General features: G+C 63.5%; 104 protein-coding genes and 1 pseudogene (1 of these 105 running past the window's edge). 53 read left to right on the top strand and 52 right to left on the bottom strand.

Features of this window, described 5'->3' with window-relative positions:
* The 4 genes from NKJ75_RS23970 to NKJ75_RS23955 form a co-directional block, all read right to left on the bottom strand.
* Positions 1 to 194 carry the 5' end (the start) of a lasso peptide isopeptide bond-forming cyclase gene (locus NKJ75_RS23970; protein ID WP_502903917.1) on the bottom strand. Its footprint begins 1,258 nt before the window's first position, so 194 of the gene's 1,452 nt are visible here — the first part of the coding sequence; its start codon is at positions 192 to 194; its stop codon lies beyond the left edge, outside the window.
* A 3-nt stretch (positions 195 to 197) separates the two neighbouring features.
* Complete coding sequence (locus NKJ75_RS23965; RefSeq protein ID WP_245274170.1) at positions 198 to 605, bottom strand: lasso peptide biosynthesis B2 protein; 408 nt, start codon at positions 603 to 605, stop codon at positions 198 to 200.
* On the bottom strand, positions 598 to 867 hold the full coding sequence (locus NKJ75_RS23960; protein ID WP_245259933.1) for a PqqD family protein: 270 nt from the start codon (positions 865 to 867) through the stop codon (positions 598 to 600). The genes NKJ75_RS23965 and NKJ75_RS23960 overlap by 8 nt, the downstream gene beginning before the upstream one ends.
* 164 nt (positions 868 to 1,031) lie before the next feature.
* The gene (locus NKJ75_RS23955) at positions 1,032 to 1,184 is read right to left on the bottom strand and encodes a lasso RiPP family leader peptide-containing protein (protein ID WP_023684233.1); all 153 of its coding nucleotides are present in this window, start codon (positions 1,182 to 1,184) and stop codon (positions 1,032 to 1,034) included.
* A 484-nt stretch (positions 1,185 to 1,668) separates the two neighbouring features.
* Between NKJ75_RS23955 and NKJ75_RS23950 the strand changes: the two genes are divergently transcribed.
* The 9 genes from NKJ75_RS23950 (at position 1,669) to NKJ75_RS23910 (ending at position 12,304) form a co-directional block, all read left to right on the top strand.
* The gene (locus NKJ75_RS23950) at positions 1,669 to 2,793 is read left to right on the top strand and encodes a nucleotidyltransferase family protein (protein WP_023834384.1); all 1,125 of its coding nucleotides are present in this window, start codon (positions 1,669 to 1,671) and stop codon (positions 2,791 to 2,793) included.
* Between the two features lie 130 nt (positions 2,794 to 2,923).
* Positions 2,924 to 3,946 carry a glycosyltransferase family 2 protein gene (locus tag NKJ75_RS23945; RefSeq protein WP_023703574.1) on the top strand — a complete coding sequence of 341 codons (1,023 nt, stop codon included), beginning with the start codon at positions 2,924 to 2,926 and terminating at the stop codon, positions 3,944 to 3,946.
* A 127-nt stretch (positions 3,947 to 4,073) separates the two neighbouring features.
* Entirely contained in the window at positions 4,074 to 4,469 is a 396-nt protein-coding gene (locus tag NKJ75_RS23940) for a cytochrome P450 family protein (RefSeq protein ID WP_023668807.1), read from the top strand.
* Positions 4,470 to 4,590: 121 nt separating this feature from the next.
* Entirely contained in the window at positions 4,591 to 5,490 is a 900-nt protein-coding gene (gene exoK / locus NKJ75_RS23935) for an endo-1,3-1,4-beta-glycanase ExoK (RefSeq protein WP_023834383.1), read from the top strand.
* 55 nt (positions 5,491 to 5,545) lie between these two features.
* On the top strand, positions 5,546 to 6,877 hold the full coding sequence (locus NKJ75_RS23930; RefSeq protein WP_023668805.1) for a UDP-glucose dehydrogenase family protein: 1,332 nt from the start codon (positions 5,546 to 5,548) through the stop codon (positions 6,875 to 6,877).
* 31 nt (positions 6,878 to 6,908) lie between these two features.
* Positions 6,909 to 7,988, top strand: coding sequence for a glycosyltransferase (locus NKJ75_RS23925; RefSeq protein WP_023668804.1), 1,080 nt, complete (start codon positions 6,909 to 6,911; stop codon positions 7,986 to 7,988).
* Positions 7,989 to 8,211: 223 nt separating this feature from the next.
* The gene (locus tag NKJ75_RS23920; RefSeq protein WP_023736210.1) at positions 8,212 to 9,453 is read left to right on the top strand and encodes a glycosyltransferase; all 1,242 of its coding nucleotides are present in this window, start codon (positions 8,212 to 8,214) and stop codon (positions 9,451 to 9,453) included.
* 221 nt (positions 9,454 to 9,674) lie between these two features.
* On the top strand, positions 9,675 to 10,844 hold the full coding sequence (locus NKJ75_RS23915; protein WP_023736209.1) for a glycosyltransferase: 1,170 nt from the start codon (positions 9,675 to 9,677) through the stop codon (positions 10,842 to 10,844).
* Positions 10,841 to 12,304 carry a lipopolysaccharide biosynthesis protein gene (locus tag NKJ75_RS23910; protein ID WP_023834382.1) on the top strand — a complete coding sequence of 488 codons (1,464 nt, stop codon included), beginning with the start codon at positions 10,841 to 10,843 and terminating at the stop codon, positions 12,302 to 12,304. The genes NKJ75_RS23915 and NKJ75_RS23910 overlap by 4 nt, the downstream gene beginning before the upstream one ends.
* A gap of 225 nt (positions 12,305 to 12,529) precedes the next feature.
* Here NKJ75_RS23910 and NKJ75_RS23905 read toward each other — a convergent pair.
* Positions 12,530 to 13,579: pseudogene (locus NKJ75_RS23905) on the bottom strand (polysaccharide pyruvyl transferase family protein); the annotation flags it as partial.
* A gap of 294 nt (positions 13,580 to 13,873) precedes the next feature.
* On the opposite strand from NKJ75_RS23905, the gene NKJ75_RS23900 reads away from it, so the two are divergent.
* The 6 genes from NKJ75_RS23900 (at position 13,874) to NKJ75_RS23875 (ending at position 21,508) form a co-directional block, all read left to right on the top strand.
* Positions 13,874 to 15,046 carry a glycosyltransferase gene (locus NKJ75_RS23900; protein WP_023684222.1) on the top strand — a complete coding sequence of 391 codons (1,173 nt, stop codon included), beginning with the start codon at positions 13,874 to 13,876 and terminating at the stop codon, positions 15,044 to 15,046.
* A gap of 44 nt (positions 15,047 to 15,090) precedes the next feature.
* Positions 15,091 to 16,086: a glycosyltransferase family 2 protein gene (locus NKJ75_RS23895; protein WP_023725858.1), complete on the top strand. Its 996-nt coding sequence runs from the start codon at positions 15,091 to 15,093 to the stop codon at positions 16,084 to 16,086.
* Entirely contained in the window at positions 16,086 to 17,030 is a 945-nt protein-coding gene (locus NKJ75_RS23890; RefSeq protein WP_196813586.1) for a glycosyltransferase family 2 protein, read from the top strand. Before NKJ75_RS23895 ends, NKJ75_RS23890 begins: the two co-directional genes overlap by 1 nt.
* On the top strand, positions 17,020 to 17,967 hold the full coding sequence (locus NKJ75_RS23885; protein ID WP_023689993.1) for a glycosyltransferase family 2 protein: 948 nt from the start codon (positions 17,020 to 17,022) through the stop codon (positions 17,965 to 17,967). The genes NKJ75_RS23890 and NKJ75_RS23885 overlap by 11 nt, the downstream gene beginning before the upstream one ends.
* A 75-nt stretch (positions 17,968 to 18,042) precedes the next feature.
* Positions 18,043 to 18,939: a UTP--glucose-1-phosphate uridylyltransferase GalU gene (galU, locus tag NKJ75_RS23880; protein WP_023668795.1), complete on the top strand. Its 897-nt coding sequence runs from the start codon at positions 18,043 to 18,045 to the stop codon at positions 18,937 to 18,939.
* A gap of 190 nt (positions 18,940 to 19,129) precedes the next feature.
* Positions 19,130 to 21,508: a polysaccharide biosynthesis tyrosine autokinase gene (locus NKJ75_RS23875; protein ID WP_023689994.1), complete on the top strand. Its 2,379-nt coding sequence runs from the start codon at positions 19,130 to 19,132 to the stop codon at positions 21,506 to 21,508.
* An 89-nt stretch (positions 21,509 to 21,597) separates the two neighbouring features.
* Here the strand turns inward: NKJ75_RS23875 and NKJ75_RS23870 are convergent, their stop codons facing one another.
* Together NKJ75_RS23870 and NKJ75_RS23865 are read right to left on the bottom strand one after the other, a co-directional pair.
* Positions 21,598 to 22,299: a metallophosphoesterase family protein gene (locus tag NKJ75_RS23870; protein ID WP_245265792.1), complete on the bottom strand. Its 702-nt coding sequence runs from the start codon at positions 22,297 to 22,299 to the stop codon at positions 21,598 to 21,600.
* A 71-nt stretch (positions 22,300 to 22,370) separates the two neighbouring features.
* Positions 22,371 to 24,278: a propionyl-CoA synthetase gene (locus tag NKJ75_RS23865; RefSeq protein ID WP_352500277.1), complete on the bottom strand. Its 1,908-nt coding sequence runs from the start codon at positions 24,276 to 24,278 to the stop codon at positions 22,371 to 22,373.
* A 218-nt stretch (positions 24,279 to 24,496) separates the two neighbouring features.
* Here NKJ75_RS23865 and NKJ75_RS23860 point away from each other — a divergent pair, with 218 nt between their 5' ends.
* The 4 genes from NKJ75_RS23860 (at position 24,497) to NKJ75_RS23845 (ending at position 27,509) form a co-directional block, all read left to right on the top strand.
* On the top strand, positions 24,497 to 25,294 hold the full coding sequence (locus tag NKJ75_RS23860) for a DUF2259 domain-containing protein (RefSeq protein ID WP_245260048.1): 798 nt from the start codon (positions 24,497 to 24,499) through the stop codon (positions 25,292 to 25,294).
* Between the two features lie 501 nt (positions 25,295 to 25,795).
* On the top strand, positions 25,796 to 26,083 hold the full coding sequence (locus NKJ75_RS23855) for a PqqD family protein (protein WP_023745210.1): 288 nt from the start codon (positions 25,796 to 25,798) through the stop codon (positions 26,081 to 26,083).
* Entirely contained in the window at positions 26,083 to 26,517 is a 435-nt protein-coding gene (locus tag NKJ75_RS23850) for a lasso peptide biosynthesis B2 protein (protein WP_023745211.1), read from the top strand. The genes NKJ75_RS23855 and NKJ75_RS23850 overlap by 1 nt, the downstream gene beginning before the upstream one ends.
* Positions 26,514 to 27,509, top strand: coding sequence for a phosphoenolpyruvate carboxykinase (ATP) (locus tag NKJ75_RS23845; RefSeq protein ID WP_023745212.1), 996 nt, complete (start codon positions 26,514 to 26,516; stop codon positions 27,507 to 27,509). The genes NKJ75_RS23850 and NKJ75_RS23845 overlap by 4 nt, the downstream gene beginning before the upstream one ends.
* Positions 27,510 to 27,517: 8 nt before the next feature.
* Here NKJ75_RS23845 and NKJ75_RS23840 read toward each other — a convergent pair whose 3' ends face one another.
* The 15 genes from NKJ75_RS23840 to NKJ75_RS23770 form a co-directional block, all read right to left on the bottom strand.
* On the bottom strand, positions 27,518 to 28,543 hold the full coding sequence (locus NKJ75_RS23840; RefSeq protein ID WP_023725855.1) for a nucleotidyltransferase family protein: 1,026 nt from the start codon (positions 28,541 to 28,543) through the stop codon (positions 27,518 to 27,520).
* A 447-nt stretch (positions 28,544 to 28,990) separates the two neighbouring features.
* Complete coding sequence (dhaK, locus tag NKJ75_RS23835; RefSeq protein WP_023668785.1) at positions 28,991 to 29,977, bottom strand: dihydroxyacetone kinase subunit DhaK; 987 nt, start codon at positions 29,975 to 29,977, stop codon at positions 28,991 to 28,993.
* A 22-nt stretch (positions 29,978 to 29,999) separates the two neighbouring features.
* A complete protein-coding gene (locus tag NKJ75_RS23830; protein ID WP_023668784.1) occupies positions 30,000 to 30,425 on the bottom strand; it encodes a hypothetical protein in 426 nt (141 codons plus the stop codon).
* A gap of 10 nt (positions 30,426 to 30,435) precedes the next feature.
* Complete coding sequence (gene ptsP, locus NKJ75_RS23825) at positions 30,436 to 32,022, bottom strand: phosphoenolpyruvate--protein phosphotransferase (RefSeq protein ID WP_023745213.1); 1,587 nt, start codon at positions 32,020 to 32,022, stop codon at positions 30,436 to 30,438.
* On the bottom strand, positions 32,006 to 32,308 hold the full coding sequence (locus NKJ75_RS23820; RefSeq protein WP_023684207.1) for an HPr family phosphocarrier protein: 303 nt from the start codon (positions 32,306 to 32,308) through the stop codon (positions 32,006 to 32,008). The genes ptsP and NKJ75_RS23820 overlap by 17 nt, the downstream gene beginning before the upstream one ends.
* Positions 32,309 to 32,329: 21 nt before the next feature.
* Complete coding sequence (dhaM, locus tag NKJ75_RS23815; protein WP_023725850.1) at positions 32,330 to 32,719, bottom strand: dihydroxyacetone kinase phosphoryl donor subunit DhaM; 390 nt, start codon at positions 32,717 to 32,719, stop codon at positions 32,330 to 32,332.
* Positions 32,716 to 33,318 carry a dihydroxyacetone kinase subunit DhaL gene (gene dhaL, locus NKJ75_RS23810; protein WP_023668780.1) on the bottom strand — a complete coding sequence of 201 codons (603 nt, stop codon included), beginning with the start codon at positions 33,316 to 33,318 and terminating at the stop codon, positions 32,716 to 32,718. The genes dhaM and dhaL overlap by 4 nt, the downstream gene beginning before the upstream one ends.
* Positions 33,319 to 33,388: 70 nt before the next feature.
* The gene (locus tag NKJ75_RS23805) at positions 33,389 to 35,029 is read right to left on the bottom strand and encodes a dihydroxyacetone kinase subunit DhaK (RefSeq protein WP_023668779.1); all 1,641 of its coding nucleotides are present in this window, start codon (positions 35,027 to 35,029) and stop codon (positions 33,389 to 33,391) included.
* Positions 35,030 to 35,093: 64 nt separating this feature from the next.
* Positions 35,094 to 36,107, bottom strand: coding sequence for an ABC transporter ATP-binding protein (locus tag NKJ75_RS23800; RefSeq protein ID WP_023668778.1), 1,014 nt, complete (start codon positions 36,105 to 36,107; stop codon positions 35,094 to 35,096).
* Positions 36,100 to 37,212, bottom strand: a complete 1,113-nt coding sequence (locus tag NKJ75_RS23795) for an ABC transporter ATP-binding protein (RefSeq protein ID WP_352500276.1) — start codon at positions 37,210 to 37,212, stop codon at positions 36,100 to 36,102. Before NKJ75_RS23795 ends, NKJ75_RS23800 begins: the two co-directional genes overlap by 8 nt.
* Before the next feature lie 2 nt (positions 37,213 to 37,214).
* Positions 37,215 to 37,418, bottom strand: coding sequence for a hypothetical protein (locus NKJ75_RS23790; protein WP_023694181.1), 204 nt, complete (start codon positions 37,416 to 37,418; stop codon positions 37,215 to 37,217).
* A 214-nt stretch (positions 37,419 to 37,632) separates the two neighbouring features.
* Positions 37,633 to 38,583, bottom strand: a complete 951-nt coding sequence (locus NKJ75_RS23785) for a carbohydrate ABC transporter permease (RefSeq protein ID WP_023694180.1) — start codon at positions 38,581 to 38,583, stop codon at positions 37,633 to 37,635.
* On the bottom strand, positions 38,580 to 39,527 hold the full coding sequence (locus NKJ75_RS23780; RefSeq protein WP_031198535.1) for a carbohydrate ABC transporter permease: 948 nt from the start codon (positions 39,525 to 39,527) through the stop codon (positions 38,580 to 38,582). The genes NKJ75_RS23785 and NKJ75_RS23780 overlap by 4 nt, the downstream gene beginning before the upstream one ends.
* 227 nt (positions 39,528 to 39,754) lie before the next feature.
* Positions 39,755 to 41,086 (bottom strand): ABC transporter substrate-binding protein, encoded by a 1,332-nt coding sequence (locus NKJ75_RS23775; protein WP_352500275.1) that lies wholly within the window; start codon positions 41,084 to 41,086, stop codon positions 39,755 to 39,757.
* Positions 41,087 to 41,341: 255 nt separating this feature from the next.
* Positions 41,342 to 42,040, bottom strand: coding sequence for a PIG-L deacetylase family protein (locus NKJ75_RS23770; RefSeq protein WP_023715560.1), 699 nt, complete (start codon positions 42,038 to 42,040; stop codon positions 41,342 to 41,344).
* 26 nt (positions 42,041 to 42,066) lie between these two features.
* Here NKJ75_RS23770 and NKJ75_RS23765 point away from each other — a divergent pair, with 26 nt between their 5' ends.
* The 5 genes from NKJ75_RS23765 (at position 42,067) to nhaA (ending at position 49,028) form a co-directional block, all read left to right on the top strand.
* Positions 42,067 to 42,957 (top strand): DMT family transporter, encoded by an 891-nt coding sequence (locus NKJ75_RS23765; RefSeq protein WP_352500274.1) that lies wholly within the window; start codon positions 42,067 to 42,069, stop codon positions 42,955 to 42,957.
* A 40-nt stretch (positions 42,958 to 42,997) separates the two neighbouring features.
* The gene (gene hrpB / locus NKJ75_RS23760; RefSeq protein ID WP_352500273.1) at positions 42,998 to 45,460 is read left to right on the top strand and encodes an ATP-dependent helicase HrpB; all 2,463 of its coding nucleotides are present in this window, start codon (positions 42,998 to 43,000) and stop codon (positions 45,458 to 45,460) included.
* 32 nt (positions 45,461 to 45,492) lie between these two features.
* Entirely contained in the window at positions 45,493 to 46,818 is a 1,326-nt protein-coding gene (locus NKJ75_RS23755; protein WP_023729620.1) for an ActS/PrrB/RegB family redox-sensitive histidine kinase, read from the top strand.
* 86 nt (positions 46,819 to 46,904) lie between these two features.
* Entirely contained in the window at positions 46,905 to 47,468 is a 564-nt protein-coding gene (locus NKJ75_RS23750; RefSeq protein WP_023672848.1) for an ActR/PrrA/RegA family redox response regulator transcription factor, read from the top strand.
* Between the two features lie 372 nt (positions 47,469 to 47,840).
* Positions 47,841 to 49,028 carry a Na+/H+ antiporter NhaA gene (nhaA, locus tag NKJ75_RS23745; RefSeq protein ID WP_352500272.1) on the top strand — a complete coding sequence of 396 codons (1,188 nt, stop codon included), beginning with the start codon at positions 47,841 to 47,843 and terminating at the stop codon, positions 49,026 to 49,028.
* 53 nt (positions 49,029 to 49,081) lie between these two features.
* Here nhaA and NKJ75_RS23740 read toward each other — a convergent pair whose 3' ends face one another.
* Positions 49,082 to 49,582 carry an MmcB family DNA repair protein gene (locus NKJ75_RS23740; RefSeq protein WP_023713558.1) on the bottom strand — a complete coding sequence of 167 codons (501 nt, stop codon included), beginning with the start codon at positions 49,580 to 49,582 and terminating at the stop codon, positions 49,082 to 49,084.
* Between the two features lie 133 nt (positions 49,583 to 49,715).
* Between NKJ75_RS23740 and NKJ75_RS23735 the strand changes: the two genes are divergently transcribed.
* Positions 49,716 to 49,988, top strand: a complete 273-nt coding sequence (locus NKJ75_RS23735) for a hypothetical protein (RefSeq protein ID WP_352500271.1) — start codon at positions 49,716 to 49,718, stop codon at positions 49,986 to 49,988.
* A 259-nt stretch (positions 49,989 to 50,247) separates the two neighbouring features.
* On the opposite strand, the gene cueR is transcribed toward NKJ75_RS23735, so the two are convergent.
* Positions 50,248 to 50,667, bottom strand: a complete 420-nt coding sequence (gene cueR / locus NKJ75_RS23730) for a Cu(I)-responsive transcriptional regulator (RefSeq protein ID WP_023703112.1) — start codon at positions 50,665 to 50,667, stop codon at positions 50,248 to 50,250.
* Positions 50,668 to 50,905: 238 nt separating this feature from the next.
* Here cueR and NKJ75_RS23725 point away from each other — a divergent pair, with 238 nt between their 5' ends.
* Positions 50,906 to 51,523 (top strand): L,D-transpeptidase, encoded by a 618-nt coding sequence (locus NKJ75_RS23725; protein WP_023692663.1) that lies wholly within the window; start codon positions 50,906 to 50,908, stop codon positions 51,521 to 51,523.
* A 182-nt stretch (positions 51,524 to 51,705) separates the two neighbouring features.
* Here the strand turns inward: NKJ75_RS23725 and NKJ75_RS23720 are convergent, their stop codons facing one another.
* From NKJ75_RS23720 to NKJ75_RS23695, 6 genes are all read right to left on the bottom strand, one after another.
* Positions 51,706 to 52,275, bottom strand: coding sequence for a NifU family protein (locus NKJ75_RS23720; RefSeq protein WP_023685140.1), 570 nt, complete (start codon positions 52,273 to 52,275; stop codon positions 51,706 to 51,708).
* Positions 52,276 to 52,476: 201 nt separating this feature from the next.
* A complete protein-coding gene (locus tag NKJ75_RS23715; protein WP_023672856.1) occupies positions 52,477 to 52,968 on the bottom strand; it encodes a universal stress protein in 492 nt (163 codons plus the stop codon).
* A gap of 101 nt (positions 52,969 to 53,069) precedes the next feature.
* A complete protein-coding gene (gene trpS / locus NKJ75_RS23710; protein WP_023834371.1) occupies positions 53,070 to 54,137 on the bottom strand; it encodes a tryptophan--tRNA ligase in 1,068 nt (355 codons plus the stop codon).
* Positions 54,138 to 54,752: 615 nt separating this feature from the next.
* Positions 54,753 to 56,351, bottom strand: a complete 1,599-nt coding sequence (gene murJ, locus NKJ75_RS23705) for a murein biosynthesis integral membrane protein MurJ (protein WP_023834369.1) — start codon at positions 56,349 to 56,351, stop codon at positions 54,753 to 54,755.
* Positions 56,352 to 56,409: 58 nt separating this feature from the next.
* A complete protein-coding gene (locus NKJ75_RS23700) occupies positions 56,410 to 59,205 on the bottom strand; it encodes a [protein-PII] uridylyltransferase (protein ID WP_023715570.1) in 2,796 nt (931 codons plus the stop codon).
* A 33-nt stretch (positions 59,206 to 59,238) separates the two neighbouring features.
* Positions 59,239 to 60,081, bottom strand: coding sequence for a glycosyltransferase family 25 protein (locus NKJ75_RS23695; protein WP_023819525.1), 843 nt, complete (start codon positions 60,079 to 60,081; stop codon positions 59,239 to 59,241).
* A 176-nt stretch (positions 60,082 to 60,257) separates the two neighbouring features.
* Between NKJ75_RS23695 and NKJ75_RS23690 the strand changes: the two genes are divergently transcribed.
* The 4 genes from NKJ75_RS23690 (at position 60,258) to NKJ75_RS23675 (ending at position 64,941) form a co-directional block, all read left to right on the top strand.
* Positions 60,258 to 62,765, top strand: coding sequence for a heavy metal translocating P-type ATPase (locus NKJ75_RS23690; protein ID WP_352500270.1), 2,508 nt, complete (start codon positions 60,258 to 60,260; stop codon positions 62,763 to 62,765).
* A gap of 43 nt (positions 62,766 to 62,808) precedes the next feature.
* Complete coding sequence (gene copM, locus NKJ75_RS23685; RefSeq protein ID WP_023685134.1) at positions 62,809 to 63,192, top strand: CopM family metallochaperone; 384 nt, start codon at positions 62,809 to 62,811, stop codon at positions 63,190 to 63,192.
* Between the two features lie 92 nt (positions 63,193 to 63,284).
* A complete protein-coding gene (locus NKJ75_RS23680) occupies positions 63,285 to 64,130 on the top strand; it encodes an aldo/keto reductase (protein WP_023685133.1) in 846 nt (281 codons plus the stop codon).
* A gap of 52 nt (positions 64,131 to 64,182) precedes the next feature.
* Entirely contained in the window at positions 64,183 to 64,941 is a 759-nt protein-coding gene (locus NKJ75_RS23675; RefSeq protein ID WP_023685132.1) for an MBL fold metallo-hydrolase, read from the top strand.
* 4 nt (positions 64,942 to 64,945) lie between these two features.
* On the opposite strand, the gene NKJ75_RS23670 is transcribed toward NKJ75_RS23675, so the two are convergent.
* The 3 genes from NKJ75_RS23670 to mutS form a co-directional block, all read right to left on the bottom strand.
* Positions 64,946 to 65,500 (bottom strand): TetR/AcrR family transcriptional regulator, encoded by a 555-nt coding sequence (locus NKJ75_RS23670; RefSeq protein WP_023685131.1) that lies wholly within the window; start codon positions 65,498 to 65,500, stop codon positions 64,946 to 64,948.
* 66 nt (positions 65,501 to 65,566) lie between these two features.
* Entirely contained in the window at positions 65,567 to 66,031 is a 465-nt protein-coding gene (locus NKJ75_RS23665) for a nuclear transport factor 2 family protein (RefSeq protein WP_352500269.1), read from the bottom strand.
* A 73-nt stretch (positions 66,032 to 66,104) separates the two neighbouring features.
* The gene (gene mutS / locus NKJ75_RS23660) at positions 66,105 to 68,834 is read right to left on the bottom strand and encodes a DNA mismatch repair protein MutS (protein WP_352500268.1); all 2,730 of its coding nucleotides are present in this window, start codon (positions 68,832 to 68,834) and stop codon (positions 66,105 to 66,107) included.
* Positions 68,835 to 68,999: 165 nt separating this feature from the next.
* Between mutS and NKJ75_RS23655 the strand changes: the two genes are divergently transcribed.
* From NKJ75_RS23655 to NKJ75_RS23645, 3 genes are all read left to right on the top strand, one after another.
* Positions 69,000 to 70,181 (top strand): glycosyltransferase family protein, encoded by a 1,182-nt coding sequence (locus NKJ75_RS23655; protein ID WP_352500267.1) that lies wholly within the window; start codon positions 69,000 to 69,002, stop codon positions 70,179 to 70,181.
* A 142-nt stretch (positions 70,182 to 70,323) separates the two neighbouring features.
* Positions 70,324 to 72,603: an NADP-dependent malic enzyme gene (locus NKJ75_RS23650; RefSeq protein ID WP_023685127.1), complete on the top strand. Its 2,280-nt coding sequence runs from the start codon at positions 70,324 to 70,326 to the stop codon at positions 72,601 to 72,603.
* Between the two features lie 124 nt (positions 72,604 to 72,727).
* A complete protein-coding gene (locus NKJ75_RS23645) occupies positions 72,728 to 73,801 on the top strand; it encodes a diguanylate cyclase domain-containing protein (RefSeq protein ID WP_352500266.1) in 1,074 nt (357 codons plus the stop codon).
* 71 nt (positions 73,802 to 73,872) lie between these two features.
* On the opposite strand, the gene NKJ75_RS23640 is transcribed toward NKJ75_RS23645, so the two are convergent.
* Positions 73,873 to 74,865, bottom strand: coding sequence for an adenosine kinase (locus NKJ75_RS23640; RefSeq protein ID WP_023692653.1), 993 nt, complete (start codon positions 74,863 to 74,865; stop codon positions 73,873 to 73,875).
* A 215-nt stretch (positions 74,866 to 75,080) separates the two neighbouring features.
* Here NKJ75_RS23640 and NKJ75_RS23635 point away from each other — a divergent pair, with 215 nt between their 5' ends.
* Positions 75,081 to 75,983, top strand: a complete 903-nt coding sequence (locus NKJ75_RS23635; protein WP_023725829.1) for a DMT family transporter — start codon at positions 75,081 to 75,083, stop codon at positions 75,981 to 75,983.
* A gap of 197 nt (positions 75,984 to 76,180) precedes the next feature.
* On the top strand, positions 76,181 to 76,882 hold the full coding sequence (locus tag NKJ75_RS23630) for a sulfate transporter family protein (RefSeq protein ID WP_023672874.1): 702 nt from the start codon (positions 76,181 to 76,183) through the stop codon (positions 76,880 to 76,882).
* 5 nt (positions 76,883 to 76,887) lie between these two features.
* On the opposite strand, the gene NKJ75_RS23625 is transcribed toward NKJ75_RS23630, so the two are convergent.
* The 6 genes from NKJ75_RS23625 to NKJ75_RS23600 form a co-directional block, all read right to left on the bottom strand.
* Complete coding sequence (locus tag NKJ75_RS23625) at positions 76,888 to 77,886, bottom strand: proline racemase family protein (RefSeq protein ID WP_023725827.1); 999 nt, start codon at positions 77,884 to 77,886, stop codon at positions 76,888 to 76,890.
* Positions 77,887 to 77,898: 12 nt separating this feature from the next.
* Positions 77,899 to 78,702 (bottom strand): isocitrate lyase/PEP mutase family protein, encoded by an 804-nt coding sequence (locus NKJ75_RS23620; RefSeq protein WP_023672876.1) that lies wholly within the window; start codon positions 78,700 to 78,702, stop codon positions 77,899 to 77,901.
* A gap of 76 nt (positions 78,703 to 78,778) precedes the next feature.
* A complete protein-coding gene (locus NKJ75_RS23615) occupies positions 78,779 to 79,597 on the bottom strand; it encodes a hypothetical protein (protein ID WP_245275046.1) in 819 nt (272 codons plus the stop codon).
* A 176-nt stretch (positions 79,598 to 79,773) separates the two neighbouring features.
* A complete protein-coding gene (locus NKJ75_RS23610; RefSeq protein ID WP_023713561.1) occupies positions 79,774 to 80,433 on the bottom strand; it encodes an HAD family hydrolase in 660 nt (219 codons plus the stop codon).
* Between the two features lies 1 nt (position 80,434).
* Positions 80,435 to 80,920: a dUTP diphosphatase gene (gene dut / locus NKJ75_RS23605; RefSeq protein ID WP_023672879.1), complete on the bottom strand. Its 486-nt coding sequence runs from the start codon at positions 80,918 to 80,920 to the stop codon at positions 80,435 to 80,437.
* 85 nt (positions 80,921 to 81,005) lie between these two features.
* Positions 81,006 to 81,476: an Lrp/AsnC family transcriptional regulator gene (locus tag NKJ75_RS23600; RefSeq protein WP_023672880.1), complete on the bottom strand. Its 471-nt coding sequence runs from the start codon at positions 81,474 to 81,476 to the stop codon at positions 81,006 to 81,008.
* 113 nt (positions 81,477 to 81,589) lie between these two features.
* Between NKJ75_RS23600 and NKJ75_RS23595 the strand changes: the two genes are divergently transcribed.
* From NKJ75_RS23595 to NKJ75_RS23585, 3 genes are all read left to right on the top strand, one after another.
* Positions 81,590 to 81,844 (top strand): DUF6356 family protein, encoded by a 255-nt coding sequence (locus NKJ75_RS23595; protein ID WP_023685117.1) that lies wholly within the window; start codon positions 81,590 to 81,592, stop codon positions 81,842 to 81,844.
* Between the two features lie 15 nt (positions 81,845 to 81,859).
* Positions 81,860 to 82,654: a class II glutamine amidotransferase gene (locus NKJ75_RS23590; RefSeq protein ID WP_023685116.1), complete on the top strand. Its 795-nt coding sequence runs from the start codon at positions 81,860 to 81,862 to the stop codon at positions 82,652 to 82,654.
* Positions 82,655 to 82,955: 301 nt separating this feature from the next.
* Positions 82,956 to 84,329 (top strand): amidase, encoded by a 1,374-nt coding sequence (locus tag NKJ75_RS23585; RefSeq protein WP_023725823.1) that lies wholly within the window; start codon positions 82,956 to 82,958, stop codon positions 84,327 to 84,329.
* Here NKJ75_RS23585 and NKJ75_RS23580 read toward each other — a convergent pair.
* A complete protein-coding gene (locus tag NKJ75_RS23580; protein WP_023672884.1) occupies positions 84,323 to 85,396 on the bottom strand; it encodes an NAD(P)/FAD-dependent oxidoreductase in 1,074 nt (357 codons plus the stop codon). The two genes, NKJ75_RS23585 and NKJ75_RS23580, sit on opposite strands and share 7 nt — an antisense overlap.
* 138 nt (positions 85,397 to 85,534) lie before the next feature.
* Here NKJ75_RS23580 and NKJ75_RS23575 point away from each other — a divergent pair, with 138 nt between their 5' ends.
* On the top strand, positions 85,535 to 87,127 hold the full coding sequence (locus NKJ75_RS23575; protein WP_023685113.1) for a peptide chain release factor 3: 1,593 nt from the start codon (positions 85,535 to 85,537) through the stop codon (positions 87,125 to 87,127).
* A gap of 177 nt (positions 87,128 to 87,304) precedes the next feature.
* Here the strand turns inward: NKJ75_RS23575 and NKJ75_RS23570 are convergent, their stop codons facing one another.
* Positions 87,305 to 87,775 carry a VOC family protein gene (locus NKJ75_RS23570; RefSeq protein WP_023685112.1) on the bottom strand — a complete coding sequence of 157 codons (471 nt, stop codon included), beginning with the start codon at positions 87,773 to 87,775 and terminating at the stop codon, positions 87,305 to 87,307.
* 270 nt (positions 87,776 to 88,045) lie between these two features.
* Between NKJ75_RS23570 and ilvD the strand changes: the two genes are divergently transcribed.
* Entirely contained in the window at positions 88,046 to 89,890 is a 1,845-nt protein-coding gene (gene ilvD, locus NKJ75_RS23565) for a dihydroxy-acid dehydratase (RefSeq protein WP_023725822.1), read from the top strand.
* A 67-nt stretch (positions 89,891 to 89,957) separates the two neighbouring features.
* Here the strand turns inward: ilvD and NKJ75_RS23560 are convergent, their stop codons facing one another.
* Positions 89,958 to 91,715 (bottom strand): ABC transporter ATP-binding protein, encoded by a 1,758-nt coding sequence (locus tag NKJ75_RS23560; protein ID WP_023698913.1) that lies wholly within the window; start codon positions 91,713 to 91,715, stop codon positions 89,958 to 89,960.
* Between the two features lie 175 nt (positions 91,716 to 91,890).
* Here NKJ75_RS23560 and NKJ75_RS23555 point away from each other — a divergent pair, with 175 nt between their 5' ends.
* Together NKJ75_RS23555 and NKJ75_RS23550 are read left to right on the top strand one after the other, a co-directional pair.
* The gene (locus tag NKJ75_RS23555) at positions 91,891 to 93,171 is read left to right on the top strand and encodes an amidohydrolase family protein (protein ID WP_352500265.1); all 1,281 of its coding nucleotides are present in this window, start codon (positions 91,891 to 91,893) and stop codon (positions 93,169 to 93,171) included.
* A 72-nt stretch (positions 93,172 to 93,243) separates the two neighbouring features.
* Positions 93,244 to 94,167: a DMT family transporter gene (locus NKJ75_RS23550; protein WP_352500264.1), complete on the top strand. Its 924-nt coding sequence runs from the start codon at positions 93,244 to 93,246 to the stop codon at positions 94,165 to 94,167.
* A 1-nt stretch (position 94,168) separates the two neighbouring features.
* Here the strand turns inward: NKJ75_RS23550 and NKJ75_RS23545 are convergent, their stop codons facing one another.
* The gene (locus tag NKJ75_RS23545) at positions 94,169 to 95,071 is read right to left on the bottom strand and encodes a phosphotransferase (RefSeq protein ID WP_352500263.1); all 903 of its coding nucleotides are present in this window, start codon (positions 95,069 to 95,071) and stop codon (positions 94,169 to 94,171) included.
* Between the two features lie 107 nt (positions 95,072 to 95,178).
* Between NKJ75_RS23545 and NKJ75_RS23540 the strand changes: the two genes are divergently transcribed.
* Positions 95,179 to 95,811: a class I SAM-dependent DNA methyltransferase gene (locus NKJ75_RS23540; protein ID WP_352500262.1), complete on the top strand. Its 633-nt coding sequence runs from the start codon at positions 95,179 to 95,181 to the stop codon at positions 95,809 to 95,811.
* A 12-nt stretch (positions 95,812 to 95,823) separates the two neighbouring features.
* Here the strand turns inward: NKJ75_RS23540 and NKJ75_RS23535 are convergent, their stop codons facing one another.
* Together NKJ75_RS23535 and NKJ75_RS23530 are read right to left on the bottom strand one after the other, a co-directional pair.
* Positions 95,824 to 98,277 (bottom strand): GcvT family protein, encoded by a 2,454-nt coding sequence (locus NKJ75_RS23535; protein WP_352500261.1) that lies wholly within the window; start codon positions 98,275 to 98,277, stop codon positions 95,824 to 95,826.
* Positions 98,274 to 99,158, bottom strand: coding sequence for a phosphotransferase family protein (locus tag NKJ75_RS23530; RefSeq protein WP_023826525.1), 885 nt, complete (start codon positions 99,156 to 99,158; stop codon positions 98,274 to 98,276). Before NKJ75_RS23530 ends, NKJ75_RS23535 begins: the two co-directional genes overlap by 4 nt.
* A 420-nt stretch (positions 99,159 to 99,578) precedes the next feature.
* On the opposite strand from NKJ75_RS23530, the gene NKJ75_RS23525 reads away from it, so the two are divergent.
* The 10 genes from NKJ75_RS23525 to NKJ75_RS23480 all read left to right on the top strand — a co-directional run bounded on the left by NKJ75_RS23525 (position 99,579) and on the right by NKJ75_RS23480 (position 109,294).
* Entirely contained in the window at positions 99,579 to 100,343 is a 765-nt protein-coding gene (locus NKJ75_RS23525; RefSeq protein ID WP_352500260.1) for a DeoR/GlpR family DNA-binding transcription regulator, read from the top strand.
* 157 nt (positions 100,344 to 100,500) lie between these two features.
* Complete coding sequence (locus NKJ75_RS23520; protein WP_156933986.1) at positions 100,501 to 100,686, top strand: hypothetical protein; 186 nt, start codon at positions 100,501 to 100,503, stop codon at positions 100,684 to 100,686.
* Between the two features lie 55 nt (positions 100,687 to 100,741).
* Entirely contained in the window at positions 100,742 to 101,353 is a 612-nt protein-coding gene (locus NKJ75_RS23515) for a DedA family protein (protein WP_023745235.1), read from the top strand.
* A gap of 80 nt (positions 101,354 to 101,433) precedes the next feature.
* On the top strand, positions 101,434 to 102,345 hold the full coding sequence (locus tag NKJ75_RS23510; protein WP_023673412.1) for a LysR family transcriptional regulator: 912 nt from the start codon (positions 101,434 to 101,436) through the stop codon (positions 102,343 to 102,345).
* A gap of 211 nt (positions 102,346 to 102,556) precedes the next feature.
* Positions 102,557 to 103,711, top strand: coding sequence for an ABC transporter substrate-binding protein (locus NKJ75_RS23505; RefSeq protein WP_352500259.1), 1,155 nt, complete (start codon positions 102,557 to 102,559; stop codon positions 103,709 to 103,711).
* Positions 103,712 to 103,917: 206 nt separating this feature from the next.
* The gene (locus tag NKJ75_RS23500; RefSeq protein WP_023745236.1) at positions 103,918 to 104,916 is read left to right on the top strand and encodes an ABC transporter ATP-binding protein; all 999 of its coding nucleotides are present in this window, start codon (positions 103,918 to 103,920) and stop codon (positions 104,914 to 104,916) included.
* A 223-nt stretch (positions 104,917 to 105,139) separates the two neighbouring features.
* Complete coding sequence (locus NKJ75_RS23495) at positions 105,140 to 106,105, top strand: ABC transporter permease (protein WP_023702659.1); 966 nt, start codon at positions 105,140 to 105,142, stop codon at positions 106,103 to 106,105.
* Complete coding sequence (locus NKJ75_RS23490; protein WP_023673416.1) at positions 106,095 to 106,910, top strand: ABC transporter permease; 816 nt, start codon at positions 106,095 to 106,097, stop codon at positions 106,908 to 106,910. The genes NKJ75_RS23495 and NKJ75_RS23490 overlap by 11 nt, the downstream gene beginning before the upstream one ends.
* Positions 106,911 to 107,014: 104 nt before the next feature.
* Complete coding sequence (locus NKJ75_RS23485; RefSeq protein ID WP_023745237.1) at positions 107,015 to 108,442, top strand: gamma-aminobutyraldehyde dehydrogenase; 1,428 nt, start codon at positions 107,015 to 107,017, stop codon at positions 108,440 to 108,442.
* Positions 108,443 to 108,595: 153 nt separating this feature from the next.
* Positions 108,596 to 109,294 (top strand): DUF3592 domain-containing protein, encoded by a 699-nt coding sequence (locus NKJ75_RS23480; protein WP_023834345.1) that lies wholly within the window; start codon positions 108,596 to 108,598, stop codon positions 109,292 to 109,294.
* Between the two features lie 28 nt (positions 109,295 to 109,322).
* On the opposite strand, the gene NKJ75_RS23475 is transcribed toward NKJ75_RS23480, so the two are convergent.
* From NKJ75_RS23475 to fdhD, 6 genes are all read right to left on the bottom strand, one after another.
* Entirely contained in the window at positions 109,323 to 109,637 is a 315-nt protein-coding gene (locus NKJ75_RS23475) for a hypothetical protein (protein WP_023834344.1), read from the bottom strand.
* 54 nt (positions 109,638 to 109,691) lie between these two features.
* Positions 109,692 to 110,054, bottom strand: a complete 363-nt coding sequence (locus NKJ75_RS23470; protein WP_023688799.1) for a nuclear transport factor 2 family protein — start codon at positions 110,052 to 110,054, stop codon at positions 109,692 to 109,694.
* A 76-nt stretch (positions 110,055 to 110,130) separates the two neighbouring features.
* On the bottom strand, positions 110,131 to 110,610 hold the full coding sequence (locus NKJ75_RS23465; protein WP_023688798.1) for a carboxymuconolactone decarboxylase family protein: 480 nt from the start codon (positions 110,608 to 110,610) through the stop codon (positions 110,131 to 110,133).
* A gap of 110 nt (positions 110,611 to 110,720) precedes the next feature.
* Positions 110,721 to 112,274, bottom strand: coding sequence for an alpha/beta fold hydrolase (locus NKJ75_RS23460; RefSeq protein ID WP_023826529.1), 1,554 nt, complete (start codon positions 112,272 to 112,274; stop codon positions 110,721 to 110,723).
* A gap of 134 nt (positions 112,275 to 112,408) precedes the next feature.
* Positions 112,409 to 112,723, bottom strand: coding sequence for a formate dehydrogenase subunit delta (locus NKJ75_RS23455; RefSeq protein WP_023688796.1), 315 nt, complete (start codon positions 112,721 to 112,723; stop codon positions 112,409 to 112,411).
* Entirely contained in the window at positions 112,713 to 113,543 is an 831-nt protein-coding gene (fdhD, locus tag NKJ75_RS23450) for a formate dehydrogenase accessory sulfurtransferase FdhD (protein WP_023753001.1), read from the bottom strand. Before fdhD ends, NKJ75_RS23455 begins: the two co-directional genes overlap by 11 nt.
* Positions 113,544 to 113,687 lie beyond the last annotated feature (144 nt).

Below are 113,687 nucleotides of genomic sequence, written 5' to 3'. Positions count from 1 at the left end.
GCCATGGTCAGCGGGCCGGGGCCGGCTTCATCGGTGGTGTTGAGCCAGGCGTGGCCAAGAACGACGCCCTCGTCCATCCACCACGAACTGCCGTCAGGCGCGCGATGTTGCATGCGGGCAAGCATGCGCTGGATGTCGGCCGCGGCGGCCGGCTTGCCTTCCTGCCTCAGCAGAATTCCGGCGACGCCGCTCATCGCTCACTGGCCGTGGTCGACGAGATGGTTAAACCTGCCAAGCGAGCCGCCGAGCACGATATGGTCGCCGCTGACCAGCCAGGCATGCGCCTTCAACTCGGTGCCGGTATCGCGCTCGATGCCGATGCGGATTTTTGAGGCGTTGCCCTGGCGGGCAAGCAAATATTGGCCGGAAAGCGCTTGGGTCAGACAGCTTGCGCCAGGCACCAGGCGGGCAGCCGCAGCCACGCCCCAGGCGACACGCCTGAGATCGCCGATGTCAGCTGTCTCGCTTGCATCGAGCCGCGTCACTATTCGGCGAATCCTGTTATAGGAAAGCAGCGTCAGCCCCAGCCGCGCCGCCACGACCACCGCAAGGCAGTGGGCGAGAAAGAGCATCTCCGGCCCGCTCAGCGAGAAAGCTCTAGACAAGTTCCTCATCATGGAGCCTCGCAAGCCCGGCGTCCGCCAAGCCCTTCAACAATCCATCGACATCGGCCTTGCAGCGTTCCGGATCGACATTGTAGCGATCCAGCACGGCGCTGCGGATTTCGGAAATCGGCCGCGGCTCCTGGATCAGCTCCCAGATATAGGCGCCGACGCTGTTCAGGCTGTAATAGATGTTGGACCTCATATCGAGCAGCGCCAGGCCGTTGCCGAATTCGCAGGCCACGGCATCCTTGCTCGCGCTCATCCGATCGTGGTCCGTGGGGTTCCAGTCCATTCCTAAACCTCGCTCACAACACCAACGCTTCGGCAATTCCGGAAAAAGGCGCGAGAGCCGGGGTTTGACCCCCGACTCTCCTTAGTGCGCTCTGTTTGCAGAGTCCGGACTTTGTCACCCCAACGAGAGAAGACTCAGGAGAAGGTGAGTTCGCCGACCGGCGTATGTGCCGGAAACGAGGCGTCGAGTGCCGTAGTACCGCTACCGCCTTGCGTGATGGTCTCGATCGAGCCGTGGACCGTCAGGCTAGGGGTTTCGTACTCATGCTTTTCAACATTCTGTTCCAATTTACTCTCCACTTGTGGACTGGAAGCGGCCTGTCGATTGCCGGCAGCGAGCTATTGCTGCACCGCAATAGCCGCATGGCAGCATTTATGAGTCAAGCCTGATTTACCCGCCGTTAATCAATTCTCGGTTGCGGTAGCCTTCAATGGTGATCAAAACCGCTTGCATTTTCACAGCCTAGGTGATTTCAGCGGAGTGACCGTGGTTCTTAGTTACGTAGCTGATTTTATTACATTAAAATTTAGTCGAACGCTCGTCATTTGGGCGCTAGCGCGTGTTCCCACAAGATTGTTGATGACGTGTCGGGCATAGGCTCCGATCAGGCGACGCCTTGCATCGTTGTACGACTGTGTCGTTAGACGTACAGGTTGCAGGAAAATTGTCTCCGAGGAAAAAACTGGACGCGGCGCATGAATTTGGCGATGCTTTGCTTCGCACTTGCAATATAACGCGCCTGGCGAATTTTTTGCGGAGATGCTGCAGCAGATGGCCTTGCAGGAAGGGACCTTCGAAAGGTTGCGCGCCGCTGGCTGCGCCGACGAAGTGGCCTATGTGCAGGCGTGCCTGCGGCTGTTCTTCGCCTCCGGGGCGAGCCCCAGCACCGCGCCTGCACCGGCCATCTCCGTTGCCGATGTTTGCGACATCGCCAGGCTGAACAAGGTCGCCACCTTCATGCTGAAGGCGCTGTCGCGCCCACCGGCGGGCGAGACGCCGCCGGGATTGCTCGAGTGGCTCGACACTTATCGCCGGCGCACGATTGCGATGAACTCGTCCGGCATCATGGATTCGATGGCCATCGACAAGGCGCTGCGCGGCAGCGGCATCGATTTCGTGTTCCTGAAGGGGCCCCTCCAGCAGCAACTGCTCTTTGGCGACCATTTCATGAAGCCGTCCGGAGATGTCGACATATTGGTGTCGCCGGCCGGCTTCTTTAGAGCTCGCGATGCGCTGCGCTCGATCGGCTACGAGGTCGCCGGCAAGTCCCGCTCCGTCTGGTGGGTGCGCTTTCTGGGCGAGCAGCACATGGTTCGCAGCCAAGGTCGGAAATTGTCCACCGTCGATCTCCATTACCGGCTCCAGCAGCCGGGATCGCCCAGCCCGCGCGATACGGAAGGGTTCCTGCGCCGCAAGCGCGCGCTTGCGATCGCCGGCTCCAGCGTGCCGTTCATCTCGGCCTCCGACACTTTGCTTCTGTCCTGCATCAGTGTCGCAAAGGCGCTGTTCAACCGCGAGCCATGCGCGGGCTATGTCTGCGATATCCGGGCCGCTGCCAGTCGGCTGAGCGAGGCCGAGCAGCAGACTGTGCTCGACTACGCGGCCGAGCAGGGGCTGGCCGACACCCTGCTGCTGGGCCTGCGCGCCGCCGATGTGCTGCTTGGTGGCGCCGGCACGCTGCTGTCGGATCGGGCCACCAGGATCCTGTCACGCATCGGCAATGAAGACCTGTTCCACATGGTCATCGCGCCGTGGCTGTCGTCGCTCAGATGGCCGCAACGGCGCACCGTTTTGTGGGAATTGTGCGGCCGCGAACCTGTCCGCTACCTGACCGAGGCCGGCTGGGCCGCGTCAGCCGACCTCAGCCGGCGGATTTTCGAGCGGGAAAGCCGGTGACGATGAGGGTCGTCATGCAGCAGGCAGATAACGTTCCGTCCCGATCCGCTGGGGATGGATCGGGGTCCGGCGCCGCGCGCCGGGAGGGCGAGGGGCCTCGCGACACTTTATGCAATCGAAAGGCCACCCTATGTCCATGACAGAATCCCGGGTCTGCGTGATCATCGCGGCGCGCAACGCGGCCCGGACCATTCCCGCAGCCATCGCCTCGGCGCTGCGCGAGCCGGAGGTGGCGGAAGTCGTCGTCGTCGACGACGCCTCCACCGATGACACCGCAAAGGTGGCCAGCGCTGCCGATGATGGCAGCGGCCGGCTTTCGGTCATCCGGCTCGACGCCAATCGCGGCCCGTCCTTCGCCCGCAATACCGCCATTGCCGGGTCGAAATCACCTTTCATCAGCATTCTCGACGCCGACGATTTCTTCCTTCAGGGACGGTTTCGCCAGCTGTTTGCCAGCGCCGACTGGGATTTCGCCGCCGACAACATCATGCTGATCCGTGACGATACGGCGACCGATGTCTCGAAGATCGTCGCCCCGTCCTTTTCGGCGGACCCGGAATTCCTCGACTTCGAGCGATTCATCGAGGGCAACATCTCCAGACGGCGTGTCCAGCGCGGCGAACTCGGCTTTCTCAAGCCGGTGATATCAAGGGCTTTCCTCGACAGGCATGGGCTGCGTTACGACGAGAACCTGCGTCTCGGCGAAGATTACGAACTCTACGCTCGCGCCTTTGCCCTTGGCGCACGCTTCAAGGTCATCCGTTCCTGCGGCTATGGCGCGATCGTGCGCGCCGATTCGTTGAGCGGGCGCCACAAGACACAGGATCTGAAGCGCCTCGCCGATGCGGATCTGGCACTGCTCGAGATCGACAGCCTGCCGGAAGGCTCCAAGGCCCTGCTGCGCAAGCACGAGCGGCATGTGCGTGACAAATACCGGCTGCGCAATTTTCTCGATGTGAAGGCCGAGCGCGGCATGGCGTCTGCCGCCGCCTATGCGCTGGCCAGCCAGTCGAACTTCATTCCCATCGTTGTCGGCGTGGCCGCCGACAAGCTCGATGCGTTGTTTCGCCACGCCGGTCTGTCCCCGCGGCAGCAGCCGGTGCCGCCCTTGCGCTTCCTCATGGCCGCTACCAACACGGCGGCGCAAAAGTAGGCTCCGCCAAGTCCGGGACGGCGGCCGCAAGGCTGAAAAAATTGCCTTTCTGAAACTCGGAGGTTGCCTATACGCCCCGACGATGGCACTGTATGTTGCGGTGCAGCAATTTTGGAAGGCCAACCGGATGGCTTCAATTTTCGGCTTCAGGTCCAGGGACCCAGCGCGCGACAAGCAGACCGATCTGGCGCGTTTCGACCGTCTGGCAAAGCTGTTGGATCAGATCACGGCCGAGATTGCGGCCGAGAAGACCGGGTTGGAGGCCCGCTACCGGTCGAAGTCCACCAACGCGGCCTTCCTGGTCGAGTCGATGGAGAACGGCTCGGCGTCGGCACGCAAGCTGTCGGAAGTCGGCGAGCTGACGAAGTCCATCCTGAACTGCGAACAGCGCATCGCCGAGCTGGTGCGCCAGACGAGCCGGATGAAGGAACTGCGTCATTCACTCGACGCGATCGTCGGCGAGGATGGCCAGAGTTCTGATTCGCACGGGGAATATGTCAAACCCGCAGGTCGCTTCGGCTGAACACGGTCACACGAGACACAGAAGAGAAAGTTCGGGGACGGAGGATCGGGATCGGCCCGTTAGCAATGTGGGCCAATCGGTGACTTTGGGTTGGGGCGGAACAGCACAAAGGTGAATTGATATGAACGCAGATCCGAAGACGACGCCCATGGCGGCAATGGATGCCATGATTTCGACGCGGCCAAATCGGCCAATGCGTCTTGTAAACCCAACGCGTCTTCTATCCGTTGGTGCGCTTCTGTTGGCGGCAGCCGCAGCTCTGCTCGGCGCCGCCCACCCCTCCCGCGCCCAGGACGCCTCCCCGGAGATGCAAAGCGCACCGTCCTTCGTCGACGATTTCAAGAGTTTCGATCGTTCGCGCTGGTATGTCTCCGACGGTTGGTCGAACGGCAATCACCAGAACTGCACCTGGTCGAAAAGCCTGGTAAAATTTTCCGACAACATGCTGACGCTCGGCTTCGAAAAGCGCAAACTGAAGGACCGCGAGTTCGCCTGCGCCGAGATCCAGACCAAGCAGCGCTTCGGCTATGGGACCTATGAAGCACGGATGAAGACCGACACCGGATCCGGTCTCAACGCCGCTTTCTTCACCTATATCGGCCCTGCCGACAAACAGCCCTGGTATGAGATCGACTTCGAGGTGCTGACCAAGGATACATCCAAGGTGCAGGTCAACAGCTACATCGCCGGCAAGCCCAAGAACGAGAAGCTGGCCGAGGTCGAAGGCGGCGCCGACAAGGGCTTCAACGACTATGCCTTTATCTGGGAAAAGGACCGGCTGCGCTGGTACGTCAACGGCAAGCTGGTCCAGGAAGTGACCAATCCCGAGCAATTGCCGACCCACTCGCAGAAGATATTCTTCAGCCTCTGGGGCAGCGACACGCTGAAAAACTGGATGGGCGCCTTTTCCGACCCCGGCCGCCAGGTGACGATGCAGGTGCAGCGCGTCGCCTTCACCGCGCTCGGCCAGCCGTGCCAGTTTCCGGAATCGCTGGCATGCAGTGTAAGCAGCATAAAGTAGATCTGAACCGGCCCGGCTATATAAGGCCAAAGGGCGTGAACAGGAATTAACCCGAATGAATTTGACGGTCTTTGGAATTGGCTATGTCGGTCTCGTGCAGGCCGCGGTGCTGGCGGAGGTCGGGCACCAGGTGGTGTGCGTCGATGTCGATGAAAAGAAGGTCGAGCGGCTCAACCAGGGCCTGGTGCCGATTTTCGAACCGGGACTGGAGGCCCTGGTCAAGGAGAACCACGCCGCCGGCCGCATCAAGTTCACCACCGATGCCGCCGCCGGCGTCAAGCATGGCGAGATCCAGATGATTGCGGTCGGCACGCCACCCGGCGAAGATGGTTCGGCCGACCTCAAATATGTGCTGGCGGTGGCCGAGACCATCGGCCGCGAGATGGACGGTCCCAAGATCGTCGTCGGCAAGTCGACCGTGCCGGTCGGCACCTGCGAAAAGGTGAAGGCCAAAATCGCCGCGACGCTGAAGGCGCGCGGGCGCCAGGACCTGGCTTTCGACGTCGCTTCCAATCCTGAGTTCCTCAAGGAGGGTTCCGCCGTCGCCGACTGCATGAAGCCTGACCGCATCATTGTCGGCACCAACAGCGAGGGCACCGAGGCGGTGATGCGGGAGCTCTACGCGCCGTTCAACCGCAACCACGAGAAGATGATCGTGATGGACGTGCGCAGCGCCGAATTCACGAAGTACGCCGCCAACTGCATGCTGGCGACCAAGATCTCCTTCATGAACGAAATGGCCAATTTGGCCGAGCAGCTCGGCGCCGACATCGAGGAGGTACGCAAGGGCATCGGCTCGGATCCGCGCATCGGCTACCACTTCATCTATCCCGGCCTCGGCTATGGCGGTTCGTGCTTTCCCAAGGATGTCCGCGCGCTGATCAAGACCGCCGAAGGTGTCAAGTTCGACGCCAAGCTGCTGCGCGCCGTGGAGGAGCGCAACAATGCCCAGAAGTCGGTGCTGTTCGACAAGGTGCACCGTTATTTCAAGGGCAGTCTCAAGGGCAAGACCTTCGCGCTCTGGGGCCTCGCCTTCAAGCCCAACACCGACGACATGCGCGAGGCGCCGGCGCGCGTCCTGATGGAGGCGCTGTGGCAGGCCGGCGCCAATGTGCAGGCCTACGACCCCGAGGCGATGCAGGAATGCCAGGCCATCTACGGCCTGCGCGACGACCTTTTGTTGTGCGGCACCAAGGAGGCGGCACTGCGCGGCGCCGACGCGTTGCTGATCGCCACCGAATGGAAGAGTTTCCGCGCCCCGTCCTTCGACGCGGTGAAGGATGCCCTGACCACGCCGGTCATCTTCGATGGCCGTAACCTCTATGATCCCAAGGTCATCGCCCGTCACGGCATCGAGTATTTCTCGATCGGCAGGATGGCGGCGTGAAGGCAGGGCGGCACAACGCGGAGCCAGGTTCATGAAAGTTCTGTTTGCAGGCGGCACCGGCTACACGCCGCAATTCAGCGGGGGCGTCCAGTCGAGCACCCACCACCTGGTCGAGCAATTGCGCGAAAACGGTCACGAGGCATCCGTTCTGGCAGCGCTGTTCGGCGACGGCATGTTCGGCTTCAGGGCGCGCGCCAAGATGAAGCTCCTTCGTCAGCGCGCGGTCATCGACAATTTCCCGGGCTATCCGGTTGTACGGGCGTGGTTCCCCTGGGAAGCGGCCGACTTCGCCGTCAAAAAGTTGAGGCCGGATGTCGCGGTCGTGCAGTGCCACAATTCGGTGCCGATCGGCAGAGAGCTGCAGAGGCTTGGCGTGCCGCTGACCGTCTATCTGAGGAATGTCGAATTCGACGAATTGGCCGGCGATCTGCGTGAGCTCCATTCGGCGGTCTATATCGCCAACTCCGAGTTCACCGCGCGCGCCTATAAGGCAAAATTCGATATCGATTCGACGGTTATTCCGCCGACCATCAATCCCGCGTTCTACAGCACACCGACGACCGGTGAATTTGTCACGCTCATCAATCCATATGAGGAAAAAGGCTTCGATCTTGCGGTGCGCATTGCCGCCGCCTGTCCCGAGATCCCGTTCCTGTTCGTCGAAAGCTGGAAGCTCGACGACGATCATCGAGCCCGGATCGAAGCAACAATCTCTCCCCTCCAGAACGTCAAGCTGGAAAGCCGCACCAGCGACATGAAGACGGTCTACGGCCGCACGAAAATCCTGCTTGCGCCCAGCAAATGGGAAGAAGCCTGGGGCCGGGTGGCCTCGGAAGCGCATTGTAGTGGCATTCCCGTGGTCGGCTCGCGGCGCGGCGGTCTGCCGGAAGCGATCGGCGCCGGCGGCGTGGTACTGGACTACGACGCCCCGCTCGCCGACTGGGTCGCAACGATCAGGCGGCTGTGGAGCGATGAGGCCGAGTACAAGCGGCTGTCAGCGACAGCACGTCAGTTTTCGGAGCGGCGGCAGATGAACCCCGACAGCCAGTTCGCAACGTTCATGGGCGTTCTCGACCGCGCAAGACGTGTCGGTTTGGAGCGCGCAGCCTAAACGCGTCGTGTTGCATTTCAGCTGAGACGCTGCACGACCGTGGTCGCGCAAAGTTCCCGTTAGCCAGGTCCAGGCGTCGTGCGCCCGTCCGGATCACTTTTAATTGCTGCAGTGCAATATTTTGTGGCACTGCAGCAATCAACGTGTATTCTGCCTGTCTACATTAGGGCTTGTGCGATATGGACCGCTTGGTCCGAGCAAGCCCCAACCTTATGGGCGGGTCATGCGCGTGGGCTTTGTCGTCGGCGAATTCCCTCTGCTTTCGGAAACCTTCGTCGTGGACCAGATGGCTGGGCTGCTGGCGCGGGGCTTTCAGGTCGAAGTGGTCTGCGAAAAGATGCAAGGTGACCACCGAATTGACCGGCAAAGCGAGCCGATGGCGACGCTGCTCGCCAGAACCCGACATTGGTGGCGATGGGCCGCTGTAATCAGCAAATTTGTACAGCGTCTGCCGCCGCGTCTGCGATACAAGGCCTCGACCGTTCTCGACATCGCCTTTGCACGCCGCCTGAACCGCTGCGACGTGATTGTCGCCCACTTCGGACAGAACGGCGAGAGAGCAGCCGCACTGAAGAAATGGAAGGTGCTCAAACCACCGATCATAACCATCTTTCACGGCGCGGACGTGGCGATCCCGGCGCGGCAGGCAGTGCTCGCGACACAATATGCCGGGCTGACCAAGCATGGGACCCTGAACCTGCCCGTCAACGATTACTTCCGCACGATGCTGCTGGAAGCCGGCCTGTCCCAGGCGAGCACGACGGTCCACCATATGGGAATTGACACCCGCGAAATCGGCTATCGCTGGGAATCGTGGGAAGGCACCCAACTGGTCGTGACGACGGTTTGCCGCCTGGTCGAAAAGAAAGGCGTCGAGTTCGCCTTGCGAGCCCTGGCCTCCCTCAAGGCCTCCCAGCCGCAGCTAGACTGGCGTTACGACATTGTTGGCGACGGTCCTCTGCGGATGAATCTGGAGAAGCTGGCCGTAGAGCTGGGCTTGGCTGGTCGCGTAACATTCCTCGGCAGCCTCCCTCACGCAGAGGTGAAAAGACGGCTTCGCATGGCGCATCTCTTTTTGCTGCCAAGTATCACTGCCAGCGACGGGGATATGGAAGGCATTCCGGTCGCGCTCATGGAGGCCATGGCCGCCGGATTGATTGCGGTCAGCACGTATCATTCGGGAATCCCGGAGCTCATCAAGGATGGGGAGACGGGGTTGCTTGCGCCCGAGCGAGATATTTCAGCGCTTGCCGGCAAGCTTACCTGGGCCGCGGAGCACCCGACCGAATGCGAGCGTATCGCGCTTGCCGCACGCCGCAAAGTCGAGGAGGACTTCAACGCAGATGTTCTGAATGAACGTTTTGCGCAGATCGTTACCCAACTGGCCACATCGAGCCCTGCGCATGCACCCACCGGTCATGTCGGCGTTTCCGAGGGCTTGGCGGATCCTTCATCTGCCGGCTGACACTGCTCCTCTGCGTTTGATCGGCAGGGACGCCAAGCTGAGGGAAATCTTGCTACACTGCACCAAAAATGTTGCAGTGCAGCAAGACCTGTACTAACGTTCCTGCGGGTGGGCCAACAGCGGTAGAGTTCCATGCTGCATGTCTTGTGCTTCCGCCACCCTGTCTTCGGCCCGGCTTTTGTCAAAGGGACACCGGCTCCCCGGACGAGCGCATCCTGCCGATGAAGATCTGCTTTGTAGTCGACAAGTTTCCCTCATTGTCCGAAACCTTTGTTCTCGACCAGATAGCCGGATGCCTTGAGCGCGGCATGGAAGTCGGCGTCGTCTGCAACGAGACGTCCTTCGGCAGGGACAGCAACATCGATGATCCGCGCTGGCAGGCGTTGCCAGGAAAGGTCGTATGCTGGTGGGGTGGCCTGGGTCGCTATCGCCCGCTGCTCAGGAAGTGGTCCGGCAGGTTCTGGGACAAGCTCTCGACCGCCATCGACATTGCTCATGCGCGAAAACTGCAGGGCGCCGACGTCATCGTTGCCCATTTCGGCAACAACGGCATGCGCGTGGCCCGCGCGATCAAGCGCGGGAGGATTTCCGCTCCCCTGGTGACGATATTTCACGGCCGTGATGTCGGCGAACCGCTGCATGACAATACGCTCGCGCGCTACAAGATTGTGTTCGAAAAGGGCGTTCTTCAACTGCCGGTGAATGCGTTTTTCCGCGATGCCTTGATTGAGGTCGGTGCATCGCCGGAGCAGGTTGTGGTTCACCATATGGGGGTGCGGCCGAGTGACATCGACTATCGGTGGCGTTCATGGGAGCAGGCTACGCTCTCCTTCATCTCGGTCTGCCGCCTGACTGAAAAGAAGGGCATCGAATATGCGCTTCGCGCGCTTGCTGGCCTGCCGCGGCGAGACTGGATCTACTCGGTGATCGGCGGCGGAGAACTTCTCGAGCAGCTGAAGGGGATCGCCGCAGAGCTTGGCATTGCCGACAGGGTGAATTTTCTTGGGCCCCGGCCGCACAGCGAAGTCAAACAGCGTCTGCGCGATGCGCATGTGTTCCTGCTGCCCAGCGTCGGCGCCCGCGATGGCGATCTGGAAGGCATTCCGGTTTCCCTGATGGAAGCGATGGCCGCCGGCCTGACGGTGGTCAGCACGTATCATTCCGGGATCCCTGAACTGATCGATGATCACAAGACGGGTTTTCTCGTGGCTGAGCGGGACGTTGCGGCGCTGACCGGAAAGCTTGCCTGGATCGCCGAGAATCCGAAGCCGTGTGAAGAGATCGCTCTCGCAGCGCGCAAGAAGATCGAGGCCGAGTTCAACTCCGATCTGCTGAACCAACATTTCGTGGAAATCGCCATGCGGCTTGGCGAAACGAGGTCGCTTGCATGAACGCCAATCCGCCCCCCCAGTTCGGTCGTGTCGCCCTGCGCGGCGGGCTGGTAACCATCGGCGCCCAGGGCTTCAAGATGGCGATCCAGTTTCTCTCCGTCATCGTGCTGGCCCGTCTGCTCGTCCCCGAGGATTTCGGTCTGGTGGCTTCCGTCGGGCCGATCGTGGCCTTCGTCGGGCTGCTTCAGAATCTGGGCCTGCAGCAGGCTGTGGTTCAGCGCAAGGACATCAGCAACCAGCAGCTCAACCAGGTGTTCTGGATCAGCGCGCTCGTCGGGCTGGGTAGTGCCGTGGTAGTGGCCGGCCTGGCGCCTGCCATCGCCGCGTTCTATGGCGATCAACGTATGTCCGGCATCACCCTTGGCTCCGCCCTGCCGCTGCTTCTCGGCAGTCTCGCCGCAGTGCCGCTGGCGTTGATGAACCGGCACCTGCAGTTCGGCCAGCTCGCACTGAACGACGTGATAAGCGCCGCCGCCGGACTTCTGGCCGCCGCGATCGCGGCCTATGCGGGGTTGGGCTACTGGTCGCTGGTCATCGGCCCGGCGGTTTCGGCAGCTATCGCCCTGGCTGCCGCCTGGCTGGTGGCGCGTTGGACGCCTTTGCGGCCGGACCTGAAGGTCGATGCCGATATATTGTCGTTCGGCGCCAACCTGACCGGCTTCAACCTCGCCAACTTCTTCTCGCGCAATCTCGACAACATTCTCATCGGAAAATATTCCGGGGCGATCGAACTCGGCTATTACGACCGCGCCTACAAGCTCCTGTTGTTCCCGCTTCAGAACATCAACCAGCCGCTTACACGGGTCATGGTGCCGCTGCTCAGCCGCATCCACGATGACAAGGCCCGCTTTCGCGATATCTATGTGCGCACCAACTGGATGCTGGCGGCCGTTACCATGCCGGGCATCGCGGCGCTGACGCTGACCTCCAATCAGATCGTCGGACTTCTCTTCGGCGCGGGCTGGGCACCGGTCGCACCGATCTTTGCCTGGCTGGGCATCGCCAGCCTGGTCCAGTCCGTTTCAAGCACGACGGGATGGATATTCATCTGTCAGGGCAAGACGAAGACCATGTTCCATTGGGGCATCTATTCGTCGCTGACGACCGTCGCTGCCTTCGTCGTTGGCCTGCACTGGGGCGCCGTCGGCGTTGCCGCGGCCTATGCCATCAGCGGTTACGTGCTGCGCGTTCCCGTGCTGGCGCTACTGGTCCATCGCGTCGGTCCGGTGACCGCCGCCGACTTCCTGCTCATGCAGGGGCTTTTCATCGCCTCGTCCCTGCTTGCCTGGTTCCTGTACCTGTGGTTGCCGGCGTCTCTAACGGGCCGGTCAGACCTGCTCGCGGTCTTTTTGGCGCTTGCCCTCAACTACGGCATCGGTCTCGTTTTCATGCTTGCCGTCCCGCAGTCGCGACGCGCTTTGTTCACCACCCTGTCCAACGCCGCGCGCAATATCCGCTGAGCGGCCGGCGATCAGCGGCGCCAGCAGGTTTGTGGCCGACATTGCCGAAGCATGTTCTTCGAGCACGGCCTGAAGGCTTGTCTTGCGATAGCGGTCGAGATTTCCCGCAAATCGGCCGAGCTTTTCGCGCGCCTCTTCGGGCGTCACGGTGTCGATGTCGAGCAGCACATCGTCGACACCGATTCGCTTGGCCACTTCCTTGGTTTTGAACTCGTAGGCGATCGGCAGCACCGGCGTGCCGACGCAAAGCGACATGATCATCATATGCATGCGCGTCGCGACGACGAAGTCGAAGCCCTTCACCAGCGCCATCAACTGGTCCGGCGTGTGGAACGAAGCGTCCACTGTCACGTGGCTGGCGATCTCAGGATCGAGCTCGGCAACGATGGCCTGTGCGGTCTTGGAATCGTCATGGGCATATTCCGGCACGCCCTGACACGTGGAGACGAAGGTCACCTCCTTGCCAAGGTCCCTGACAAGAATTGTGGCGATCTCGCGGACCGAATCCAGATAGCGGCGCATGCCGCCCTCACCGTCGCTGACGTAGTTCCAGTGGCGGACCGAAATAGCGACGCGGCCCGTCGACGCCGGCGGCTGGCTGGAAGCGAGACGCTTGCGGATCCTGTCGGTATCGGCCAAGGCGAATACGGCATCGGCCACCACGTGGCACTTGCCGAGATCCTTCACCAAGTCCCGGATATGGGTCCGCGACCGTTCGTCGCGCAACAGGATGAGCGGACTGCGGTCAAAGATCGGGCCAAGCTCCTGGCGGTTGTAACTTTTGTCGAACGGACCGAGGGATTGCGTGAAGAAGACCGGATCTTTGCCAAATACGGCATCGAGCCTGAACTGATTGAGGCGTCGTTCGAGATTGTAGTTCTCGACGAGATAGGTTCCCCCTGTGGTGACCACCATGTCCGCGTCGGCGTAGATATCGAGACCGCGCCGGTCGCGATGGCTGAAAAAATTGCCTAGCGCGCTGCTGCCAAACCAGCGCAGGGCCTGGAGAACGAGCCGATTGTAGATCGGCTTGAACCGGTCCCTCAGCCCGCTGCCATTCTTGTATCGGAACAGGGATTCCGACAGCAGCTTATGGAATTCGAGGTCGGGATAATCCGTCTTCGGATAGAGTCGTTCCGCAACCTCGGGCTGGCTGTCGAAGACGGCAAACCGCACGTCGCCTTGCACGATCGTCTTGAGAATGTGGCGGATCGCCAGCAGAATCGCCGCATCCCCGGTATTCAGGCAGACTGTGTTTTCAACGACGATCTTCATGGGATACCTCATTTCGTCAGCAGATTCCGCGGCGTGGCCTGCGGTGCCTAGGACGGGCATGGTGACCGAAAATACCCACGCCAGGACGATCCCGATGCGGCTCGCGTCACAATCCATCGCTGCATCGGGCTGGGTGACCAGCCAGAGCGGCGCTCAAGCCCGACGGAGGGTAACGCATCAATTTTGCAGTGCAACAAAAAAGGTGCACTTATGCTACGGCGCACCAAAAATGTTGCGATGCAGCAAAAGCTGGGTTAGCATTCCCGTGGGTGGGCCAACAGCGGTCGAGTTTTCATGCTGCATGTCTTGTACCTTGTGCACGATGTTTCCGACCCGGCGGTGCGCCGGCGGATCATAATGCTCAAGGCAGGCGGCGCGCGGGTCACGTTGGCCGGCTTCCGTCGGACCACAAATGCTGTTCCCGACGTCGAGGGGCTGCAGCCGGTCGACCTCGGCGCGACGCGTGACGGCCGATTCGGCCAGCGTCTGGCGGCGGTCGCCAAGGCGGCGCTGTCGATAGGCTCAAAGCTTGCGGCGATGCCGAAGCCCGACCTCATCATCGCGCGCAATCTGGAAATGCTGGCGCTGGCCAGGCGCGCCAAGGCCGCCTTTCGCGGCGGCGTGCCGATCGTCTACGAATGCCTCGACATCCATCGCCTGGTGCTGCGCAATGACATGCTGGGCAAAGCACTGCGCACAGCGGAGCGTTATCTCGCCCGCGACGTGAAGCTTCTGGTGACGAGCTCACCGGCCTTCATCGCCAATTATTTCAAGCCGTTCGGGCAGGTCGCCGCACCGGTGGAACTGGTCGAAAACAAATACTTCGAAACCGCGCCGATCGCCTTGGATGACAGGTCAAAGGCCGAAAACCCTGCAGCACCCCCGTGGCGCATCGGCTGGTTCGGCGCGCTGCGCTGCCGCCGCTCGCTGGAGCTGCTGGCCGACTTCACGCGCCGTCAGGGCGGGCGCTTCGAGGTCGTCCTCCGGGGCCGTCCGGCACTCTCGGAATTCCCGGATTTCCACGCTTTTGTCGAGGCCGAACCCTATCTCTCCTTTCGTGGCCCCTACCGCAACCCGGAAGACATGGCCGCGATCTACGGCGAAGTGCATTTTTCCTGGGCGATCGATTTCTTCGAGGAAGGGCAGAATTCGGAATGGCTGCTGCCCAACCGCCTCTATGAGGGCTGCCGCTTCGGCGCCGTGCCGATCTCGATGGGCAATACCGAGACCGGGCGCTTTCTCGACCAGCAGGACATTGGCGTCCTGCTTTCCGATGCCACGCCCGAAATCCTGGAAACCGCGCTCGGCCGCATGGACCAGGAGCACTTCGGCAAGGCCAAGGCGCGTGTGCTGGCCCGCAACCCACGAACCTGGAGCTACGACCGCAGCGACTGCCGCGCCTTTGTCGACAGGCTGCGCGGTCTGGCGGCGGTCCCAGGTCCCTTCGTCACCGAAGCGCTGGCTTAGCGATGGCTGATGATGGGAAAAGTACAGAGCATGGGAAGGCGCCGATGACGCAAACCGAAGCGCTGCCGCCAAGCCTGATCGTCATTCCGTGCCTGAATGAGGCAGCCCATATCGGCGCGTTGCTCGAGCAGCTCAGGCCGGCAGCTCTAAGGCTCGGCGCCCGCATCGTCGTTGCCGATGGCGGCAGCACCGATGGTACTTTGGCCATTGTCGAAGCGGTTGCGGCCAAGGACCCTCAGGTCGTCCTCCTGCACAACCCAAAACGTATCCAGAGCGCGGCGATCAATCTCGCCGTCGCCAGCCTCGGTGACCGCGCCGAATACCTGATCCGCATTGATGCCCATGGCGGCTATCCCGCCGATTATTGCGACCGGCTGGTCGAGGAGGCGCTCGCCACTTCAGCCGATTCGGTCGTCGTCTCGATGCTGACCAGCGGCAGCGGCGCGGTGCAGAAAGCGGTCGCGGCGGCGCAGAATTCCAAGCTCGGCACCGGCGGCTCCAAGCACCGGCACCTCTCGGCCGGCGAATGGGTCGACCACGGCCATCACGCGCTGATCCGGATTTCGGCCTTCACCGCGGTCGGCGGCTATGACGAGAGCTTCAGCCACAATGAGGATGCCGAACTCGACTACCGGCTGCGCCAGGCTGGCTACCGCATCTGGATGAGCGGCAAGACGCAGATGGTCTACTATCCGCGTTCGTCGCTGAAGGGCCTGTATTTCCAATATCTCGGCTATGGCCGCGGCCGCGCCAAGAATGTGCTCAAGCACCGAATGATCCCGAAAGTTCGGCAGATGATCCCGCTGCTGGTGGCGCCGGTCGTCCTTCTCGCGGTATTTTCCTTTATCCACTGGCTGGCGGCGGTGCCGCTGCTGGTCTGGACTTCGGTCTGTCTGGGCTACGGCGCTGTGACCGCCATCAGCCAGCGCAGTCCCAACAATGTGCTGGCGGGCATTTCGGCGATGGTCATGCATTTCGGCTGGTCGCTCGGGTTTTGGCTGCAACTGCTCGGCTCGCGATCGCAGCGCGGGGTGGCATGATGGTCGCCGACAGCCGCCGAATCGACATCTGCGTCTGCACGTTCCGGCGGCCGGAACTGGCCGACACGCTGCGGTCGCTCGCTGCCATGGATATGCCTGCCGGTTTCGGCATCGGCGTCATCGTCGCCGACAATGACGACGAGCCGACCGCCGAGCCGCTGGTGACCGCGCTGGCGAGCGAATTGAAGCTCGTGGCCCGCTACCGGCACGCTCCGGCGCGCAACATCTCGGTTGCCCGCAACGCCTGTCTTGATGCCAGCACGGCCGATTTTGTCGCCTTCATCGACGACGATGAAACCGCTTCCCGGCAATGGCTGGCCGAACTGATTGCTATCGCGGAGACAAGGGGCGCCGAGGCCGTGCTCGGTCCGGTGCGGGCGCTCTACCGCCCGGATGCGCCGGACTGGATGCGCAAGGGCGATTTCCATTCGACCTTGCCGGTCTGGGTGCAGGGCGAAATCCGCACCGGCTACACCTGCAACGTCCTTTTGAGGATGAGCGCCGACAGCTTGCGCGACCGTCGTTTCAGCCTGGCGCGCGGCCAGAGCGGCGGCGAGGACACCGAATTCTTCAACCGCATGGTCAAGGCAGGCGGTCGCATCGCCTTTGCGCCGGAGGCGTGGGTCGAGGAAGTCGTGCCGCGTTCGCGAGCCGCTTTCGACTGGCTGCGCCGCCGCCGCTTCCGCTTCGGCCAGACGCACGGCCACCTCATCGGCCATGACGCAGGCGTGATAGAGCGTGCGAAGGCTGTCGGCCTTGCCTCGGCCAAGGCCGTCTATTGCTTCGGCATGGCGGCGTTGACCGCGATTAGCCCGGTCCGCCGCAACCGCAGCGTGCTGCGCGGCATCATGCATGTCGGCGTCGTCAGCGGCCTGGTCGGTATCAGCGAAATTCGCCAATACGGACTGTCTTCCCCGCAGCAAGGAGGCAAGCGTGCAGCCTGACGTCTCCTTTGTCATCGCAGCCTACAATGCCGCGGCCACGCTCGACCGGGCGATCGCAAGCGCCATGGCCCAGCGCGATGTCAGCGTCGAAATCATCGTCGCCGACGACCAGTCGCGCGACAACACGCTCGACGTCGCAAGAGCCTATCCAAAAAATGTCGTCAAAGTGGTTGCGCTGCCGGCAAATCGTGGCCCTGGCGGCGCCAGGAATGCCGGGCTCGAACTGGCTTCCGGCCGCTGGGTCGCGGTGCTCGATTCCGACGATGCCGTCCTGCCCGGGCGGCTTTCTGCCATGATCGCGCGGGCCGAAAGCGCGGGCGCTGTGATCGCCGTCGACAACCTCCAGGTGGTGCGCGAGGACGGCATTGCCGAAGCGACGATGTTTCCCGCCAAATATCTGGAGGGCCTGCGTGAAATCACGCTCGCCGACTACATCGCTGGCAACATCGTTTTCGAATCCACGTTCAACCTTGGCTATCTCAAGCCGATCTTCCAGCGCCGTTTCCTGATCGAAAACGGGCTTCGCTATGATGAAAGTCTGAGCATAGGCGAGGATTACATCCTGCTCGCCAACGCGCTGGCCAAGAGCGGAAAATGCGTCGTCGAGCCGACGACCGGCTATATCTACCACATCCGCACGGGCTCGATCTCGCGCGTGCTCGAGCTTCACCATATCGAGGCGATGCGCAAGGCCGACGCGGTCTTCGCCGAGACCAATTCCATGGACGCTGCTGCTGCGGCCGCCTTCGCCAAACGCGCCCGCAGCCTGCGCAAGGCGGCATCGTTCCTGTCGCTGGTCCAGCACATCAAGGCGCGTTCGCCGTTGAAAGCGATACGCACCGCGCTAAGTGATCCGGCGGCTGTCAGGCACATGTCGATGCCGATCGCCGTCCGCCTCAAAAGGGTGGCGGCGCAGTTTGCTGTCGGCGCGGAGTAAGGAGGGCGAGTACATGAAGACGTTTGTTCGTGGCCTGCAACAGGCTGAAATCGATCTGCTCAGAAGGAATTTGCGATGAAGAAAATCAGGAAGGCAGTCATCCCTGTGGCGGGGCTTGGAACACGGTTCCTGCCGGCAACCAAGTCGATTCCGAAGGAGATGCTGCCCGTGGTCGACCGGCCGGTCGTCCAATATGCGGTGGACGAGGCCTTCGAAGCCGGCATCGAGCACATCGTGTTCGTCACCGGCCGCAACAAGGCTGTCATCGAGGACTACTTCGACCTGCACCCCGAACTGATTGGAACGCTCGAACAAACCGGCAAGAAGACCCAGCTGGAGGCGCTCGAAAGCATGCTGCCCGTGGCCGGCGCCACCAGCTTCATCCGCCAGCAGTCGCCACATGGTCTCGGCCATGCGGTGTGGTGCGCACGCGAAGTCATCGGCGACGAGCCCTTCGCCCTGCTGCTCCCCGATATGGTGTCGTTCGGTCGCCGAGGTTGCCTGGCTGAAACAGTCGATCTCTATCAGCAGACCGGCGGCAATGTGATCGCCGTCGAGCGCTGTGATCCCAGCGAGACCAGCAAATACGGCATCGTCGGGCGCGGCGCCGAGACAGGCAGCGGCTTCGAGGTGACGGCCATGGTCGAAAAGCCGGCGCCGGCCAATGCGCCGTCGAACTATTACATCAACGGCCGCTACATCCTGCAGCCCGAGATCTTCTCGCTGCTGGGCAACCAGCAGCGCGGCGCCGGCAACGAAATCCAGCTTACCGATGCCATGGTGCGGCTGGCGAAAAGCCAGTCTTTCTTTGCCCAGCCTTTCAATGGCCGCATGTTCGACTGCGGCTCCAAGGAAGGCTTCATAGAGGCGACCATCGCCTTCGCGCTGGCGCGCGACGACATGAAGGGACCTGTGCTGGAAATGCTGCAGGCGTTCGTGCGGTCGCATGAGCGTCAGGAAGTGGCCGCATAATGCCCATCTTTCGAGGGCATATGCGTTTGGACGATGGCGCGGCTCATGCCTGCACGCCTGGCCGCTCAGGCCCGGCGCCGGATGGCATGAAGCTTGCGTTGCATATCTTGCCCCCGATCTCCGCAGCTTCGGACGAGGTGGGACCTGACCCGTCTCGCTCCGGCGCCTGTAACCTAGAATTGGATCGAAGATGAATTATGCAAGCTTTCCTCTCGACAAGAGGATGCCATTGCCCAACCCCGATCAGGAAAAGGGTGAAGACTTCATCGACGTCGAGCGCCTGCTTGGCATGGCGGCGCGTCAGGTCAAGGTGGTGGCGGTCTGCGCCATCATCGGCCTGTTCCTGGGGTTGCTCTATCTGCAGACCACGCCCAAGCAATACATGTCGGTCGCCAGCGTGCTGATCGACGAAGGCCTGAACAAGGTCATCGACGACATCTCGGCTGCATCCGTCACCATGCAGACCGACGCCGCCCTGCTCAGCCAGATCGAAATCATCACCTCGGCGCGGCTGGCCTCGGTGGTGGTCGACAAGCTGAAACTCGACCAGAACGCAGAGTTCATGAACCCGCCGCAATCGGCGCTGGTCAAGGGCATCGGCTTCGTGCGCGGCGTGATCGGCTATTTCCGCTCAAGTTCCGCCGAGCAGATTCCCGGCATGGAAAACGTCGATGAGGCGACACGCCAGGCCATGATGCAGACGGCGCGCCACGACTATGCCGTGCTGAAGCTGCAGAGCGAGGTGCTGGCGCAGCGCAACGGCCGCTCCTATGTGCTCGCCATCGGTTACCAGTCGACCAATCCGGCGCTCGCCACCGCCATCACCAAGGCCTATGCCGACGCCTATCTCGCCGACCAGCTCAATGCCAGCTTCGACGCCACCGAGCGCGCTGCGGTCTGGCTGCAGGGCCGGCTGACCGAGCTTCGTCAGAACTCACAGGCGGCCGCTATGGCGGTCGAGAAATTCAGGGCCGAGCATGGTCTGGCCGCCAACAGCGACGGCCAGCTGATCAGCGACAAGCAGATTGCCGATCTCACCGCGCAACTGATCGTCGCGCAGGCCGATACGGCGCGCGCCAGCGCCCGCTATCAGCAATACAAGACCATCGTCGAAAGCGGCTCGGACAATGCCTTCAACGATTCCGCCATCTCAAGCGATCAGCCGGCAAGCTCCGTCATTGCAACGCTCAAGACCCGCTATCTCGCAGTGGCCAAGCGGCTGCAGGACGTGACGGCCAATTTCGGCGCCGACCATCCGCAGGCGGTGGCGCTGGCCAAGGAAAAGGCCGACCTGTCGACCCAGATTTTCGGCGAGTTGAAGCAACTGACCGAAAGCTATCGCAATGAATATGAAGTCGCGCTTTCACGCGAGACCTCACTGAGGCAGAAGATCGCCGACGCGGCCGGCAAGAGCTCCATCGACAACCAGAGCCAGGTCAAACTGCGCGAACTCGACCAGCAGGCGCAGGCGCTGACCACGCTCTACCAGACCTTCCTTAGCCGCTACGAGGAGGCCTCGCAGCAGCAATCCTTCCCGGTCGGCAAGGTCCGCATCATCTCGGATGCCTCAACGCCGCTTTCCGCCTCAAGCCCGCGCACCTCCAGGGTGCTGGCGCTGTCGCTGGTGCTTGGCGTGCTGCTTGGCGCCGGCTTCGGTGGCCTGAATGAGTTCAACGAGCGCTTCTTCAGGACCGGCGAGGACATTCGCGATCGCGTCGGCCTCAAATTCCTCGGCTATTTGCCGATGATCGGCGGCAGGCTCGGCAAGGACGCCGACGGCGGTGCGGCGGATGCCAAAGGCGCCAACACATTGTCGGCGGCCGAGAAACGGGCGCGCATGCGGGTCAGCGTCGATGCGCCGGCATCGATGTTCTCCGAAACGCTGCGCAACGCCAAGATCGCCTTCGACGTCGTCATGGAAGGGCAAGGCAGCCGGGTCATAGGCGTGGTCTCGGTCCTGCCCGGCGAGGGCAAGTCTACGGTCGCCGCCAATCTCGCCGGATTGCTGGCCGCCAACGGCTCGAAGACGCTTTTGATCGACGCCGATCTGCGCAATCCTGGCCTCAGCCGCAACCTCGGCATGGAGGCCGAGCAGGGGCTGATGGAGGCCGTGGTCAACGGCCAGACCTGGCAGTCGGTCGGCAAAGTCGACCGCCAGACCAAGCTGGCGATCATCCCGGCCGTGCTGCGTGGGCAATTCTCGCATACCAGCGAGCTGCTGTCGTCGGCCGGCATGCGGCGCTTCATCGACAACGCCAAGGAGACGTTCGAGTACATCATCGTCGACCTGCCGCCGCTCGGCCCCGTGGTCGACGCCAAGGCGTTTGCGCCGCTGGTCGACGGCTTCGTGCTGGTTGCCGAATGGGGCCGCACGCCGCGCGCCATGGTGCGCTCGCTGCTGGAGCAGGAACCCTACGTCGCAAGCAAGGTCGTCGGCGCCGTGCTCAACAAGGTCGATCTGAAGAAGCTGCCGAAATACGGCTCGCTCGGCGGCTCGGAAAAGTTCTTCGACCGCTATTCGACCTACTATCTGGAGAAATCGGACGTGCGGGCCAAGACCGCCGCCTGAACGGAGCGCGATCCTGAAAAGGAGCGTGACCCGGAAAAGCGGATCCGGTTTTCGGAAAAGATCACGCTCAAACGAAGAAGCACGGCAGGTCAGGAAAAGATCAGCTTGCCGAATTTACCCGCGATCCTGAGCGCTGTCAGCCGGCCGCTTCGAAACGCGCCGGTGTCGATGCCGAGCCGGCGCCCGTCGAGCCTGGGAATATCGACCGGCGTGTGCCCGTGCACCACAAAGCGGTCGAGCAGATGGGCGGCGTTGAAGAACTCGTCGCGGATGTTGAGCAGGTCCTGCTCATCCTGTGCGACCAGGTCGATACCCGGCCTGATGCCGGCATGGACGAAAACGAATTTATCCGAACAGAGCAGCACCGGCAGGCTGCGCAGAAAGTCGATATGGCTGGCCGGAATGACTTCCTTCACGCGCCGGTCGACCTCGTCGCTCGAGGCATAGAGGCTGGCAAGCCGCGCCGGATCGACCCCATAGGAAAACAGCGTCTCGCGGCCGCCGACCGCCAGCCAGCGGTCCCGCGACAGATATCCGTCGAGATAGTTCAGCATCGCCACTTCGTGGTTTCCCGCCAGGCAGACGCGCAGGAACCCTGTTGGCGGTAGCGCCAAGACATGGTCGAGCACGCGCGCCGATTGCGGCCCGCGATCGATATAGTCGCCGAGCATGACGATAATCTTGCGGCCGCGAAATTGCAGCGCGTCGAGCTGGATCTTCTGCTCCAGCGACAGCAATTCCTTGTAGCAGCCATGCACGTCGCCGATCGCGTAGACGACGGTGTCGTCCATATCCATTTCCAGGCGCTCGCGCGGCGCCGGCCGGGGGGGCCTGGATCGCTGGAACAACGCCACTGGGGCCGTCAGACCCCGATGCCGCGGGCTTTGAGCGCCGCGGTGATCTCGTCAAGAATGGCGGGATCGTCGATGGTCGCCGGCATCGTCCATTCTTCCTTGTCGGCGATCTTCTGCATGGTGCCGCGCAGGATCTTGCCGGAGCGCGTCTTGGGCAGGCGCTTGATCGTCACCACGGTCTTGAAGGCCGCGACCGGGCCGATCCGTTCGCGCACCAGCCCCACCACTTCGCCTTCGATGGCAGCGGTATCGCGCGACACACCGGCATTGAGCACGACGAAGCCGAGCGGGACCTGGCCCTTCATAGCGTCAGCGACGCCGATGACGGCGCATTCGGCAACATCGAGATGCGCTGAAAGCACCTCCTCCATGGCTCCGGTCGACAGCCGGTGTCCGGCGACATTGATGATGTCGTCTGTGCGCGCCATGACATAGAGGTAGCCGTCGTCGTCGATCATGCCGGCATCGGCCGTCTTGTAGAAGCCGGGAAATTCCTCGAGATAGGCTTGCCGGAAACGCTCGTCGGCATTCCACAGCGTCGGCAGGCAGCCGGCCGGCAGCGGCAGTTTCACCGCCACATTGCCAAGTGTGCCGCGCGGCACTTCATGGCCGGCATCGTCGAGCACGCGAATGTCGTAGCCCGGCATCGGCACGCCGGGCGAGCCGTATTTCACCGGCAGCAGGCCGAGGCCCGCCGGGTTGATGGTCATCGGCGAGCCGGTCTCGGTCTGCCACCAATGATCGACCACCGGCACGTTGAGTTTCTGCTCCGCCCATTTGATGGTTTCCGGGTCTGCGCGTTCGCCGGCCAGGAACAGAATGCGGAATTTCGACAGATCGTATTTCGGCACGAATTCGCCCTTGGGGTCCTGCCCCTTGATGGCGCGGAAGGCCGTCGGCGCGGTGAACAGCGCGACCACGCCGTGTTCTGCGATCACCCGCCAATAGGTGCCGGCGTCGGGTGTGCCGATCGGCTTGCCCTCGAACAGCACGCTTGTCGCACCATGCAGCAGCGGTCCGTAAACGATGTAGGAATGGCCGACCACCCAGCCGACATCGGAGGCCGCCCAGAATACTTCGCCCGGTCTGACGCCGAACTCGTTTTCCATCGTCCATTTGAGCGCGACCATGTGGCCGCCATTGTCGCGCACGATGCCCTTAGGCTGGCCGGTCGTGCCGGAGGTGTAGATGATGTAGAGCGGGTCGGTGGCGAGCACCGGAACGCAATCGACGTTGGCGCCCGCGGCGCGCTCGCGGGCAACGGCGTCGGCAAAATCGATATCGTAATGCTCCCTCAGATCGCAGCGCAGCTGGTCGCGCTGCAGGATCAGGCAGGCGTCCGGCTTGTGGCGGGACATTTCGATCGCCTTGTCGAGCAGCGGCTTGTAGGCCACGACACGTCCAGGCTCCAGGCCGCAGGACGCGGAGATGACCAGCTTCGGCTTGGCGTCGTCGATGCGGGTGGCGAGCTCGTGCGAGGCAAAGCCGCCGAACACCACCGAATGCACCGCGCCGATGCGGGCACAGGCAAGCATCGTGACCGCCGCTTCGGCCACCATCGGCATGTAGATGATGACGCGGTCGCCTTTGTGAATGCCACGGTTCTTGAGCACCGAAGTCAGCGCTACCACTTCGCGCTTCAATTCGGCATAGGTGAATTTCTTGACCGTGCCGGTGATCGCGCTGTCGTAGATAAGTGCGATCTGGTCGGCGCGGCCGCTTGCGACATGGCGATCGAGAGCGTTGAAGCAGGTGTTGCAGCTGGCGCCGTTGAACCAGCGCCCGTAAACGCCCGCCTTGGCATCGAAGACGCTGGTCCACGGCGAATACCAGTCGATCGCCTCGGCGGCAGCGGCCCAGAATTGTTCCGGGTCGCGTTTCCAGCCGTCATAGACCTCGTGGTAGCGTGACGCCATTCATCCCTCCTCGGGAAAACTCTCTATCTTGCAATAGCCTATGCGGGTTTTCCCGGCCACGTCTTTCCCCAAATGCCATGTCTTTCCCGAAATTTGGGGCTTGGCCGATCTCGCCTTGGCCATAAATTGCAGGCACCATGGCCGGGTTTGAAATCGGGGCAGGGCGCGCAATGACGGTACGATACGGGGTTGGATCTGCCGTTGGAGCAGCGCTGCTGTTGACGATCGTTTCCGCCGCCCAGGCCGGCGATGCCGCCGCGCGGCGGATCATCGGCTTTTCCCCCGACGGCAAATATTTCGCCTTCGAGCAATATGGCGAGCTCGACGCTGCCGTTTCCGGCTGGTCGCAGATCGACATCATCGACACAAGCACAGACGAGTTCGTCGGCGGCAAGCCGATCCTTGTCCTCGATGAATCGGAAGAGGCGACCACGACGGTGGAGCAGGCACGGGCGCAGGCCGCAAAGCAGGCCGCGCCAATCCTGGCCAAATACGGCATCGCCGAGCGCGGCACGCGCACGGCCTCCGACAGGTTCACCTTCCCGGACGACACGGTCGAGTACAACGACATCCCCCGCCTCGAGCAGGCCGCGCAGAAATGGCTGTCGCCGTTCTATGGCGAAACACTGATTTCGACCATCCAGCTCGATGAGATCCTTGCCGACAGCAAGGAGGATTGCTTGGCAAGCTTTGATGACGCCAAGCCAAGCGACCAAGTTCTTCCGGGCGACAAGACACTTCAGGGCGACAAGACACTTCAAGGGGACAAGGCGGGCAAGGCGCGCGGCTTCCGCCTGTCGCTGCAGGGGCAGGACGGCAAGCCGTTCAAGGTCATGCACGAGGACAAGGCCGTGCCGGGCTCGCGCAACTGCCCGACTTCCTACAGCCTGTCGGAATCCTACGAATACACCCCGCCCGGCAGGCCGGCGGTACTGGCCGTGCTGGTGCAGCGCTTCAGCCAGGGCTTCGAAGGACGCGACCGCCGCTTCATCGCCGTAACCGGCCAGGCACGCTAAGCCGCGGCCCGTCTTGTGGCAGGCAGAAAAAGCTCATGCGCCCGGAGAAAGCAGGGCGTTCGTGTCGGATATCAGTCTTAAAGCGGCAAGGCCGCCAGCATCAGCCCGACGCCACCCGCAATCAATATGGCGGCTGCCAACGCTTTTCGATGACGTTCGAACGCGGTCGGCGCCCGCTCCCAATTGTAACGCATACCCAATGCTCTCCCAAAACCCCGCGACTGCATAGCTTACTTTAGGTAAGAAAAGCAAGACCTTGACCCTGCGAGATAGCCGGCTTGACGGCTTGCGGCGGTGATTACCAGCTGCAATCACCGACTATTTCTGGGGTGCTTCCCTGTTTTAAGACCCGCCGTCTTCGGTTGCGTGTGTCGTGAGGATTTTGGCGTTGCCGGATTGCCACAGAACGGTCGGGCCTGCCTGTTCTCCCTCTCGCCCGCGCAATGGACAGACCCGCATCGCCGCGCTATCTGCTCTCCAGGAAAATGGTGGAGGGGCTCCATGGCCCAAATCGGTTCTGAAATGGTTCTGCGGCTGGCGGACGACGCCTCGGTCCAGCATGTCGGCGATGGCGCCGTCGTGCTCTTGGCGCGCAGCGGCCAGCTTTACACCTGCAACGGCACCACCGAAGCCTTTCTCGACAAGGTGGACGGCGCCCGCAGCCTCGACCAGATCGTCGTCCTGTTGTGCGACGAGTTCGAGGTCGACAAGGGCACGCTCGACCAGGACATGGCGGCGCTGGCCGCCGAACTGGTGAGCGAAGGCATTCTCGCCGACCCGGCTCCCTGATGGTGGACGGCGTTCTCCTGCGCGCTTTGTTTCGTGTCCATTTATGGGCAAGCGCGCGGCTGATGCCGATCCTGGTCGGCCGCCGCAGCTTCGAATCGGTGTTGAAATGGGCGCCGCTCAGCGCACCCACCCCTTATCGCGGCCTGTCGTCAGCCTACATCGTCGCTGCCGTCAACCGGACCGTCCGGCACCCCTGGCTGATGCGCGACCGCAGATGCCTGCGCGAGGGCCTGCTCGCCCACCGCTTCCTGCGCTTTGCCGGCTTCGATCCGGATCTGCGCTTCGGCGTCGATCCGAAGTCGATGCAGGCGCCGCGCATGTCTGCCCATTGCTGGGTCTGTCTCGATGGCCGCCCGGTGGTCTCGGACAGCCTCCCCGGCATGGTCCAGATCTATCGCCATCACGCCGATGCCGGAAAGGCGCACGCTGCTTGACCGGTCCGGCGACCACCTTCTGCTATGATCTCCAGGGCCAAGTCATCAGCATATCGGCCTCGCGGGCCGATCTCTGGCCAAGCTTCGACCTCATGCTCGGCACGTTGCGCGTCAGCGGGCCGGCCGAGCCGGGTTTCCGCATCGATATCGTCGAGACGCAGGAGTTAGAGGAATCGCCTGCCGGAAAACTCGCTTTCGACGGCGACGTACCGGAAGACGGCCATTGCCGGCTGATCGACGGTGGCGGCACCGTTCATCTGGTCTTTCCCGGCCTGCAGACCGTCTCGATCAATGCCGATGGAGGCTGGGCCGAGATACGAGTCCATCCCGATGCCAAGGTCAAATGGACGGTGCTGATGATGGTGCTGGATGCAGCACTTGATGCCGGCGACCAGCACATGCTGCACACCGCCGGCCTGACATTGCCCGGCCGCGAGGCGCTCGTGCTGATCCATGCGCCGAGCGGCACCGGCAAGTCGACGACGTCGCTGGCGCTGGCGTCGCAAGGTTTCGGCCTGTGCTCGGATGACGCCATGATCCTCAAGGTTTTGGCCGGTGGCGGCATCACGGCCTGGGGCTTGCCGCGCAAGGTGAAGGTCCACCGCCACACCGCGGCAATGCTGCCCTTCGTGGCGCCTTGCCTTGGCGACAAATGGGACGCCAATGGCGAGCAGGCCGTCTCGCTGGAACGTCTCGCCGAGATCATCCGCATCGAGGAAACTGTCGGCAGACCGGTTGCGGCACTGTTTCATCTCGCCCGCTCGGCGGACGCGCAAACCCGGCTCGTGCCCATGACCAGGACAGACGCCATGGTGGCGCTTGCCACCGACAATGTCAGGACCGGCATGACCGGCCTTTTGCCGGCGCAGAAGCGCCGCATGGCAACCATCGCAACGCTGGTCAAAGCCGTCCCGACATTTACCCTGGAAGTCGGCGCGAACCCGGCCGAGGCGGCCCCGCTGATCCGCTCGGCGCTGGCGGCGCGGGACTAAAGCACACTTCAGGCAGAATGCGGCTTTGGCCTGGCGAGGCGCTGGATCCAGCGGAAGGCGTCGCGGCGCAGGCGCGAATGCATCTTGTCCCTGGAATTGACGCCGAGCAGCGTATCGCCGGTGATCAGCCATTTGGCCAAAAATATCGAGAGGTCGGGCTTGATGCGGTCGGCCAGTTCGATCGCGCGCGGTGCATCAAACAGCCGCCCCGTCACATTGAGAACCGTCGCCAGTTCGAGCTCGATGCCGCTGATGCGCGCCGCCTCGAAAAGCCGGTCTTCATCCGCGGGCGACCGCAGCGCGCGCACGCCCTGCAGCACATCGACGCAAAGCTGCAGCCGGTGGAACTTGTGCCCGCCGGCGGCGTGGACAATGGCGATGGTCAGCAGCGCGGCCGGCGTGTCGGCCTCGCTGCCGTCGATGATCTGCAATTCGCGAAAGCCCAGCGACAGCCGCCGCCGCATGCCGGAATCATGCACCAGGTTGCCGTGCAGTTCGATCAGCAGGCTGGTATTCTCCTTCTCCAGCCACTTGAACTCCTGCAGATCCTGCGACTGCGCCTCGCCGCTCCAGAGCTCGAAGCCGCATCCGGCAATCACCGGGTTGGCTTCAATGATGCTGGCCGGCTCGACCAGAATGTCGATGTCGGTGAACGGCCGGTCAGCGGCGTGGCGGTAAAGTTTGCGTGCGAAGACCGGACCCTTGACGATGCGGGCCGGAACATTTTTCGCCGCCAATGCCTTCATGATGCGGTCGCCATGATATTGCAGCAGCATCGATTGGCCGGTCGCCAGCGTCGAGCGATCACGCAGTTCCGACAGCTTTTGCCGCAAGGCTGCGTCCGCAGGCAGTTGGGCGTCGCCGATCTCGCTGAGCTTGCGCAGCATGATGGGAAGCACGCCGTGGAACTCGGCATTGACGAGCAGTGCCAGCAAGCTTTCGGCAGCAACGTCACGGCCAATGGCAGCCGGCGCCTCCGGGTCGGCGAAGGTCAGCAGCAGTTTTTCATCGGCAGGCGCAAGAGATGGCAGCATCAAACCCGGATGACGTTCGCCCACATGAGCAATTCCCGTCCGGAATTGCGTCAAACAACCAACTCAGAGGAGCGTATGTTGCAGAAAAGCATGCATGAAGCCAGCGTGTGGTGGCAGAGCCAGCTCATGAATTGACTTTCCACGGTTTCGGTCCATTCTTTTGCACTGACTGAAAAGGGTGTTTGGAATGGCCAAGAAAAAGTATGAAGCGCCCGTGCTGCGCAAGGCAGGAAAGTTGTCCAGCGTGGTGGCCGGGCCGTCGCTGCCGATACCGCGATAAGACTTCTACGGCTTCGGTTTGGATGAAGCCGGAGCGGTCGGCCGCAAGGCAAGCCGCGCTGCAGGCGGGCAATCTGTCGGCGTGACTGCGGGTAACGGTCCGTCCGGTCCCGCAGGCTAAGGCAAGTTCATAAGCCGCCTGTTCGGGATATGGGCAAGGCCCCTCCGTTACAGTCCCCAGCGCAGCGCGGCTGTGTGCACCGGCGCGTCCCACATTGACGTTGCCTCGTCATCCAGCATGGTCAGCGTGATCGAGCAGCCGGCCATGTCGAGCGATGTCACGTAGGACCCGACCAGCGAGCGGGTCACCGTCACGCCCTGTTTTTCGAAGATGTTTCGGGCGCTGTTGTACATCAGATAGAGCTCCATCAGCGGCGTGCCGCCAAAGCCGTTGATGAACAACAGTGCCGGGCCTTTCGCCCTGTCGCCGAGATCGCCCAGGATCGCGGCGCAAATCTCTTCGGCGATCGCATCGGCGCTTTTCAACGTGTCGCGACGCCGGCCGGGCTCGCCATGAATGCCGACGCCGAATTCCATCTCGCCATCACCAATCTCGAAGGTCGGCCTGCCGGCCGCCGGCACCGTGCAACTGGTCAGCGCCACGCCCATCGAACGCGTCGCGCTGTTGATGCGACCGCCGAGCGCCTTGAGATCCGCCAGCGCCATGCCTTGCTCGGCGGCGGCGCCGACGATCTTCTCCACCACCAGCGTGCCGGCGACGCCGCGCCGGCCGGTCGTAAAGGACGAATTCTCGACGGCGACGTCATCATTGATCACCACCTGCAGGACGCCGTCGGCCATTTCGCCGGCCATGTCGAAATTCATCACGTCGCCTTCATAGTTCTTGACGATGAACAGGCAGCCGGCGCCGGTATCGACGGCGGCGGCCGCCGCCAGTATCTGGTCCGGCGTTGGCGAGGTGAAGACCTGGCCGGGGCAGGCGGCGTCCAGCATGCCGTGACCGACAAAGCCGGCATGCAGCGGCTCGTGGCCGGAACCGCCGCCCGAGATCAGCGCCACCTTCCCCGGCTTCATCACCTTGCGGCGAATGAATTTGTGCTCCTCGCCCAGCACCAGGATGTCGGCATGAGCTGCAACGAAGCCGTTGAGGCTTTCGGTCAGCACCGTGTCGACGGAATTCATAAACTTCTTCATGTGTCCTCCCGACACAACACGATCAGCCGCCACTCCTGCCGGTGATGCTGGTGATCTTCTGGATGAATTCGTTGATCGCCTTGTCGAGCGCTGCATTCTGCTTGTCGTCGCCGAAATCGGGCACGATCAGCGAGACATGCCGGGTCTTGCGCATGCCTGCCGCAACCGACATCTTGCCGGGATGCGCCAGATGATAGGCAGCCAGAAACTGATCGCGCTCGGCCGGACTGAAATGGCAGACCGAAAAAATAGCCGGCAGATGTTTTGACGGGATCGGGGTCGAATAGGCCGCGCTGGAAATCTGGGTGACGAAGCTGCGGTGCTTGCCAAGCGCGTCGGCAAGGCGTTGTCGCATACCCGACGGTCGCTGGTCGATGACCTGCGACAGGATCGTCTTGTAGGCGCGGATCGCCTCTTCGGAGCCGGCTTCTGGTGTCTTGTCGGCCATCTCAGTCATCCTAGACCGATGCATCCGAGATGGCCGCCTTGGCCATGGCGAGTTGGGCGGGAGCCACCGAGAGATCCCGCAGGCCGGCCTCGAGCAGTGCCGGGATCGATGCCGGATCGCCGCCGGCATCGCCGCACAGGCTGACTGGGATTTTCGCGCGCAGGCCAAAAGCGGCAACCGAGCCGATCAGCCGTAACACGGCGGGATGGCGGACAGAATTAAGATGCGCCACGGCTGCGTTATCGCGGGCAGCCGCCATTACATATTGGGTCAGATCGTTCGAACCGATCGAGAAGAAGGCGACATCGGCGAACGCCTCCGGCGCGATCGCCACCGAAGGCACCTCGACCATGATGCCGAGCGGCGGCATTTTTTGCGCGATGCCGCGCGCGGCAAGCCCGGCCTGCTCCTCCACGAACAGAGCGGCGGCGCGTTGGTATTCCTCCGCGACGGCGATCATCGGAAACATCACCTTCAGATTGCCGTGCACCGCCGCGCGCAGCAGCGCCCGGATCTGTACGCGAAACACCTCCGGCCTTGCCAGCGACAGCCTGATGCCACGCAGCCCGAGGAACGGGTTGCTCTCCTCGACGGTGAAGCCCGGCACCGGCTTGTCGCCGCCGGCGTCGACGGTACGGATGGTTACCGGCTTGTCGCCTGCCCATTCCAGCACCTTGCGATAGGCCTGGTATTGCGTCTCCTCGTCCGGCGGCGCCTTGCCGAACAGGAATTCGGTGCGCATCAGCCCGACCCCGTCGCAGGTCGAAATGTCGATGCCGTCGACCTCGGACGGATCGGCGATGTTGACCTGCACGCGCACTGTCGTCCCGGCCCGGGTTACCGCCGGTTTCGCGAGATAGACTCCGGCCTTGTCTCGATGTGCCACAAACGAGGACGAGGACCGGTGGAACGCTTCGATCTCGGTCGTGGTCGGCGAAAGCACGATACCGCCATGCTCCGCATCGAGCAGAGCCAGACCGACGGGATTAGCCGGCGAAGCGCCAAGCCCCACCACCATCGGCACGCCGCGCGAGCGCGCCAGCATGGCGACGTGGCTGGCGGCGCTGCCGGCCCTCAGCGCGATGCCGCCGCCGGTGCTCCAGTCGGTCTCGAGAAAGCGCGTCGGCGCGATGTCCTCGCCATAGAGAATGGCGCCGGCTGGTGGAGCGCTCTCCTGCTCCTCGGTAAGGGCGCGCAGCACGCGGTCGCGGATATCGCTGATATCGGCGGCGCGAGCCCGGAAATAGTCCTGGTCTGACGTTTCGTAGCCGGAGATCTCGGCGTCCAGCGCCTGTCGCCAGGCCATGTCAGCCGGCATGCCGGACGCGATCGCGGCAAAAGCCGGGCCGGTCAGTGCCTCGTCCCCAAGCATGGCGAGCTGGAATTCGAGAATGCCGGCGGCCTCGTCATCGGCGGTTTCGATCAGGGTCGCGAGCCGGTCCGTCGCGCTGGCGATAGCTGCTTCCAATGCGGCCTTCTCGTCCGCGGCGCTCGCCTTGCCCGTGTAGTGCGCGGTGCCGTTGTCGAGGTTGAACAACGGCCCCTCGGCATAGCCGGCCGAGGCCGAAATGCCTTGCAGCCTAAGCGGTTCGGGCATGGCCCGCATCCTCGTCGAAACCGCGTCGCACCAGCTCGGCCAGCGCTCTCACGGCATCATCGGCGCCGTCGCCTGTGGCCCGGATGTGCAGCATGGTGCCTTTCGGCGCCCTGGCCGCCATCACCTTGACGATGCTCTTGGCGTCGAACCATGGGCCGTTGGCGGCAAGCGCAATCTCCACCTCGGCGGCAAAGCTCTTGGCAAGCTTGGTGAACTTCACCGAAGGGCGCGCGTGCAGACCTACCTCGTGGGTGATCAGGACGGTGGCCTCGGCAAATGCGGACATCAGGTCAAAATTCCCGTTCGCTCACGACGGCGACAATTCATGCGCCGTCGCCACCACTTCCTTCAGCGAGGCCCCGCCGGACGCCTCCGTCGCAGCCATCACCGCGCCTTCGACGATCGGCGCGTTGCAGACGATAATCCTGAGCGCCCGCGGCTCGCCGATCATTTCCACCGCCATTTCCGAATTGGTCTCGGCGCCGCCGAGATCGACCAGTATGGCGACGCCCGCCTCCGACCACGCCTTGTCGATGGCGCCCATGATCGCTTCGACGCTGGTGCCGAGCCCGCCATGGCCGTTTCCGCCGCACCATGCAAGCGGCACTTCGTCGCCCACCATCTGCCGCACCATGTCGGCCGTGCCTTCGGCAACCAGCGGCGAATGCGAGACGATGACGATGCCGACATTGCTCATGCTTGGCCCTCGACGGTTTCGGCGACGGTCCGCACCAGCAGCGCCACAGAGCGTCCGCCGGCATCCATATGACCGATTGAGCGGTCGCCGAGGAATGAGGCGCGACCGCGTGTTGCCTTCATCGGCACGGTCGCCTCGGCAGCCATGTCGGCGATATCTGCAATTTCCATGGCCGTCTTTCCTTCGACCAACGCGTCCTGCACAGGTTGCAGCACATCGAGCATGGTCTTTTGACCGACCTGGGATTTGCCTCTGGCGGCCACAGCTTCGATTGCCTTGCCGAAAGCAGCCGCCAGATTGGCACGATCCGGCTCTCCCGAAATCTCCTTGCCCAGCGCCAGGAACAATGTACCGAAGAGCGGCCCGGATGCACCGCCAACCGTCATCACCAGCTTGGTGCCGATCGCCTTCAGCGCCTCGGGCAGCGGCTTGGCCGAAAACGCCTCGGCATCGGCACGCAAGGCCTCAAACCCGCGCTTCATGTTCAGCCCATGGTCACCGTCGCCGATCGCCTGGTCGAGCGCGGTCAACTCTTCCGAGTGAGCGGCGATCGTGTCCGCGGCGGCGGTGATCAGCCTGGCAAGGTCGAACGCTGCCATGTCCAGATTCCCGGTTTCGATCCTGCCGGCAGTATCGCAAGAGTTTTCATTCGACAATCTAAGCATGCCGTCAGGCCGTTGCATGCAGCGCGGCGGCCGCGAACACTTCGGCCACGGCATGGGCGCCAGGGTCGACTACGCCCTGCAATTTGGTGCCGACATAGGCGGAGCGCCCGGCCTTCGCCTTCTCCATGGCCGCGGTCGCCTCGGCGCCGTGCCGTGCCGCTGTAGCCGCGGCATCCAGCCCCTTGGCATCGAGCGCCTTCAGCCCCGGCTCCAAGGCATCGACCATGGTGCGGTCGCCGACCCTGGCGCCGCCATAGAAGGTCATCCGGTCAAGCCCGGCAAGCAGCGCCTTGGACAGGGTTGCTCCGCCGTTCGAAGCCTGAGCCGCCGCCGTGAAGAAGATCGACAGCAAGACGCCTGAGGAGCCGCCCATTGCGACGCCCAGACTATCGCCTATAGCCGCAAGCGTGGCGGCAGGGTCGGCCAGCGGCAGCGCATCGAGCCGTTCCAGCACGCTGCGCGCGCCGGTCGCAACCGTCGAACCGGTATCGCCATCGCCCGCCTTGGCGTCGAGCCCGTTCAGTGTCTCTTCGAGCGCGATCAGCCGTTCGCAGACCGTGATGATCAAACGCCTGGTGCCGGAATCCTGGCTGGCCCTTTGGGCTGCGCTGTTTCCAGCCGCTTTCGCCATAGGCACGATAGCCGGCGCGACGACGGTTTTGGCCGGCATCCAGGCATGTGGGCCGACAGGCGCCAGCAAGGCTGCCTCGCGCGCCGCATCGAGCTTGATCAGCGACAGCGAAAAACCGTTCATGTTGAGCGCCGTCATCAGCGGTCCGGGGCCGATCGCAAGCTTCACGGTCTTGGCCAGCGGCGAGGCCAGCACGGCATTGGCGACCAGCGACATCTCAAGCGGCGGCACCGAGCCGAGATTGTTGATGAGCAACGCGTGGCTGGCGTTCGGGTCGAGCCGCGCGGCCAGCCGCTCCGCCATGATCGCCACCAGCTTGTCGGCGCTTTGCACCGCGATGCGCTCGACGCCCGGCTCGCCATGGATGCCGAGGCCGAGTTCGCCGTCATTTTCGCCGAACCGCTCTTCATGTGGCTGGCCGGGGATCGAGCAGGACGACAGCGACATGCCGAGCGAGACGATGTCCTTCGCCGCCGCGCGAGCGGCTGTAGCAACGGCTGCCAAGTCCTGACCGGTCTCCGCCAAATGGCCGGCGATCTTGTGCACGAACAAGGTGCCGGCGACGCCGCGCGGCTGGTTGATACCCGGCAGGGCGATGTCGTCGGCAACGATCGCCATCTCGACGCGAAACCCCTCGGCGCGCGCCTTCTCGGCCGCCAGGCCGAAATTGAGCCGGTCGCCGGTGTAGTTCTTGACGATCAGCAGGCAGCCGGCGGGGCCGGTCACCGCGCGGATGGCCGCCAGCACCGCCTCGACGCTGGGCGAGGCAAAGATCTCGCCCGAAACCGCCGCCGTCAGCATGCCCTTGCCGACAAAGCCGGCATGAGACGGTTCGTGTCCGGCGCCGCCACCGGAGACGACGGCAACTTTCGCCTTGTCCCAGTCGGCGCGCAGCACGACCTTGATCTCGGGGTAACCGTCGAGGCGCGCGAGATCGCCGGAACCGATAGTCCGCAACAGCCCGTCCAGCGCCTCGGTGACGATCGTTTCCCTGCGGTTGAAAAAGTGCTTCATCGAATTCGTCCTGTATTCGTCAATCAGAAGCCGGTGCCGTGCCCTTGGCGAGACACCGAAAACCTCACATCAGTCTTTGTCCGTCGGCGCCGAAATAAAGTGGCGAGCGGTAGCGGATCACCACTTTGTCGCCCTCGGCCAGATCCGTATCGGGGTCGGTGAGCGTCACCAGTTTCTTCGGGCCGACCGTAACATGCAGATGGTTCTGGTCCCCGAGATGTTCGACCCAGTCGACGACGCCGTCGGCATGGCCGTTTGCGGTCTTCTCGATCGACAGATGCTCGGTGCGCGCGCCGATGGTCTTGGTTCCGGTCGGCGCCCCACCATCAGGCAGCAGTCCCGCTGGCAGCAGATTGATCGCCGGCTGGCCGAGCCGTGCGGCGACATGAAGGTTTGCCGGCTCGGAATAGATGGTGCGCGGCGTGCCGATCTGCACCAGCACGCCATTGTTGAGGATGCCGATGCGGTCCGCCATGGTCATCGCCTCGATCTGGTCGTGCGTGACATAGAGCATGGTGGCGCCGAGCTCGGCTTGGATGCGCTTGAGTTCGAGCCTGAGATCGGCGCGCAATTTGGCATCCAGCGACGACAGCGGTTCGTCCATCAGATAGATCGACGGTTTGCGCACCAACGCTCGGCCGATGGCGACGCGCTGCATCTCGCCGCCCGACAGCTTGGTCGAGCGGTTGGCGAGCTTGTGGTGGATGCGCACCATCTTTGCCACCTCTTCGACGCGGCGGCGAATCTGGTCCTCCGGTACTTTCCGCGCCGGCGAGCGCAGCGGGAAGGCGAGGTTGTCGTAGACTGACAGATGCGGGTAGAGCGAATATTGCTGGAAGACGAAAGCGGTGTCGCGCTCGGCCGGCGACAGCGTCGTCGCATCGTGGCCGCCAATATGGATCGTGCCGCCATCCGGCCGCTCCAGTCCGGCGATCAATCTCAGCGTCGTCGTCTTGCCGGCGCCGGTCGGGCCGAGCAGCACGACGAATTCGCCATCGGCGATGTTAAGGTCGAGGCCATCGACGGCGACATGGTCGCCGAAGCTTTTGGTCACGCCCTTGATGTGCACGTCAGCCATGCTGCGCTCTCCCTTGAGAGGCGGTATCGTGGATCGCGGTGCGCACCGCCCGACCCGAGCCCTTGTCGAACAGCGACAGCCGCGCGCTGTTCAACGTCAGCCCGACATGATCGCCGGCAGCGAGCCGGATTTCGGCCGGCACCCGCGCCTTGATGATGCCGTCCGCCGTCTCCACCGCCACGATCTGCGTCGTGCCGAGATATTCGGTGCCGTAGATGGTGCCGCGCAGTTTCGACGCATCGTCGAAACGGATGTGCTCGGGACGGATGCCGAGCGCCATGTCGGCGGGCGCAATTTCCTCGCGCACTTCCGGCACCGCCACCTTGGCGCCCTGGACGACGATTTCCTTCGCCCCCTTCGCCAGCCCGCCACCGAAGCCCAGGAAATTCATCGGCGGCGAGCCGATGAAGTCGGCGACGAACATGGTTGCCGGGCGGTCGTAGATTTCGCGCGGGCTGCCGAACTGTTCGATGACGCCATGGTTCATGACGGCGATCTTGTCGGCCATCGACATCGCTTCCATCTGGTCGTGCGTGACATAGACGGTGGTGGCGTGGATGCGGTTGTGCAGCTCGCGCAGCTCATGCACCATCAGATCGCGGAATTCGGTGTCGAGCGTGCCGAGCGGCTCGTCCATCAGGAAGCATTTTGGCCGTCGCACGATGGCGCGACCGAGCGCCACGCGCTGGCGGTCACCGCCGGCAAGGCCCGAGACCGATTTGTTGAGCAGATGGTCGATGCGCAGCAGCTTCGCCGTTTCCTCGACACGGCTTCGAATCTCGGCCGAGGGCATGCCTTGCGCGAGAAGCGGGAAGGCAATGTTCTTGCGCACATTCATATGCGGATAGAGCGCGAACAGCTGGAACACGAAGGCGATGTCCCGCTCCCGCGCCCGGCGCATGGTGACATCCTCGCCGCCGAGCAGGATCTGGCCGCCCGTAGGCAGTTCCAGCCCGGCGATCATGCGCAGCGTCGTGGTCTTGCCGCAGCCCGACGGGCCAAGCATGACGAAGAACTCGCCATCCTCGACGATGAAGCTGGAATCCTGCACGGCGACGAAATCGCCGAAGGCCTTCCTCAAATGTTGGACGCGGATTTCGGCCATGATTATTCCGGGAATTTCGAGACGATGATGAACATCACTGTGCCGGCGAGCATGGTGATGAAGGAGTAGGTGTAGAGCGCGAGCGCGAAAGGCTGGAACAGCATCAGGAAGCCGACGGCGATGAGCGCCGTCGCAATGTTTTCCATGAGGCCGCGCCGGGCCCAGCGAGGCCAGGATGACTTTTTGGAGATGGCTGGGCGCGTCATGCGTAGCTGCCTTCCTTCTGCCCGGCAACGGGGCGAGACGGTTGCCAGGTGGTTCCCCCACTCCGTCGCTGCTTCGCAGCGCCACCTCTCCCCCCTCCGGAGGGAGAGGAAGGCAGCCTGCCTGAATGAAGTTCGCGTCCTTCCTCTACCCCGTCGATCGGGGAAGAGGTGTCGAGCGAAGCTCGACGGAGTGGGGGTCGACTTGACACACCAATCATTTGCGTACCGCGCCGAAGGTGATGCCGCGCAGCAATTGTTTGCGAAGCAGGATGGTGAAGACCAGGATCGGCACCAGGAAGATCGTCGTGCCGGCCGCCACCGCCGGCCAGTCCTGGCCGCCTTCGCCGATGATGGTCGGGATGAAGGGCGGCGCGGTCTGCGCGGTGCCGGACGTCAAGAGTGCGGCGAAGGCATATTCGTTCCAGGCGAAGATCAGGCAGAAGATGGCGGTCGCGGCGATGCCGGTGGTCGCCTGCGGCAGCACGGTGCGCCAGAAGGCCTGCAGCCTGGTATAGCCGTCGATCATCGCCGCTTCCTCATACTCGCGCGGGATCTCGTCGATGAAGCCTTTCAGCAGCCACACCGCGAGTGACACGTTGACCGCGGTGTAGAGCAGGATCATGCCCAGCGCGGTATCGGACAGGCCGAGCTCGCGGTACATCAGGTAGATGGGAATCGCGACCGCGATCGGCGGCATGAAGCGCGTCGACAGGATGAAGAACAGAAGGTCGTCGGCCAGCGGCACCTTGAAGCGCGAGAAACCATAGGCAGACAGCGTGCCGAGGAAGACCGCGCAGAAGGTCGAGCCGAAGGCGATTATCAGCGAATTGACGAAGCGCGGCAGGAAATTGGACGGGCCGGCAATCACCATGTTGCGCTTGCGCGAGGTCTCGTCGCAGAAACCGGTCGCGGGTCCGAGCGAGTTGATGTAGTCGGGCGTTTGCCTGGTGCGCGTCGTGAACAGGTTGCAATAGCCCTCGATGCTCGGCTGGAACAGAATCTTGGGCGGATAGGCGATCGAATCCGGCGGCGTCTTGAAGCTGGTGGCGAAGATCCACAGCAGCGGCACGATCGAGATCAGCGCGTAGAGCACGATGATCGTGCCGGCGATCCGCTTCGAATTGGCCGAGGGGGCGACGACGGAGTGGGCGGTGGTCAGGCTCATCTCTGCTTCACCTTGTTCAGCGCCTTGACGTAGATGTTGGCCAGCCCAAACACCGCGACGAACAGGATGATGGCGAAGGCCGAGGAATATCCGGTGCGCCAGCTCTCGAAGGCCTGCCGCTTCAGCGTGATCGAGGCGACCTCGGTGGTCGAGCCCGGCCCGCCACCGGTCAGCAGGTTGACCATGTCGAACATCTTGAAGTTCTCGATGCCGCGAAACAGCACCGCCAGCATGATGAAGGGCAGCGCCATGGGCAGCGTGATCGACCAGAACTGCCGCCAGTTGGACGCGCGGTCGACCTCGGCGGCTTCATAGATGTATTCGGGGATGGAGCGCAGGCCGGCGAGACAGATCAGCATGACATAGGGCGTCCACATCCAGGTGTCGACGATGATGATCGACCACGGCGCCAGCGACACGTTGGACAGCATCTGGATGTCGGTCGGTGGTATCCGGGTGACGAACGAGATGGCGTAGGCGAACAGGCCGATCTGCGGCTCGTAGAGGAAACGCCAGAAATTGCCGACCACCGCCGGCGACAGCATCATCGGCACCAGGATGATGGTCGTCCAGAAGGCGTGGCCGCGAAACTTCCTGTCGATCAGCCATGCCAGCGTGAAACCGATCAGCGTCTGCAGCAGGATCGTCCAGAACACGAAATGCGCCGTCGTCTGCATGGCGATCCAGATGTCCTGGTCGCCGAGGATGCGCTGGTAGTTGGCGAAGCCGAGGTTTTTCACCACCTCGTTCGGGCGGTTCGCGCGGAAGTTGGTGAAGGACAGGTAGATCGCCCAGAACAGCGGGAAGATGTTGATGGCCAAGAGCAACAGGATCGTCGGCGAGATGAACAGCCAGGCGAGGCCCTTGTCGCTGATCCCCCGGACCTTGCGGGCCAACGGCTCCGGGGTCGCCCGGGCAACGTTCTCCGCAGTCCGATTGAGCATGGTGAGTCCTGCTTCGGTCACGTCAAGTCTCGACACTGGAATTTATCTGAACTGCGTCCCGTGCCAAGGGCGGCACGGGACCAAGAGCATGAAGCCGAAAAGTCTGAAGCGGTTTCGGACGACATCATGCTCTCTCTCTTTTTAGCCCGAGGCGGATGATTTCTGGTCGATTCGGCCTGAAAATCATCCGCCTCTGGGGTCAGGCTCGGGAGGAGCCGTTGGTCCGGTTACATCTTGCCGTCGTCCTGGAACACTTGCGTCCAGTCCTTGACCAGGCCGTCAAGCGCGTCCTTGGCCGAACCCTGGCCGGCTACGACATAGTCGTGGAAGCGCTTCTGCGACGCCTGCAGCAGCGGTGCGTAGCTCGGCTCGGCCCAGAAGTCCTTCACGATCGCCATCGAGTCGAGGAAGGTCTGCGCATAAGGCTGGCTGGACGGGAAGGCCGGGTCCTTGACCACCGCGTTCAGGCAGGAATAGCCGCCGAGCGACCACCATTTGGCCTGCACATCCTTGTTGGCGAACCACTTGATGTATTTCAGCGCCGATTCCTGCTTGTCTGAATAGGACACCACCGAAATGCCCTGGCCGCCAAGCTGCGCAAACTGGGCGCCGCCGGGACCCTTCGGATTGACGAAGTAGCCGATCTTGTCGCCGCCGACATTCTCGTCCTTCTGCAGGCCGGGCCAGGTGAAGGCGAAGTTCATGTGCATGGCCACCTGACCGGATTTGAAGGCGTCGACGCCTTCGCCCATATAGCTGTTCGAGGCACCCGGAGGCGTGCAGCAATCGTAGAGCGACTTGTAGAACTCCAGGCCTTTGACCGCGTCTGGCGAATTGACGAAGCCTTCCATCTCGTAGGGCTTCTTCGGGTTTTCATACTGGAAGCCGAAGCTGTAGAGCACGTCCATGGCGCCCATGGTGATGCCTTCCGAGCCACGCTCGGTGTAGATCGAAGCGCCATAGACGGTCTTGCCGTCGATCTCGCGCTTCTGGAAGAACTCGGCGAGCTGCTTCAGCTGGTCGAAGGTGGTCGGTGGGCCGAGGTCCCAACCATACTTTTCCTTGAATTCCTTCTGCAGTTCCGGCTTGGAGAACCAGTCCTTGCGGTAGGTCCAGCCGACGACGTCGCCCATGGCCGGCAGCGCCCAGTAATTCGGCGTGTTCTTCGGCCATTCGGAATAGCCGACGACGGTTGCCGGCACGAAGTCGTCCATGCTGATCTTCTCCTTGTCGAAGAAGTCGTTCAGCTTGACGTAGTGGCCGTTCTCGGCCGAGCCGCCGATCCACTGGCTGTCGCCGATGATCAGGTCGCACAGTTTGCCGTGCGAGTTGAGCTCGTTGAGGAAGCGGTCGGCATAGTTGGTCCACGGCACGAATTCGAATTTCATGCCGATGCCGGTTTCCTTGGTAAAATCCTTGGACAGTTCGACCAGCGCGTTTGCCGGATCCCAGGCGGCCCAGCAAAGCGTCAGGTCTTCAGCGTGCGCGGCGTTCGAGACGGCTGTCGACGCGGTAATCGCCGAGGCCAGCCCCAACGCCAGTTTCAAGCTCGATTTCATGCCTTCCTCCCATTTGCGAAACGCGCCCGGATGGCCGTTTCAAGAACCCCTCAACCCTCGCTCCTCCGAGGGGCTAAACACGGCGCGCTATGCGTCGCCAGGGCGGCGCGGTGCGCCGCAGATGTTTAGTAATTTGTTTAGTGATGCAATTTTTACTAAACAAGGCAAGCGAATTCGTCGCTGCGCCGCAACATGGCCAAACGGCGATTGAAATCGTTGGGAAATGATTTGCCGGACGGCTCGCCCGGAAGTTGCTTAGCCGGGGTCGCCTATAATTTTCGTCTGCGGCGTCACCGGCCGGACAGGGGGCGCGGGCGGCAGCAGCGCGCGGATGTCGGCGAAGGGAAATGTCGGCTCGAATCGGAAGGCCTCGGCCAGGGAGCCGGGAACGCTGTTGCATTGCCCGGCGCGAAACTCATTCTGAACGCGCGCTCTGTCGACATATTGCTCCGGCCACTGCGATTGGTGCGCTCGGATCGCCTGCGTCTTGATATCGCCGTAGGCGGAAATGTCGACGTAATGCGTCGGCGCAAAGCCGGTGCCGCCCATCGTGTCGGCATGCAGCACGGGGACGCCGAACGAGGCCGCGATGCGCACGCCGTCCGACAAAGCACGATGGTCGGCGTGATAGTCGTTGGGGGCATGCGTGATAACCAGATCCGCCGCGGTCTCGCGTATCAGCGCTTTCAGCGAAGCGATCAGTGCCGCATCAGCCACCAGTTCGCCGTCGGGAAAGTCGAGAAAGCGAAGGGTTGCGCCGAGCAGCGCCGCAGCGGCCGCCGCCTCGTCGCGGCGGACACGAGCCAAAACGCTCGGGTCGCCCATGCCGCCCCTGGCGCCATCCGTGGCCACGGCAAAAGTCAGTTCTGCGCCTTGCGTGGCATAGGCAGCCAGCGTACCGAACATGAATATCTCGATGTCGTCGGGATGCGCGCCGAGCGCCAATACCTTCACTGCACTCTCCCCGGAAATGGAAAAACGTGACGAACGGAATCCTGCTCGCCCTCATCGCCTATGCAAGCTATTCGTGCAGCGATGCCGTTATCAAGAGCCTTGGCGGACAGTTCACCGTCTTCGAGATCGGCTTCTTCATCACGCTGTTTGCCGGCTGCTTCCTGTTTTTCAGCCGCCCAGTCGATGAGCGCTGGCGCGACTTCTGGCGCACCGGGCGGCCATGGGCGGTGCAGGCCCGCGCCTGGGCCGGCATCGCCTCGGGCGTGCTCAGCGTCTACGCCTTCACCACCATTCCGCTGGCCGAGACCTATGCACTGATCTTCCTGGCGCCGCTTTGCGTGACCATTCTCTCGACCGTCATCCTGAAAGAAAAGGTCGGTCCATGGCGCTGGCTGGCGGTGGTTGCCGGCTTTGCAGGTGTCATGCTGGTGGTGCGGCCAGGTTTTCGCGAGTTGCATCTCGGACACCTTGCCGCCTTCACGGTGGCCTTCCTTGCCGCGGCGAGCGTCATCCTGATGCGGTCGCTCGCCCAGCAGGAAAAGCGCACCACCATGCTCGGCGTGCTCATCGGTTACGGGCTGCTGTTCAACGGGGCCGGCACCATCGCCACATCGTTCACCCTCCCCAACGCCATGCAGCTGCTGTGGCTGGTGCTGGGCGGCGCCTTTACCGCCGGCGGCCAATTGCTGCAGCTGCTGGCCGCCAAATACGCACCGGCCAACCGCATCGCGCCGACGCATTATTCGCAGATCGTCTGGGCGGTGATCCTCGGTGCGTTGTTCTTCCAGGAGTATCCGGACTGGATATCGCTGGTCGGCTTGGCCGTCGTTGGCGCGTCCGGCCTGCTCACCATGGTGCGCGAGGAGGTGCGGCTGGGCACGGTGCGCTGGAACCCGTTTTCACGCACAAGGCTTTGAGCCGTTGCACGGTTGTGGTGACCGCTGATATGCGGACGCAATGACGACGAGATCCTTGCCGGAGCTTCCGGTATCCGCCGTGCTGCCGGCCCTGAGCGAGGCGCTCGGCTCCGGCAACAGCGCCGTCCTGGTGGCGCCGCCCGGCGCCGGCAAGACGACGCTGGTGCCGCTGGCGCTGCTCGATGCGCCCTGGCTGGTCGCCGGCAAGATCGTCCTGCTCGAACCGCGCCGCCTCGCCGCCCGCGCCGCCGCCCGCCGCATGGCCGAATTGCTTGATGAAGAGCCCGGCGCCACTGTCGGCTATGCCATGCGCATGGAAAACCGCACATCGGCCCGGACAAAAATCCTGGTCGTCACCGAAGGCGTCCTGGCGCGCATGATCCTAGACGATCCCGAGCTGCCCGGCGTCTCGGCGGTGATTTTCGACGAATTCCACGAGCGCTCGCTCGACGGCGATTTCGGCCTGGCGCTGGCGCTCGACGTGCAGGGCGCGCTGCGGCCGGATTTGCGGCTGCTGGTGATGTCGGCAACGCTCGATGGCGCGCGCGTCGCGAAACTCCTGTCCGGCGCCCCGGTGATCGAAAGCCAAGGCCGTGCGTTCCCCGTCGATGTCAGATACGACGAGCGGCCAGCCGGCGTTCCCATCGAAGACGCCATGGCCAAGGCGATCCGCTCCGCTCTTGCCGGCGAGAGCGGCAGCGTGCTCGCCTTCCTGCCGGGACAGCGCGAGATCGAGCGCACCGCCGAGCGGCTGCAGGGCCGGCTCGGTCCGGACACCGACATCGTGCCGCTCTACGGTCAGCTCGACAACAGGGCGCAGGATGCCGCCATCAAGCCGGCGCCGCCCGGCCGCCGCAAGGTGGTGCTGGCGACGTCGATCGCCGAGACCTCGATCACCATCGGCGGCGTGCGCGTCGTCATCGATTCCGGCCTGTCGCGCCTGCCACGATACGAACCGGCGAGCGGCCTGACGCGGCTGGAAACGGTGCGTGTCTCCAGGGCGTCGGCCGATCAGCGTGCCGGCCGCGCCGGGCGCACGCAGCCAGGCGTCGCCATCCGCCTGTGGCGGGCCGAGCAGACGGCGGCCTTGCCGGCCTTCACCCCGCCCGAAATCCTCGAAGCGGATCTGTCCGGCCTGCTGCTCGACTGCGCCGCTTTCGGTGTCGCCGACCCCGCAAGCCTGTCCTTCCTTGATCCGCCACCCGGTCCGGCGCTCAACGAGGCGCAGGCCCTGCTCCTGGCGCTGCACGCCATCGACGCGGCCGGCCGGCTGACGGAGGCGGGCGGCGCGATGCGCAAGCTGGCGCTGCCCGTGCGGCTCGCACACATGGTCGCTGAAGCCGCTGGCGGCGGCCACGCGCTCGAGGCTGCGATGCTAGCCGTCCTGCTCACCGAGCGTGGTCTCGGCGGTGACGGCGCCGACCTCGAACGGCGGCTGATGCGCTTTCGCACTGAGAAATCGCCACGCGCCGTTGCGGCAAGGCAGCTTGCCGAGCGATTGGCGAAGCAGGCGGGCGGCCCCAAGAGCAGCGAAGCCGCTTCTGCCGGTCTTCTCCTCATCCACGCCTGGCCGGACCGCGTCGCCAGGGCGCGCGGCGAGCGTGGCCGTTTCGTGCTCGCCAACGGCTCCGGCGCCATGGTGGATGCCGCCGATCCGCTGGCCGGCGAGACCTGGCTGGTCGTCGCCGATCTGCAGGGCAAGGCGCAAAATGCCCGCATCACGGCGGCGGCCGCGGTCCACGAGACCGACATCCGTGCCGCTCTGGCCGACAGGATCGAGATCCGCCGCGAGACAAGCTTCGACCGCGAGCGGCGCGCGGTGCGCGTGCGCGAGACCGCCAGGCTCGGCGCCATCACTTTGTCGGAGCGCATGCTGCCCGCACCAACTGGAACAGACGCCGACCGCGCCATAACAGATGCCTTGCGCGAGCACGGCCTGTCGCTGCTGGAATGGGGCAAGGACGGCGAGACGCTGCGCCAACGGCTCGGCTGGCTGCATCGCGGCCTCGGCGCGCCTTGGCCCGATGTTTCGGAACCCGCCCTGCTCGAAGGCCTCGACGACTGGCTGCTGCCGTTCCTTTCGGGCAAGGCATCCTTCGCCGCGATCGATCCCGGCGTGCTGTCGTCAGGCCTGATGGCGCTGGTGCCGCACGAATTGCAGCGCAAGGTCGGCACACTGGCGCCGACCCATTTCGACGCGCCCTCCGGCAGCCATGTGCCGATCCGCTATGACGGCGAATGGCCGGTGCTGGCCATCCGCGTGCAGGAACTGTTCGGCCTTGACCGCCATCCGGCAATCGCCAACGGCACCGTGCCGCTGACGCTCGAGCTGTTGTCGCCGGCGCACCGGCCGATCCAGACGACGCGCGACCTGCCCGGCTTCTGGCGCGGCTCCTGGGCCGATGTGCGCACCGACATGCGCGGCCGCTATCCCCGCCATGTCTGGCCGGAAAATCCGCTGCTCGCTGCGGCCACCGCCCGCGCCAAACCGCGAGGGACCTAGCGCTCGTCCTTTCCCGGCTATAATCCTTGGCCATGATCAACATCGTGCACGCGCCAGACTTCCAGCAAAGCCAGCGGCTGCGCCTCAACACGCTGATCCGGCTGCGCTGGCTGGCCATCGTGGGCCAGAGCCTGGCGGTGCTGGTCGTCGCCTATGGGCTCAAATTCCCGCTGCCGGTCAGCCTCTGCTTCGCGCTGGTCGCCTGCTCGGCCTGGCTTAACCTGGTGCTGACCTTCCGCTATCCGGCAGCGCACCGGCTGACCCCGTTCTCAGCGTTTTTCATCCTGACCTTCGACAGCCTGCAGCTTGCCGGCCTGCTCTTTTTGACTGGCGGCCTCACCAACCCGTTCTCGGTGCTGATGACCGTGCCCGTCGTCATCTCGGCGGCGTCGCTGCCGCTGCGGCTGACTGCGGTGCTCGGCGCGCTGGTCATGGCGGCGGCCACGTTGCTGGTCTTCTTCCACCAGCCGCTGCCATGGTATGAGGGCGCGCCGCTGCCCATGCCATTCATCTATGTCGCCGGCATATGGATGGCGGTGTTTTCCTCGATCGCCTTCACCGCCATCTATGCCTTCCGCGTCGCCGAGGAAGCCCGCCTGCTCGCCAATGCGCTTGCCGCCACCGAACTGGTGTTGCAGCGCGAGCAGCATCTGTCGGCGCTCGATGGCCTCGCCGCCGCCGCCGCGCACGAACTCGGCACGCCGCTCGCCACCATCGCCCTTGTCTCCAAGGAAATGGAGAAGGCGCTGGGTAACGATCCGAAATATGGTGAGGATGTGAAGCTGTTGCGGTCGCAGAGCGAGCGCTGCCGCGAGATCCTGAAGCGGCTGACCAGCCTGTCCTCCGAGGGCGAGGCGCATCTGTCGCGTCTGCCGCTGACCTCGCTGGTCGAGGAGGTGACCGCGCCGCACCGCGATTTCGGCATCTCGATCAAGCTTCGGCCGGGCGAGCGCGTCGGCCCCGAACCGGTGGGACGGCGCAACCCCGGCGTCATCTACGGCCTCGGCAATCTGGTCGAGAACGCCGTCGACTTCGCCCGCAACAGTGTGACGGTGCGATGGAGCTGGGACGAACTCGACGTCACCTTCTCGATCATCGATGACGGGCCGGGCTTTCCCCCCGAAATCATCGATCGCATCGGCGAGCCCTATATGTCGACACGCCAGGGCAACGAGGCTGGCGGTGGCCTGGGTCTCGGGCTGTTCATCGCCAAGACCTTGCTCGAACGCTCCGGCGCCACGCTCGATTTCCGCAATTCGAGCGGACTGGGCGAAGGCGCGATCGTGCAGATATCGTGGCCGCGCACGGTCTTCCTCAACCCGGAATCGGTGGGGATCTCGATGTTCGACACCGCGTAAAAGCCTTGGCGGAGGCGGCAAAATTGGACAATGGCGTTCAGGAACTATATCTGCGTAAAATTAAGGCAGCAGGATTTTTTGAGATAATGACTGGCGAAGAAGCAATTGGCGCAATGGTCGAAGGCGAGGACACCTCGCTGCTCATCGTCGACGACGACAAGCCGTTCCTGACGCGGCTGGCCCGCGCCATGGAAACCAGGGGTTTCGTGGTCGAGACGGCCGAGAGCGTCGAGGAGGCAGTGGCCAAGGCGCGCGCCCACCCGCCGGCCTATGCGGTGGTCGACATGCGGCTTGGCGACGGCAACGGCCTCGACGTCGTCGCCGCCATCCGCGAGAAGCGCGACGATGCCCGCACCGTCATCCTCACCGGCTACGGCAACATCGCCACCGCGGTGACCGCGGTGAAGCTCGGCGCCATCGACTATCTGTCGAAGCCGGCTGACGCCGACGACGTGTTTGCAGCGCTCACCCGCACCGCCGGAGAGCGCGCCGCCCCCCCGGAAAATCCGATGTCGGCCGACCGCGTGCGCTGGGAACACATCCAGCGCGTCTACGAAATGTGCGACCGCAACGTGTCGGAAACCGCGCGCCGGCTCAACATGCATCGCCGCACGCTGCAGCGGATACTCGCCAAGCGCGCACCACGCTGAGGTTCACGCGCCGGCGGCGCCGGCCGCCAATTGCCGAACCTCAGCGCTGCCCCTCACCTGCCTGCCGGCATCCTCTCCCCGGTATAGAGACGGGGGAGAGGGGCGCTCTCATCGCCGGTTTCGCCAATCGCCGGCGTTGCAGGAGACGACGGCGAGGCTGAAGCTGCCTCTTTCTCCCCGTCGCTATGTGGGGAGTTGAGGAATGGTCCGCGAAGCGGACGAAAAGCCAACTGCTTGGCTTTTCGAATGACGAACGTCCGGCAGGACAATGAGGGGCGGCGCCAACGCTGGAAACAGTTGCGCTTGCCGTGCCATCGACCTTTGCCCATCATCGGCAATAACGCCGCCGGAAAACCCGGCAACGGAGCACAGATGCGCGACAAGCAGCCGAAATCCATCCTTCGCGAATTCCTCGACGGCGAGGCGGCGGGCGGCATCATCCTGATGGTTGCGGCAGCCCTTGCGCTGATCGTCGCCAATTCACCATTGGCCGAAACCTATTTCGCCGCTCTCCACGCCTATCTCGGCCCGCTCAGCGTGTCGCACTGGATCAATGATGGGCTGATGGCGGTGTTCTTCCTGCTGGTCGGCCTCGAGATCAAGCGCGAGATGCTCGACGGTCAGCTCTCGACCTGGCCGCGCCGCGTGCTGCCGGGCGTCGCCGCCGCCGGCGGCATGCTGGTTCCCGCACTCGTCTATGTCGCCATCAACCGCAACAACGCCGCCGCGCTCTCCGGCTGGGCGATCCCGACCGCCACCGACATCGCCTTTGCGCTCGGCGTGCTGTCGCTGCTCGGCAACCGCGTGCCGGCGTCGCTCAAGATCTTTCTCACCGCGCTCGCCATCATCGACGATCTCGGCGCCGTCATCATCATCGCCATCTTCTACACAAGCGGCCTGTCGCTGGCCTATCTCGGTGCGGCCTTCGCCGTCGTCGCGGTGCTCATCGTGCTCAACCGCATGCGGGTGACGAGGCTGACGCCTTACCTCGTGCTCGGCGCCGTGCTGTGGGTGCTCGTGCTGAAATCGGGTGTGCATGCGACGCTGGCCGGCGTGGCGCTGGCGCTCACCATTCCGCTGAAAACTTCTCCCGGCAGCGGGCACGATCTCGACCATTCGCCGCTGCACCGGTTGGAGCACGGCCTGCACAAGATCGTGCCGTTCTTCGTCATCCCGATTTTCGGCTTTGCCAATGCCGGCGTGTCGCTGGCCGGCCTCAGCGCCTCTGCCCTGGTCGAGCCGCTGACGCTCGGCGTTGCCGCCGGCCTGGTGCTGGGCAAGCTGGCCGGCGTCTTCGGCTCGTCGGCGCTGGCGATCCGGCTCGGCTTCGCCGACCTGCCGGTCAATGCCGGCTGGCTGCACATGATCGGCATTTCGCTGCTCTGCGGCATCGGCTTCACCATGAGCCTGTTCATCGGCCTGCTCGCCTTCGCCAACGACGTGGCGCTGCAGGACGCCGTCAAGGTCGGCATCCTGGCGGGGTCCTTCGTTGCAGCGCTGCTGGGTGCCGCCGTGCTCCTGATGGCGCCGGCGGCAGGGGTGGAGGAGGTGGTGGAGTAGGTGTTCTTGGGTTCCTCGCCCCCGCAAAGCGGGGCGAGGAACTTGAGCTTCGTCTACTCGCTCTCTCCCGCCAGCGCCGGCACCGCCACACCCGCCAGTTCCGCCGCCAGCAGCCGCGCCGCACCCGCCCGTGCAATGCGCAGCATCAGCGCCTTGCGCGTTGCTGCGGCCATGCGGTGCTCGGGCGCCTCGCGCAAAATCTCGGCGCCGTAGCCGTCGGACAGGATGAAGCCGCATTCCTCCGGAAAAATATCCGAGGGCACGCCCGGATGCGTGGCGAAGAAGAAGCGGTCGGAGTGCAGCCGGTAATCAGGCCATTTGCGGTCGACGCGAAAATCCTCGATCGAGGATTTGATCTCGATGATCCAGATGTCGCCCTGCCTGGTCAGCGCCACAAGGTCGGCGCGCCGCCCGGTGGCCAGCGACAGTTCGGGCAGCACATGCATGCCCATTTGCATAAGCAGCCGCTGCACGCCACGCCGCACCAGCATGGCGCGTTCGGACTGGCGGCCGTCGATCAGCGGATTGAGGGGAATCGGTGAAATGATCGGCATGGCAGCCACCATGCCAGATTTTGTTCACGGTTTGAACCCTGTGTGACTAGGCGATTATCCGGTTGACAAACCCATAGGCGAATTTTCTCTCGCAATGATAAGAAGCACGGTCCTTGGCACGAGGGGAGACACCATGGGGTTTTTGGGATTCATCAACCGGCTTTTCCCCGCGACCGAAGAGTTGCGCCGGTACTCAGCAATCGCGGGTCCCTATTCATTCATGTTTCTGGTGAAGCGCATCCCAGCCGAAAACCGGAAATTCGTACGCTTCCGCCTCAGCCATATGGGAGCGGTCCAGGATAGTTACACATTCAGCGTCGAGGAGTTCGGTTCCCTCGTTGATGCCGTCCTGAAGACAAAGGCAGAGATAGATGACCCACTGCTCACGAGCGCTACCCAGCCGTAGGGGAATGGCGGCAATTATACGGTTGACAGAACTGAGGCTACGACTTGATCCGAGCGCCTTCCGCGATCGCACCATATCTGTATCGGCGCGGTCTGGTATTGCTCCGGAACGCCCCTGCGTCCGCCGATCAACTTCCGTTCTTAGCTATAAGGCGGCCGGACTAAAGTCTTGCGCCGGGAACGCAAAGGTCTGATGTAACCGCTTTGGTTCCGTTCTTGTCCCTTGGACGTTCCCGTATTTTAGTCAGTCGAGATACTACCTATATGGCCGAAGCCGGCCTGTTCTCGAGCAGCGCAGCCCCCGCAATGTCATCCAAAATCGGGCAATCCGGCCGGTCGTCACCATGGCAGGCCTGGATCAGCGTCTGCAAGGTCGTGCGCATCGACTGCAGCTCGCGCACCTTTTCCTCGATGGCGCTCACATGGGCGGCGGCAATCTCGCGCACATCGTGGCTGGCGCGGCTGCGGTCCCGGTAGAGCGCCATCAGCTGCCGGCAATCGTCGATTGAAAAGCCGAGGTTGCGAGCGCGGCGCAGGAAGGCTAGCCGATGGATGTCGTCGCTGGAATAATCGCGATAGCCATTGCCGGCGCGCGCCGGGGCGATCAGGCCGATCTCTTCATAGTAGCGGATGGTCTTGGCCGGCAGGCCAGACCGCGCCGCGGCATCGCCTACATTCATTGTTATTCCTCGATGTGGTTCCCTGATTCTAGGCTATCCGACAGGACCGACCATTGTTTTTCCTTCACAATCCCGTGAGTCCTGTTGCCGAAATGCCATAGTTGCCGGCTTACCGGCACGTAAGCTCCTGCATATAGGCATCGCGCGCTTGGCAAGCAAAGCAAATGCCAGCATGAATGATTTCAGGAAAAGCGGCCGTAACGTGTCGCGACATCTTGGCGGGGCATCGGACCATTTCATGCGCATGAAGTCATTTGCAATCGTCGCCGCACTTGCGTTGTCGGCCGCGATCTCGGGTTGCAGCACGATCGGCTCGCAACTGTTCACCAACAACTACGGTTCGGTGAACGATGCAGGCTACCAACTGCCGCGCATCCCGATCGAGAGGGTGCCGCTGAAGTACCACCGGCAAGAGGTGAACTACGACACCTCGGAAAAGCCGGGCACCATCGTCGTCGATACCCAGAACAAGTTTCTCTACTTCGTCGAAGGCGACGGCCGGGCGATCCGCTACGGCATCGGCGTCGGCCGCGAAGGCTTTGAATGGCACGGCACCGCCCATATCGCGCTGAAGCGCGAATGGCCGACCTGGACGCCGCCGCGGCAGATGATCCAGCGCCAGCCGGAGCTAGCGAAGTTCGCGAGCGGCATGGAGCCGGGCTTGAAGAACCCGCTCGGCGCGCGCGCCATGTATCTGTTCAACAAGGGCGGCGACATGGGCTACCGCCTGCACGGCAGTCCGGAATGGAATTCGATCGGCAAAGCGATGTCGTCAGGCTGCATCCGGCTGATGAACCAGGACATCATCGACCTCTACGACCGCACTTCGGTCGGTGCCAAGGTCATCGTGATGTAGGACCTTGATCCGGAACCGAGGTCCACGAAAGCGAAAAGTGGAACCGGTTTTCGGGAAGATCAAGGTCAAGATAGGCGTTACCCTTCGTACGCGGACCGTCTAGGCAACAACGGACGTCCAAAACAGAAAACCGGGCAATCTGGCCCGGTTTTTTGTTGCTCGCTCGAATGCGTGAAGGGGTCTTAGGAGACCTGCTCGACCTGCTGTACTTCCGGCACGAAGTGGCGGAGCAGGTTCTGGATGCCGTGCTTCAGCGTCGCCGTCGAGGACGGGCAGCCGGCGCAGGCGCCCTTCATGTGCAGGAACACGGTGCCGTTCTCGAAGCCGCGGAAGGTGATGTCGCCGCCATCCTGGGCAACCGCCGGGCGCACCCTGGTGTCGAGCAATTCCTTGATGGTGATGACCAGTTGCTCATCGGCCTTGTCGTAGAATTCGCCGGTCTGGCTGGTCTCGGCAGCGGGGCCGGCGTTGACCATGACGGGCGCGCCCGACATGAAATGCTCCATGATGGCGCCGAGGATGGCCGGCTTCAGGTGCTGCCAGTCCGGGCCGTCCTTGGTCACGGTGATGAAGTCATAGCCGAAGAAGACGCCGGTCACGCCGGGGATCTCGAACAGGCGGCCGGCCAGCGGCGAGGCGCTGGCTGCACTGTCGGCGTCGCGGAAATCGGCGGTGCCTTCGACAAGCACTTCCTTGCCGGGCAGGAACTTCAGCGTTGCCGGGTTCGGCGTCGATTCGGTCTGGATGAACATGGCCGTCTCCGTGCCCCAGTCGGGCAGCTAGTTTGGAATAGTTCTAAATAGGCTCAATCTGCTGGACATTCAAGCGAAACGCATCGCTCAAAATGGCTGGCTGGCGGAATGTTTTTACTGGCTGGGGATGAATCCCGCGCGGGCTATAAATCCAGGATCGTGATGTTATCCGAACCGCTTCACACTTTCCGGCATCACTCTCTATGCGAGGCTGTCGATCTCCTCGTCGGAAAGGTTCTGCGGCACCACTGTGACGGGAATAGGGAAGGCGGCGCCCTTGCCGGCAACAGCCCCGACCAGCGGCCCGGGTCCTTCCTTGCCGGCACCTGCCGCCAGCACCAGGATGGCGATGTCCTGGTCTTCCTCGATCAGCTTGTGGATCTCCTCGGTCGGCTTGCCTTCGCGCACCACCATCTCGGGCTCGATGCCGAGCTTCTGGCGCACCTTGTTGGCGTAGCCGTCGAGTGCCGCGCGCGCCGTGGCGTTGGCTTCCTCGCGCATGATCTTCTCGACGCCCAGCCAGTGCTGAAAGTCGTCCGGTGTGATGATGTAGAGCAGCACCAGCGTGCCGCTGGTGCTCTGCGCCCGCTTGGAGGCGTACGCGACGGCGCGCTCGCACTCCGGCGTGTCGTCGATGATCGTCAGGAATTTCCTGCGATGGCCGGCTTCGCGACTGAGGCGTTTGGAGACCATGTCTATCTACTCGATGTTTTCGGCCGCAATCTGCCACCGCGACAGACCGGCGGCAAGCCGCCGGCCTTGGGCCAGAATGGTGCGGTGCACTGACGGTAGGATCAGCCCTGCAACAGGCCTATAATGTCGCGTACCGTCTTCATCGTGGTCTCAGCCAGCGCGCCGGCGCGTTCGCCGCCGTCTCTCAGCACCGCGTCGACATGGGCGCGGTCGCCTTCGATGCGGCGCATCTCGCCGGCGATCGGCGCCAGTTTTTCCACGGCAAGGTCGGCAAGCGCCGGCTTGAACACGGAAAACTGCTGGCCGCCGAACTCCTTCAGCACGTCCGCCTTCGACATCTCGGCCAGCCCTGCATAGATGCCGACCAGGTTTTCCGCTTCCGGGCGGCTTTCCAGGCCGTCGACTTCGCTTGGCAACGCTTCCGGGTCGGTCTTGGCCTTGCGGATCTTCTTCGAGATGGTGTCGGCATCGTCGGTCAAATTGATGCGCGACAGGTCGGACGGGTCCGACTTCGACATTTTCTTCGAACCGTCGCGCAGGCTCATGATGCGCGCCGCCGGCCCGCCGATCACCGGTTCGGTTATCGGGAAGAACCCGTTTACCGTCTCTTCGCCGACCTGCATCTCGACGCCGACGCCAAGACTGGCGATGCGGCTCGAAAAATCATTATTGAACTTTTGCGCGATGTCGCGGGTCAGCTCCAGATGCTGCTTTTGGTCCTCGCCCACCGGCACATGGGTGGCGCGGTAGAGCAGGATGTCGGCCGCCATCAGTGAGGGATAGGCTAGCAGGCCCAGCGAGGCATTTTCGCGGTCCTTGCCGGCCTTGTCCTTGAACTGCGTCATCTTGTTCATCCAGCCGATGCGCGCCACGCAGTTGAAGATCCAGGCAAGCTCGGCATGCTGCATCACCCGCGACTGGTTGAAGACGATGTGCTTCTTCGGGTCGATGCCGGAGGCAAGGAAGGCCGCGGTAATCGAGCGGGTCTGGTCGGCGAGGTCGTCATGGACGAGTTGTGCCGTCAGCGAATGCAGGTCGACGACGCAATAGATGCAGTCGGACGTTTCCTGCAGGGCGACGAATTTCTTGATGGCGCCGAGATAGTTGCCGAGATGCAGATTGCCGGTCGGCTGTACCCCGGAAAAGACGAGCTGTTTGAAGGCGGTCATGATGTCCTCATGGCTTGTGGAGGGCCGTATAAGCGTGATTCCGAAAAGTTGCAGACTTTTCGGAGCCAATCACGCGGCTGGAAACCACGCGCGGCGAAAGTCTTGCGACGGCGCGCTTATGGACGAAGGGGCGGAGAGGATCAAGAGGCGGGGATAGCGCGGTCGCGTCTGATGCCCCTGTATATTGACCTGACAGGTTGGCGCCGCCCCTCATTGTCCTGCCGGACATTTCTCCCCGTATAGAGAGGGGGGGAGAAAAACGCCGTCATCGCCCGCTTTCGCCAATCGCCAGAGAAAGCGCTGGCGCCATATTCAGCCTCTTTCTCCCCGTTCACGGGGAGAAATGCCCGGCAGGGCAATGAGGGGCGGCGCTGACATCGACATTTATGATATATTTGAACCTGCATTGCATATCATCGGATGAGAAATCGATGCCCGCCGTCAACAACGAGGAAGCCCCAAAGCCCCGACAGGACCACGAGACGCCGCTTGAAACAGCGGCGCGGCTTCGGGCCGAATTCGGGGTCGAGCTTAGCAAGCAGGCACCCGAACCGCTGCCACGCTCGGTTTACGACAAATTGTCTGGCGAAGTTTAACCAGGTTCTACGGTTAGGCTTACGGATCTGGAGACTGTTCCGTGACCGGCGGTGTGCCCTTCCGCCCAATATTGCGCCGGATCATGCCGAAATCGGCGCCGCCGGTGGCAAAGGCCATGACGAAGTAGAGAGCCGCTCCGCCGGCCACGAGCGCCAGCAGCGTCGTTGCCTTGATCACCAGTGGCGAGCCGGGGCCGAGCCTGACGGCCAGCCAGTGCTCGGCGAAATAGAGCGCCACCGCCATCACCGCAGCCGACAGCACCAGGCGCGGAATGCGCTTCAGCAATGGCACGTCGCGGCCCCAATGGCCACGTCGGATCAGCACCGCAAGCAGCATCACCGCGTTGACCCAGCCGGCGACGGCCGAGGCCACCGCAATGCCGGGCGCGCCCATTTTCGGGAACAGCGTCAGCGCGGTGATCACGTTCACGCCGACCGAGATGGCGGCGAACATCATCGGCGTGCGCGTATCCTCGCGGGCGAAATAGCCGGGAGTGAAGGCCTTGATCAGCACGAAGGCCGGCAGGCCGAGGCCGAAAATCGCCAGGATCGCGGCCACGGTCGGCGTCGAGCCGTTGGCGGCGAAGGCGCCGCGCTCATAGACCAGCCGCACGATCGGCTCCGCCATTACCCAAAGGGCCGCCGCCGCCGGCAAGGTCATGAACAGGGTGAACTCGACCGAGCGGTTCTGCAGATTGGCTGCCTCGACCAGATTGCCCGATTTCAGCGCCCGCGACAGCTCCGGCAACAGCACGATGGCCACCGCGACGCCGACGACGCCGAGCGGCAGCTGGTAGATGCGGTCGGCGTAAGCAAGCGACGACACGGCGCTGTCCTGCGCCGACGCGATCGCCGTGCCGATCAGCTGGTTGATCTGGGTGATGCCGCCGGTGATCGCCGCCGGCAGCGCCAGGATCAGCAGGCGCTTGACGTTGGGCGTCATCTTCGGCCGGCGAAAACCGATGGCGATGCCGGCATTGCGCACAGCCACCCAGACAATGGCGAGCTGTACCAGCCCCGCCGCCAGCACGCCCCAGGACAGGCTGAAACCAACCTCACGGGCATCCATGCCGTGGTACCAGGCGTAGCCGAGCACGCTAATCAGGATGATGTTGAGGAATGCGGGCGCCACGGCAGCCGCGAAATAGCGGCGCAGCGAATTCAGCATGCCGGCCATCATGGCTGCGAGCGACATGCAGATGAGATACGGGAACATGATCGTCGCCAGCAGGACGGTCGTCTCGAATTTGCCCGGCGTGTCGGCAAAGCCCGGCGCCACGAGATAGCGCACGATCAGCGGCATCGCCAATTCCATGACGATGGTCAGCGCCAGAAGTGCGGTGAACAGGACGCCGAACACTTCCTCCGAAAAGCGCTTGGCGCCGTCGGTGCCGTGGGTCTCGATCTCCTTGGCAAACAGCGGCACGAAAGCGGCGTTGAAGGCGCCTTCGGCAAACAGCCGGCGAAACGTGTTGGGAAACTGAAAGGCGGCGTTGAAGGCGTCCGCCACCGGCCCGGTGCCGAGTGCGGCCGCCATCAGCATTTCGCGGCCAAAGCCAAGGGCGCGGCTCATCAGCGTGCCGGACGCAACCGTGGCGAATTTCTTGACGAGGCTCATGCGCGGGGAGATTGCCTGGATGATTGGGACAAAGGGGATGATTGGGACAAAGTGATGGTCACTCGGCCGCCGCCTTGGCCTTGCCGCCGCGCTCTGGGACAACGCCTTCAAGCGCCGCGATCAGCCTGGCGTGGATGGTGGCGGTGCGTGCCGGGTTGTCGATCTTCTGCCCCGTAAGGTCGGTGACATAGAAAGTGTCGATCACCTTCTCGCCGAAGGTGGTGATGTGAGCCGAGGCGATGTCGAGCGAGAGATCGGACAACGCACTGGTGATTTCCGACAACAGCCCAGGCCGGTCCAGTCCCTCGACCTCGATCACCGAAAACCGGTTCGACAGCGTGTTGCGGATTTCGGCGCGCGGCGGAATCTTGAACACCTTGGCGCCGCGCCGCGGCCGGGTGCGCTTCTCGATCATCTCCGGCAGCCAGCTCTTGCCCGACAGCACGTCCTCGATCAGCCGGCCGACGCGCTCGGCGCGACGGCGCTCATCCTCATCGCGGTCGAATTCCCGTGAGATCAGGATGATGTCCAGCGCGCGGCCGTCGGACGTGGTGAAGATCTGCGCGTCGACGATGTTGCCGCCGGCGCCGGCACAGGCGCCGGCAATAACCGAAAGCAGGCGCGGATGGTCCTGCGCCAGCACGGTGATCTCGGTCACCGCCTCGAATTGGTGGGTCCTGACCACGGTGGCGAGCTTCTTGCCTGCCGCGTCGGCTTCGCGAATGAATTCGGCATGGCGCAGCTGATCGGGGAGGTCGACCGTCAGCAGATAGTTCTCGTAATGCAGGCCGACATAGCGCTTGCGGGCCTTGTCCGGCCAATCGGCCAGCGCCTCGGCCAGCCGCTCGCGCGCCGCCGCCGTCCGCTTGGCGCGCGACACTTCCGAGAAGCCGCCGGTCAAAAGCAGTTCGGTCTCGTAGTAGAGCGTGCGCAGGAGCTGGCCCTTCCAGCCGTTCCACACGCCCGGCCCGACACCCCTGATGTCGCAGACGGTCAGGATCAACAGCATTTTTAGCCGCTCAACCGATTGCACGATCGAGGCGAAATCCTCGATCGTCTTGCGGTCGTTGAGGTCGCGCGTCTGCGCCGTCATCGACATCACCAGATGGTTCTCGACCAGCCAGGCGACTGTCTCGGTGTCGGCCGCCGACAGCCCCATATGCGGGCAGATGCGGCGCGCGATCCGGGCGCCGGCCTCTGAGTGATCCTCCGGCCGGCCCTTGGCGATGTCGTGCAGCAGCACCGCGACATAGAGCGCCTCGCGGCTCTTCTCTAGCCCCGGCATCAGCGTGTGCGAGAGCGGATGCACCTTTTCGCCGTCGCCGCGCTCGATCTCGGCCAAGACGCCGATGCAGCGGATCAGGTGCTCGTCCACCGTATAGTGGTGGTACATCGAGAACTGCATCATGGCGACTATTCTGCCGAAATCGGGGATCAGCCTGCCGAGCAGGCCGGCCTCGTTCATGCGCCGCAAATTAAGCTCGGCATTGCGGTCCGAGGTCAGGATGTCGAGGAACAGCCGGTTGGCCTCCTCGTCGCGCCGCAGCGACTTGTTGACCAGACCGAGCGAGCGGGTGAGCAGCTTCAGCGCATCGGGATGGAACTCCAGCCCGTGCTTGTCGGCGAACCAGAACAGCCTGAGCAGATTGACCGGGTCGCGCTCGAACACGCTGTCGTCGGCGACGTTGATGCGGTGATTGTCGACAATGAAGTCCGACGTGCCTGCCAGCTTGCGCTTGCGGCGCTGGAAGGTGAGGAAGATGCGGTTGAAGCCGGGCACATGCTTGGCCTGCTCTTCCTCGAGCGCGGCGCAGAAGATGCGGGTGAGGTCGCCGACATCCTTGGCGACGAGGAAGTAATGCTTCATGAAGCGCTCGACCGCCGACAGACCGGGATGGGTGGTGTAGCCCAGCCGTTCGGCGATCTCGCGCTGGATATCGAAATGCAGCCGTTCCTCTGGCTTGCCGGTCAGGAAATGCATGTGGCAGCGCACCGCCCACAGGAAGTCTTCGGCCTTCTGGAATTCGCGGTACTCGGCCTCGGTGAAGACACCTTTCTCGACCAATTCCTCGCCGGTGCGCACGCGATAAAAATACTTGGCGATCCAGAACAGCGTCTGCAAATCGCGCAGGCCGCCCTTGCCGTCCTTGACGTTGGGCTCGACCAGATAGCGGCTTTCGCCGGCCTTGGCATGGCGATCGTCGCGTTCGGCGAGCTTGGCCTGCACATATTCCGGTCCGGTGGTGCGCACCACTTCATGGTCGAAGCGAGCGAGCAATTCGTCGAAGAGCTTCTGTTCGCCCCACAGGAACCGCGCTTCCAGGATCGTGGTGCGGATGGTGATATCGCTGCGCGACAGCCTGAGACACTCGTCGATGTTGCGGGTGGCGTGGCCAACCTTCAACCCGAGGTCCCACAGCATATAGAGCATATATTCGACGATCTGTTCGCCCCACGGCGTCTGCTTGTAGGGCAGCAGGAACAACAGGTCGATGTCGGAGCCCGGCGCCAGCGTGCCGCGGCCATAGCCGCCGACGGCAACGACCGCCATGCGCTCTGCGGTCGAGGGGCTTTTCACCCGGTAGACGTGGGTCGCGGCGAACTCGTAGAGGGCGCGGATGATCTCGTCCATCAGATGCGACAGCCGGGCGGCGCAGGCCGTGCCGCTGCCATCGTCCATCAGCATGCGCTCGGCAACCTTGCGGCCCTCGGTCAGCCGATCCTTCAGCAGCCGGAGCGCACCGACGCGCGCGCCGGGCTCGATGCCGCTGGCCGCCGAGATCAGCGCCGTCATGTCGCGGCGCAAAGCCTCGCTGTCGATCAGCGCGTCGAGCTTGAGGGAGATTTTTGCCATGGATTGCCGGTGGGCCTCGCCTTTGCGCGGCGTCTATAGCGCGTTTTCACGGCGCTGTGTATGGGGCGGACGGACGCGTCGGCCGCGATACCAGAAAGGGATGATCATCTCGCGCCGGAGCCGGAAGAGATCGGCGATCTGCCGCGTCAACCGCCTGGTCTCGATCCTTGCCTTGGCGGTGATTGGCCTGGGGCGCCGTTTACCTATCCCGCTTGCCACCCATTCCTCTGTTCGCTCCTGCTTGAGCAGGCTTGGCAATCTCACCGGACTGTCGCCGAGGAATTGTGCCTGCAGGCACAATGCTGGGACGAGTTGGTAAATGACCTTGTCGGACGAGGTAGCAAAACGCGGATTGAAGATGAGGTGATCGACGGGAATGCTGATCTCATTCGTTGCCGCAAGAAGGTCCCGCGCGGCCTGTCTGGACAGGATGTATCCCGCCGTACCGATATGGAGCCCGTGCAGTCTGCTCGCAGAAAAACCGTGGCCGCAGGCAACTTGCTTGCGTGAAATTACGGTCCGGTTGAAGAACGTTTCCAACTTGACGATGTCCGCATCGGCGGGAATCCAGCCCGCATCGGCAAGCAAAGCGCCGGCTTTGTCCGGGAAAACGACATCGTCCTCGAAAATCGCCGCGTAAGCATCCTCACCTGCAGCGATCGTCGACCAACACTGTTGGTGGCTGAGCAGGCAGGCAATCTCGGCGTCGGCCAGACGCAAATGCTTCTTGCCCTGCGGCATTTCGGCCAGATCCGGCCGATCTCGCGCATCGATGGCGGCGACCCGCTCGAAGGCGATGCCGATGCGGGCGAACTCCGCCGTTACATGGGCGAGGCGATCGCGAGACCGATCGAGATTGATAATCAGGCATTTCATTTGGGTGGGATCGATGCAGTGGGACGCGCGTCCATAGCATGGGAACAAAGTCGCGTAAGCGATTTTCCCTCGATGTGCGCGATAACGGCCACGATCGAAAAGTGGAAATCGCCCCTTGACCTTCCAGTTACTGGAAGCACTACCTCCTCACCCAGACAGATATAAGGCACTTTTCGATGGCGCATTCCGAGCATCACCACCACGCGGCCGATGGCAGCTGTTGTGCGGCAAAGGCTGCTGAGCCGGCCGCCGAAGCCGTGGTGCGCGATCCGGTGTGCGGCATGAGCGTCGATCCGGCAGCCGGCAAGCCGACGGCCGAGCATGGCGGCCGTCTTTTTCACTTCTGCAGCGAGGGTTGCCGTACGAAATTCGTCGCCGGGCCCGAAAAATACCTGACCGCCACCGACCCCGTCTGTGGCATGAGTGTCGACCGCGCTACCGCCAGGCATTTTTTCCGCCACGAAGGCCAGGGTTTCTATTTCTGCTCGGCCGGCTGCCGGGCGAAGTTCGAGGCCGAGCCGCAAAACTATCTCGGTGACAGGCCGACGCCGTCGCCAGTGCGGAAAGGCACGCAATACACCTGCCCGATGCATCCCGAAGTGATAAGAGACAAGCCCGGCTCCTGCCCGATCTGCGGCATGGCGCTTGAGCCGATGGGCGTTCCCACTGGCGATGAGGGCCCGAACCCCGAACTGGTAGACTTCACCAGACGGTTCTGGGTCAGCGCGGTGCTGTCCCTGCCGCTGCTGATCGTTGCCATGGCGCCGATGCTCGGCCTGACGTTCCAGGCGTTTGTCGACGGGCGAACGATGGTCTGGCTGGAATTGGCGCTGGCCAGCCCAGTGGTGCTGTGGGCGGCCTTCCCCTTCTTCCACCGCGGCTGGGAGTCGCTGGTCAACCGCAGCCCCAACATGTGGACGCTGATTTCGCTGGGTGTGGGTGCGGCCTACCTCTACAGCGTCGTCGCCGCACTGTTTCCGGACATCTTTCCGCATCAGTTCCGTGGCCATGGCGGCACCGTCCCGGTCTATTTCGAGGCAGCTTCCGTCATCGTCGCGCTGGTATTCCTCGGTCAGGTGCTCGAATTGCGGGCGCGCGAAAAGACCGGCTCGGCCATCCGTGCGCTGCTCGACCTGGCGCCGAAGACGGCACGGCTGATCGGGGAGGACGGCTCCGACACCGACGTGCCGCTCGTTGCGGTCAAGACCGGCGACCACCTACGCCTCCGTCCGGGCGACGCCGTGCCGGTCGACGGCACTGTAACGGAAGGCCGTTCCTCCATCGACGAATCGATGATCTCGGGCGAGCCGCTGCCGGTCGAAAAAACGAAAGGCGATGCCTTGACCGGCGGCACGCTCAACAAGAACGGTTCGCTGATCATGCGCGCCGAAAAGGTCGGCTCCGAAACGACGCTTTCGCGCATCGTCGAGCTGGTCGCAAAGGCGCAGCGTTCGCGCGCGCCGATTCAAGGTTTAGCCGATCGCGTCTCCTTCTACTTCGTGCCGGCCGTCGTGCTGGTCGCGCTCATGGCCTTTGCCGCCTGGGCGATCTTCGGTCCCGAACCCAGCTTGATCTTTGCCATCGTCTCGGCGGTCTCGGTGCTGATCATCGCCTGCCCCTGCGCGCTCGGCCTGGCGACGCCGATGTCGATCATGACTGCCACCGGGCGCGGGGCGCACGCGGGCGTGCTGATCAAGGACGCGGCCGCGCTCGAGCGCTTCGCTTCGGTCGACACGTTGATCGTCGACAAGACCGGCACCTTGACCGAAGGCAAGCCTCGCTTGACCGATGTCGTCGCTGCCGAAGGCCTGTCTGAGAATGAATTGCTGGCGCTCGCCGCCGGCCTGGAAAAAGGCTCGGAGCATCCGCTGGCCGAGGCCATTGTCGGCGGCGCCGGCGAACGCGGCCTGACGCTCGTTGAGGCCGGCGGCTTCGACGCCGTCACCGGCAAGGGCGTATCCGGCACGGTGTCTGGCAGGAAGGTTTCGCTCGGCAACGCCGCCATGATGGCCGATGTCGGCATCGACACCGCTTCCCTGTCGGCCAGGGCCGAGGCGCTGCAGGCAGAAGGCAAGACGGCGATGTTCGTTGCGGTGGACAAAAAACTGGCCGGCATTGTCGCGGTCGCCGATCCGGTCAAGGCAACGACAGCCGAGGCGATCAGGGCGCTGCACGACAGAGGCTTGCGGATCATCATGGCGACCGGCGACAATGAATGCACGGCGCGCGCCATCGCCAAAAGCCTTGGCATTGACGAGGTGCGCGCCGGCCTGCTGCCGGAACAAAAGGCAGCCCTTGTCGAGGAGTTGCGTGCGAAAGGTGCCGGCGTAGCCATGGCCGGCGACGGCGTCAACGATGCGCCGGCCCTGGCCAGCGCCGATGTCGGCATCGCCATGGGCACCGGCGCCGATGTCGCTGTCGAGAGCGCCGGCATTACGCTGGTCAAGGGCGATCTCAACGGCATCGTCAGGGCCCGAACGCTCGCCCAGGGGACGATCCGCAACATCCGCCAGAATCTGTTTTTCGCCTTCCTCTACAATGTGCTTGGCGTGCCGGTTGCCGCCGGCGTGCTCTATCCGCTCACCGGCACGCTTTTGTCGCCGATGCTGGCGGCGGCGGCCATGAGCCTGTCTTCGGTTTCGGTCATCGCCAACGCATTGCGGCTGCGGACGTTGAAACTCTGAGCAAAGCCCCCAGATACGAATATCAATCAACAGGAGATCATGGATGACCTTGGCTAAGAAGATCGTGCTTTTGATGATGGCGGCGGGAATGCTGCTTGCCGTTTTCCTCGAAAGCGTCCCGGCGCAATCCGAAGAGATGAAACACGACATGGGCGCGATGGGCGCGCAAGGTCCTTCGACCGACGGCTACAAGGCGGCGATGGACAAGATGCACACCGACATGATGATCGAATATTCCGGCAATGCCGATGTCGATTTCGTGCGCGGCATGATCCCGCATCATCGGGGCGCGATCGACATGGCCAAGGTGGAACTCGCCAATGGCAAGGATCCCGAAATCCGCAAGCTGGCCGAAGATGTCATCGCCGCGCAGGAAGCCGAGATCGCCAAGATGCAGGCCTGGCTCGCCGCCCATCCGGCGAAGTAAGGCAGCAACGGCCATGCCGGAGAGATTCATTCTGGATTTCTCTCCGTGCTTGTGATGCCATTCGCATCGATTACACGGCGCCAGGAGCCCACATGCCATCGACGATAAGAGCCACCACACTGCCTTCGGGCGAGGCCGTCCAGGTGCTGGGACAGGGCACATGGAAGATGGGCGAGGATTCCCGCCGCCGCGCCGGCGAGGTCAATGCCCTGAAGCTCGGGCTGGACCTCGGCATCACGTTGATCGACACCGCTGAAATGTATGCCAGCGGCGGCGCCGAGGAGGTGGTAGCGGAAGCCATTGCCGGGCGCCGCGACGAACTCTTTCTTGTCTCCAAGGTATTGCCGTCCAATGCCTCGCGCGCCGGCGTGGCGCGGGCCTGCGAAAACAGCTTGAAGCGCCTGCGCACCGACCGCATCGATCTCTATCTCCTGCACTGGCCGGGCAGTGTGCCTCTATCTGAAACCGTCGAGGCTTTCGAGGCGCTGAAGGAGGCCGGCAAGATACGCCACTGGGGTGTCAGCAATTTCGACACCGACGAAATGGAGGAGCTGACCGGCCTGTCGTCTGGCAATCATGTCCAGACCAACCAGGTGCTCTACAATCTGTCGCGGCGCGGCCCCGAATTCGATCTCGCACCGTGGAGCCGGCAGCGCGGCATCCCGCTGATGGCCTATTCGCCGGTCGAGCAGGGCGCGCTGGCGCGCAATTCCAGGCTGGAAACCATCGCCGCCCGCCACAACGCCACGGCAGCACAGATCGCGCTTGCCTGGGTGATGGCGCAGCCCGGTGTCATCGCCATCCCGAAGGCGAGCAGCCAGGAGCATGTCCGCCAGAATGTTGCCGCGCTCGACATCGAGCTGACGGCCGAAGACCTCGCCGAACTCGACCGCGCCTTTCCACCGCCGACGCGCAAGCGCGGGCTGGAGATGATCTAGATTGGAACGGGTTTCGACCGGGTATCATCATACGGCGTATAGAGTCGGAGCCATGACGGTCACGTCGCTGCGCGACGGTTACGTCGACATGCCAATCAGGCGGCTGCGCCAGCCCGGAGACCGGACATTCGGTGACAACCTGCCCTCGCATGTACCGCTCGTCGACGGTGCGCTCAGGCTGTCGGTCAACGCCTTCGCCATCGATGACGGCGACGACATCACGCTGATCGACACAGGGGCTTCGAACGCCTGGCACCCGACAATGGGGCACCTGCCCGAGGCGCTGCGCGAGGCGAAGATCGCCACCGACCGGATTCGGACTGTTGCTTTCACCCACACCCATCTCGACCATATACACGGGCTCATCCTTGCCGATGGTGGCGACGGCTTCCCGCAGCTCTCTCGCCTGCTTGTCCCGCGCGCTGAGCTCGGCATGTTTCGCGACGTGGCGAGGCTGGAATGCTTCCACGATCGCGCCCAGCCTCTCGATGCTGGACAGCGCGTCAGCGCTGACATCGATACGATCGGCTCCGCTGGCCATGAAGCCGGCCACACTTGCTTTCGAGTTGTGAGCGCAGGCGAAACACTGTTGATCTGGGGCGACATCGTACATGTGCCGTCGCTTCAATTCGCTCGACCCGAGATCACGTGGGAATTCGACGCAGACCAGCAGCAGGCGAGGGCAAGCCGGTTGCAAATGCTGGCGCTTGCGGCCAACAACGACTGCTACGTCGCCGGCGCGCATCTTGATTCGCCCGGCGTCGGCCGGGTTTTTCGAACCGAGACGGCTTTCCGCTTCGAGCCCTTGTAGCACTCTAGCCGAGCGCCGCCCGCGCCCGTCGCAACGCGCGCGAAAACACTGCGGTGTCGTCGAAGGCGCGCGCCAGCGTGAGCGCGCCCTGGATGGCGCCGACCGTTTCTTCGGCGAGTTCGTCCGCCCTGGCAGCGCTGTGCCCGCTTCGGGTCAGCGCTTCGGCAAGATGCGCCACCCAGCGGCCGAAATAGCTTTTGATCGCAATGGCGAAGAGGTCGCGGGATTCGTCCAGCGCGAAGGCGCCGATGAGGCACACCCGGCGTCCCGAGCGGAAATAGCTGTCGGTCGCTTCGAACATCCGATCGATACCCGTGCGAGGGTAGGCCCTGTCCTGCAACGGCACGAAGACATTCTCCTCGAACCAGCCATCTATATGGGCAATGACAGCCGCCGCCATCTCTTCCTTGCCGCCGGGGAAGAAGTGGTAAAGGCTGCCTTTGCCTAGGCCGGTCGCCGCACCGATCCGCGCCAGGCTCGCCCCTTCATAGCCGTGTTCGCGGAAAACCTCGCCGATGATGGAGAGCAAATCGGCGCGATCGGGCGCGATCCTGCGCATGCGCTAGTTTTTCCGCTTGAGCATGATCTTTGCCGAAAACCGCGACACAGCTCTAGGGATCATATTCTAAAATCCGAGTTCGGACAGGCCGGGATGGTCGTCCGGTCGGCGGCCGAGCGGCCAGTGATATTTGCGCTCACCCTCGGCGATCGGCAGGTCGTTGATGCTGGCGACGCGCCTACGCATCAGCCCGGCCGCGTCGAATTCCCAATTCTCATTGCCGTGGGAGCGGAACCAGTGGCCACTGTCGTCGCGCCATTCATAGGCAAAGCGCACCGCGATGCGGTTGTCGTTCCAGGTCCAGACCTCCTTGATCAGCCGGTAGTCCATCTCGCGAGCCCATTTGCGTGTGAGGAAGGAGACGATCTCATTTCTGCCCGAGACGAACTCGGCGCGGTTGCGCCAGGTGCTGTCCTGCGTATAGGCGAGCGAAACCCGTTCTGGGTCGCGGCTGTTCCAGGCGTCTTCGGCCATGCGCGCCTTCTGCGCGGCGGTCTCGGCGGTGAAGGGCGGCAGCGGCGGACGGCTCATGTCACTCTCCCATCGGCAAAGGCGATGGCGAGCATTGTACCAAACGGTACAATTGGTCAAGGCTGAAATCGGACTAGGTTTTCCCCGCCAGCCCCTTCAGCCGGTAGAGCGCTTCCAGCGCCTCGCGCGGCGTCATCTCGTCTGGATTGATCTCACCCAGCGCTGCGCCCAATGCGTCGCTCTTCGCAGGCTTTGCCGCTTCCCGCTTCATTGCCACCGAAAACAGCGGCAGATCGTCGACCAGCCGGTTGGCCTTGCCGGAGACATCGCCTTCCTCGAGCTGATGCAGCACCTCTTTGGCCCGGCCGACCACCGCTTCCGGCAGACCGGCAAGGCGAGCGACCTGAACGCCATAGGAGCGATCGGCGGCACCCTTGCCGACCTCGTGCAGGAAGACCACGTCGCCTTCCCACTCCTTAACCCGCATCGTGACATTGTGCAGTCGCGGCAGCTTGCCGGAGAGTGCCGTCATTTCGTGGAAATGAGTGGCGAAGATCGCCCGGCAGCGGTTCTTCTCGTGCAGATACTCGACTGCCGCCCAGGCGATCGACAGGCCATCGAACGTGGCGGTGCCGCGACCGATCTCGTCCAGGATCACCAGCGCCCGTTCGCCGGCCTGGTTGAGGATCGCCGCCGTCTCTACCATCTCGACCATGAAGGTCGAACGGCCGCGCGCCAGATCGTCCGAGGCGCCGACCCGCGAGAACAGCCGGTCGACAACGCCGATATGGGCCGACGTCGCCGGCACGAAGGAACCGGTTTGGGCGAGGATGGCGATCAGTGCGTTTTGCCGCAGGAAGGTCGACTTACCGCCCATATTCGGACCGGTGAGCAGCCAGATCGCGCCGGCCTTGGCCCCGTCTTGCGGCGACAGATCGCAATCATTGGCGACGAACGGCCCTTCGCCCGAGCGCCGCAGCGCCTGTTCCACCACCGGATGGCGTCCGCCCGAGATATCGAAGGCGAGGCTGGAATCGACCAGCGGCCGACACCAGGCTTCACTCTCCGACAACAGCGCGAGCGCCGCCGACACGTCAAGTACGGCAAGCGCATCGGCGCCGGCGCGAATTTTTTGCGCCTCGGCGACCGCCTCTGTCGTCAGCGTATCGAAAGCGGCAAGCTCGATGCTCAGCGCCCGGTCGGCGGCATTGGCGATCTTGGTCTCGAGTTCGGCAAGTTCGGTCGTGGTGAAACGCATGGCATTGGCCATGGTCTGGCGGTGGATGAAGCGCGCCTTGGCGCCGTCGCTTCCGGTCATGATCGAATGGTGGTTGGCGGTCACCTCGATGTGGTAACCCAGCACATTGTTGTGGCGGATTTTCAGCGAGCGGATGCCGGTCTCCTCGATCAGCGAGCGCTCCAGTCCGGCGATCACCTTGCGCGATTCGTCGCGCAGCGCCCGCATTTCGTCGAGTTCGGCATGGTAGCCGCCACGCACGAAGCCGCCGTCGCGCCTCAGCAGCGGCAGTTCCTCGCCAAGAGCCTGGGTCAGATGCTCGGCCAGCGCGCGCGGCAGCGCCTTTATCGCGGCAAGTGCCGCGGTCAGCTCAGCGGGCAGGACGGTCGTTCCGAACAGTTCGGCAATGGCGCCCGCCGCTTCAAAGCCGGCACGCAGCGCGCCGAGGTCGCGCGGGCCGCCGCGGTTGAGCGCCAACCGCGACAGCGCTCGCGGCATGTCGGCGACGCTCTTCAGGCTTGACCGCACCGCCTGGCAGAGCCGCGTCTCGGCGCGGAAGAACGATACCGAATCAAGCCGGGCAGCAATCGCCGCCGGATCGGTCAGCGGCGCCATCAGCCGGTCGGCGAGCAGCCTGGCGCCGCCGCCGGTGACCGTGCGGTCTATAGCCTTGAACAGCGAGCCGTCGCGGCTGCCCGACAGCGTGCGCAACAGTTCCAGATTGCCGCGTGTCGCAGGATCGATGAACAGCGTCGAGCCCTGCTCCTCGCGTTCGGGACGCGACAAAGGCGGCCGCTCGGCCTTCTGCGTCTTTTCGACGTAGGCGATGGCGCCCGAGATCGCCGACAATTCGGCGCGCGAGAAGGCACCGAAACTGTCAGGCGTCGCCACTTCGAAGAAGCGCGCGATCCGCCCCGCTGCCGAAGCCGAATCGAAAAGCGACGGCGGCTGCGGGCTGGCGACGCGGCCGATGACGTCGAACACCGGCTTCAGCTCGGGATCGTAAAACACCGGCTCGGCGACGATCAGCTCGCGCGGGTCGACGCGGAAGACATCGGCCAGCAGGCGGTCGGCCGTGGTTTCGGCGACGCGGAAGACGCCGGTCGAGATCTCGATCCAGGCCAGGGCGAAGGCGTCACCGCTGTTGCCGCCCTTCACCCGCCCTAGCGCCATCAGGAAGCTCGATTCCGACGGCGCCAGCAATTTATCCTCGGTGATGGTGCCTGGCGTCACCAGGCGCACCACGTCACGGCGTACGACCGATTTGCCGCCGCGCTTCCTGGCTTCCGCCGGGTCCTCGATCTGCTCGCAGACGGCAACGCGAAAACCTTGGCCGATCAGCTTTTGCAGATAGTCGTCGGCCGCATGCACCGGAACGCCGCACATCGGAATGTCATGGCCCTGATGCTTGCCGCGCTTGGTCAGGACGATGCCCAGCGCCCGGCTCGCCTTCTCGGCGTCGTCGAAGAACAGCTCGTAAAAATCGCCCATGCGGTAGAACAGCAGCGAATCCGGGTTCGCCGCCTTGATCTCGATATATTGCTCCATCATCGGCGTGACGCTGCCGACGGGCGCAGGCGGTGTCACCTCGGGGGCGTCGGTTTCTGCTGAAGTGTGCATGTTCATGCCCGCACGCTAGCAGATGTGGGTGCGGGGTTTAATGCCGGCGGCCCGAAAAGCAGGGGACGACCGGCCTCGACGGCGGCTTGTGCTCCCTCTACGCCGGGTGAAGCCGTTGGTTGCTTCGGGCGCCAACCAGACCCTATGATCGCCATGGCGGGGATAAGCGGCATGGATCAGGACAAACAGGAGGCGTTCGAAGAGCTGGTCGGTCCGGCTGGATCGGCGCTTGAGCGCCTGCTGCTGTTGGCGGCGCGGCGCGTCCACCGCACCAAAAGCAAGCTTAGGGGGACAGTGCGCAAGCGCGTCCCCTTCCTCCTGCCGACACGGGGACCGCTGTCCGATCTCGATAGCGGCATCGAGATGTCGCTGCATTTGCTCAGCCGCGACCCGCTGGTGCTCTATGTCCCGATTGGCGGAGCCCGTCCGCTCTATCCGCTGGCGGCCCTTGGCCGGCGCCTGGCGGGACGGCGCGTCACCTTCCTGACGATGCAGACCTGGACCATGGAGCGGCCGGCTGTCATCGCCCGGATGGGCCGCGATCTCGCCTGGTATGCCGGCCGGTTTCCGCTGCACGAAATCATCTTCCTGTGCAACACCGAGGAAGAGCGCCGTCTCGTCGCGGCTGCGGGCGGCAATGCCATCTTCTCCAACCACAATCTGATGGTGTCGGAGGATATATTCCGGCAGCTGCGGGACGTGCCGGTCGAATTCGACGCGGTCTACAATGGCCGCATCTCGCCGATCAAACGCCATCACCTGGCCTTCGACATAGAGCGGCTGGCCCACATCACCTATTCGATCGGCGAATTGCCGCCGGTTGCCGCCCGCGCCTTTGTTCGGCGACTGCAGGCGCGTTCGCCGCTCCACCAGATCGCCAATCCGCTCGTCGACGGCTGGCCGGGCAAGCTGACGGCGCAACAGGTCAACCACGTCTACAACCAGGCCGCCGTCGGGCTGTGCCTGTCGGCCGTGGAAGGAGCGATGTACTCCTCGATGGAATATCTGATGGCCGGCCTGCCGATCGTCAGTACGCCGAGCCTTGGCGGTCGCGACGTCTATTTCGATCCGGATTATTGCATCGTCGCCGATCCGGAACCGGCTGCCATTCGCCGCGCCGTCGAGACGCTGCGAGATCGTGCCATACCGCGTCAGCACATCCGCCGCCGCACGCTGGAGAAGGTTCACGCCCAGCGCATCGAACTCATGGCGTTCCTGACTGCATTGCTGCGGCGCAAGGGAAGCCGTGCGCCACCCATCGAGACGTGGCCTTTCCCCGGCACAGACGGCATGATGCGGCGGGGAACGGTGCGCGAAATCGCTGCCTTCGTCAGCGAGCCAGAGCCGACGTGACGCCGTTCGACTTCGGGAGATTCGCTGCGGGCGTGAAGATCGCTTGGCGATTTACAGCGGTGGCGTGTAGCCTTGATCCAGAAGTTTCAAAAACACGCACCCGTCTCAAGGGGGCGACACCGGCGAGGAAATCAAAAGCATCATGGCCAAGAAAACCGAAAATAGCGGCCCCTCCGTCAGCGCCGAGGAGGCGCTGGAATTCCACGCCATGGGCCGCCCCGGCAAGCTGGAGATCGTCGCCACCAAGCCGATGGCGACGCAGCGCGATCTGAGCCTCGCCTATTCGCCGGGTGTCGCGGTTCCTGTGCTGGCCATTGCCGAAGACCCCAGCCGCGCCTTCGACTACACGACGCGCGGCAACATGGTCGCCGTCATCTCCAACGGCACCGCCATTCTCGGCCTCGGCAATCTCGGCGCGTTGGCCTCCAAGCCGGTGATGGAAGGCAAGGCGGTGCTGTTCAAGCGCTTCGCCGATGTCGATTCCATCGACCTCGAGGTCGACACCGAGGATGCCGACGAGTTCATCAATTGCGTGCGCTTTCTCGGGCCGTCCTTCGGCGGCATCAACCTGGAAGACATCAAGGCGCCGGAATGCTTCATCATCGAGCAGCGGCTGCGCGAACTGATGGACATCCCAGTCTTCCATGACGACCAGCACGGCACCGCCATCATCTCGGCCGCCGGGCTGATCAACGCGCTGGAGATCACCGGCCGCGACATGAAGACCACGAAAATGGTCTGCAACGGCGCCGGCGCCGCCGGCATTGCCTGCATCGAACTGATGAAGGCGATGGGCTTTGCCCCCGAGAACATCATCCTGTGCGACACCAAGGGCGTCGTCTACCAGGGCCGCACCGAAGGCATGAACCAGTGGAAGTCGGCGCATGCGGTCAAGACCGACACGCGCAGCCTGGCCGAGGCGCTGGACGGCGCCGACGTCTTCCTCGGCCTGTCGGCCAAGGGCGCATTGACCACCAAGATGGTGCAGTCGATGGCCAAGAACCCGATCATCTTCGCCATGGCCAATCCCGACCCGGAGATCACGCCGGAGGAAGTGGCCGAAATCCGCACCGATGCCATCATGGCCACCGGGCGTTCCGACTACCCCAACCAGGTCAACAATGTGCTGGGCTTCCCCTACATCTTCCGCGGTGCGCTGGATGTCAGGGCCACCACCATCAATGACGACATGAAGATCGCCGCAGCGAGAGCGCTGGCCGACCTGGCGCGCAAGGACGTGCCCGATGATGTCGCCGCCGCCTATCAGGGCAACCGGCCGAAATTCGGCCCCAACTACATCATCCCGGTGCCGTTCGATCCGCGCCTGATCTCGGCCATCCCGCTCGCGGTGGCCAAGGCGGCGATGGAGTCGGGCGTCGCCCGCAAGCCTATCCTCGACCTCGACCGCTACGCGCAGGAGCTGTCGGCCCGCCGCGACCCGATCGCTTCGACCTTGCAGCGCATCTACGATCGCGTCCGCCGCCAGCCCAAGCGCATCGTCTTTGCCGAGGGCGAGGAAGAACAGGTGATGCGCGCCGCCGTCTCCTATGTGAACCAGAAGCTCGGCACCGCGATCCTGCTCGGCCGCGACGATGTAATCAAGGAAAACGCCAGGCACGCCGGCATCGACCTGAACAAGCAAGGCATCGAGATCATCAATGCCAGGCTTTCGCGCCGCAACGGCATCTACACCGATTATCTCTACGAGCGCATGCAGCGCAAAGGCTTCCTGTTCCGCGACTGCCAGCGGCTGATCAACAACGACCGCAACCATTTCGCTGCCTGCATGGTGGCGCTGGGCGATGCCGACGGCATCGTCACCGGCGTCACCCGCAACTATTCCACGGCGCTTGACGATATCCGCCGCGTCATCGACGCCAAGCCCGGACACCGCGTCATCGGCGTCTCCATCGTGCTCGCGCGGGGCAAAACAGTCCTCGTCGCCGATACCGCCGTGCACGACATGCCCAATGCCGAACAGATCGCCGACATCGCCGAAGAGGCGGCGGGATTTGCCCGCCGCATGGGCTACGAGCCGAGGCTCGCCATGCTTGCCTATTCGACCTTCGGCCACCCGCAGGGCGAACGCTCCGAGCGGGTGCAGGAAGCGGTGCGTATCCTCGACAAGCGCCGCGTCGATTTCGAATATGACGGCGAGATGGCCGCCGACGTTGCGTTGAACGCCCGTGCCATGGCGCAGTATCCGTTCATCCGGCTGACCGGCCCGGCCAACGTGCTGATCATGCCGGCGTTCCACTCGGCCTCGATCTCGACCAAGATGCTGCAGGAACTCGGCGGCTCCACCGTCATCGGCCCGCTGCTGGTCGGCTTGAACAAACCGGTCCAGATCGTCTCGCTCAACGCCAAGGATTCGGACATCGTCAACATGGCTGCGATCGCGGCCTATAGCGCGGGAGCCTGATTGGCGGCAAAATCGCCAACGCATAAGAGATTGATAATATTCGGCTGCTATAGGGAACGTTCTCGCCCCCTATGGCCTTATGGCATTGGCGGCGCGCTCAGACCGCCAAAACGGGGGTGCGGCCATGAAGCATGACACGGCATCTGTGGTCGGCCAGGGGGTCTATCACGACGAGCGCCTGGATGCGCTGCTGAGCATCACCGGCCGCATGGACGGTTATCTCTACCGTTGCCGCAACGATGCGTCCTACACCATGCTCTACATCAGCGACGGCATTTTAACCGTCAGCGGTTATCGGCCGAGCGACTTCATTCAAAATGCCGTGCGCGACTATGTCTCGGCGATCCACCCGGATGATCTCGCTGCGGTCTATGCCGCCGTCGATACCGCGCTCGAGGCGCGCTGCAACTGGAACGTCGACTACCGCATCGTGCCACAGGTCGGCGAGCCGCTCTGGGTGCGCGAGATCGGAGGCGGGGTCTGGGATGGTGCCGGCGAACTCGAATTCCTCGAAGGTTTCGTCGTCGACATTAGCGACCGTAAGGTAGTCGAGGATCTCAATGCCGAACTGCTGCTCGAACTCAAGGCCGCCAATGAGGAACTCTCCGTACAAAAGCGCGAGATCGAGCTGGCCAAGCAGCAGAGCGATCATTCGGCCAACCACGATGCATTGACCGGCCTGCCCAACCGGCGCGCCTTTCACAACGAGCTGAGGTCGGTGATCGACCGCTGCGACAGCACCGGCCAGGCGGCCGGCCTGCTGTTCATCGACCTCGATAGGTTCAAGAAGGTCAACGACACGCTCGGCCACGAGGCCGGCGACGCGCTGCTGCAGGAGGTGGCGGGTCAGCTTCGCACCATCCTGCGCAGCGCTGATTTCGTGGCGCGGCTCGGTGGAGACGAGTTCGCATTCCTGTTTTCAGGAGAGGCTAGCCGGGCCCGACAGAAGGCCGTGGGCGTCGCCGAACGTATCCTGGAAAAGCTGCGGATCAAGGTGCCGACGCCGAATGGAGCCATCCATGTTGGTTGCACCGTTGGCGTCGCCATCTACCCGGCGGAAGCGTCCGATTCGGAGGCGCTGATAACGCTCGCCGAACGACTGATGTACATCGGCAAAAAGAGCGGCCGCAACCGGCTGGTCACCGCCGGGGCTTTGGAACCCGGGCCTACGTCCGACGACCTTCGCCGCACCGCCTGAGCGGAGCGCCGGACAGCCTGATCCGGCGGGAACCCCTCATCTGGCTCGGCGCTGCGCGCCGAAAGACGGCCCTACAGCAACCCCGCCAATTGGGCCGCGCTGCGCAGGTTTTGCCGCGGCCGTGGCCCGAGCTGCTGGATCACCAGCCCGGCGGCCAGCGAGCCGAGATCGCCGCAATCCTTCAGGCTGCGCCCCGAGGTGTAGCCGTAGAGGAAACCGGCGGCATAGAGGTCGCCGGCGCCGGTGGTGTCGACCAGTTCGCGGATCGTCGTCGCCTGAATGGTGACGGTCTCGTCGCCGCGCACGATCACTGAGCCTTTTTCGGAGCGGGTGACGGCGGCAATCTTGCAGTCTTTGCGGATAGCCGCCAGCGCCTCGTCGAAGGATTTTGTCTGGTAGAGCGACTTGATCTCGTGGCTGTTGGCAAAGACAATGTCGACAGTGCCCGAGCGCATCAGCTCGAGGAACTCGTCCCGGTAGCGGTCGACGCAGAACGAATCCGACAACGTCATCGACACTTCGCGCCCGGCCTCGTGTGCGAGCTTCGCCGTCTGCCGGATCGCCTCCTTGGCGCGCGGCGGATCCCACAGATAGCCCTCGAAATAGGTAACCTTGGCGCCGGATGCCTTGTCGGCCTCGACGTCTTCCGGGCCGAGTTCGACGCAGGCGCCGAGATAGGTGTTCATCGAACGCTCGCCATCGGGGGTGACGAATATCATCGAGCGCGCCGTCGGCGGCTGTCCCTCAAGCGGCCTGGTGTCGAAGGCAACGCCCTGGGCATGGATGTCATGGGCGTAGATTTCGCCGAGCGGATCGTTCGACACCTTGCCGAAGAAGGCGGCGCGGCCGCCGAAGCTGGCGACGCCCGCCGCCGTGTTGCCGGCGCTGCCGCCCGAGGCCTCGATCGCCGGCCCCATGCGGCTGTAGAGCAGCTCGGCGCGCTTGGTGTCGATGAGGTTCATCGCACCCTTGATGATGCCGTTGGTCTCGAGAAAAGCGTCGTCGCACTGGGCGATGATGTCGACAATGGCATTGCCGATGCAAAGCACGTCAAAATCCGGCATCAATGTCTCCGCCTTGGAACCTGCCGGCTTTCTGCCGCGCCCGGGCGGGTCTACAGCATCACCCCGAAAAATGGCAACCGATTTCCACCCTTTGCCGCCCAGGCCGGCGCGCGCGCCTGGGACGAGGCTCCATCACAGTTCGACCGTGGCCGAAGCATCTGACCGCCGGGTCGCCTACAAGCTTGGCCTCAGATCAAGCGCTGGAAGCACCCTGCATGCAAGCAAAGACCGACATGGCCACCGAACTGGCGCTGCTTGGCGTGCTGGCCGCCCTGTGGGGCGCGTCCTATACCTTCATCAAGATCGGTGTCGAGACGATCCCGCCGATAACCTTCATCGCTGCTCGCACCCTGATCGCCGGCGCCATCCTGCTCGCGCTGATCCGCTGGCGCGGCCTTTCCATGCCCAAGGACGGCGCGACCTTGTGGCGGTTCATGGTCCAGGCCTGCCTCAACAGCGTCGTGCCGTTCACGCTGATCGCCGCCGCCGAGCGCTCCATCGACGCCGGTCTGGCCACCATTCTGAACGCGACCTCGCCGATCTTCACCTTCCTGCTGACCGCGCTTATCATCCGCCACGAATCCGTGACCGCACGCAAGCTGTTCGGTGTCGGTGCCGGCATTGCCGGCATTTGCCTGATCGTCGGCACCCAGGCGCTTGGCGGGCTCGGCCATCAATTGTGGGCGCAACTTGCCGTCATTGCCGCCACGGTCTGCTATGCCGGCGCCGCCATCTTTGGCCGCGGCTTTAGGGGACTCGACCCGATGCTGCCGGCCGCCGGCTCGATGCTGTGCGGCGCAGTCATCCTCGTCCCCTTGAGCCTGGCCTTCGACCGCCCGTGGACCCTGTCGCCTTCAATGGCGTCGATACTGGCCTTGTTGGCATTGTCGGTGTTCTCCACGGCGCTGGCCTTCTGCATCTTTTTCCGCCTCATCCACACGCTTGGTTCGGTCGGCACGACGTCGCAGGCCTATCTGCGCGTGCCGATCGGCGTCGGAATCGGCGTCGTGTTCCTCGGCGAGAGCCTTGGGCCGACAGCTTTCTGGGGCATGGGCTGCGTCGTCGCCGGCGTTGCGGCGATGACCATCCCCGCCCGCTCCCGGGCGCTGGCGCGCTAGATCATGATGAGATTTGGTTGAAATCTCATCATGATCTAACCCTTTGTTGGAGCATGATCTTGTCCAAAAACCGGTACCCACTTTTTGGGATCATCCTCTAGTTCCCGTCCGGAATTGCGCCCGCTCCGGCAGGCTTGCGGCTGACAGGGTCTCCGCCTATGTCGGAGATATCCGTTTGTTCCTGGGGGTGAAACGCCGTGATCTCCAACGCTGCCCGCGCCGCCTTCAGCCGGCTGTTTTCTCCCGAATTCCGCGCGGTTTTCCTGAAGACGCTGGGCTTGACCGTCCTGGCGCTGGTCGCCTTGTGGTTCGTCTTGACCGGGCTTGTCGATTGGCTGGCCCTGCCATGGGTTCACTCCTTGCTGCCCGGCCTGCCGTCCTGGGCCGGATGGCTGAGCGGCATCATCGCTGCCATCGCGCTTGCCTTCGGGATGGCGCTGCTGATCGCGCCGGTGACGGCAATCGTGGCCGGCCTGTTTCTCGACGACATCGCCGAAGTGGTCGAGCGCACCGACTATCCGGCCGATCCCGTCGGACGCGCCATGCCGGCGCTGCGCTCGCTCGTGTTGTCGGTGAAATTCTTCGGCGTCGTCATCCTGGGCAACATCGTCGCCTTGCTCCTTCTGTTGGTTCCAGGCGTCAACATCGCCGCCTTCTTCATCGTCAACGGCTATCTGCTCGGACGTGAATTCTTCGAATTCGCCGCCATGCGCTTCCGCCCGGAAGATGAGGCGAGGGCGTTGCGCCGGAAATATGCCGGCACCGTCTTTCTGGCCGGGCTGCTCATCGCTGCCTTCCTCGCCGTGCCCCTGCTCAACCTGCTGACGCCGCTCTTTGCCGCCGCCATGATGGTGCATCTGCACAAGGCGGTCGGCGCGCGGGAGAGCGCCGGGCGATAGGCCTATCAACGCAGAAGAAAACCGCGTCCCAATTCGTCATCCGGCTCGACGGTGAATTCCGCCCGGCCCGAATAGTAGGCGCGGCCGCCGACGCGGGCGATGATCGCATCATGCGGGCCGGCCATGGTCGTGCGCGCCACCGCTCCGGAAAAGCGCGAGCCGGCGATGCTTTCGAAGGACCGCTCCTGACCAGGGTTGATTTCACCCTTGGCATGCATTGCCGCCAGCCGCGCGGTGACGCCGGAGCCGGTCGGCGAGCGGTCGACCTCGGCATCGGCAAAGACGCAGATGTTTTTCGTTGCCTCGCTGGAGAACGCATCTCGTCCATCGGTGAGGATGGTGCCGTAGAGGAAAGCGAGATCGGCATGGTCGGGATGCGATAGAGGGAACTCCGCCTTCAGCCGCTCGGTCAGCGCGGTTGCCGCGTCGACGAAATCGCGCACCCGGCTGCGGCCGAACTCCAGGCCGAATTGATGGCAGTCGGCCAGCGCGTAGAAGGCGCCGCCATAGGCGATGTCGAACGCAATCTTGCCGTATCCCGCCAATTCGATTTGTTGGTCATGGGCAAACAGAAAGGCCGGCACGCTTTCGAACGACACGGATCCCGCTTTGCCGTCCTTGACCTCCACCGAAGCGACGACCAAGCCGCACGGCGCCTCGATGTTGACCATGGTGATTGGCTCCTGTTTCGCCACCAGTCCTTCGTCGACGGCGTAGCGGCCAAGCGCGATGATGGCGTGGCCGCACATGGTGGAATAACCCTCATTGTGCATGAACAGCACGGCCAGGTCGGCGCCGGGCAGGTCGGGCTCCACCAGCAGCGCGCCATACATGTCGTAGTGGCCGCGCGGCTCGAAGATCAGCAGCTTGCGCAAATGGTCGAGGTGGTCGCGCACATAGGCGCGCTTTTCCAGGATCGTGCCTTTGGGAATGTCTGGATAGCCGTCGGTGACGATCCTGAGCGGCTCGCCGCCGGTGTGCATGTCGACGACGGTGAGCGTCATGCGCCGGGACCCCTAGCCTGAGGATTTGGAAAACAGCGCCTGCAATTTGCCGAACGGCATGGCGGCGCGGGTGAAGCCGAACGTGCCGTCCTGCTGGATCTCTCGCGCCGCGGTTTCCAGCATGCCGAAGGCGAAATTGGTCAGCCACGGCCCAAGCGAGATGCGCTTGACCCCGGCCATGGCGAGGTCGGCGATGGTGAAGGCCGGGAGTGCCATGACATTGACCGGCCTGCTCACTGCCGAGCAGACGTTCCGGATGGTCTCGACATCTTTGAGGCCCGGCGCATAGAGCACGTCGGCGCCGGCCTTTTCGAAGGCCTGCAGCCGCTTGATCGTGTCGTCGAGATCCGGTTTGCCCCAAAGGAAATTCTCGGCCCGCGCGGTGAAGACGAAATCATGCTTGAGCGCCCGTGCGGCTTCAGCAGCAGCTGCAACGCGCTCGACGGCGTGTGAAAACTCATAGATGGGCTTGTCGGGATCGCCGGTATGGTCCTCGATCGAGCAGCCGGCGAGACCTGCCGCTTCGGCCGCAAAAACCGTCTCGGCGGCACTCGTCGCGCTGTCGCCCTTGCCTTTCTCGAGATCGGCCGACACCGGCAGGCTGGTTGCCGCCGTCAGCTCGCGGCAATGGTGGATCATCGCCTCGAAGGTCACTGCGCCATCGGGCAGGCCGCGCGAGAAGGCAAAACCGGCGCTGGTGGTCGCCAGCGCCTTGAAACCGAAGGACGCCAGGAGCTTGGTCGTGCCAACATCCCAGGGGTTGGGCATGACGAAGGTCGAGGCGTGCAGGTCGCGAAAGATCTTGCCCTTGTCCATGAGTGCTCCCTTCAGATGCGAAATGCCGGCAGATTCTATCGTGCAGCAATGCACCGAGCAAACGAATGCGGTTGGCTCAGAAGCGTTTGGCGTTCTCTCCTGCCAATCTGTCCAGCGCATCGGAATCCTTGACATAGTGCAACGTTTTTTTGTCCCAATGATAGGTGACGGAAATTGCGTGGGCTTCAGGCTTGGGCGGCTGGTCGTCGCAGCTCTCGCCGTTGAGCACCGTGGCGTCGGTCACCGTCACTTTGACCGCGGCATAAGGCTGTCCGTCAGCGATCGTCTGGAAAGCAACGTCCTGCTTCCGGCTGTAGGCGCACAGGTCCTCATCGAAGGTGAAGATCATGTCGATCAGTTGGAATTTGTCGTCGCGCACCATGATCAGCGGCGTGATTGCGTAGTTTTGGCTTGAATTGAAATGCGCGCTCATGGTGATCACGATGTCGTCGTTCGGCCCAACGGAAAGCTTGCCCGGTTCACGGAAATAGGTGCCGCGGTCGAGCGCGACATTGACGGCGTCGAGCAGCTTCGGCTTGTCTGTGATGTCGTAGAGCGCCAGCACGGCATAGCCTTCGGCGCTGTCGGGAGAGTCGCCGAGGTCGTAGAGCATCGCCAGCCGGTCCTTGCCCCCGGCCTTGATGGCGAGCACGCCGGCGTTGGAGAGGCCCGATGTCTCAGGCGGCGAACCGCCGCCATCCGGTCCCTCGATGTGGCGCATCTCGATCGGCAATCCACCCCGGTAGAAACCGTTGCTGTTACCTGCGAGGCCGGGAATGACCATCCTTGCGAGGTCCAGATAGGTCACATCCATGTGGCCGGGGATGGCGCTGCCGAATTCCGGGAAGCTGACGGCTTGCGCGCCGGCTGCGGTCCAAAGCCACGGCAGCAGCACAAGCGCTAGAGCAATTTCAGGAAAAGTGTGTGCGGTTTTCCGGCCGGAAATTGCGACAAAACAAAAAGATAGAGCGGTTCGCCGTTTCCATGAAACGGTGAAACGCTTTAGGATGGAGCGAAGCAGGTTCGTTGGCATGGGCGCCTCAGGCTGGCCGCGCGGAACCTAACACAGCTTCAGTGGATCGGCACCAGCCCGGCAAGTTCGCGCATGTCGTCGAACAGGACGCCGCCGGCGCTGGCCAGGCCATCGCGGTCGGAATAGGGATCGCCATGATAGGAATAGACACGCATGCCGGCGGCAATGCCGGCCTGCGTGCCGGCAACGCTGTCCTCGATGACGATGCAGTCGGCGGGCACAAAGCCCATGGTCTTTGCCGCATGCAGGAACAGGTCCGGGAACGGCTTGCCGCGGCTGACCATGGTCGAAGAGAACATGCCATGCTCGAACAGCGGCAGCAGCCCGGTCTGGCCGAGCGTGATGTGCATCTTCGAGATACGCGCGGAAGTGGCGACGCAATAGGGAATGCCGGCCGCGCGAACCGCCTCGATGAAGTCGCGCACATAGGGGATCGCCTCGACGCCATGCGCAAACAGATCGGGCAGGCCGGCATTCCAGCGATCGACGAAATCGGCGCCGAGCCGCACCGTGGTCGTCTCTTCGATTTCCTTCTGCACCGAAGCCATGCTGCGGCCGGAAAAATATTTGCGGCAATATTCGAATGTGGTGGGATAACCGGCGGCAACAAACCACTCGGCAAGCCGCCGGTTGGCAAGGTTCTCGGTGTCGACCAGGATGCCGTCGCAGTCGAAGATGACCAGTTTCGGTATGCTCATTTCAGGCGGTGCCGGTCGATCCGAACCCGCCCGCGCCGCGCGTCGTGGCGCCGGCCAGCGAGCGCTCCTCAACCGTCACCTGCGTCACCGCGGCAAAGACGATCTGGGCAATGCGCATGCCGCGCGTCACCGCGAAATCCTCGTCGCCAAGGTTGATCAGCAGCACCTTGACCTCGCCGCGATAGTCGCTGTCGACCGTGCCCGGTGAATTGAGGACGGTCAGCCCATGCTTGAAGGCAAGGCCGGAGCGCGGCCGCACCTGGCCTTCCATTCCTTCGGGAATTTCCAGGATCAGACCGGTCGGCACCAAGGCGCGCTTGCCAGGCAGGATCAGCAGCGGCCGGTCTTCCGGCACCGCGGCGCGCAGATCCATGCCGGCGGCGCCGGTGCTTTCATAGGCGGGAAGGGGAAGTCCATCTCCATGCGGCAACCTGACGAAGCCGACAGTGGGACCAATGACGGAGGAATTTTGGAAGGCTGCGCGCATAAAATCGATCCTATCGGCGCGAACGGCGATTCGGTCAACTCGTCCGCAGGCCTATCAACGGCTTTCTTTCAGGCGTCAGTGTGACCTAGCGCAATTCCATCGGAACGACGGTCGTCTCCTTGATCTCCTCCATGACGAAGGAGGCCGAAACGTCCGACAGCGCCACCTTGGCGATCAGCCGCTGATAGAGCCGGTCATAGGCCTTCATGTCAGCGACGCGGGCGCGCAGCACGTAGTCGAGATCGCCGGACATGCGATAGACCCCGGTGATCTCGGGAAAACCGGTCACCGCCGCACGGAACTTCTGCAGCCAGTCCGGGTCATGATTGGAGGTGCGGATCAGGATGAACACCGAAAGTCCGAGCCCGAGCTTGTCGGCATCGACCAGCGCCACCCGTCCGGTGATGACGCCGTCCTCTTCCAGCCGCTTGACCCGGCGCCAGCAGGCGTTGCGCGACAGCGACACTTTTTCGGAGAGCTGATCGACCGATAGTGTGCCGTCGCGTTGCAGCTCGGCCAGCAATCTTCGGTCGATTTCATCAAATTCAAGCGCCATGTGGGATGAATGTCCCGAACCACGGCGTTAGACAAGGACAAATTGAGACCGATGAACCTTTACCCTGTGGCAGGATACCCACATCGGGGCTTATCCCGGCAGGAGGGATCACCATGACGACGCTGTTTTCGAAGCTGTTCACCTCTCACCCGGCCAAGGTGGGCGAGACCTATTTCAGCCATATGGCCTTTGCCGCCTGGTTCTGCTCGCGCCTCCTGATGGCCGCTGGTGCGGCACTCGTTCACGCTTTCTTGCCGTTTCTCTTCGAAACTACGGCAAGCCGAATCGTTCGCGAACTCTACGAGCGGACGCACAACAGAGGCTCGCACGCGGTCAAGGAGCCCCAGGCTCTCTTGGATCGCGCCTAGGATTGGTTAGAAGCCATGTGCCGATGGGCGGCCTATCTGGGTGAAGCGGTCTTCCTCGAAGACGTCGTCACCGCACCTTGCCACTCGCTGATCGCCCAGAGCCATTGCGCCCAGGAAGCCAAGTCGCCGACCAATGGCGACGGTTTCGGCCTTGCCTGGTATGGCGACCGGCCCGAGCCCGGCCTCTACCGCGACATCCTGCCGGCCTGGTCGGATCCCAATCTGAAAAGCCTATGCCGGCAGATCAAATCCGGCCTGTTCCTCGCCCATGTCAGGGCGTCGACCGGCGGCGCCACCAGCCGCATGAACTGCCATCCCTTCATCTCCGGCAACTGGTCGTTCATGCACAACGGCCAGATCGGCGGCTTCGAAAAGATCCGCCGCGCGCTGGAGAACTCGCTCTCTGACGCCGTCTTCGACCAGCGCGAGGGCACCACCGATTCCGAATTGTTTTTCCTGCTGATGATCGACGAGGGTCTTGCTGGCGACCCGCAAGGGGCAGTATCGCGCGCCACCGCTCGGGTTCTGGAGGCGTCACGCCACGCCGGTCTCGAACCGGCCTTGAAACTCACTGCGGCCCTTTCGGATGGGCGCGCGCTCTATGCCGTGCGCTACGCAAGCGATGCCCACGCACCGACCCTGTACACGTCGCTCCGCAACGGCGGTCGTTGCATCGTGTCCGAACCCTTCGACCGCGAAGGCGGCGACTGGCAGGCGATCCCGCCGGCGAGTTTTGTCACGATCACTGGCGATGGGATGAGCATTCGGCCGTTCGTGCCGGCTGTGGCAAGGCTGGCACTGGTCGTCTAGGCCCTAGTCTAAGCCGCATTCCTTCGCGCCCCCCTCTGTCCTGCCGGACATCTCCCCCACGAGGGGGGAGATTGGAGGTCACGGCGGCCTTCGCCAATTTTCAACGCAGGAAAAGGGGCGCCGAAGCCAAAGCTGCCAATCTTCCCCCAAAGTGGGGGAGATGTCCGGCAGGACAGAGGGGGGCGCCGTAGAGCGCCAACCTCTACCGACCGGCAAGCGCAATTTTGATCAAGCGCCGATGATCTCCGAATGCTGAACTTGGTTTTAAACCGCGATACGTTTGGCAGCAGCCGGAGCAATCATGGACCTCGCCTTTTCCTCGACCATCGATCTCGCCGCCGCAATCGCGGCGCGAAAGATCTCCGCCGTCGAAGCTCTGGACGCCCATCTGACCCAAATCGACCGACACAGCGAGGCGGTCAACGCGGTCGTCAATCTCGATCGGGAAGGCGCCCGCGAGCGCGCGAAACAAGCCGACGCGGTGCAGGCGCGCGGCGATGCGCTCGGACCGCTGCATGGCGTGCCTTTCACGTTGAAGGACATGCACCAAACCGCTGATATGAAGACCACGGTTGGTTTCGCACCATTCGCCGACTATGTGGCAAAGGCAGACAGCCCGGTCGTCGCCCGATTGAAAGCCGCAGGCGGCATCCTGATTGGAAAGACCAATGTCGCGACGATGCTGGGCGACTGGCAATCGGACAATCCGCTGTTCGGTCGCACCAGCAATCCGTGGAACCGATCGCGCACGTCAGGCGGGTCCAGCGGTGGCGCAGCGGCAGCGGTGGCGACCGGCATGACGCCGTTCGATGTCGGCACCGACATGCAGGATTCGATCCGCCTGCCGTCGGCTTTTTGCGGCGTCTACGGGTTGAAACCGACCGAGCACCGCGTGTCCCTGGCCGGCGCCTTCCCCGATCCGAACGGCGCGGCGCGTAGCGTGCGGCTGATGTCCTGCCTCGGCCCGCTGGCGCGCAGCGTGGAGGATCTTGCGCTGATCTACAAAATCATCGCCGGCCCGGACGGAGCAGACACCGACCTCGCGCCGGTGCCCGTAGAGGCCATGCCCAGGCTCGACCTCAAGACATTGCGCATCGCCGTCGCGCCGTCCTTCCCCGGCTTTCCGGTGGCTGGTAAAATCGCTGCCGCGGTCGAAAGCCTGGCCAAGCGGTTGCAATCAGCAGGGGTGATTGTGGAAGAAGCGAACTTGCCTGAGATCGATCTGCATGACGATCTGGAGCAGGGCGGCGATCTGATCGGCATGATGCTGGAGGCAGCGCAGCCCGAACCGCCGGAGCAGCCAACGCCGATCACCAATTGGTTCGAGGCGCTCGCTCGCCGCGACCGCTCGATCCTGGCCTGGGACAGGTTCTTCGAAACCTGCGATGCCTTGCTGTGCCCGGTCGCCATGACCACGGCCTTCGCGCATTGTGAGCCCGGCACGCCGATCGAAGTCGACGGCAAGGAGCAAAGCTATTGGATGCTACCGGCATATGGCGCGGTCTTCAATTATTCCGGCCATCCGGCACTCTCGCTGCCCTGCGGGCAAGACCGCGACGGCCTGCCTATCGGCCTGCAACTGGTCGGCAAGCGCTGGTCGGAATCGCGGCTGCTCGGCATCGCCAAGGCGATCGAAGCGCTGACCGGCGGCTTCAAGCGTCCGCCGGGCTACTGAGCAAACCGACCCAACCCATAAGGCGTCAGCAGCGGATCACGCTCGCCGTCGAGAATTTCGCGCGTGGCGAACAGCCCGACCGCGGGCGCCAGCGTTATGCCGGAATGCATGACGGCGACATAGAGACCTTCCGTGCCCTCGGCGCGGCCGATGATCGGAAAGCCGTCGATCGGCGTCGGCCGGTAGCCAACCGTGTGGAAATCGAATTCCAATTCGTCGGCGCCGCGCAAAGCCGCCTTCATTGCTGCAAACAGCTCGCGCGCCGTGGCGTCGGGATTCTCACCGGGATCGCTCCCCGCGAAATCCGAGCCGGCGATGATGCGGCCCTCCGCCGTCTGGCGCATATGCAGCTTTTCGGCATGCACCAGCCCGTTGAGGAGCTTCTTGTAGGGCTGCGAGTGGACGATCAGACCGGGCGGCGTCTCGATTGGCAGCTTGATGCCGGCGGTAGCGGCAATATCGGGCGCCCCGACACCGGCTGCGATCACCACCTCTTCGGCTGGCATCAGCCCATGCGATGTATCGACACCGGCAATCCTGCCATCGGTCTGGACAAGTGCGGTTACAGAACTGGAGAGAACGCGCGCACCTTGCCGTTCTGCGTGGGCCAGCAGCGCCTTGGCCGCTGCGACCGGTTCGGCCACGCCTTCCTCCGCGACATAGACAGCGAATTCCGGCGGCTCGACGAGATTGGGCTCGATTTGCGCTGCCCGCCCGGCGTCGACGCGTTCGATGCCGTAACCCCAGCAAGCGTGCTCAGCCGCGTAGGCTTCGAGCCTGTCGGCGGGCAGATCCCAGCACAGCCCGCCGCACCAGGCGAGCGGCAGGCCGGGCAGCTCGTTTGCCAGCCGCTTCCATTCGGCCATCGCACGGATGCGCAGCCGGAAATAGATTTCGGGATTGCCCCAGCTGGCGTTGATCCAGGCAAAGGAGTTTGGCGTGGCGACGCCGCCGGCACCACTATCGGAAATCACAGTCACCCGCGCCCCGGCCTTGGTCAGGTGCCAGGCTATGGACGCCCCGATAATGCCGGCGCCAATGACGATGACTTCTTTAGCGCTGCTCATACCGGACCTCTCAGAATGGGCTCCTCTGATGCCACCGTAACGATTCAAGCTCAAGTGTGGTCGGCCTGCCGGCCCGAAACTGTCGACAGGCCAGCAATGCGCTGCTAGAAGCCCGCGCCACAGACAGGATTCCAGAAATTGGCTGAAGACATCGAACAGGCGGTATCGCGCCGCCGCACTTTCGCGATCATCGCCCACCCCGACGCCGGAAAGACGACGCTCACCGAAAAGCTGCTGCTGTTCGGCGGCGCCATCCAGCTTGCCGGCGAGGTCAAGGCCAAGAAGGATCGCATCCAGACCCGGTCCGACTGGATGAAGATCGAGCGCGAGCGCGGCATTTCGGTCGTCACCTCGGTGATGACCTTCGAATATGAGGACAATGTCTTCAACCTGCTCGATACGCCCGGCCACGAGGATTTTGCCGACGACACCTACCGCACCCTGTCGGCGGTCGATAGCGCCGTCATGGTCATCGACGCCGCCAAGGGTATCGAGCCGCGCACGCTGAAACTGTTCGAAGTCTGCCGGCTGCGCGACATCCCGATCATCACCTTCATCAACAAGATGGACCGCGAAAGCCGCGACCCGTTCGAAATTCTCGACGAGATCGAGCAGAAGTTGGCGCTGGACACTGCCCCCATCACCTGGCCGATCGGCCGCGGCAAGACTTTTGCCGGCACCTACCACCTGGCGCTCAACGCTGTGCGCAGGGGCGATGCCGAGAAAGACCGCACGCCGGTCAACGGCCCCGACTCCAACCGCGTCGCCGGCCTGCTGCCGGAAAACGAGCGCGAGGCCTTCATCGAGGAGCTGGAGCTCGCGCGCGAAGCTTGCCGCCCGCTCGACATCGACGCCTTCCGCGAAGGCCATCTGACACCGGTCTATTTCGGCTCGGCGCTGCGCAATTACGGCGTGCGCGACCTGATCGAGGCGCTCGGCGCCTTCGGCCCGCCGCCGCGTGCGCAGGACGCAGACACCCGCAAGGTCGAGGCGACGGAGGAGAAGATGACGTCCTTCGTGTTCAAGATCCAGGCCAATATGGACCCCAACCATCGCGACCGCATCGCCTTCGTGCGCGTCTGTTCGGGCAAGCTCGAGCGCGGCATGAAGGCCAAGCTGGTGCGCACCGGCAAGCCGATGAGCCTGTCGGCGCCGCAGTTCTTCTTTGCCCGCACCCGCGTCACCGCCGACGAAGCGTTTGCCGGCGATGTCGTCGGCATTCCCAACCACGGCACGCTGCGTATCGGCGATACGCTGACCGAAGGCGAGGAGATACTGTTCCGCGGCGTACCCAACTTCGCGCCGGAAATCCTGCGCCGTGTGCGCCTCGGCGACGCGATGAAGGCGAAAAAACTCAAGGAAGCGCTGCACCAGATGGCCGAGGAAGGCGTCGTGCAGCTGTTTTCGCCGGAAGACGGCTCGCCGGCCATCGTCGGCGTTGTCGGCGCGCTGCAGCTCGACGTCTTGAAGGAAAGGCTGAATTTCGAATACACGCTGCCGGTCGAATTCGAAATGTCGCGCTTCTCGGTCTGCCGCTGGATCTCTGCCGACGACAAGGCCGAAACGCTTCGCTTCATTGAGGCGCATCGCGGCGACATCGCCCGCGATCTCGACAACGACCCGGTGTTTCTGGCCCAGAACGCCTTCTCGCTGAACTACGAAGCCGAACGCTGGAGGGCGATCCGCTTCGCCACCATCAAGGACTACCAGGTCCGCGACAAGGCGGCGTAAGGCGCCCCTTTTCCTTCTGCCCGCTTACGCGGAGAAGGTGCCCGAGGGCGGATGAGGGGCAGCGCCGACCTTGAAGGGTCAATTGGCTCCAACGCGCGCCGGCCGTTCGCGTGGCTCAGGGCGTTCGAAGCTCGAAAAGCAAAGCAATTGGCTTTTCGTCCGCTACGCGGCCGCTTCTCACCCCTTCGCAGCTTCCTCGATCTTGGCAATATCGATCTTGCTCATCTGCATCATCGCCGACATCACCCGCCCGGCCTTGGCCCGGTCCGGATCCAGAAGCAGGCGCGGCAGTTGCTCCGGCACGACTTGCCAGGAGACGCCGAACTTGTCCTTCAGCCAGCTGCATTGCGACGGTTCGCCGCCGCCTTCGATGAGCTTGTCCCAGAAATAGTCGACCTCTTCCTGCGTCTTGCAGTCGATCGACTGTGACATCGCCTCGTTGAACTTGAATTGCGGTCCGCCGTTCAGCGCCTGGAACTGCACGCCGTCGAGTTCGAACGTGGTTACCAGCGCCTTGCCGGCATCGGTATGGCCTTCGGGCCAACGCAGCACGCTCAGTACCTTCGAGTTCTTGAAGATGGAAACGTAGAAATTCATCGCCTCTTCGGCCTGGCCATCGAACCACAGGCAGGTGGTGATCTTTTGCATGTCATGCTCCTCGGGTGTTTGGTTGCGGTTACAGGTGAAGCGGCTGACTTATAGAAATGGTGCCATTCCCTTGCCGTCGTCCCAAGGACGGATGCCGGGCTAGCGATCCGACACTGGCCGGCAATCTTTTTCGAAACCCTGATTTCAGCGAGACTCTGGCGCATTGCAAAAATGTGGCCAGACCATACTTGCCGGTCTATAAACCCCGCGGTCCAAATTAAGCGCCGCCACGCTCCGCGTTGAGCGCAGCCAACCAGCCAAGGAACATTCATGCCGGCCTATCGCTCCCGCACTACCACCCACGGCCGCAACATGGCCGGCGCCCGCGGCCTGTGGCGCGCCACCGGCATGAAGGACTCGGATTTCGGCAAGCCGATCATCGCGGTGGTCAATTCCTTCACCCAGTTCGTGCCGGGTCATGTCCATCTCAAGGACCTTGGCCAGCTGGTGGCGCGCGAGATCGAGAAGGCCGGCGGTGTCGCCAAGGAATTCAACACCATCGCCGTCGATGACGGCATCGCCATGGGCCATGACGGCATGCTCTATTCGCTGCCGTCGCGCGAGCTGATCGCGGACTCGGTCGAATATATGGTCAACGCGCATTGCGCCGATGCCATGGTCTGCATCTCCAATTGCGACAAGATCACGCCCGGCATGCTGATGGCCTCCTTGCGCCTCAATATCCCAAGCGTCTTCGTCTCCGGGGGGCCGATGGAAGCCGGCAAGGTGGTGCTCGCCGGCAAGACACAAGCGCTCGACCTGGTCGACGCCATGGTTGCCGCCGCCGACGACAAGATCTCCGACGAGGACGTCAAGGTCATCGAACGCTCGGCCTGCCCGACCTGCGGCTCGTGCTCCGGCATGTTCACCGCCAATTCGATGAATTGCCTGACCGAGGCGCTCGGCCTGTCGCTACCCGGCAATGGCTCGACCCTCGCAACCCACGCCGACCGCAAGCGGCTGTTCGTCGAGGCCGGCCATCTCATCGTCGATCTCGCCCAGCGCTGCTACGAGCAGGATGATGAGTCGGCACTGCCGCGCAGCATCGCCTCCAAAGGCGCCTTCGAGAACGCCATGACGCTCGATATCGCCATGGGCGGCTCGACCAACACCGTGCTGCATATCCTGGCCGCCGCCCATGAGGGCGAGGTCGATTTCACCATGGAAGACATCGACCGGCTGTCACGCCGCGTTCCGGTGCTGTGCAAGGTCGCACCGGCCAAGTCCGACGTGCATATGGAAGACGTCCACCGCGCCGGCGGCATCATGGCGATCCTCGGCCAGCTCGACAATGCCGGGCTGCTCAACCGCAACCTGCCCACGGTGCATACGGCAAGCCTGGGCGAAGCGCTTGACCATTGGGACATCTCCCGCACCTCGAGCCAGAGCGTCCGCGACTTCTTTCTCGCCGCTCCGGGTGGCGTGCCGACACAGGTCGCCTTCAGCCAGGACCGCCGCTGGGACGAGCTCGACCTCGACCGCGAGAAGGGCGTCATCCGCTCAGCCGAGACGCCGTTCTCGAAAGACGGCGGCCTTGCCGTGCTGAAAGGCAATCTGGCGCTCGACGGCTGCATCGTGAAGACGGCCGGCGTTGACGAGTCGATCCTGAAGTTCACCGGCCCGGCCCGCGTGTTCGAAAGCCAGGACGCTTCCGTGAAGGCGATCCTGTCCAACGAAATCAAGGCCGGCGATGTCGTCGTCATCCGCTATGAAGGACCGCGCGGCGGTCCCGGCATGCAGGAAATGCTCTACCCCACGAGCTATCTAAAGTCGAAAGGCCTCGGCAAGGCCTGCGCGCTGGTCACCGACGGCCGCTTCTCCGGCGGCACATCAGGCCTGTCGATCGGCCATGCCTCGCCCGAAGCAGCGGAAGGCGGCACGATCGGACTGGTGCAGGAAGGCGATACGATCGAGATCGACATCCCCAACCGCACGATCCGGCTTGCTGTCAGCGACGCTGAACTCGACGCGCGCCGCGCGGCCATGGAGGCGAAGGGCGCCATGGCCTGGAAGCCCGAGGAAAAGCGCAAGCGCAAGGTGACGACCGCGCTGCGCGCTTACGCCGCCTTCGCCACCAGCGCCGACAAGGGCGCGGTGCGGCACGTACCGGAGTGAGGGGTGCGGCGCCGACCCCCACCCCGCTGCTGCGCAGCGACCCTCCCCACAAGGGGGAGGGTAAAGCTCACGGCATCAGCTGATATTCGTAAAGCTTCTGATACAGCCCGCCCTGGTTGAGCAGCGTGCGATGCGCGCCGCTTTCCACCACCTTGCCGGCCTCCAGCACCACGATCGTGTCGGCCTGGTGCACGGTCGACAGGCGGTGGGCAATGACGATGGTGGTGCGCCCGACCGTCAGCTGCTGCAGCGCGTCGCGGAAAAGCGCCTCGGATTCGGCGTCGAGCGCGCTGGTCGCCTCGTCGAGCAGCAGGATTTCGGCATTGCGCAGCATGGCGCGCGCGATCGAGATGCGCTGGCGCTGGCCGCCTGACAGCAGCGCGCCATTCTCGCCGACATCCGTGTCGTACCCTTTCGCCTGGGCGCTGATGAAGTCATGTGCATTGGCGGCCCTTGCGGCGGCCATTACTTCCTCGTCCGTGGCGCCCTCGCGCCCGAGCCTGATGTTGTGCATGATCGTGCCGGCAAACAGGAACGTGTCCTGGCTGACATAGGCGATCTTTTCCCTGACCGAGGTGAGCGTGGCACAAGAAATGTCCTGCCCGTCGAACATCACCCTGCCGACCTGCGGGTCGTACATGCGCATGATCAGGTTGAGGATGGTCGACTTGCCGCTGCCCGAGGGTCCGACCAGCGCCGTCATCTTGCCTGCGGCAAGCGTCAGGTCCAGTCCCTCGAACACCGGCGCGCTTTCGGGGTAGGCGAAGCTGACATTGTCGAAATGGATCTCGCCCGGCCCGGCCCGCAGCGGCTTTGCATCCGGCTTTTCGGCCAGCGTCAGCGGCCGGTCGGCGAGCTGGAACATCATGCGCACGCCGACAATGCCGGTTTCAAGCGAGATGCGTACGCGGGCCAGGCGCTTGGCCGGCTCATAGGCCAACAGCAGCGCCGCGATGAACGCCATGATGTTGCCCGGCATCTGACCGCCGCCGCCCAGAACCAGGAAGCCGCTGACAAAAACGGCGCCAGCGATGGCCAGCCCCGCAAGCGTTTCCATCACCGGGCTGGTGGCGGCCTCCAGCGTGGCGATGTTGTTGGCGCGGCTCTCCACGTCCGACACGGCCTTGTACATGCGCTTGCGCATGGCGCCTTCGAGACCGAAGGATTTGACGACGCGCACGCCGATCGCCGTTTCCTGCATCACCTGCACGATCTGGCCGAGCGAACGGAATTCTTGCGAGGCAATTTTTCGGACGCGCTTGAGGATACGATTGACGCCGTAAATGGCGATCGGCCCGATCACCAGACAGATCAGGGACAGCGCCGGCTGCTGCCAGACCATCACACCCACCAGCGCAGCCAGCGTCACCAGGTCGCGAACATAGGACGTGACGATTTGGTCGAGCACGCTGCGCGCGGCCTGGGCATTGTTCGTCATGCGCGAAATCAGTTCGGACGAAGAGGTCGAATGATAGAATTCGATGCCTTGTGCAAGAATGCTGTCATAGATCTTGCGCTGCCGGTCGGCGATGATGGCATTGCCGACCCTGCTCATGAAGTAGGCCTGGATGAAGTTTGCGAAGCCCTTGAGAATGAAAATCGCTCCGGTCGCCGCCGCGATCAGATTGACCTGCCCAATCCTCTTGTAAACCACGAATTCATTGGTGATTTCGCGCAGCATATAGGCGCTGGCTGCTGTCGTTGCCGCCACCACCAGCATCGACAGAATGGCCGCAGCGTAGCCAAATCTATGTGCGTGAAAGGATTCCCGCAAAAGCCTTGCGATAAGGCGCTGGTTTTCCGTCGAACGGAAGAAGCGAAACAAATGGCCGATCCCATGACTGACTGACGAATTTCGGATTCGCCACCGGGGCGAAAGGCGGCTTATAGAGCGAGTTGTGGCCGGATGGAACCTTTCGCTGTCGCGGAGACAATCGGCTGCGGCACGGTGTCTTTTGCGCCACGATTGCGGCGTTCGAGCTTCAGGGAGATGACGACAGATGGATTTCGACCTTGTTGTGCGCGGCGGAACGCTGCCCGACGGCACCGTCGCCGATCTCGGCATCATCGGCGAGACGATCGTCGCCATCGAGCCCGAACTGCATGTCAGCGCCGGCACGGCGATCGACGCCCGTGGCAATCTGATCTCGCCGCCCTTCGTCGATCCGCATTTCCATATGGACGCCACGCTGTCCTACGGCATTCCACGCATCAACGCTTCGGGCACGCTGCTGGAAGGCATTTCGCTGTGGGGCGAACTGAAGCCGCTCTTGACCCATAACGCGGTGCGCGAGCGGGCGCTCGCCTATTGCGACTGGGCGGTCTCGATGGGCCTGCTCGCCATCCGTACCCATGTCGATGTCTGCGACGACCGGCTGCTGGCGGTCGAGGCGCTGCTCGACGTCAAGAAGATTGTCGCGCCCTATATCGATCTGCAACTGGTAGCCTTCCCGCAGGATGGCTTCTACCGTTCGCCGACGGCGCGCCAGAACACGCTGCGCGCGCTCGACATGGGCGTCGACATCGTCGGCGGCATCCCGCATTTCGAACGCACCATGGCCGACGGCACGCGCTCGGTGACCGAATTGTGCGAAATCGCGGCTAAGCGCGGGCTGATGGTCGACCTGCATTGCGACGAGACCGACGATCCGCTGTCGCGCCACATCGAGCAGCTTGCCTATGAGACCCACCGCCTTGGCCTTCAGGGCAAGGTGGCCGGCTCGCACCTCACCTCGATGCACTCGATGGACAATTATTACGTCTCCAAGCTCCTGCCGCTGATTGCCGAGGCCGGTGTGTCGGCGATCCCCAATCCGCTGATCAACATCATGCTGCAGGGCCGCCACGACACGTTTCCCAAACGGCGCGGAATGACCCGGGTGAAGGAGATGCTGGCGCTCGGCATCCGCGTCGGTTGGGGCCAGGATTGCGTTCTCGACCCCTGGTATTCGCTGGGCACCGCCGACATGCTCGACGTCGCCTTCATGGGGCTTCACGTCGCTCAGATGTCGAGCCCTGCCGACATGGCACGCTGCTTCGACATGGTCACCAATGTCAACGCCGCCATCATGGGCCTCGATCATCTCGGCCTTGCCGTGGGCAAGCGCGCCAGCTTCGTCATCCTCGATGCCGGCAATCCGATCGAAGCCTTGAGGTTACGTGCCGAACGGCTGTGCGTCGTCGCCAGGGGCAAGGTGGTGGCCGAGCGCACGAAACAGGAGACACGGCTGTCGATCGCCGGCCGTCCCGGACAGGTGAACCGGCGGCACAAAACTGCGTAGAAACAGCCGATTTCCGCCGCTGGTCTTACCGATTTGCCTCGTCAAAGCGACCGCTTGCAGCTAGGGAGCCGCATGGCCCAGTCGCTCGTCCGCACCTTCACTATCAGGAACGCGCTTCTGGCCGGCATCCTCTTGATGCTGGCCGGCGACTTCATGTTCGCGCTGAACGACGCGATGGGCAAATGGCTGGTCGCCAGCTTCTCGGTCGGCCAGGTGGTGCTGATCCGATCCATCGGCGCCTTCATCGTGCTCGGCCCGATGATCGCCAACCAGGGCGCCCGCAGACTGTTCCGGATGGAGCGGCCGGTCCTCCAGATTCTGCGCGTGCTGGCGACCACGGCGGACACGGCGCTGTTCTATGCCGCCGTCGTCTATCTTCCGCTTGCCGACGTGATGAGCTTCTACATGGCCGGGCCGATCTATGTGGCGGCGCTGTCGCATTTCCTGCTCGGCGAAAAGGTCGGCTGGCGCCGCTGGGCCGCCATCATGGTCGGCTTCTGCGGCGTGCTGATCATCTTGAAGCCGTCTTCGGCGGCGTTCTCGCAGTCCTCGCTGTTCGCACTGGTCGGCAGCATCGCCTTCGCCTTTGCCATCATCCTCAGCCGCCGCCTGCGCGGCACCAGCGACACAACGCTGGTCACCTGGCAGACTATCGGCACGCTGCTGGTCGGCGGCGTGATGACCATAGGCGCCTGGCAGACGCCCTCGGCACTCGATTTCGGCGCCATGCTCCTGCTCGGCATCGTCTCCTGCAGCGCGCATCTGATGATTACCAGGGCGCTGAAACTGGCCCCTGCCTCGACGCTGGCGCCGCTGCACTACAGCCTGCTTCTATGGGCGGTGATCTTCGGCCTGGCATTCTTCGGCGACCTGCCGGGACCGCGCATCCTGATCGGCTCGGCCATCGTCGTGTTCGCCGGCCTGTTCATCTTCCACCGCCAGAAGGTGGTCGAAACAGTCGTGCCGCCGGAGAACGTGCCGAAAGGCGTGAATTGACCTAACCTTGGCGCACCGCCGCCAGATGCCGTGAAAACTCAGGCGTTTCCATCAGCGCCTTGCAACGGGCGAAGCGGCCGTCGGCATAGGCGTGGAAGTCCTCGACCGGGTTGTTGTTGGCAAGCTGGATCAGCCCCCACAACGTCCACAACAGGTCGCACATCGCCTTGTAGATAACGACGCGGCCGCGCTCGGCCGGTTTCGCCTCGCCGCCGAAATAGGCGCGCATCATCTCTTCCTCTTGCGTGGTGTCGAACCGACCTTCGACCGAGAGGTCGCCGAGGTCCCAGAGCGGGTCGTTCATCCCCGAATATTCCCAGTCGACGATCCACATCCGCTCGCCCGTATCGAGAAAATTCTCGCACAGTGGATCGCAATGGCAGGCGGCAATCGGCAGTCTATGGGCAGCAAGGGCGGCACGCACGGTGTCGGATTCGCGCACCACGTCGTGGTAGCCCGGCGGCAAGGCGACGTCCTTGGTCGACAAGACCTTGAGATAGTCGTCGATCATTGCAAACAGCTCGAAGCGGAACGGAAACACCGCACCGGACGCGTGCAGCCTGCGGAAGGCTTCGCCGGCGCGGGCCGGGCTGCCGGCGCGCAGCTTGAATTTTTCCGGCGACATCGTCACGGCGCCGGCAACGAAGCGGCTCGCCAGCACGCCTGTCGCAGGGTCGACATGCAGCACTTCGGGGCTGACGCCGGCTTTGGCCGCCTCACGCGCCGCCACCGCTTCATTGGCGCGGTTGATATATTCCTCGGTGCCTTTGCCGGGGATACGCAGGCAGATATCGCCGGCCCGAAAGACGAGATTGGTCATCCCGCCGAGCCGCTCCAGCGGTCCGTCATAGCCCGCCAATGCCGGAATCGCCGCAAGTGTTGCGCGTGCCTCGTCGGTCCCCATGCCTGTTGCCCCTGGCGTGTTATTTCTTGCGACAACGGTTCCACAGTTTTCGCCGTTTGGCTATCATCCCGATCGAGGGTGAGCAGCGAGCTGGCGGAGAAACAGCCATGGCGGGCAACAAGGATCATGGCGGGCTTGGCGCCGCCTATGCGGCGCAACGGCCCGAGGACGTCGCCGCGATCTATGACAAATGGTCGGAAACCTACGATGCCGATATGTCGGCCGCCGGCTACCGCCATCCGACGATCTGCCTGGCCCTGCTGGCCCGCCATCTGCCGCGCGGCGCCGCACCGCTTCTCGACGCCGGCGCCGGCACCGGGCTGATCGGCGAGTGGCTGGCCATCACCGGCTATCCCCAGGTCGAAGCGCTCGATATTTCGCAAGGCATGCTGGCCAAGGCAGCGGCAAAGGGCGTCTATTCGGCGCTGCATTGCCTGGCGCTCGGCGGCCCGCTGCCCTTTGCCGACAATGCCTATGCCGGCATCGTCTCGGCCGGCGTTTTCACCTCCGGCCATGTCGGCGCCGGGGGGCTGGATGAACTGATCCGCATCTGCCGGCCGGACGGCATCATCGTGCTGACGGTCAAGAACACGCTGTGGAACGCCGGCTTCGCCGAACGCATCGCTGTACTCGAAGCTGAGGGCAGGGTCGTTCGTGCCGAGGAGACTGCGCCTTATGTTTCGATGCCGGGCGAGGCTGACACCGTGCCCAGCCGCGGCCTTGTGCTGCGCGTGAGCTGAGTCTGGCGCAGCCTATGCCTTGATCCTGCTCATCGAAGGATCGTACATCGGTTCGAGATGGATCTTCGCCGGCGTCCGTTCCATCGCGACCACCAGCTCATAGTCCCCTGAGCTGAGAAAATCGTCGCTGACGCCATCGGCGTTGCGGACATAGCCATAGCCGATGTTCTTAGCCAGCGTGTAGCCATAACCGCCGCTGGTGAGATAGCCGACCGGTTCGCCATTGCGCAAAATCGTCTCGCGCCCGACCAGCACGATATCGGGATCGTCGACCGTGAAGCCGGCAAAGCGTTTCTTCAGGTCGGCGCCGCTGATCTTTTCGAGCGCCCGCCGGCCGACGAAATCGGTGTTCTTCCTCAGCTTCACCGCCCAGCCGAGGCCGGCCTCCTGAGGCGTGTCGTTGGGGGTGATGTCGGAGCCCCAGGCGCGGTAGCCTTTCTCCAGCCGAAGTGATTCCAGCGCCCGGTAGCCGATCGGCCGGATGCCGTGCGGCTTGCCTGCCGCCATCAGCGTGTCGAAAATCTCGCCGGTGGCGGCGATCGGCACATGCAATTCCCAACCAAGCTCGCCGACATAGGTGACGCGCAGCGCCCGAACCGTATGGCCGGCAGTCGTGATCTCGCGGATATGGCCGAACGGGAAGGCGGCGTTCGAGACATCGGCATCGGTCACGGCAGCCAGAACGTCGCGGGCCCGCGGTCCCATCAGTGACAGCGTGCCGAAATCCTCAGTGACATCTTTCAGCGTCACGTCGAGACCCTTGCCGACATGGTCGCCGATCCAGGAGAGATCATGCGTGCGGAAGCCGGTGCCGGTCACGATGTAGAATTTGTCTTCGGCGAGCCTGGCCACCGTCAAATCGGCCTCGATGCCGCCGCGCGTGTTGAGAAGCTGCGTGTAGGTCAGCCGTCCCACCGGCTTGGCGACATCGTTGGCGCAGATCCAGTCCAGCGCCTTAGCCGCATCCGAACCCGTCATTTCGTATTTGGCGAAGGACGACTGGTCGAAGATGCCGACTTTCTCGCGCACATGGCGGTGCTCCTCGCCGACCGGGCCAAACCAGTTCTGCCGGCCCATGGAATAAATGTCTTCGGATGTGGCGCCCTGCGGCGCGAACCAGTTCGGCCGTTCCCAGCCGAGCTTGGAGCCGAACACCGCGCGGTGCGCTTTCAGCCGCTCGTAGAGCGGCGAGACGATGCGCGGCCGGCCCGACAGATACTCCTCATGCGGAAAGCCGATTGTGTAATGCTTGCCATAGGCTTCCAGCGTGCGATCGCTGACCCATTGCCGATCGCGGTGCAGACCGGAAAACCGCCTGATGTCGACCACCCAAAGGTCGAGCGGCGCTTCGCCGTCGACAACCCATTGCGCCAGCACCCAGCCGGCGCCGCCGCCGGAAGCGATGCCGAAGGCGTTGAAGCCGGCGCCGACGAACATGTTGGCGCATTCGGGCGCGACACCGAGGATGAAATTGCCGTCCGGCGTAAAACTCTCCGGCCCGTTGATCATCTGCTTCACGCCGACCGTCTCCAGCGCCGGCACGCGCGCGATCGCCTGGCTCATATGCTGCTCGAAATGATCGTAGTCGTCGTCGAACAGCCGGAACTCCCAGTCATCGGGGACATCGCCGCCGGGCAGGCCGGTCGCCCAGGCTTGTGGGTTCGGCTCATAGCCGCCCATCACCAGCCCGCCGACCTCTTCCTTGAAATAGGTACGGCGGTCGGGATCGCGGATTGTCGGCGCGTCGGTCGCCAGCCCGTCGATCTTCTCGGTGATGATGTACTGGTGCTTGACCGGTTGCAGCGGCACGCAAATGCCGGCCATCGCGCCGACCTGGCGTGACCATTGCCCGGCGCAGTTCACCACCTTGTCGCAAGCAATGTCGCCCTTGTTGGTCTTCACCGCGGTGATGTGCCCGTCCGTCATGTCAAAGCCGGTAACGCGGACGTCCTCGAACAGCTTGGCGCCATGCATGCGCGCGCCCTTGGCCAGCGACTGCGTGATGTCGGAGGGGCTGGCCTGCCCATCGGTCGGCAGCCAGGAGGCGCCGACGAGGTCGCCGGTCTCCAGCAGCGGCCACATCTTTTTGACCTCCCCCGGCGACAGCAACTGCATGTCCATGCCGAAGCTCCTGGCCGTCGTCGCCAGCCGTTTATATTCGGTCCAGCGGTCGGCATTGGTCGCAAGCCTGAGGCACCCGGTCATCTTCCAGCCGGTAGCGAGCCCGGTTTCCGCTTCCAGCCCCTTGTAGAGCTCGACCGAATATTTGAGCACGCGGGTGATCGAGGCGGACGAGCGCAGCTGGCCGACCAGCCCGGCCGCGTGCCAGGTCGAACCCGAGGTCAGCTTCCCCTGTTCCAGCAGCACGACATCGGCCTTGTGGTCGCGTGCCAGGTGATAGGCCGTCGAACAGCCGATAATGCCGCCGCCGATGACGACGATGCCGGCATGTGTAGGCAATGTCATGACTGTGTCCCGTACTTCGTGCGGTAATTGTCCAGCGCCCCGTCGAGCCGCGTCAGGTTCTCTGCGGTGTAGGCGACGTAGTCGATGCCGGGCGCGTCGAGGTAAAGTTCGGAAACCATGCTCCACATCGCCTCGCGCAGCAGCGAGGCGCATTGCATGGCCGCGTGCGAGCGGCGGATCGCCTCATCCGGCTCGCGCATGAAATACGCCGTGAGGAAAGTGAAGGACTCCGCGTCGCTCATCTCGGCGTTGGAGGCAACGCCGGCAAGATCGAACATCGCGGTGTTGAAACCGGCATATTCGAAATCGATGAGCCACAACCTGTCGCCATCGTCGAGGATATTTGCCGGCAGAAGATCGTTGTGGCCGAATACGATCGGCAGCAGCTTCTGCGCCCGCTCCAACTCGTCGGCCAGAGCCAGCAGCCTGGGCAGCTCGTCGCGCTTGCGGCTGCCGCCTTCGCTCAGCGTTCGCGCATAGTCGCGGATGACATGGAAGACCCAGAACATGAAGCCGGCGCCGGAGATGTGATTGGGCATCTCGCGATGGAACCCGCGCATAAGGGCTGCGACGCGGCCGATATTGGCGCGCACGTCCTCGGCAACATAGGTTTTCGCGCCGAGGAATTCCGTGACCATGATGCCGGGTTCGGAATGGCGGACCGCCGGCGCGAAGCCTGCGGCGTGCGCCGCGCGGGCCGTCATCACCTCGCGGTCGCGAAAGACGTGGTGAAATGGATAGTCCTGGCCGAAGCGCACGACATGCCGCCCGGCCGCGTCCTTGACCAGATAGTTGGCGTTGCTGAGGCCGCCCGGCAGCGGCGCAATGTCGATGCTGCCATTCCAGCAAGGCAAGGCCCGGATGCGGTCTTCAGCAGTCACGGGGCCATCCCTGACTTTTGCGGAGCTTTCCTGGGCGCCATGCGCCGCGCAACGAGCGTTGGGAAACGCAAAAAATCTCGTCGGTGCGGGACGCAGGAACTCCTATCCCGCGCCGCACCGACGAGCCCCTCTGGCCAGGTTTTGATACCCGGTCTCCGCCCCCGCGGATTTGAGAAACTTTTGTGCCAGTTCAAACCCAGACGGTCTGGCCAGACGGTCCGGTCCGTGAATTGCGGCTCTGCCATCACCCTCCCGTGGCAGTTCCGAAGCTGTCACGCCGTCAATGTCACGCCAGTGCTACCTAACTGTCAATGAAATGTTGTGACTTTTTTTGGGTGTTTTGCCCGAAACCACGAGCAATTCCTTTAAAAACGGCGGCATTGCCCTAAAACCGGGCAGGCCGCAAATTGAGGAAGCCAGATGATCCATTCGAAACGGCATGGCGAAATCCTCCGCCTCCTCAAGGAAGAGGGCACCGTCACCATTGCCAGCCTCGCCGACCGGCTGGGGGTTTCGCTTGAAACGGTGCGCCGGGATGTCAAGCCACTGACCGGCAATGGCTCGGTGCTCAAGATGCATGGCGCCATCGGCCTGCCGTCGATGGCCGGCGAAGCGCCCTTCGAGCGGCGCATGCGCGACAATGCCGAGCCCAAGCGGCTGATCGCCCGCATGGTCGCTGCCACCATTCGCGACGGTGAATCGGTCATGCTGGACACCGGCACCACGACCTCGTTCCTGGCCCGCGAACTGCTCGGCCACCGGCGGCTGACGGTCGTCACCAACTCGTCCGATATCGCCCGCACGCTGGCCACCGTCAACGGCAACAAGGTCTATATGGCCGGGGGCGAATTGCGCAGCGATTCCGGGGCCGCCTTCGGCGCCTCGGCGATCGATTTCGTCAGCCGCTTCTCGGTCAGCCATGCGGTGATTTCGATCGGCGCCGTCGATGCCGCCGCAGGCCTTGCCGACTACGATCTGGAAGAGGCGGAGTTCGCCCGCATGGTGCTGTCGCGCGGCCAGCGCTCGCTGGTCATCACCGACCACACCAAGTTCGGTCGCCAGGGTCTGGTCCAGGTCTGCGGCTTCGACGGTTTTTCCGAACTCGCCACCGACCAGCCGCCGCCGCGCGACATTGCCTCGGCACTTGCCGAGGCTGGAGCGCGCCTCAGCATCGCTGCGGCCTAGCCAAACACCAGCGACTGGCGCGCCGCGATCCCGGCCCATGCCGCCACCCGATACCACGAAGGCGATGTTGTGCATCATGCGCGCCGCGTCGCCGGCCGCATAAGATGTCGTTCTGGTGAAAAATTGTTTTTCAATCATCCCGCTCTTCGCAATGTCCATGCAACTTGGCAGCCGCAAACAGCGCCTCGTCGAAATGCGGGCCGGGCGAATCGCCCGCATCAGCAATGAGGCCACCATGCTGCAAACGATGCCTTGTCTTTCCTGGACGCTTGCGCGCTCCGACCTGGAAGCGGACCCGGCTTGGCCGGACATTCCGCAACTTTCCGCCGGCGACGGTGTATGACGGTGTATAAGGTGTCCAGGATCAAGAACCTCAAAACCTATGACTGGCGCTTCGCATGACTGATCCACTATCGGCGATCCTGGGCTTCGGCCTGCTTGGTGTCGGCTGTCTCGCCTTCACTGAAAAGATCCTGCCGCTGCCGCCCTCGCATGTGCTGCTGCTGTTCCTCGGCATGACGGCAGCCTCCGATCTCCTGGCGCTGGCGATCCTGCTTCTGGTGACGACGCTGTCCGCCATCACAGGCTGCCTTGTCTGGTATAGTGTGGGCCGTAGGATTGGATTGGATCGTGCCGACAGGCTGGTCGAGCGTTTCGGCAAATATGTCTGCTTGCGCTATGCGACCTACAGCAAGCTTGGTCAGGCCTACCGCCGCCATCATGTCCGGGTCTCCTTGCTGGCGCAGTTCATCCCGACGGTTCGCAACTATCTGCCGATCGCGGCCGGCGCGCTCCGTCTTCCACTCTTGCCCTTCGCGGCGGCGACGCTGCTCGGCGCCACGCTATGGAACACCGGCTTCCTCGTCACCGGCTACCTTATGCGCGGCAGCGGCCGGGATTCCTATGCCATCGGCTTTCGCATCATCGTCATCGTCCTGGCGCTGGAGACGGCGTTCATGCTCGCGCTTCGCTACGGTCCTGCCTGCCGGCGGTGCCTCGGGTTCGGCTGACCAGGAGGCGCCTCAAGCCGTATGGGTATAAGCTCCGCCTTCGGCTTTCCTTCCCCGGCGCGCCGGTGTTTAGTCCGGCCATGGCTTTCACCATCCGCCAGCTGCAGTTCTTCATTGCCGTCGCCGAGCAAGGCACGGTGTCGGGCGCCGCACAAAACCTCTCCATCTCGCAATCCTCGGTCACCGAGGCGATCAAGGAGCTGGAGAGCGATCTCGGCGTCGAATTGTTCGAGCGCCATCCGCGTGGCCTCAACATTACCCACAAAGGCCACCAGTTCCTGCGCCATGCGACCAAGATCCTGGCCGACGTCTCCGACGCGCGCCGCGCTTTTTCCGACGACCAGGTGGTGGCCGGCGGGCGGCTGCAGCTCGGCGTCACCTCGCTGGTCGCGGGCTATGTGCTGTCCGATCTGCTGGCGCGCTACCGCCGCGCCTATCCCGGCGTCGATGTCTCGGCCATCGAGGACAATGGCGACTATCTCGAACATCTGCTGATCGGCGGCAAGCTCGACATTGCCGTCATGGTCACCTCCAATTTGCGCGACCGCACCGCTCTGCAGTCGGAAATCCTCGAGGTCTCGGCCTACCGGCTGTGGGTCCCGCTCGGCCACAAGCTGGCCAGCGCCGACATTATCGGCATAGGCGACATTGCCGGCGAGCCGCTGATCATGCTGACCGTCGACGAGATCGAGGAGAACACCGGCAAGCTTCTGGCGGCGATCGGCGCCAGGCCGCATGTCGCCTTTCGCACCCGCTCGGTCGAAGCCGTTCGCAGCCTCGTCGCCACAGGTGCGGGCGTGGCGTTGCTGCCCGACCTAGTCTACCGGCCGTGGTCGCTGGAAGGCGACCGCATCGAATCGCGCGACATTTCGGGTTCCCTGCCGGTCGTCCAGGTCGGCATGGTCTGGCGCCGCGGCTCCGGTCTGCCGCAGGCGTCGCGCGACTTCATCGGCCTTGCCCAGTCGCAGCGTATGGTACGCCAGCAGCGTTGATAGGGTGCGTGGTTATCTATCGGAAAAACCGATATCGCGTTTCTGATAAATGAATTTGCGAAACCGGAATTTTCCGAGCACTTTTCATGTCAGGGACGAAAGCCGCCATCAGAGCGGCAACGTGCCATCGGATGAACTGACGCTTTTCAGCCTGCGGCTGACCGCGGCGGCGACTCGCTTCGCAGTCAGGCGCCAAAATGGGAGATTGACGATGAATTCATTCCTGAAGACGTGCACCGCCTTGACGGTCGCGCTGACCTTTTCCGGTCAGGCCGTCGCCAAGGTCAAGGAACTTGGCAAGGGCGAAGGGGAGGTCAGCATCGTTGCCTGGCCGGGGTACATCGAGCGCGGCGAAACCGACAAGGGCTATGACTGGGTGACCTCCTTCGAGAAGGAGAGCGGCTGCAAGGTCAACGTCAAGACCGCGAACACCTCCGACGAGATGGTCTCGCTGATGAATGAGGGTGGGTTCGATCTAGTCACCGCTTCGGGTGACGCCTCGCTGCGCCTCGTTGCCGGCAAGCGCGTGCAGCCGATCAACACCGATCTCATCCCGAGCTGGAAGGCGGTAGACGACCGTCTGAAGGATGCGCCCTGGTTCACCGTCGACAAGGTGCATTACGGCGTTCCCTATCAGTGGGGCCCGAACATCCTGATGTACAACACCGATGTCTTCAAGGAAGCGCCCAAAAGCTGGAACGTCGTCTTCGAGGAAATGAACCTGCCGGACGGCAAGTCCAACAAGGGCCGCGTCCAGGCCTATGACGGCCCGATCCACATCGCCGACGCCGCCAACTATTTGATGTTCCACAAGCCGGAACTCGGCATCAAGGACCCGTACGAACTGAACGAAGACCAGTACAAGGCAGCGCTCGAGCTGCTGCGTGTTCAGCGGACGCTGGTCGGCCGCTACTGGCATGACGCCGCCATCCAGGTCGACGACTTCCAGAACGAAGGCGTCGTCGCTTCCGGTTCGTGGCCTTACCAGGTCAACACGCTGGTTGCCGCCAAGAAGCCGGTCGCCTCGACCGTGCCGGAAGAAGGCGTCACCGGCTGGGCCGACACCACCATGATGGAGGCCGACGCCGCGCATCCCAACTGCGCCTATATGTGGCTTGAGCATTCGCTGTCGCCCAAGGTGCAAGGCGATGTCTCGGCCTGGTTCGGCTCGCTCCCCGTGGTGCCCGCTGCCTGCAAGGGCAACGAGCTGCTCGGCGAGGAAGGCTGCAAGACCAACGGCTACGAGAACTTCGACAAGATCAAGTTCTGGAAGACGCCGGTCTCGAAGTGCGCCACCCAGAACGACCACTGCGTGCCCTACTACCGCTGGGTGTCCGACTATATCGGCGTCATCGGCGGGCGGTGAGCTCCCTTAACCCTCCCCCTAGTGGGGAGGGTCGACGCGCAGCGTCGGGGTGGGGGCAACGCTGACGTCCGGTGCTAGTCACCCCACCCGCGGCTTCGCCGCGACCTCCCCCATCGAGGGGGAGGTGAAGTGCCGTGCCCGCTGGCCTGATTGGTGGCGGCAAGAGCTATTTCGACGAACACAAACCGGCAACAGACGGACAGCCCATGACATCGGCCGTTTCCTTCCAGAAAGTCTCTCGCCATTTCGGCAGCGTGCGCGCCGTCGATGCGGTCGATCTCGATATCGTGCCGGGCGAGTTCTTCGCCATGCTCGGTCCGTCGGGGTCCGGCAAGACGACCTGCCTGCGCCTCATCGCCGGCTTCGAGCAGCCGACCTCGGGCTCGATCTCGATCTTCGGCGACCGCGCCGAGGGCATGCCGCCCTATCGTCGCAACGTCAACACCGTGTTCCAAGACTACGCGCTGTTCCCGCATCTGAACGTGCTGGACAATGTCGCCTACGGGCTGATGGTCAAGGGCGTCGCCAAGCCGCAGCGGCAGAAGGCGGCGGAAGAGGCGCTGTCATTGGTGCGGCTTCCAGGCTATGGCGCCCGCCGTCCCGGCCAGCTCTCCGGCGGCCAGCGCCAGCGCGTGGCGCTGGCCCGTGCGCTGGTCAACCAGCCCAAGGTGCTTCTGCTCGACGAGCCGCTCGGCGCGCTCGATCTCAAACTGCGCGAGAACATGCAGGAAGAGCTGAAGTCGCTGCAGAAGGCGCTCGGCATCACCTTCGTCTTCGTCACCCACGACCAGGGCGAAGCGCTGTCGATGGCCGACCGCGTCGCCGTCTTCAATGACGGCAAGATCATGCAGATCGGCACGCCGGAAGACATCTACCAGCGGCCGAAGACCCGCTTCGTCGCCGATTTCGTCGGCTCCTCCAACGTACTGCCGCCGGACTTCGTCCAGCGCTATTCCGGCCAGCACCGCTGGGGCAGCCTGCGTCCCGAATCCATCCGCATCGGCCGCGCCGCCAAAGGCGAGGGCGTCGCCGCGCGCCTGGTCGGAACCAACTATCTCGGCGCTACGACCAAGCTGGCGCTCGACGCCGACGGGTTGAGGCTGCACGCCATCGTGCCGGCCGGGACAAAGCTGCCGGCGGAAGGCGAAGCGGTGGTGCTGACGTTCAACCGCGAGCATTTGCATTTGATGGACGAGCCGGCATGATTGAGGTTTGCGCCAAGCACCCCCCTCTGTCCTGCCGGACATCTCCCCCTCAAGGGGGGAGATCGGCTGTTCCTTCCGGTTTCGCCAATCTCCAACGTGGCGGAATTGGCGAGGCCGAAAAATTGCTGATCTCCCCCCTTGAGGGGGAGATGTCCGGCAGGACAGAGGGGGGTGTGACGGATCGCGGCCTGGCCGCCATTGATCCAATCGCCGCGGTCGCCCCATGACCATCGCCGCGCTCAACTCAACCTCCGCCCCCGCCATCCTGCCCGGCAGCGGTGGCATGCGCGGCGCACTGTCGGACCTTTTCTGGCGCAAGCCGCAACTGCTGCTGTTCCTCATGCTGCTGCCGCCGGTTCTATGGCTCGGCGTTGTCTATATCGGCTCGTTGTTCGCACTTCTGGCGCAGAGCTTTTTTTCGATCGACGAGTTCTCCGGCCTCATCAACCACGAATTCACGCTGAAGACCTATGGCGACCTGTTCCAGCCCGCCAATCTCGACATCATCCTGCGCACGGTGACGATGGCGGTGCTGGTCACGCTGGCCTCGGCCGTCATCGCCTTCCCGATCGCCTATTATGCGGCGCGCTATGCCCGCGGCCGCTGGAAGGCGCTGTTCTATCTCGGCGTCATGCTGCCGCTATGGTCGAGTTACCTCGTCAAGATCTACGCCTGGAAGCTGATCCTCGCCAAGGAAGGCATTTTGACCTGGCTGCTCGCCAAATTGCATCTGCTCTGGGTGCTCGATGGCTGGCTGTCGCTGCCGGTCGTCGGCGGCAACTCTTTGTCGGTCTCCGCCACCGGGACCTTCATCGCTTTCGTCTATGTCTGGCTGCCGTTCATGATCCTGCCGGTGCAGGCGGCATTGGAGCGCGTGCCCGGCAATCTGGTCGAGGCGTCCTCCGATCTCGGCGCATCGCCGGGCCAGACCTTCCGCAACGTGCTGTTCCCGCTGGCGCTGCCCGGCATCGTCGCCGGCTCGATCTTCACCTTCTCGCTGACGCTGGGCGACTACATCATCCCACAGATCATCGGCACATCGCGGCTGTTCATCGGGCAGGCCGTCTATTCGCAGCAAGGCACAGCCGGCAACATCCCGCTCGCCGCAGCCTTCACCGTCGTGCCCATCGTCATCATGGGTTTCTATCTCTGGGGCGCCAAGCGCATGGGGGCCTTCGATGCGCTCTGACGGTTCGCAATCCGCTCCGCTCGGCCTCAAGATCGCTGCCGCCTGCGGCCTGCTGTTCCTGCATCTGCCGATCTTGTTGATCTTCGTCTACGCCTTCACCACGGAAGAGAAGAGCTTCGTCTGGCCGCCGCCGGGGCTGACCACACAATGGTTCGCCGTCACCTGGAACCGGCCGGATGTCTGGCAGGCGCTGTCGCTTTCGGTCCGTGTCGCCGCCATCTCGACCGCGATTGCCTTGATACTGGGCACGCTGTGCGCCGCCGCCGTGTCACGGACGAAATTCTTCGGCCGCGAGACGATCTCGCTGCTCGTCATCCTGCCGATCGCGCTGCCCGGCATCATCACCGGCATCGCGTTGCGCTCGGCCTTCTCGCTAGCCGACATCCCGTTCTCGTTCTGGACGATCGTGCTCGGCCACGCCACCTTCTGCGTTGTCGTCGTCTACAACAATGCGGTCGCCCGTTTCCGCCGCACTTCCGGCTCAATGATCGAGGCCTCGATGGATCTCGGCGCCGACGGCTTCCAGACCTTCCGGCACGTCGTGCTGCCCAACATCGCCACCGCTCTGCTTGCCGGGGGGATGCTCGCCTTCGCGCTCTCCTTCGACGAGGTCATCGTCACCACCTTCACCGCCGGCCAGCAGCAGACCGTGCCGATCTGGATGCTGGAAGAGCTGATCCGCCCACGCCAGCGTCCGGTCACCAATGTCGTCGCCATGGTCGTGGTGCTGGTGACGCTGCTGCCCATCCTTGCCGCCTATTACCTGACCCGCGACGGCGACCAGATCGCCGGTTCGGGCAAATGAAGAACAGCGAATAGGGAGTAGCGAATAGCGAATAGGGAGATTGCACGACCAGCCCTATTCGCTACTCGCTATTCGCTACTCGCTCCTGACCAAGGAGAACCCGCATGGACACCCAGATGCTGATCGGCTCGAAGTTCGAGAACGGCACCGAGACCGAGGAGCCGATTCTGAATCCAAAGACCGGGGCGACCATTCTCAACCTGCCTGAAGCCAGCCAGGCGCAGATCGAGGCGGCTGTTACTGCCGCCGGGCGAGCGTTCGTCTTGTGGTCACGCACAACGCCGGCGCAGCGCTCCGGCTATCTCCTCAAGATCGCCGACCGCATCGAGGCCAACGCGCGGGAGTTCGCGGCGCTCGAGGCGCTGAATTGCGGCAAGCCGATCAACGCCGTGCTCAATGACGAGATCCCGGCGATCGTCGACTGCTATCGTTTCTTTGCCGGCGCTGTGCGTTCGATGCCGGGCGTGGTCGCCGGCGAATACATTCCCGGCCACACCTCGATGGTGCGGCGCGATCCGATCGGCATCGTCGCTTCCATCGCGCCGTGGAACTATCCACTGATGATGATGGCCTGGAAGCTGGCGCCGGCCATTGCCGGCGGCAACACCGTCGTCTTCAAGCCGTCGGAGCAGACGCCGCTGACGGCGCTGAAGCTGGCCAGGATCCTGGCCGAGGTTCTGCCCGAGGGCGTCGTCAATGTCGTGCTCGGCCGCGGCGACAGCGTTGGCAACACGCTGATTAATCACGCCAAGGTCAACATGATTTCGATCACCGGCGACGTCGCCACGGGCAAGAAGGTGCTGCAGGCCGCCGCCAAGTCGGTCAAGCGCACGCATCTGGAACTCGGCGGCAAGGCGCCGGTCATCGTTTTCGACGACGCCGACCTTGGCGCCGTGGTCAACGGCCTGCGCGCTTTCGGCTACTACAATGCCGGGCAGGATTGTACAGCCGCCTGCCGCATCTATGCCGGCAAGAAGATCTACGACAAGCTCGTCGCCGATCTCTCATCTGCCGTCTCGACCATCAAATACAACCAGCCCGATGACACCAAAAACGAGATCGGGCCGCTGATCTCGCGCCGCCAGCGCGATCGCGTCTCGAGCTTCGTCGAGCGCGCTTCGGAACTGAAGCACATCGAGATCACCACCGGCGGCAAGCCCGGCGAAGGCTCCGGCTTCTATTACCAGCCGACGGTGGTTGCCGGCGCGCTGCAGGAAGACGAGATCGTGCGCCGCGAAGTGTTCGGTCCGGTCGTCTCCATCACCCGCTTCTCCGAAGTCGATGAAGCCGTGAACTGGGCCAATGACAGCGACTACGGCCTGGCATCCTCGGTGTGGACCAAGAACGTCTCGCGCGCCATGGCGACGGCCGCCCGTCTGCAATATGGCTGCACCTGGATCAACACCCATTTCATGCTGACCAACGAGATGCCGCATGGCGGGTTGAAGCAGTCCGGCTACGGCAAGGACATGTCTCTCTATGCGCTGGAGGATTATACCGCCGTTCGTCATGTGATGGTGGCGCATGGGTAGAGGCCGCCACTATCTCTAAAATATTCGCCACCGCGTTTTCTGTATATTAATCGTGAGTTACTTTTGCGGTACGGCGGGAGTTCACGATTTACTGAATATTCAACCTGAACGAGCAGCCTCTTGCCGGGAAACCGCGCGGCGAGGGGTTTGCGCATGAACACGACCAAGATCAAGCTGGTACTCATTGGCGGCTTCTGTCTGCTGATCGCTGTGTTCGGCGGCAAGGACATGATCAAGAAGAGCGGCTGGCCCGAGGCGCCTGCTGAAATCCTCGCGGTCAATGTCGAATGCGACATGGAATCGACCACCCACAAGATTGTCTACAAGACCGTCAGCACCGCCACGATCCCGTGCGAACTGGTGGATGCGTTCAAGACGGTTCATGCTGACAAAGAGTGGAAGGTGACCCAGAAATTCACCGGCACCTTGCGCGTCGGCACCGGCGCCGACGCCGTCGAGGCCACGATGGAGCTGAACAAGAACGGTGCCCGCGAACCGCAGGTCGGCGACAAGCTCACCGTCGTCCAGAACCCCGCCAACCCCACCCAGATCGAACGCACCGGCATGACCGGCACGCGTTTGACGATCGTCATTGGGGCTGGACTGCTCGGCGCGTTGCTTCTCTATCTTGCTTTCAAACCCCGCTGGCGGATGTCGACCTCCGCCGTGGCGGGCAACCCTGCCGGAGATGCCGGCGCGGACCAGCGCGCGCGCCAGGCCGACGCCTTGATAGCGGCGGCCCTGGCCAAGCAGGCCACATTGCCCAATCAGCCGGCACGTGTCGCGGCTGCCGGATTGGCCAGGGAAGGGCGGTTTTCCGGGCAGCGGACGAGTTTCGGCCGCCGCAACTGATGGCCGAAAACTGCTGCACCTGCCACGGCTACTCCACGATGCGGTAGATGTTCCAAAGGCTGGTGCCTGAAACGACGTAGGGCTCCATCTCCTTGCCCCATTTGGCGTGGGCGTCGATCATGCCGATCCTGGCGAAGAAACCCTCCAGCTGGGCAAGGCTTTCGACCTGATGATGCGATTCGACCGTCGCTTCCCGAGCTCCGATCGAACCGGTCATGATCTGGAACTCGAGATCGGCAATGCCGACCTGAGAGCCGATCTCGCGTTCCCATTTCTTCAACAGGTCGAGCACGGTCTGCTTGTGCCCGAACTTGGCGTCGATCTGCCATCTGGCGCTGAACATTTTTGTCTCCTCCAGTTTTGCGGCCCAACCGCGGTTGATCTTTCCGCGGTGGAACTACTCGTCCCAGGCCTGCACGACGGTCTGTCGTGCAATCCGCCCATTCTTCAGCTCCAGCATCGCCGCGCAGAACACTTTCGTTCCGTCCGGATAGGCGCAGGCCTGGGTGAAGGCGAGATTGTCGCCATCGGCGATGGTGGTGTCGACCTTGTGGGTCATCGCCCGGCTGCAGATGTCGTCCCAGAAGGTGCTGATCGCCGCCCGGCCGCGGATCTCGCGCGGCTTGCTCGGTGGATTGTTGCGGTCGATCACCCGCACCAGTGCGTCGTCGGCATAGAAGCTAGCGAGCATCCTGCCGTCCCGTCCTTCGATCGCTTTCTTGATCGCCGCGCCGTCCACGCTCTGCGTCTTGGTCAGCATCTTCTCCTCCATGGCCCGTTGATCGGGCGGTTGAATGATCACAAGCAATGCCCGGCGCACCGCCCGGCATTTTCTTTCACTGCGACTTGGCTTTGACGGCTGCGAACACGCCGTCGGTCTGTTGTTTGAAGGTCGCGAAATCGACCTGGCTGCCGTTGAGCATCGTCGACCAGTGGCGCACGATCGCCGCCATCGCGATCGCCTCCTTGATCTCCTCATCGGTCGCGCCATTGAGCTTGGCGGCCTCGGTGTGGAAATAGATGCAGTACTGGCAGGGGATCTGCGAGGCGACGGCCAGCCCCAGCAGTTCCTTGGTCTTGCCGTCGAGCGCGGTCTTGGGGTTGAGCTGCACACCCTTGATCTCGGCCCAGGCGCCGGCAACCGCGACATCGGGCAGCGTCTTGAACATGTCCGGCACTGAGCCGAGCGTCGCCTCGATGTCCTTGTAGGCGGCGGCCGCCGAGGCATCCTCGGCTCTGGCGGGAGCGATCGTGAACAGCGCGCCAACGCCTGCCGCTATCACCAGCGATTTGATCGACCTGTTTGACTTCAGCATTGCATCCTCCATCCGCAGTGCCTTTCCCGGCGACATCCGCCTGGCCTGCATGGAGAGAATTGGTACGCCTCGACCCCACCTGGCCGCTTCGCCCGAAAGCGCCATGGTCCCTATGGCCCGTCCGGGCCAGCCTGCCTGGCGGAAAATGCCGCTGCCGCCGCCCGTGAGGGCAAATCGAGCTTCAGCAATATGTTGGCGACATGACGCTTGACCGTATGCTCGCTGAGCCTCAGCTCGGCGGCGATCGCGGCATTGCTCTTGCCGTCGGCGATCAGGATCACCACCTCGCTTTCGCGCGCCGTCAGTTGAGCCGGCTCGGCGGGTTTCGCCTTGGGGCGGCAGGCCGGCTCCAGGTGCTGTTCCGACGTCGCCTGGACCAGCGCCAGCGGCTCGTCCAGCTCATCCACCGTGACACGCCCGGCATCGATGAAATGCAGGCCGGACCCCGCCGCCAGATCGGCGGCCAGACGCGACGCCAGAATATCGCCGCGCCCGGCATGGGCGGCGATCTGCATCGTCACCCGTGCCATCAGCCCCACCGGCGGCCCGCGCATTTCGACCTCACCGACATGGGCGCCCTGGGCGCTTGCAACGCCCATATGTTGCGCCGCATCGCGCAGTGCCGCCGCGCAGCGTATGGCCCGCGCCGGCCCGTCGAAGCGCGAGATCATCAATTCGCCATGGATGCCGGCGACGCGTCCGCCATGACGGCCGACCAGCTGCCGCCAGCTCTCCTGGAAGCGCTCGCTACGTTCGCTCCACATGCGGTCGCCAACCCGCGCCGTGTCGTAGATGCGTGTCGCCAGAAGAGCGGCAAGCACGCGCTCCGCTTCGGCCACCGCACGCTCGCCGGTCAGGAATTCCTCGATCAGGTCGGCCACCCGGTCGACATCGCCGGTCCAGATCGGGTGATCGCGCCCGGGGACCTCGACCAGTCGCGCATTCGAGATGTTTTTCGCCAGGAAGCGGCTGGCGTCCGGGTCGACCCGCGCGTCGTTGCGGCGATGAATGAGCAGTGTCGGTGCGCCGATAGCCGAAAGCACGCCGCGCACATCGATTCCGGCATTCATCCGGGCAAGGGCTGCCGCTGCCGTCGGACTGGCCGACAGCCGCTCGAAGCGGGCCCACCACTGGGTGAAATGCGCATCATCTACCCGGCCGGGAGCGAAGTTGGGCAGTGTGGCGCCCGTGCCCCATTCCGTGCCGGCCTTCGCGATGAAGGCCTCGAGGCGCTCCGGCGACATCACCCATTTGTGGAAATGCGCATAACCGCCATAGAGCGCCAGCGCTCGTGTCCGTTCCGGATAGGTGGCGGCAAACAACATTGCCATCGGCGCGCCTTCCGAAGCGCCGAGCAAGGCCGCGCGGCCGCTGCCGGTGGCATCCATCACCGCGCGCACATCGTCCATGCGGGTTTCGAGGCTGGGCAGGTGGCGTGGGTCGACGCGGTCGGACAGGCCGGTGCCGCGCTTGTCGAACAGGATCAGCCGCGAGAACGCCGAGAGCCGTTTCAAGAGCCTGGCGTAGCCCTCGTCTTCCCAATGCAGGTCGAGATTGGAGATGAAGCCGGGCACGAAAACCAGGTCGAACGATCCCTGGCCGACCACCTGATAGGCGATCCGCACGTCGCCGCTGAGGGCATATCGCGTCTCGATCGGCCTCACGTTGCTATCCCGCCCGGCCAGACGATTTCTGATCGCCGACCATAGCAGACGCCCGGCGGATGCGGCAGCCAAACTTTAGAAGACAGGAATATAGCCCGCGGCGAACCGTGTTCGCCCGCCATTTCTGGGGGAGGCTATTTCTGGGGAGCGGCGCTCTCTGCACCCGTGGGTTGGACGTAGCCGATGCTCACATCGGCCTGCTCCTCGGTCTTCGGCCGCTTGATCCTGGCCGAGGCCACGACGACGAGTTCGTCAAAACCTTCGCCGCCACTGTCCAGCATCTCGAAGAACTGCCGGCGCATCCTGGGCTCCCAGAACTTGTTGATGTGCTCGGCCACGCCCGCCACACCTTCCTCGCGGGGCCTTGAATGGAAGAAGGCGGCGATCTGGTTGGCCATGCGCACCAGCTTTTCCCCGGTGCTCGTGATGTGTTCTTCGTCATGCGACATGCTGGGCAACTCCCAAGACCACCCGTTCCGGGTGGGTGAAAACATCGAAATCGTCGCCGCGCACCAGCGCCACCAGCGTCATGCCGGCCTCTTCGGCGGTGCGGATGGCAAGGGCTGTCGGCGCCGACACGGCGATGATGAAGGCGGAGCCGATCGCCGCCGTTTTCTGCACCATCTCCACTGAGACGCGTGATGTCACCACCACCGCGCCCGATGCACCGTCAATGCCGGCCTTGGCCAGCGCGCCGGCCAGTTTGTCCAGCGCATTGTGCCGGCCGACATCCTCGCGCGCCATGACGATGCCTTTGCCGGGAATGTAGAAGCCCGCTGCATGCACGGCGCCGGTTTCTGAATGCAGAGGCTGCACCTTGGACAAAAGCTTTACCGAACGGGTGATGTCGTCGGCTTCAAGTGTAAGCTTGGACGCACCAACCTTGTCGACCGAGCGCATCGCTTCCTCGATCGATTCGATGCCGCACAGCCCGCAGCCAACCGGCCCGGCCAAGCGCCGGCGCCGCGTCTCGAAGCGCGTATTGGCCTGGTCCTTCAGCCGGATCTGGATATCGATGCCGGCGCCATGGTCCTCGACCTCAATCGCATCGATTTCGTCAGGCAAGGCTATGATGCCTTCGGTCAGAGAGAAGCCGAGCGCGAAATCCTCGAAATCGGCCGGGCTCGCCATCATCACCGCATGGGTGGTGCCGGCAAAGGAGAACGCCACCGGCGTCTCCTCCGGCACCATGCGGTTGGCCGCCGCAGTGCCGCTGGCGCGGTGGGCAAGGCGAGAGATTTGGGTGGTGGCTTGGCGTTTTCGGGTCACGAGGCGCGCCCCTCTGCCCTGTCCGTCCTTCGCAGTAGCTGTGGAGGCTCGCGGCAATAAAAAAACCACCCCCCAGAGGCTTGTAAAGCGCCAGGCCGGGATAAAGAAGGGGCCTAAACAACTCTCATATAAAAAAAAAACAGC

The organism is Mesorhizobium sp. M0058 (genome assembly GCF_040323095.1).
In the GTDB taxonomy this organism is placed as follows: domain Bacteria; phylum Pseudomonadota; class Alphaproteobacteria; order Rhizobiales; family Rhizobiaceae; genus Mesorhizobium.
Note: the sequence above shows the minus strand (reverse complement) of the source record. Positions and strands in the feature narration are given on the sequence as shown.

Bases quoted from the DNA above. Each gene is read 5' to 3' on its own strand.
- NKJ75_RS23960 (WP_245259933.1), bottom strand. From the start codon at position 867: ATGAGCGCGAGCAAGGATGCCGTGGCCTGCGAATTCGGCAACGGCCTG.
- NKJ75_RS23950 (WP_023834384.1), top strand. From the start codon at position 1,669: ATGGCCTTGCAGGAAGGGACCTTCGAAAGGTTGCGCGCCGCTGGCTGC.
- NKJ75_RS23945 (WP_023703574.1), top strand. From the start codon at position 2,924: ATGTCCATGACAGAATCCCGGGTCTGCGTGATCATCGCGGCGCGCAAC.
- NKJ75_RS23940 (WP_023668807.1), top strand. From the start codon at position 4,074: ATGGCTTCAATTTTCGGCTTCAGGTCCAGGGACCCAGCGCGCGACAAG.
- exoK (WP_023834383.1), top strand. From the start codon at position 4,591: ATGAACGCAGATCCGAAGACGACGCCCATGGCGGCAATGGATGCCATG.
- NKJ75_RS23930 (WP_023668805.1), top strand. From the start codon at position 5,546: ATGAATTTGACGGTCTTTGGAATTGGCTATGTCGGTCTCGTGCAGGCC.
- NKJ75_RS23925 (WP_023668804.1), top strand. From the start codon at position 6,909: ATGAAAGTTCTGTTTGCAGGCGGCACCGGCTACACGCCGCAATTCAGC.
- NKJ75_RS23920 (WP_023736210.1), top strand. From the start codon at position 8,212: ATGCGCGTGGGCTTTGTCGTCGGCGAATTCCCTCTGCTTTCGGAAACC.
- NKJ75_RS23915 (WP_023736209.1), top strand. From the start codon at position 9,675: ATGAAGATCTGCTTTGTAGTCGACAAGTTTCCCTCATTGTCCGAAACC.
- NKJ75_RS23910 (WP_023834382.1), top strand. From the start codon at position 10,841: ATGAACGCCAATCCGCCCCCCCAGTTCGGTCGTGTCGCCCTGCGCGGC.
- NKJ75_RS23900 (WP_023684222.1), top strand. From the start codon at position 13,874: ATGCTGCATGTCTTGTACCTTGTGCACGATGTTTCCGACCCGGCGGTG.
- NKJ75_RS23895 (WP_023725858.1), top strand. From the start codon at position 15,091: ATGACGCAAACCGAAGCGCTGCCGCCAAGCCTGATCGTCATTCCGTGC.
- NKJ75_RS23890 (WP_196813586.1), top strand. From the start codon at position 16,086: ATGGTCGCCGACAGCCGCCGAATCGACATCTGCGTCTGCACGTTCCGG.
- galU (WP_023668795.1), top strand. From the start codon at position 18,043: ATGAAGAAAATCAGGAAGGCAGTCATCCCTGTGGCGGGGCTTGGAACA.
- NKJ75_RS23875 (WP_023689994.1), top strand. From the start codon at position 19,130: ATGAATTATGCAAGCTTTCCTCTCGACAAGAGGATGCCATTGCCCAAC.
- NKJ75_RS23870 (WP_245265792.1), bottom strand. From the start codon at position 22,299: ATGGACGACACCGTCGTCTACGCGATCGGCGACGTGCATGGCTGCTAC.
- NKJ75_RS23865 (WP_352500277.1), bottom strand. From the start codon at position 24,278: ATGGCGTCACGCTACCACGAGGTCTATGACGGCTGGAAACGCGACCCG.
- NKJ75_RS23855 (WP_023745210.1), top strand. From the start codon at position 25,796: ATGGCCCAAATCGGTTCTGAAATGGTTCTGCGGCTGGCGGACGACGCC.
- NKJ75_RS23850 (WP_023745211.1), top strand. From the start codon at position 26,083: ATGGTGGACGGCGTTCTCCTGCGCGCTTTGTTTCGTGTCCATTTATGG.
- NKJ75_RS23840 (WP_023725855.1), bottom strand. From the start codon at position 28,543: ATGCTGCCATCTCTTGCGCCTGCCGATGAAAAACTGCTGCTGACCTTC.
- dhaK (WP_023668785.1), bottom strand. From the start codon at position 29,977: ATGAAGAAGTTTATGAATTCCGTCGACACGGTGCTGACCGAAAGCCTC.
- NKJ75_RS23830 (WP_023668784.1), bottom strand. From the start codon at position 30,425: ATGGCCGACAAGACACCAGAAGCCGGCTCCGAAGAGGCGATCCGCGCC.
- ptsP (WP_023745213.1), bottom strand. From the start codon at position 32,022: ATGCCCGAACCGCTTAGGCTGCAAGGCATTTCGGCCTCGGCCGGCTAT.
- NKJ75_RS23820 (WP_023684207.1), bottom strand. From the start codon at position 32,308: ATGTCCGCATTTGCCGAGGCCACCGTCCTGATCACCCACGAGGTAGGT.
- dhaM (WP_023725850.1), bottom strand. From the start codon at position 32,719: ATGAGCAATGTCGGCATCGTCATCGTCTCGCATTCGCCGCTGGTTGCC.
- dhaL (WP_023668780.1), bottom strand. From the start codon at position 33,318: ATGGCAGCGTTCGACCTTGCCAGGCTGATCACCGCCGCCGCGGACACG.
- NKJ75_RS23805 (WP_023668779.1), bottom strand. From the start codon at position 35,029: ATGAAGCACTTTTTCAACCGCAGGGAAACGATCGTCACCGAGGCGCTG.
- NKJ75_RS23800 (WP_023668778.1), bottom strand. From the start codon at position 36,107: ATGGCTGACGTGCACATCAAGGGCGTGACCAAAAGCTTCGGCGACCAT.
- NKJ75_RS23795 (WP_352500276.1), bottom strand. From the start codon at position 37,212: ATGGCCGAAATCCGCGTCCAACATTTGAGGAAGGCCTTCGGCGATTTC.
- NKJ75_RS23790 (WP_023694181.1), bottom strand. From the start codon at position 37,418: ATGACGCGCCCAGCCATCTCCAAAAAGTCATCCTGGCCTCGCTGGGCC.
- NKJ75_RS23785 (WP_023694180.1), bottom strand. From the start codon at position 38,583: ATGAGCCTGACCACCGCCCACTCCGTCGTCGCCCCCTCGGCCAATTCG.
- NKJ75_RS23780 (WP_031198535.1), bottom strand. From the start codon at position 39,527: ATGCTCAATCGGACTGCGGAGAACGTTGCCCGGGCGACCCCGGAGCCG.
- NKJ75_RS23775 (WP_352500275.1), bottom strand. From the start codon at position 41,086: ATGAAATCGAGCTTGAAACTGGCGTTGGGGCTGGCCTCGGCGATTACC.
- hrpB (WP_352500273.1), top strand. From the start codon at position 42,998: ATGACGACGAGATCCTTGCCGGAGCTTCCGGTATCCGCCGTGCTGCCG.
- NKJ75_RS23755 (WP_023729620.1), top strand. From the start codon at position 45,493: ATGATCAACATCGTGCACGCGCCAGACTTCCAGCAAAGCCAGCGGCTG.
- NKJ75_RS23750 (WP_023672848.1), top strand. From the start codon at position 46,905: ATGACTGGCGAAGAAGCAATTGGCGCAATGGTCGAAGGCGAGGACACC.
- nhaA (WP_352500272.1), top strand. From the start codon at position 47,841: ATGCGCGACAAGCAGCCGAAATCCATCCTTCGCGAATTCCTCGACGGC.
- NKJ75_RS23740 (WP_023713558.1), bottom strand. From the start codon at position 49,582: ATGCCGATCATTTCACCGATTCCCCTCAATCCGCTGATCGACGGCCGC.
- NKJ75_RS23735 (WP_352500271.1), top strand. From the start codon at position 49,716: ATGGGGTTTTTGGGATTCATCAACCGGCTTTTCCCCGCGACCGAAGAG.
- cueR (WP_023703112.1), bottom strand. From the start codon at position 50,667: ATGAATGTAGGCGATGCCGCGGCGCGGTCTGGCCTGCCGGCCAAGACC.
- NKJ75_RS23725 (WP_023692663.1), top strand. From the start codon at position 50,906: ATGCGCATGAAGTCATTTGCAATCGTCGCCGCACTTGCGTTGTCGGCC.
- NKJ75_RS23720 (WP_023685140.1), bottom strand. From the start codon at position 52,275: ATGTTCATCCAGACCGAATCGACGCCGAACCCGGCAACGCTGAAGTTC.
- NKJ75_RS23715 (WP_023672856.1), bottom strand. From the start codon at position 52,968: ATGGTCTCCAAACGCCTCAGTCGCGAAGCCGGCCATCGCAGGAAATTC.
- trpS (WP_023834371.1), bottom strand. From the start codon at position 54,137: ATGACCGCCTTCAAACAGCTCGTCTTTTCCGGGGTACAGCCGACCGGC.
- murJ (WP_023834369.1), bottom strand. From the start codon at position 56,351: ATGAGCCTCGTCAAGAAATTCGCCACGGTTGCGTCCGGCACGCTGATG.
- NKJ75_RS23700 (WP_023715570.1), bottom strand. From the start codon at position 59,205: ATGGCAAAAATCTCCCTCAAGCTCGACGCGCTGATCGACAGCGAGGCT.
- NKJ75_RS23695 (WP_023819525.1), bottom strand. From the start codon at position 60,081: ATGAAATGCCTGATTATCAATCTCGATCGGTCTCGCGATCGCCTCGCC.
- NKJ75_RS23690 (WP_352500270.1), top strand. From the start codon at position 60,258: ATGGCGCATTCCGAGCATCACCACCACGCGGCCGATGGCAGCTGTTGT.
- copM (WP_023685134.1), top strand. From the start codon at position 62,809: ATGACCTTGGCTAAGAAGATCGTGCTTTTGATGATGGCGGCGGGAATG.
- NKJ75_RS23680 (WP_023685133.1), top strand. From the start codon at position 63,285: ATGCCATCGACGATAAGAGCCACCACACTGCCTTCGGGCGAGGCCGTC.
- NKJ75_RS23675 (WP_023685132.1), top strand. From the start codon at position 64,183: ATGACGGTCACGTCGCTGCGCGACGGTTACGTCGACATGCCAATCAGG.
- NKJ75_RS23670 (WP_023685131.1), bottom strand. From the start codon at position 65,500: ATGCGCAGGATCGCGCCCGATCGCGCCGATTTGCTCTCCATCATCGGC.
- NKJ75_RS23665 (WP_352500269.1), bottom strand. From the start codon at position 66,031: ATGAGCCGTCCGCCGCTGCCGCCCTTCACCGCCGAGACCGCCGCGCAG.
- mutS (WP_352500268.1), bottom strand. From the start codon at position 68,834: ATGAACATGCACACTTCAGCAGAAACCGACGCCCCCGAGGTGACACCG.
- NKJ75_RS23655 (WP_352500267.1), top strand. From the start codon at position 69,000: ATGGATCAGGACAAACAGGAGGCGTTCGAAGAGCTGGTCGGTCCGGCT.
- NKJ75_RS23650 (WP_023685127.1), top strand. From the start codon at position 70,324: ATGGCCAAGAAAACCGAAAATAGCGGCCCCTCCGTCAGCGCCGAGGAG.
- NKJ75_RS23645 (WP_352500266.1), top strand. From the start codon at position 72,728: ATGAAGCATGACACGGCATCTGTGGTCGGCCAGGGGGTCTATCACGAC.
- NKJ75_RS23640 (WP_023692653.1), bottom strand. From the start codon at position 74,865: ATGCCGGATTTTGACGTGCTTTGCATCGGCAATGCCATTGTCGACATC.
- NKJ75_RS23635 (WP_023725829.1), top strand. From the start codon at position 75,081: ATGCAAGCAAAGACCGACATGGCCACCGAACTGGCGCTGCTTGGCGTG.
- NKJ75_RS23625 (WP_023725827.1), bottom strand. From the start codon at position 77,886: ATGACGCTCACCGTCGTCGACATGCACACCGGCGGCGAGCCGCTCAGG.
- NKJ75_RS23620 (WP_023672876.1), bottom strand. From the start codon at position 78,702: ATGGACAAGGGCAAGATCTTTCGCGACCTGCACGCCTCGACCTTCGTC.
- NKJ75_RS23610 (WP_023713561.1), bottom strand. From the start codon at position 80,433: ATGAGCATACCGAAACTGGTCATCTTCGACTGCGACGGCATCCTGGTC.
- dut (WP_023672879.1), bottom strand. From the start codon at position 80,920: ATGCGCGCAGCCTTCCAAAATTCCTCCGTCATTGGTCCCACTGTCGGC.
- NKJ75_RS23600 (WP_023672880.1), bottom strand. From the start codon at position 81,476: ATGGCGCTTGAATTTGATGAAATCGACCGAAGATTGCTGGCCGAGCTG.
- NKJ75_RS23595 (WP_023685117.1), top strand. From the start codon at position 81,590: ATGACGACGCTGTTTTCGAAGCTGTTCACCTCTCACCCGGCCAAGGTG.
- NKJ75_RS23590 (WP_023685116.1), top strand. From the start codon at position 81,860: ATGTGCCGATGGGCGGCCTATCTGGGTGAAGCGGTCTTCCTCGAAGAC.
- NKJ75_RS23585 (WP_023725823.1), top strand. From the start codon at position 82,956: ATGGACCTCGCCTTTTCCTCGACCATCGATCTCGCCGCCGCAATCGCG.
- NKJ75_RS23580 (WP_023672884.1), bottom strand. From the start codon at position 85,396: ATGAGCAGCGCTAAAGAAGTCATCGTCATTGGCGCCGGCATTATCGGG.
- NKJ75_RS23570 (WP_023685112.1), bottom strand. From the start codon at position 87,775: ATGCAAAAGATCACCACCTGCCTGTGGTTCGATGGCCAGGCCGAAGAG.
- ilvD (WP_023725822.1), top strand. From the start codon at position 88,046: ATGCCGGCCTATCGCTCCCGCACTACCACCCACGGCCGCAACATGGCC.
- NKJ75_RS23555 (WP_352500265.1), top strand. From the start codon at position 91,891: ATGGATTTCGACCTTGTTGTGCGCGGCGGAACGCTGCCCGACGGCACC.
- NKJ75_RS23550 (WP_352500264.1), top strand. From the start codon at position 93,244: ATGGCCCAGTCGCTCGTCCGCACCTTCACTATCAGGAACGCGCTTCTG.
- NKJ75_RS23545 (WP_352500263.1), bottom strand. From the start codon at position 95,071: ATGGGGACCGACGAGGCACGCGCAACACTTGCGGCGATTCCGGCATTG.
- NKJ75_RS23540 (WP_352500262.1), top strand. From the start codon at position 95,179: ATGGCGGGCAACAAGGATCATGGCGGGCTTGGCGCCGCCTATGCGGCG.
- NKJ75_RS23535 (WP_352500261.1), bottom strand. From the start codon at position 98,277: ATGACATTGCCTACACATGCCGGCATCGTCGTCATCGGCGGCGGCATT.
- NKJ75_RS23525 (WP_352500260.1), top strand. From the start codon at position 99,579: ATGATCCATTCGAAACGGCATGGCGAAATCCTCCGCCTCCTCAAGGAA.
- NKJ75_RS23520 (WP_156933986.1), top strand. From the start codon at position 100,501: ATGCAACTTGGCAGCCGCAAACAGCGCCTCGTCGAAATGCGGGCCGGG.
- NKJ75_RS23515 (WP_023745235.1), top strand. From the start codon at position 100,742: ATGACTGATCCACTATCGGCGATCCTGGGCTTCGGCCTGCTTGGTGTC.
- NKJ75_RS23510 (WP_023673412.1), top strand. From the start codon at position 101,434: ATGGCTTTCACCATCCGCCAGCTGCAGTTCTTCATTGCCGTCGCCGAG.
- NKJ75_RS23505 (WP_352500259.1), top strand. From the start codon at position 102,557: ATGAATTCATTCCTGAAGACGTGCACCGCCTTGACGGTCGCGCTGACC.
- NKJ75_RS23500 (WP_023745236.1), top strand. From the start codon at position 103,918: ATGACATCGGCCGTTTCCTTCCAGAAAGTCTCTCGCCATTTCGGCAGC.
- NKJ75_RS23495 (WP_023702659.1), top strand. From the start codon at position 105,140: ATGACCATCGCCGCGCTCAACTCAACCTCCGCCCCCGCCATCCTGCCC.
- NKJ75_RS23490 (WP_023673416.1), top strand. From the start codon at position 106,095: ATGCGCTCTGACGGTTCGCAATCCGCTCCGCTCGGCCTCAAGATCGCT.
- NKJ75_RS23485 (WP_023745237.1), top strand. From the start codon at position 107,015: ATGGACACCCAGATGCTGATCGGCTCGAAGTTCGAGAACGGCACCGAG.
- NKJ75_RS23480 (WP_023834345.1), top strand. From the start codon at position 108,596: ATGAACACGACCAAGATCAAGCTGGTACTCATTGGCGGCTTCTGTCTG.
- NKJ75_RS23475 (WP_023834344.1), bottom strand. From the start codon at position 109,637: ATGTTCAGCGCCAGATGGCAGATCGACGCCAAGTTCGGGCACAAGCAG.
- NKJ75_RS23470 (WP_023688799.1), bottom strand. From the start codon at position 110,054: ATGCTGACCAAGACGCAGAGCGTGGACGGCGCGGCGATCAAGAAAGCG.
- NKJ75_RS23465 (WP_023688798.1), bottom strand. From the start codon at position 110,610: ATGCTGAAGTCAAACAGGTCGATCAAATCGCTGGTGATAGCGGCAGGC.
- NKJ75_RS23455 (WP_023688796.1), bottom strand. From the start codon at position 112,723: ATGTCGCATGACGAAGAACACATCACGAGCACCGGGGAAAAGCTGGTG.